We start from the raw sequence: 115,343 nt of genomic DNA on the forward strand, positions 1-115,343 counted from the left end.
TGGATGCCGATTTGAGCCTACAAGGATGTATTTACGGCGTGTTTTAAACTGAACTCCGTCCTCTACAAAACTGATTAAACGATCTAAATATTTTTTAGCAATAGTAAAGAAGGACACCATGAAAAAATTTATTGGCTATGCAGTGTTAGTATTGATCGCAGTTGTGTTTATTGGCACGGCGGTGTTCTTGTACAACAAATCCCAAGAGAAGCCGGTCACCTATACATCGGATGCCGTATTCAAAACCACCATTATCAAAAAGACCGTAGCGGTAGGTAAAGTAATTCCTCGCCGCGAAGTGGAAATTAAATCACAGGTCTCCGGTGTGGTAGAAAAACTCTATGTCGTTGCCGGTCAGAACGTGAACAAGGGCGATATTATCGCCAAGATCACACTGGCACCCAACATGGTGATGCTCAACCAGGCCGAGTCGCAACTGGAAACCGCCAAAATCAATTTGCAAAATGCGACGGTTGAATTTGATCGCCAGAAAAAACTGTTTGCCGATAAATTAATCTCAGCTTCGGAATACAACAAATTTTTGTTGAATTACGACCTGCAAAAAGAGGCCGTGACCTCAGCAGAAAACAATTTGTTACTGATGAAATCCGGTGCGACCAAAAAATCGGACAAAGTATCCAACATGATTCCAGCAACCGTCACCGGCATGATTCTGGATTTGCCTTACAAAGAAGGTGCATTCATTGTTGAAACCAGTTCGTTCGGTGCAGGTACTACCATTGCGACCCTGGCCGATATGAACGACATGATTTTTGAAGGCATGGTAGATGAATCCGAAGTTGGAAAAATCCGCGAAGGCATGGAACTGGTTCTGGATGTAGGCGCACTGGAAGGCGAACCCTTTACCGCTACACTGGAATACATTTCTCCTAAAGGTGTAACCGACCAAGGCACTATTAAATTCCAGATCCGCGCAGCAGTAAAACTGAGCGAAAAACTATTCCTGCGCTCCAACTACAGCGCCAATGCAGACATCGTATTGGACAAAAAAGAAAACGTAGTAGCGATCAATGAAGGCAACTTGATCGTAGAAGAAAAAGCACAATTTGTAGAAGTAGAAACTGGTCCACAAAAATACGAAAAGCGTGAAGTCAAAACTGGCATTTCCGATGGCATCAATATCGAAATTCTGGAAGGCTTGAAAGAGGGCGACAAGATCAAACACCGCTAATAACAGCCATTTAAAAATGGCTTAATAAAAAAGAGCGGCATAAGCCGCTCTTTTTTATGGAATAACATTTTTGATAAGAGAAAATTATTTTTTAGTTGCCGAAATTTCCAATCCCATTAAATAAATAGTAGTAGTCCCTTCAAAACCGGAATCGGTTCCAACCAGTACCCACAGGTTGCCTTTATCATCGGTTGCGGTGGTGTAGGCACCTCGTTCAGTTGTCAGTGTTTTCTTTTGGTAAGTGGTGACCACGTCGGTCGCGCTGCATTCCTGGTGATTGGCAAAATCGCCTGCGATAATCGCATCGCTGCCGCCAGCGGCTTGATTGCCTTTATCCCAGTTCAATAACAAAAATCCGGTTCCGTCATTAACGGCTTTAGGTTCATTTTTGGTTGCGCCCACTTTTATCCACACACTATTGCCAGGCGAGCCGCCAATACCCATGCAATTATTCTGTGCGTTGGTGCCAAAGGTCACTTTAAAGCGCAGATCGTAACGGGTGTTCGGTTCAAGCCCTTCCACTTTTTTAGTGGCAAACATAAACAAATCATCGCTGTGATTGTTGCCGGTAATTTTTAGCCCTTTGCGTTTGGTATCCAACGCAGCGGGTAAATTACTGTAGCTGTGTCCTAACTCATAAAAGGTTTCTTCACCTGATGGGTAATCTGCAAAACCAACCTTCCAGCCGGTAATGCCTTCATTAAAATCAATCTGCAACATTTTGGTATTGGGATCAGATTTTAAATCATCGCTGTCGCTGCCACAGGCACTGAGTAAACCAACAAGTGGCAGGATGAGCAGGGATTTTTTCAGTAAACCGGTATTGATAAATGCAGGTATTTGCATGTTGGACTCCAGATAGCATCGTCAGGGTTTGATGGATTTCACTGGATGGATTGTGTGCGCAAGCGCAACAGTAATCTGTGGGGGATATGTAGTGAGTCGTAAAAAATTGTAACTGGCAAAGTGCAATGGATATTTTTAACAATAACAATCTGGCACGTTTTATCAGCTTGGCAAAATAAAAAAGCCCGGCTATTAAAAAATAGCCGGGCTTTTTTATTTACGGGTAATTATTTGCTCTCTGCTTTTTTCCACGGGCTGGCGATGACATCCGGGCCGTGTACATAGAACAATGCATCGTCGTGCATGATGCCGCGGTCGTTGCCGCTCCACAGTGGATATTCATTTACACCAAGACTTTCGCTAACCAGTGTGCCGACATAATCGAGCGATACTTTGTTAGTGGTGAGGCCATTGATTTCAAATTGGTACAGGCCTGTATCTACCCAGCGGCTGTAAGCATATTCGGGGCCTTTGACTTCTTCGTATTGGGTAATCGGTAAGGTAATACGGGTTTGGTCAGCGCTTGCAGAGAGGAACGAGAGTGCGCGGTGATCGTAAAGTGCATCGCTCCAACTGTAGCTGCTACCGAAAACATGCTTGCTGATTTCGGCAGGTGCTGCAGGGTTGCTAATATCGTAGAGCGATACTTTTACGCCGGTTGCAAAACCGTCATCGTTGGTTTCATTACCGAGTGCGAAAACATAGTTGTCACCAATTGGATGCAAGTAGGTAGAGAAACCGGGAATTTCCAATTGCCCTGCGATTTTTGGATCAACCGGATTGGCAAGATCCAATACGTAAAGTGGATCTTTGCGTTCAAAAGTCACCACAAACGCTTTGTCGCCATTAAAACGCACACCAAAAATATCTTCGCGTGGTTTACCGATAGTTTCAGGACGGTTTTTATTGGGCAACTGCGCAACCACTTCCAATTCACTGCGACCGGATACTTTTTTCAACACACTCAAGCGATGGTCAGGCTCGCCAGTTTCGCCGTAATTGGTGGTGAGGATGCGCAGGTGATTGTTGTATTCATCCATGCGGAAGGAGGGCGCACTCCAACTCAACACACCTTCAACCGAACCGGTTGCGGAATAATCGACGCCGCCATTGGTGAGTGCAAATTGATGAACCACCGTGAAGCTCTGCCAATTTTCCCATTTGCTGTAATCAGAGCCACCGAGATACAAATTGTTGGTGGAACTGTAAATGCCTTCGGCGTTGCCGTTGACACACACAGATTCAACCAATTGTTGCGTTGCTAAATTAATTGCGGTGATGTTAATCAACGTCAGGCTGCCATCGGTTTTTTCTGTGGTAGCTGGGATCATGCAACCATTGGCGCTATTCAAGGGTTGCGGCGTGCCGTTGTTGATCGAATATTCCGGCAGTAATTTTTCAACACTGGTTTGTGCAATTAATTTCTCGTTGGCAATTTTGGCTTCTGCTGTATCGGCAGCGTAATCAAGCGTCGCAATATGGGGTACAAAACTGCTGATCACATAGAGCGTGTTGCCAATTTTGCGCGTGCCAAGCAAATCACCATCAATTGCCAATGACCAGGTTTTTGTCGGTGTAGTCGGTGTGCGTACATCGTAAAGGGTGATGTCGATACCGTTATCCATTTGATAAGGCCAAATGGATGCCATGCGCGCTTTGTCGGCATCATCAACTACCAATGGCTTGCCGTCGGTTGAGACATCGTTGACGACTTTGTCGGTGAAGGCGATGAAATCCCAGGAACGGCGAATAGTGGCAAGGCCGGTAGTGTAAGGAGTCGCGCCCTGTGCGCTATCAACCAAATACATTTCAGACACGTTGCCCCAATGTTCGGTATCGAGCGGTGTAATGCTGACTTCAGTTGTGCTTGCGCTCGCGTGGTTGGTAGCGATGATTTTTAAATTGGTGACTGGATCACCACTGGAGTAATCCACCGGCGTGGCGAGGTAAATATATTTACCATCGTATTTCACGCTGTCGGCTTCATCCACACCATCCACCTGCACATTGGTGCCGGAAAAATTGCCGCCGGATTTGCTATTGGCTGTGGTATTTACCACCGCTGTTTCGCGGATCATCATGCCGTAGCTTTGGTTATCGCGCAGGGAAACGCGCAAACCATTTTTAATCAGCTCCGCCAACTCACTGGCAGATGCCTGGCGCAAGGTTCCCGGCTCAATGTTGCTGGCATTGAGCTTGGAGTAATCGGTATTGGTGGGCTGCTCTTTCTGGATATTCGACTGCGAATTGTTGCCACCACCACAAGCCACCAGTGGCAGGCTGAGCATTAGCAATTTAATCATGGGTTTCATACAGCAACTCCTTTAACTTACCTATTAGACTTATGATTTGTATGGGTAGACTTGCGATTTTGTACGGGCTTGGCGCTTGCTGTTATCCTAAACACAGTCTTATGGCAGAATCTGTAATGGATACGCACCAAATTGTAATAATTTGTAACCTGCCTGTTAGTTGGTTAAGGCATCTACAATTCATTACAACACTTATGTCTCTGGTCGTTTATAAATAAGCTGTGTGTTCTCTTTGATGCTCTACGCTTTCTTTTTCTCTATATCTATTTTGGCAACCCGTTGATATGACCCTGATCCGCCGCTTGCTTGCGCTGCTTGTGCCCGTAGTTTTCTCGCCCTTGCTGGCGAGCGCTACCTGCATGTCTGGCGAAGAGGACTGTGTCGAGGTAGGCAAGTGGGATATCAGCCTGGGTATAGGCGCGGGTGTGCGCACCAATCCTGTGGAAGATGCAGCGGATATTCCGTTGGTGTTGATCCCGCAAGTGAATTACAACGGCGAACGCTTTTTTATCCAGAATCTGGATTTTGGCGTGATGCTGTGGGAGAACGAGCATCAACAACTGAATCTTTTGGCCACGCCCGGTTATGACCAGGTATTTTTCCATCGCTGGAGCCCAAGCAATTTCTTTTTGGATTCCAATGCATTGGTTTCCTCAGGCAATAAAGGCGGCGACAGCGAAGAACTGCCCACGATAAATCCTGGCGATAAAGAATTTGTCGGGCCGAGTTTTAATGATTTGCGTCAGCGCCAATTACGCAACCGTCGTATGGCCGGTCTGGCGGGATTTGAATACAGCATCAATGTCGGTGAGTTTGATATCCAGGCGCAGTACCTGAGTGATTTCACTGGCATCCACGATGGTGATGAAGCGCGTATTTCGCTTGCCAAACATTGGTCAAGCGGCCGTCACCATGTGATTACTTCGGTAGGTGCTATCTGGCAAAGCGACGAGGTGATGAATTACTACTACGGCGTTACCTCTGCAGAGGCAGATGAGCGCGGTGTATATGAAGCCGATGCGGCCATCTCGGCGATTGCGCGGCTGGATTGGAATTACCAACTGACTGAACGCTGGGATTTGCGTTTATTGGCGAGTTATCGCCGTTTACCCAATGAAATCTCGGACAGTCCACTTATAAACGATAATAAAGTGATCACGGTTTTTGTTGGGGGGGTGTACCATTTCTGATGGGTACCTGCTGAACGCACGCGCGTCATTACCATTGGCTTCGCGTATTTCTCTGGTGACTTTATTTCTGATGGCCATGCCATTGGGAAGCTATGCGCTCGCCGACAATATTCCCGCCCATTATCCCCAAAGTGCCAGCAACTCATCATTACCGCTTATCCAATTTTCCATCAAGCCGCGCTTGTGTGTATTAAACGCCGGTGAAGAAGTCTGCCGCGATGAGCTGGAAGTAAAGTGGTTATCGGAAGAAGCGCGTTCGCTCTGCTTATACCAATCCGGTAAAACCGATGCCCTGCGCTGTTGGGAAAATGAAACTCATGGTGAATACCAATTTGAATTAGCGGCAAGTGCCAGTACCGATTTCCAGTTACGTGAAACCAACACCGGCACGGCCGTAAGCGACCAGCGTTTCCAAGTGGTCTACAATGACAAAAAATATCGCCGCGCACGGCGTAATCCCTGGAGTTTTTTCTAGCAATTACCCCAGATAACCCACGGACTTTCTATAGGGTACTCAACATGTTGCAAAGACATATTTCCGCAATAATTTTCTGCCTGTTTTTTATAGCTACGCCAGCGTTTGCCCAAACCGCTTTGTTTCATATGCAAGGAGAGGCGGGCGATAGGGAAATGTATTTTGCAGATTTTCGGGTGGTTTCAGACAGAACCCCGATCAATATGATCTTTGGCCCTGTCAGCGTAAAAGAGTTGGATGTAACCGCAGTTTATGAAAATGAAGCCAAACCGGAATACGTTGTCATGCGTTTACAGTTTGAGTGCATGGTTAAACATACCTTTGATGGAAAAAATATTCCCAAGCAGCCGGGTTTCAATGATCCGGTCACTATGCGCATGGCGGAAAATAGTTACATGCTGCGCCGATCAGATCTAAAAAGTCAGGCAGTACCCAGCAGTGAATGGAAAAAAACAAATTCACCCATGCTACTGAAAGCCGCAAAAATCGCCTGCAATGATGATGTGATGCATGCTGCTGTCAAAGCGGCGCTGAATAAAAACACCAAGCAATTTGAAATGGAAAAATTCAATAACCAAATAAATAAAATTGGTCTGCCATCGGATTTTTATATGGTTAGCTATTCCACCGCCCCTGAATTTTTAGATTTTGCATGGCAGGTAGCTTGGTGGCCGAAAAAGCGTCCTGATCCAACGGGTAGGTGGTCAAGTTATCCTACAAAAAAAGAATGGGCTGAGTATCAGAAAAAAATGGCGGAATTGCAAAATAGCATTCAATCCGTAGCACAGACCATGAAAGAAGATTTGGAAGCGAACCTTAGCGAGATGCAAGCCGAGTTTGATTTTAAGGACGAGGCTGCAAAAGTTCAGGGCAAGCGAAAACTGAATCGTTATGAAGTAAATTTAATTCAGGTTTGGCTTGGCAAAACAGAAGCAGAGGTAGTGAAAAAAATGGGTAATCCCATGGTCAATGAAGCGGGCAACATGCGCTTTTTGGATTATGAAAATGAATTTAGTAATAAAGCGGTAGTTGTGAATATGAAATCTGGTGCGGCGTGGGAAGAAGGTATTTATTCGCGCTGTAATTTCCAGTTCATTTTTATTCCCGATAAAAATTCGGCTTGGCGTGTTGCCGATGTCCGCGTATGGGCCAGTGGCGATGCCAGCTTTACCTGTAGTGGTTTTGCGGAAGTTCCGGATTAATAGGAGATAAAATGAAACATTTAACCAGCATGTTGAGCACAAGTTTATTCATCGCATTTATTTCTGCACAAGTAAGCGCCGCTGATTGCCCGAGTGGCATGATTGCGCAAGGCAGTATTTGTGTCGCCGATCATAAACAAAAAACCGCTGCGGCTGACAGCAACTTTGATGTCCTTGGCGGTATTATGGATACCAGTAAAAAAGAAATTAATGTTAAGGAAGCCATTGATGGCAACGTAAAAAATGCATTGGATAGCCCTGAACACAAAGCCTGGGAGCAGGGCAGTTGGGAGTTTTTCCAAGCTAATTCCAATGCAAAGAAAGGCGAATATTGTACCGCCCTGTTTAACAAACAAGGCAACATATTGGCGTTGATGGGGCCTGGTGGCTCCTATAAAGGGGCTCTTCTGGCGTTTTCAAATATTGCCGACGTGGCTAATGGCGGTGGTAAATTCCCCATTCCGGAAAGCTCTGGCACTATTGAACTTACTCTCTACCAAAATGATGAACCACCGGCAAAAGTAAAAGCCTTTCATTGGGATCTTGGACAAGAGAATTTGGTGGGAGATGAAAAACCACTGATTGTATTTGCCGTACCTACAATAGAAGCCGCGTTGGCGACTATGGAAGAAAACATTAATTTTCGCTTGGAATATAACGGCGAAATTATTGAACAGGTTGAGTGGCACTCCAGCCAAATGGCAAAACAAAAACTACAGGCTTGTCTAAAAGGTAAGTAGCTTTTCTAAAACAGCATTGTTGTTCAAAAAAACAGTTAATAGTTTTATCTCTTTCAGCAGGGCTAAATTCGATGTCGCAAAACAATTTAATTTTATTGGTCGAGGATGACCGTCGTTTGGCGCAGTTGGTAAAAGATTTTTTGGAAGCCAACGATTTTCAAGTCGCGCTGGAAGAAAACGGCAACCGGGTTATCCGTCAGGCACAAAATTTAAATCCGGCCTTGATTGTGTTGGATTTAATGTTGCCCGGTAAAGATGGTTTGACGCTGTGCAAAGAATTGCGCCCCAATTTTAAAGGGCCGATTTTAATGCTCACCGCGCGCGATTCAGATTTGGATCAGGTGCTGGGCTTGGAATACGGTGCAGATGATTACGTGATTAAACCGGCAGAGCCGCGTGTATTGTTAGCGCGAATCCGTGCGCTGATGCGCCGTTACTATCAAAACGATCCGCGCGAGCAAGAAGCACTGGTGTTTGGTGAGTTGTGCATCCAACCCAGTGCGCGCAAAGTCTTGCTTGCCAATGAAGAAGTGATTTTATCCAGCCACGAATACGATTTGTTATTGGCGCTTGCAGCGCAAGCCGGGCAAATTCTCAGCCGCGAATTTTTGTTCAGCCATATTTACAACCGCGAGTACGATGGCCTTGACCGTACCATCGATGTTCGTATTTCTCAATTGCGCAAAAAATTAAACGATAACCCGGACAACCCAACGCGCATCAAAACGATTTGGGGCAAGGGTTATTTGTTTATCGCCGATGCCTGGTAATTTTTTCTAGCCATGAACAAACCAGAATGCGATTCAAGACATGCCGTAAACCCGTCCTTGGGGGCTTGTCATCGACATCTTGTCTCTGACCGTCATGAACCGCATTCTGGTTTATTCCTCCGTGCTTGTAGCGGTTTTTCATAACATGAACCGGGCATTTATCACCCTCTATTTTTTTATTGTCGCCTCGGTGGTATTGATCGGCTGGGGCTTGAACCAGTTTTGGGAAAGTGTTGCACCCGAGCAAGAACCCAGCGTGGAAACTTATGCTCTCTTTCAGTTAATTGAAGAGGAATTAATTGAACAAGATTTATTGCAGCAACAACCGCAACATAAAGCGGATGTAACTGCTAAAGCCCAACAACTCAGCACACAACTTAATATTGGTTTGGAAATATTGGGGCTGGATGATTTGGCGCAATCAGATGCTATGCAGGAATTGAAAGCGGGAAAAATTCTTTCTGCCACCAGTGATCAGAATATCGTTTGGTATAAACGCCTCGCACAAACCGATCAGGTCATTATGCTCAGCATTGCACAAGCGGATGATCAGGAATCGCCTTTATATAATTTTCTATTGATTGGCTTTTATCTCGCCATCGCCTTGGTGATTTATTTATGGGTGTGGCCGCTTTCACGCGATAGCAAAAAACTGGAAGTGCAAACCCGCGCGCTCGGCAAAGATGGTGTACCGGATACCCTTAAAATTTCTCCCACTTCAACACTTTATCCACTCGCGCAAGCGTTCAACCATATGGCGCAGCGGCTGCGCGAATTAATTGCATCGCACCGCGAAATGACCAATGCGGTATCGCACGAATTGCGCACGCCCTTGGCGCGCATGAAGTTTGCGCTGGCGATGGTCAATGAAGAAAAACTCAGCGATAAAGACCGCCGCCAATTGCGCAGTATTGAGCAGGATATTGCCGAGATGGAAGCGCTGATCAGTGCTCTGCTCAACTACGCGGGCTTTGAACAAAAATCCCAACAGCTGCAACAAACGCGCGGCTATATGCGTGATTTGCTCGATGAGCTCCAGCAGCGTTTTATCCGGCAATCATCCGGCCAACATTTACAATTGGAAGTGTGCGATCTCACCAATAACGCCGAATTTATCTGTGAATGGAAACTCATGGAAACGGTGCTGCAAAATTTCATCAATAACGCCGCGCGCTACGCCAAATCGCGCATCCGTATTGAGCTGATGCAGAGCGCGAGTGAATATATTATTGCGGTAGAAGATGACGGCTCCGGCATTCCTGCCGACAAACGCGAGCGCGTGTTTGATTCGTTTGTTCGCCTTTATCACGAAAATGACGGAACCGAAGACACCGCCGCAACCAACCCTACTGGTTCCGCAACCGGTGGTTTTGGCTTGGGTCTCGCCATCGTCAAACGCATCATGCAATGGCACAACGGCCGCGCCGAATTTGTCGAACCGGAAATCTTGGGCGGCGCAAGGGCGCAGGTACGTTGGCCGAAAAGCGCGCAATCCTGATCATTTTTTAGCTTGCCATTAAGCCCGCTCTCCATTAATGTTTATACGTTGCTACATTATTGGAGGCGACTATGACAACGACAATTCTCTCCAGCCGTGAATTCAATCAGGATACAGGCAAGGCTAAAAAGGCTGCGCTGCAAGGCCCGGTATTTATTACCGACCGCGGCAAGCCTTCCTATGTGCTCCTTACTGTAGAGGAATATCGCAAAATCAGTGGTACCCAATCCAATATCGCCGACTTACTCGCGATACCGGAAACCGATGAAATTGAATTCCAGCCGCCCAAGTTGAATCTCACCACGAAGGTGCCGGATTTATCATGATGTATTTGTTGGATACCAATATTATTTCCGAGTTGAGAAAACAAGGCTCAGGGAAGGCGGATAAAAATGTAGTCGCCTGGGCTAAGTCAGTTTCTGCAGATAGCCTGTATTTGTCAGTCATCACCATTATGGAACTTGAGCTGGGTGTGCTTTCTATTCAGCGAAAAGATCCACATCAGGGTAATTTATTGCGTCTCTGGTTGGACTCTCAGGTAATCCCCGCGTTCAGCAACCGAACTCTTGCAATTGATGTCCCGATTGCCCAATGTTGCGCCAGCTTACATATTCCTGATCCACGCTCCGAGCGCGATGCACTAATTGCTGCTACTGCCATAGTGAATGGTATGACGGTGGTAACACGCAACTTTGCCGATTTTGAACCTACCGGTGTAAAAATAATAAATCCGTGGTTTTAAGAAATGGTAAAACAATTGAATGCGTTAAATCCCCTAACGCTTGAGTAGTTAGCGCTCATCCAACTGCTGAATCTGCGCAATAATCTCCACTAATTTTTTTCCTTTCTCCGTCAACGAATACTCGGTGCGCGGTGGTAATTCGTTGAAGGTTTTTTTATCGAGCAAACCGTACTCGACCAATTTGCGGAAACGTTCGCTTAATACTTTGGTGGAGATGCCTTCTATTGCGCGTTCCAATTCACCGGGGCGGTTGATGCCTTTGCCGACGTTGGTCAATACTGATACCGACCATTTGCAGCCGATCACGTCTTCCAGTTTTTGATAGCTGGAGCGCGATTTTAGCGAAATTTTTTTTGCCTGTTGCATCAACAATTTACCCCGAAAAGTTACCCGGGCACCAAAAAGTGCCCGCTATTTTTATGTTGCTCGCGTGATTACAGTGAATTCAATCGTTGCGCAACGATCTTCTTTCCAAACCATTATTTAAAGAGGATTCACTATGAAAAGCCAAGCAGTTTTTTACCATGCCGGTTGTCCTGTTTGTGTTGCTGCAGAACACCAATTGTTGGATTTGATTGATAGTGCCAAAGTTAATCTAGAGGTTGTGCACTTGGGCGATGCCAAGCAGCGCGTTGCGGAAGCAAAAGGCCTGGGCGTTAAATCTGTGCCTGCATTGGTGGTGGATGGGCAGGTGTTGCACATCAATTTTGGTGCGCCTATTGAGGCATTGCAATAACCAGGTGTTGTAATCACCGGGACCTTGTAAGCAGGTCACTGCAGGTGAGTTTTACCGCTTGCCTGTGGTGGATTGTCGTTTTATTCCATTTTTGTTTAATAATTAGTCGCATTCAGGGCTGGCGCTTTGCAAAAACTTGGGTATAGAATGCGATCACCTTCACAGAAAGGTAATAAGAGACGCCAAACACCTGCTTTATCGTCATGCATACATAAGTTTAATTGCGCATGTTAGCCAGGTTTGCGGACTCAACAATAAGAGGCACAGCCTCACATTCCCCGGCAGTTGGTATTCCTCAGTAAATATCCGTACGAGTATTCGTAGGTAACAGTCCCGTTTCAATAAATCCTGTTAGGGGTTTATTCGGTATTGTTTTCGCTCGTGTTTTTACAGCCTTGAGCTGTGGCCGTCAGTTGCGCATGACGCAGCGATGGACCTGACAATAAGACCTGACTTGGCAGTGATTTTCAGTAAACGGTTGATACCAGAGGCTATCGTCAGCCCCGCTGGTGGTAGTTATTGGCCTGAATTTGGCGTAAGCCAGATCAAAAATAACAACAACTGTGAGTGCATCATGAAAATCCATCTGCTAGCCGCTGTTTTACTTTCTGCACTGCTGGGCGCCTGTGGAGGCGATTCCAAAAAAGGAACCTCACCTGCCAGCTCAGCGCCTGTGGGCACGCAAAAATCCAGTGTGCCGGTGCAAACCAGCTCTATCCAAACCGCCAGTAGCCAGGCGACCACACCCGATCCGGTTCCCTCGGTCGGGGTGTTGGTCGATGCCTTTGTGGCAGGCATTGGCTACCGCACCGAATCGCGCACCGGGGTGACCAATGAGCGCGGTGAGTTTGATTACTTGCCCGGTGAGACGGTGACGTTTTTTATTGGCGATCTGGTGTTCCCCAGTGCTCCGGCCAAGGGCATAGTGACCCCGCTGGATATGGCGCAAACACTGAATCCGGCAGCGCCCGTGGTGCTGAATATTGCGCGCCTGTTGCAATCGCTGGATACCGATGGCAACCCCAATAACGGTATTACTATCAGCCCTATTGCCAGCCAGTCAGCGGCACCGGTGGATTTCAACTTAAGCATCGCCCAGTTTGCTGCCCTGCCTGCGGTGACCAATTTGGTCGCCAATTCCGGCTCGGTAAATACCACGGTGGTATCGGTACAAGAGGCACTTGCGCACCTGCGCGATACTCTGGAGTTTAATGGTGTTCCGGTCGATGAAAGTTCCAGTTCCAGCCTGAGCTCAGCGCCCCAGGTGCCAGCCAGCTCGGCGGTCGCAGAGTCCTCGGCGCAATCCAGTGAGATTGTTGTACCTGTTCCGTCCAGTTCTTCCCTTGCCAGTGTTGCTCCTTCCAGTCTTGTTCCTTCCAGTGTTGCGGCTTCCAGCATAGCGCCAGCGCCCAGTTCAGTGCCTGCTTCCAGCGTTGCGCCGTCGAGCACACCGGCTGTGCCTGCGAGTGCTTCATCCAGTGCGACTGTTTTATCGAGCAGTTCCAGCTCTTCTGCGATTGGCGCTGCGCCGGATTTCAACACCGTTTACGGTTTTGCCTCGCTCAATGGCGGCACCACCGGTGGTAGCGGCGCAGGTATGGTGGAAGTGGCGGTGTGTAACGGGGCGGATTTAACGGCTGCACTGACTAACCCTGCCTATGCCGATAAACCCCTGACCATTTATGTGGACGGGGTAATTACCTGGCACAACTCGGGCAATAAAGACATCAAACTCAACCGCCCCAATGTATCGATTATCGGCCGTGGTGATAACGCCGAATTCTGGGGCACGGGTATCCATATCACCGCCAGCAACGTGATTGTGCGCAACCTCAAAATGTACAAGGTGCCGCAAACCCGCGGGCAGGGCGACATCATCACCATTGATGGCCGCAATGGCCCGGTGCGCAATGTGTGGATTGACCACAACGAGCTGTTCAATGATCTGGATGTGGCCGTACCCGACAGCATCACTGACCCGGTGTTGCGCGATGAGTACAAAAAAGACTATTACGATGAGCTGGTCAGTGGCCGCAGCGATGTGGCGGATATCACCATCTCTTACAACTACCTGCACGACAGCTGGAAAACCTCGCTCTGGGGTTCGTCGGATGAAGACAACTTTGACCGCCGCATCACCTGGCATCACAACTATTGGTACCACGTGAACTCGCGCCTGCCGCTGTTCCGCTTCGGCAAGGGCCATATCTACAACAACTACTACCACAACGTGGACACCTCGGCGATCAACTCGCGCATGGGGGCGATTATCCGCGTTGAGCGCAACGTGTTTGAAAACACCAAAAACCCGGTGATGTCGCAAGACAGTATCGCGATTGGCTATTGGGAGTTGATCGAAAACCAATTGCGCCAGCCGATTATCTGGGTCGATAAAGAGGGCGAGACTAATATCATCGCCGACGAACTGCTGGCCGATAACACCTCCACCGGAACGCTGGCGTTGCCCGAAGGTTACCTCTACGCGCCCAGCCTGATTCCGGTGGAAGATGTGCCTGCCCATGTGCAGCAATACGCGGGTGTGGGCAAGATCACCACGGCACCGGCCGAACTGGCCTGTACCCGCCCCGAGTGGGATATAGAACCGCCGCCGCCGCCCACCGATGAACCGCAAACAGCCGATCCCTCATCGGTGAGCTGGAACCTGTACAACGGCGATGTCAGCCCGTTTGATGCCAATGCCATCACCCTTGCCGATAGCAGTCAGGTGCCCTTTGTGATTCAGGGCAATGGTGGGAGTGATTTCACTGCCACCGGTACCGGTGCGGTGCTGTTTGATTCCACCTCGCTCGGCACCAAAAACAACCGCGCGCGTATCAGCAATGTGGGCCGCAACGATGGCGTTTACCCCAAATACTTCACCTTGATTGCCGGTATCAAAGGCTTTAATCCACCCGCCAATGCGCGCGTGTTGGAGCTGGAAACCGCATTTGGCGGTACCGCCGACACCACCGCCAGCCGTTTGAAAGTGGTGTTGCGCGCCGATGGTGCCAGTAACTACGGCGTGCAGTTTGAGGGTTCACCGGCACCGAATACTGCCTATGGCCTGGCAATGGACCAGTACCGCGTGTACCACTTCACTGTCGCACTCTCCAGCCCTACCACCGGCTGGGCGCGCGCCTATCTGGACGGCTCCGGCACGCCAGTATTAGTTCAAGAGGAAGTACAGTTTGCCTCCACCGCGGCGACCAACAACTACCTGCAAATTGGCGATGGCGGCAGCAACAGCTACAAAGCCCTGATCGATTGGATGGTTTGGACCGATAGCGGTGCTTACACTCCTGCGCAGTTGCAAGGCTTGTTGCCCGCCAATATCGGCTGTGTGAAAGGCTATGGCGCATCGGAAAGTCTGGGCAATTGCGATTTCAATAGCATTGGTGTGAGCAGTTCGTCCGATGCCAGCTTGGCAGCCAGTTCGTCGTCGGTCAGTTCATCGACGGGAAGTGCAACATCCAATGCCGGTTCAGCGGGCAGCGCTTCATCGACCGATGTTGTAGTTGGCAGCTCGGCGGCTAGCACCAGCTCTGCCTCTACTTCTTCCAGCGCGGCAAGCAGTTCGGTCGCACCGGAGTTTGCCTGTTCATCTGAGCCGAGTTTGTATTTCTGCGATGACTTTGCCAGCGGTTCCGGCAATTGGGATTTGCTGAACGACCCGGCATCTGCCGTGACCACGGTGCCTACCGGTGTGTTTGATGTGCTGAATGATGTGGGCGATAACAATGTGCTGCGCTATACCGCAGCCAGCCGCGGCGGTGTGCTTGCGCTGGTGAAACCGGCGGCGTTTAGCGGTGTGAGCAGTGGCGACTATTACGTGGAAGCGCGTATCCGCCCGCGCAACAATGGCTCTACTGGCAACAAGCAGCTGTACATCATCGCCCGCGCGCAAGATGCCAGTAACTGGTACGGTGCTGGGTTTAACGTACAAAACGCCAATACCAGTACCCGCGTAGCCATCGGCAAAATGGTTGCAGGCGCATTCACCGACAATATCTTCGCCCGCTACAACACCCCGATTGACCAAGGCACCACTGGTGGTACCGACGGCACCTGGTACAAGGTTCGTCTGGAAATGAAAGGTTCAGACATCAAGGTGTATTACAACGACCTGTTGGTGATCAGCGGTACAGACGCGAGTTTTGCCAACGCCGGTATGATCGGTTTTTACACCACCAACAAATCCTTTGAGATCGACGATATCAAAGTCGGCAACGCCGATGACAAACCGCCGGTGCCGTCGCAGCTGACCATTTCGCCTACCGCCAACTACAGCGCTGAAGTGGGCGATGCCGCGCGCGTGATCACCGTGACTGCCAAAAACCAGCAGAGCGCGGATGACACCTTTACCGTGGAATCCAGCAATCCGGCGGTAGTGAGTGTGAGCACCAACGGTTACGAGGTGAGTCTGAATCCGGTGGGTGAGGGCAGTGCCACTATCACTTTCACCAGCGGTTCCGACCCCAGCCTGACCCGCAGCCTGACGGCCACCATCGCACCGCAATTTGTGATGCCAACCGCCACCTACAACCTGACTGGCTTGGTGTCGCCCGTGGTAAATGAAACCAATGTCTACGCCGATACCAGCCTGAGCCTGACCTTTGATTCGCCACCCACCTTGGGTACGGCAGGTGCGATCCGTATCTTCAAAACCAGCGATGATTCGGTGGTGGATACCATCAAGCTGGTCGATCACAAAGACAGCATCGGCTATGGCAGTTTCCGCACCCTGAATACCCGCCCGATCAGCATCTCGGGCAATACCGTGACCATCGCCCTGCAAAGCAAAAAGTTGGAGTACAACACCAGTTACTACGTGGCGGTGAGCGCTTCAGCCTTTACCGGCGCGACTCTGGCAAGCCTGCCGTTTGAGGGGATTGGCAAAAATGCCGGCTGGAGTTTTACCACCAAACCAGCTCCAGCCAGCAACCTGACCGCGTTGACCGTGGACGATACCGGCACTACGGCAGATTTCCGCACGGTGCAAGGCGCGCTCAATTATGTAATGCAGAATCTGAGCAAATCCGAGCCAGCGACGATTACCGTCAACAACGGCACCTACAACGAGCTGTTGTATCTGCGCAACAAAGACAACCTGACCATTGTGGGCGAGAGCCGCGAGGGCACGCTGATCCAGTACCAAAACTCGGAGGCGTTCAATACCGGTTCATCTGGCCGCCCGGTCTTTTTGGTCGAGTTGGCGGATATGCTGACGCTGGAAAACCTGACCCTGAAAAACACCACTATCAAGACCGCCAGTAACGGTCAGGCGGAGACGATTTACTTCAACTCCACGGGTCGCCTGGTTGCCAAAAACGCCAACTTCATCAGCGAGCAGGACACTCTGCAGCTCAAAGGCTACAGCTGGTTCTACCGCAGTCTGGTCGCCGGTAATGTGGATTTCATCTGGGGCAACAACAACGTGTCGCTATTCGAGGAAAGTGAAATTCGCTCGCTCGGCGACAGCAGCAACGCCAGCAATGGCGGCTATGTGGTACAGGCGCGCACCCTGACGGCGGCGGATAAAGGCTTTGTGTTCCTCAACTCCAACCTGACCCAGGGCATCGGCCAGACCGGTAACTCGATTCCTGCTGGCGCGACCTATCTGGCACGCACCGGTGGTGCAGGGGTGTTGGATAACGTGGTGTTTATCAACAGCCGCATGGACACCCACATCAACGCTGCGGGTTGGTATGGCACCAGCAACGTGACCGCGACCGCCAACACTGGCTGGCGCGAATTCGCGACTATGGATAGCAATGGCAACAGCATCAGCCTGGCAAGCCGTGTCGGCGGATACGAGTTGTCACTGGGCGAGGTGCAAAACAGCTACTGCAACCGCGCGCAGATTTTTGCGGCCTATAACTCCAGCGCCGGTTGGAACCCATTGCCGGAGGATACAACCGACTGTATCAATTTTGGCCAGTCGAGCAGCTCGTCCAGCAGTTCTTCCAGCGCGGCATCAAGCGATGCAGGTAGCAGCAGCTCAGCGGCAGCGAGTGAGTCTTCTACTTCATCCTCTGAGGTCAGCAGCAGTGACGCATCCAGTAGTGAAAGCAGCTCCTCTGCCAGTTCGGCGCATGTGCCTGTCACCACCAGCTGGTTGCCAAACTATACCGATCTGCAAGCCGCTGTCGCTGCGGCACCGGCGGCCAATAGCAATGCCAACTTCAATGCGACCGCATCGCCCATCACCATTGGAGCAGTAAAACTCTATTCGGTAGGGGCAGGTAACTTGCGCTTGCATCTCAACTCGGGCGGCACTGCCTACGCGATTAACTTCAACGGTACTGCCGTTAAATCAGATACCACGACGACTCCGGTTACTTTGACCGAGGGTGCGAGTGGTGAGGTTAATCCAACCAGCCTCAATGCAGCGGGTGGCGTGACGCGCTTTGTGTCGGTGCCTGTTGCCGCGAGCACTGACCCACTGACACTTACAGTCACCTACTCCAACGCCAGTGCCAATTACGATGCGACTACTGCTCCAACCGGTTGTTTGAACGGCCAAATCGCCATCGTTGATCAAACGGGCAAAACCTGGAAAGTCGCATCTGCTTGCGGTACTGCGCAGCAAAATTTGTCAGTCACAATCAGCGATGCCAGCGTGACCGAGCTGTATGTGCTGATGACCCGCAGAACGGATGCCGGTGGTGGCATCCGTATCTGGCAAGTGGATATCACGCGATAAGTGGTGTTGATAAACGACCGGTACTGCCGGTCGTTTAATTTTTAGATTTTTAAAACCTGTTAGTGCAATTCCATAACAATAAAATTTCCAATCGACAATGCAATTCAGTTCATACCCCAATTGCTTTTAATGTGAAGGCAAATAATCTCAATAAAATGGGGAATAACATGAGAACTTATTATTTTAAAAAAAGTTGTTTTAAAAAAATTCATTTTTTAAAACAAATCAGCCTGACGTTTACGTTTTTAGTGTGCTTGATCAATCCCGCTAAGGCCGCACTGATCAATACGGAATTTTCCGAATTAGTGGGCAATCAGGGTACTGTGGATATTACTCTCTCGCTGTCGGCGGGCGAGGTGATGAACGGATTATCGCTCTATTTTTCCGAAGCGCTTTTTGCTGACCTGGCCATTATTACCAGCCCGGCAGAGTGGGACAGCATTGTTATCCAATCAGATGCGCTACTCGGCGCTGGCTTCTTCGATAGTTTTAATATTGACGGTTTAACGTCTGGTTTTGCGCGAATTTCTTTTACCTGGCTTGCAGCGGTTCCGTTTGAATCGGCGTTACAGGTTTTGGAATACGAATTCTATAACGCGGATTATGAAATTATCGATTCAGGCGTATCAACCGCTATTGCTGCATCGGTTCCGGAGTCGTCACCGTTCATGTTGCTGATGATGGGTTTGGTCGCAGTGGGCATGCGCAGACGCGCATGTAACACCCGTGCGGCTGTTCAATTTCGTCAATCGCATATTCACTAATAGGTGGCACTATGAAAAATCAATTTTTCTCACAGGCCACAAAACAACTTGCGGCCTTATGCGCGCTGGCATTTGCAGGCAACAGCCTGGCGCTGGATTTAAATGTAGTAGCGCTAAATAAATTAAGTGAAACCCGCATCGACCGCACCACTTACGATTACGTGTTTTCCGTCACCGTTAAAAATGGCGAGCAGGCAATTACTAACGCCGCACAAACCTTAACAGCGAGCGGTGCAGGCACCACGATTCTGGATGGCAATGTTGTTATTGGCGATCTTGCCAGCGGTGAACAAATTACGCCGGCGGACACCATTAAAATTCGTCACAACCGCGCCACTGCATTTAATACCTCGGCATTGGTGTGGTCGGCGAGTGGCACAGCAGTTGTTCCGGTAAATCGCGTGCTGTTTAACGAAACTTTTGATGTCGATAAAGTTACTTTATTCAGTGCAGCCTATAAATCCATTTCAACGGATGCCTCGGCACCCTTATTTTTTGTCACCGGCGGCAACAGCGGAATTACCATTGCCAATAATCAATTAACCCTGGCAGCGGCGCGTTTTACCATTGGCCATAAGCCACCGCGGGCTAACACCACATCGGGCGATACTGATGCCAATGGCGATTTTGATTTAAGTAAACCCTACCGCATTTCATTTCGTGTGGTTGCTGCTTCCGGCTCCGGCGCTGTGCAAGTGATGGTGGATAACAACACCACCAGCGCGGGCAATTCATTGCACGGCAGCGCGTCGCGTATTTTTTATGCGAGTGCAAATAGTTTGGTAGCGGGGCAAGTTATTGAATTGCAACCAACGGTAGGCACAGCCAATTCTTTTATTTCGCTGCGCACCGAAAGTTCGGCCAGCGTTACTATTGATGACTTGGTAATTGAATATCTGAATGATGTTGTAGGTGGTTCGTCTTCATCTGCGCCTTCATCGGCTGCAGCTTCATCTGTGGCACCTTCGTCTATCGCAGCGTCTTCTGTTGCACCGTCATCGATACCAGCACTGAGCAGTTCATCCAGTGCAATCAGTTCTTCGGCGGCGAATCAAACCTCCAGCAGTGTTGCCTCTTATAACGGCGCATTGCGCCCGGCAAAAATGGAAGGCTTTGCTGCACATGCCGGTGTGACCGGTGGCGCAGGTGGTGCAGTAATCACAGTGACAAGCGGCACTGAATTAAATGCCGCACTCTGCAGTCGCGCGACCATGAGTACACCGATTACCATTTTGGTAAACGGCACTATCAGCCATGCCAATACCACAGCGCAGGGTTGTAACACCCAGGCCGATGTAATCGAAATAAAACAGATGAGCAATGTGTCGATTATTGGTGTGGGCACCAACGCGCTCTTTGAAGAAATAGGCATTCATGTGCGCGATGCTTCCAATATCATTTTGCAAAACCTGCATATTCGCAATGTGAAAAAAAGTGGTTCACCGGTTTCTAACGGCGGTGATGCGATTGGTATGGAAACCAATGTGAACCGTGTGTGGATCGACCACAATTGGCTGGAAGCTTCTGGCGGTGAAAAAGACGGTTACGATTCGCTGCTGGATATGAAAGCCGGTGTCACCAACGTGACGGTTTCCTACAATTTATTTAACGATTCCAGCCGCGCCGGTTTGATCGGTTCCAGCGACAGTGACAATAAAAATACCAACATTACTTTCCATCACAATTGGTATAAAAATATTGAACAGCGCACGCCTCTGATTCGCCATGCACTGGTGCATATGTATAACAACTACTGGTCCAATGACCGTATGGATTATATGTTCCATGCAATTAACTCGCGCATGAACGCCAAAGCATTGGTGGAGAGCAATTATTTTTACAACGTGAATAATCCGCTAATTGCATCGGACGATTCCTCGGTGCCCGGTTGCTGGCAAACCAATAATGACAACACAGTGCTGCCAGAAATTTATTACAGCCTCACAGTGGGCAATGGTGCACTGGTAATTCCGCAGGTGGTGGATGGCCAGTTGCAATCCACCTGCGCCGTCACTGTGCCTTACGTTGTAGAAATGGATGCAGCGAACGATGTCCCCGCGATTGTGATGGCGAACGTAGGGGTGGGTAAAATTTCTGGCGGCGGTGTTGCAGTTAACAGTTCAGCGGCCAGTTCCAGTGTTGCATCTTCCGCAGCGCTCTCAAGTACGGCACCATCCAGCGTTGCGAGTTCTGTTGCAAGCAGCGAAGCGGCGAGTTCAGAAGCAAGCAGCATTACAACCAGCAGCACTTCAATAAGCAGTGATGCAAGTTCATCGGTTGCACCGGTTGTAAGTGCATTGATTAACGAAGGTTTTGCGGTAGATAAAAACACTTTGTTTAGCGCGGCCTATCAATCCATTTCTACCGATGTGTCTGCGCCGCTGTATTTTATTACCGGTGGCGGCAGTGCAATTACCATCGCTAATAATCAACTCACCCTCGCGGGTGCGCGTTTTACTATCGGCAACCGTCCGCCGCGCGCATCCACCACGGCGAGTGATACTAATGCCAATGGCGATTTTGATTTAACGCGCCCTTATCGCATTAGCTTCACGCTGATTGCTGCATCGGGTTCCGGAAAAATGCAGGTGTATGTGGATAACAACACCACCAGCCAGGGCAATTCTATTCACGGTGCGAATTCAAAAGTGTATGAAGTGGTGGCGAATAGTTTGACTGCAGGCCAGCAAGTGACCATCACTCCGGCACTGGGCACGGGCAATTCATTTATTGCACTGCGCACCGAAAGTTCAGCAAGTGTGACGATTGATAATTTAGTGCTGGAATATACTAATGGTGCAGGTGTTTCTTCTTCTGTCGCTTCATCTGCATCTTCAGCTATTTCTTCATCTATTGCTTCATCAAGTGCGGCGAGTGTAGTTGCAAGTGCGTCAAGTCTTGCAGTGTCTTCAACGCCATCAAGTGCAATTGCATCGAGTATCAGCAGCGCATCGTCTAGTGCGCCTTATATTCCTGAGAATGTAAACCTGAGTGCAGATTGTATTAGCCTCGCTACTAATCCCAACGTAAATTGGCGCGATACTTCATTGCAAACCGATCAGGAAATTGTGGAGTGTTTGTCGCTGTCGCTCGGTAAAGCGGTGGGTTACGGTGAAAATGCCAAAGGCGGTTTTGATCCCAACGGCAATAGCAAACTCACCATCATCACCAAAAATTCGAGCGTGACGGTTGAGCAGCAATTAATAAATGCACTGACAGATAACGCGCACAACTGGATTGTGTTCGATAAAGTGGAATTTGCGCAGCCCAGTGAAATTGGTATGTACCGCCAGTATTGCAGCAACGCCACGGTGCAATCCCTGTTGGATGCGAGCGAAGCAGAATGTATTGATTACCATGCATGGTGTGCACGCAAGGGTTTCAATGATTTGGCAACTTGTCGCACCGAATTTTTCAACAAGGCGATGAACAAAAGCAGTATTCCAATCCGCATTCCGGCGATTGGTTCTAACAAAACCCTCGATGGTCGCGGCACTGAAGCCTATTTTATTTTCAGCGGTTTTGCGATTGGAAAAGATGCCGATGGTGTGCCCACACAAACATCGGAAAATGTGATTCTCACCCATTTGAAATTCCAGGGCGCAGGCCACACCGAAGATCATTACGTTGATCCGGATATGATTCGCTCCACCGGCGCATCGCAGGATATTTGGATTCACAAAAATACCTTTGATACCACCGGCGATTCAGCATTCGATGTAAAAATCGGTGCAAATCACATCACCATGTCGTTCAACCGTTTAGTGAATGTGAAGCGCGCGGTACTGCATGGTTCAAGCGACAGCCGCACCATCAACGCCAACATCACCACCACTATGCACCACAACGCATTTGTGACCACTGACGATAGTTACATGCTGCTCGGCAATACCCTGCGCCGCGTGCCGTTATTGCGCCGCGGTAAAACGCACATGTTCAATAATGTCTTTGTGAATTATCGCAAAGAGATTTTGAGCTTGCGCGTGGGTGCCAGCGCCTTCCTGGAAGACAACGCCTTTGTGGTGAATTCCAGCTTGCAAGAAAAGAGTTCGGTGGAGGCATCGCTGAATGAAATTGCTAACAACTATTTCAAAGACATCAGCGGCGGTTTCTTCCGCAACGACCGCAACTTCCTCTGGTTTGGCAGCGGCAGTTGTGTGGTGAATGAAGCCACCAAAACCGCGCTTACCGCCAGCAACGGCTCAGTGGCGGATTTGTCGCAAAACTACAACGCGGCCTCACTCCATGCCATCAACGGCTGGCGCTTTGCCGCCGGTCAGGACTTGGTGGACTACGTGACTCTCACCGCCGGTAAACATGGCGATACCCCGTTTAACTCGCCGCTGTCGCCAGACAGAACTTACATGGAGGCATTAACGCCGGTGAGTTGTCAGTAATTCAACCCGTGTCGTGAATAGTAAAACCCCGCGTTGGCCAAGCCAGCGCGGGGTTTTATTTTGAGTGCATAAGTGCTATTTTGACTTCAATATGCATTCATTATTTATAATTTGAATGCAATTACGTGCTTAGTCGTGGCTAGTCAAGAGAGGTTAAGCCGATGGCAATGATGACAGTCAGAAACATACCGGAAACGGTACATAATGCCTTGAAGGCACGCGCCAAACTACACAACCGCAGTACCGAAGCCGAGGTGCGCGCAATTCTGGAAGAGGCGATTAATCCCGCCGGGCGTGTACCTCTGGGAGATGCCTTGGCAGAGTTGAGCCGTAGCATCGGCCTGAGTAATGAGGATTTTGCGGTATTTGAGCAAGTGCGTGAAAAAAGGGCTGCCGAGCCGATGAGGTTTGAATGATTGTTCTGGATACCAATGTAGTCTCCGAGGCGATGAAGCCTGAGCCGCATCCGAATGTAAATGCCTGGTTAAACGCGCAGCCCGCACAGACCTTGTACCTCACCAGTGTCACTCTCGCTGAAATGCAATTTGGTATTGGTACCTTGTCCGATGGTAGGCGCAAGCAAATGCTCAAAGAGGCGTTAAATGGTGTAATCAATCTGTTTGAGGGGCGAATACTGTCGTTTGATAGGGATGCCGCGCACCAGTATGCGAATGTGGCCGTGAATGCCAGAACCGCCGGGCGTGGTTTGCCGGTGCCGGATGGCTATATTGCCGCCATCGCCGTGGCGCATGGCTTTAGTGTGGCATCGCGCGATATGGCTCCTTTTGCAGCGGCGCAAGTAGCGGTGATTAACCCTTGGCAATAATGCCGGTTATTGAAAAGTCAGCCAGCACTAAAAATACCGAACCTTTACTGCCCTTAACTGGCATAGCCCCGCCAAAATAGGTATAACAGACGCATGTTGACCTATTGTCTTGCCAACACATCGGGTAGTGATTACCTGAATCCTGATACCTTCTGGCTGCGCAGCCGTTCGCCGCTGTGCCAGCGCCATCCTTTTTTTACTGATCCTCCTGCATCGCTTTAATTCCTGTCTGCGTTTATACCTATAGTCAGTGTTACCGCTGGCTGTTGCCTTGTGTCTGGTTCCGGTTAGAGAGCCGTTCGCGCACTACGAGGATGTTCGATGGAATTGTTACTGATCATTTTACTGCCGCTGTTGGGCGCGTGTTTGCCGCCCTTGTGCGAGCGCTTTGGGCGCAACTTATGCGCGGCATCGGCGCTGCTGGGGCCGCTGCTCGCGCTGGGCTTGTTATTGGCTTATGTGCCAGCGCTGTTTGGGGGGCAGCAATTTTTTGTGCAGCTCAGCTGGATTCCGCAGTTGGGTTTGAGCCTCAGCTTGCGGTTGGATGGTTTGGGGCTGATGTTTGCGCTGCTGATTTTGGGCATTGGCCTGCTGGTGATTGTGTACGCCCGCTACTATCTGGCCGATAAGGATTCCCTTGGCCGCCTCTACGCTTTATTGCAGCTGTTTATGATGGCGATGCTAGGGATTGTGCTGTCCGATAACCTGCTGCTGTTGATTATCTTTTGGGAGCTGACCAGCCTCAGTTCGTTCCTGCTAATTGGTTATTGGTCGCACCGCAGCGATGCGCGCAAAGGTGCGCGTATGGCGTTGGCGATCACCGGGGCAGGGGGCTTGGCTTTACTGGCGGGTGCGCTGGTACTTGTCGAGATTACTGGCTCTTACAGTCTGCAAGTGATCACTAACTCGGCCGAACAGATCCAGGCTCATGCGCTTTATCCGGTCGCCTTGATCCTGATTTTGATTGGCGCGTTTACCAAATCGGCACAGTTTCCGTTCCATTTCTGGCTGCCCCACGCCATGGCGGCACCCACGCCGGTATCGGCCTATTTGCACTCGGCGACTATGGTGAAGGCGGGGGTGTTTTTGCTGGCGCGGTTGTATCCGGCGCTCTCCGGTTCGGACTTGTGGTTTTATCTGGTGACCTTTATTGGTTTGGCGACGCTGGTGTTCGGTGCCTATACCGCGCTGTTTAAACACGACCTCAAAGGCCTGCTGGCCTATTCAACCATCAGCCATTTGGGGCTGATTACCATGCTCTTTGGTTTCAGCTCTGAACTGGCGACCATGGCGGCGCTGTTTCATATCATCAACCACGCGACCTTCAAGGCCTCGCTGTTTATGGCGGCGGGTATCATCGACCACGAAACCGGCACGCGCGATATGCGCAAAATCAACGGCATGTGGCAGTTCATGCCGATCACAGCGACGGTCGCCATGGTGTCCGCCTCGGCCATGGCCGGGGTGCCGCTGCTCAATGGTTTTTTGAGCAAGGAGATGTTCTTTGCCGAGACCCTGCAGGTGGAGCTAATGGGTGGTTTTGGCTGGATCATCCCGCTGTTTGCGACCTTGGCCGGGATTTTTGCGGTGGCCTATTCCTACCGGTTTATCCACGATGTGTTTTTTAACGGTCACCCCATCGACCTGCCGATTTACCCGCCGCACGAGCCGCCGCGCTACATGATCTTGCCCATGGCGCTGCTCTGCGCCCTGTGTTTGCTGGTGGGCGTTTTGCCCAACTTCACCGTGGCACCGTTTCTGGATGCCGCCAGCCTCGCGGTGTTGGGCGATTCAGTGCCCGAGCATCACATCGCCCTGTGGCATGGATTAAATCTGCCGCTGTTGATGAGCCTTGTCGCGCTCTTAGGCGGCCTGCTGCTCTACAGCCAGCGCGGCGGTCTGTTTGCGTTTTATGAGCGCAAGTACCGGCTGGATGAAAAAGAGGAATTTGAAAAACGCATCCAGGCCGTAGTGCGCTTTGCCCAACGGGTGACCGATGCTGCCGAGAATGGCTCGCTGCAGCGTTCGGTTGCGCTCTTGTTTGGCACTTTATTAGTGATGGGAGCAGTGGAGCTCTGGCCGCTGTTGTCCGGATCTGGCCGTGTGCTGGGTGAGGTGGCGCTCACACCCATCGATGGCGTCAGTCTGCTGCTGGCCGTAGTGATGATGATAGCGGCGCTGGTGACGGTGTTTATCCACCACAACCGTTTTGCTGCGCTGCTGGTGTTGGGGGTGGTGGGGCTGATGGTATCGCTCGCGTTTGTGCGTTTTTCTGCACCGGATTTGGCGCTCACCCAAATCTCGGTGGAAGTCGTCACCATCATCCTGCTGATGCTCGCGCTCTATTTCCTGCCGCAACTCACGCCGTTTGAATCCAGCGCGGGCAAGGTAGTGCGCGATATCGCCATTGCCGGTGGTGCGGGTGCGGGTGTTGGCCTGCTGACGCTGGCGATTCTCACGCGCCCCTACGATACCGCGCTGGCCGAGTTCTTCCTCGCCAACAGTGTCAGCGGCGGCGGTGGCACCAATGTGGTCAATGTGATTCTGGTGGACTTCCGCGGCTTTGATACGCTCGGTGAAATCAGCGTATTGGCAATTGCAGGGCTGGGCGTTTACCTGATGCTCGATGGCTTGCGCCTGCCGCTGCCAAGTACTGACTTGGACGGGCGCGGCTGGGCGCGCGACCCTTATCCCCCCATCCTCACGGTGCTCTCGCGGATTTTGCTACCGCTCGCGCTCATGGTCTCGGTGTACATCTTCCTGCGCGGGCACAACCAGCCGGGCGGTGGCTTTATCGCTGGCTTGATCACCAGCGTCGCGCTGATTTTGCAGTATGTGTGCAGCGGTTCGGATTGGGTACAGCAGCGGCTGCCGGTGGATTATGGCCGGGTGAGTGTGGCGGGGGTGTTGATCGCCACCCTGGTCGGCCTTGCCAGTTGGGCGTTTGGCTACCCCTTCCTGACGACGACTTTCAGCCATATCCACTGGCCCATCGTGGGGGAGTTCGAGCTCGCCTCGGCGATGATTTTTGATACCGGCGTGTTCCTCACGGTTGTCGGTGCCACCTTGTTGATGCTGGCGCAATTAGGGCGTTTGGCGCAGACCACCCACGGCGCTATGGCGTTGCATCCTAATCCTGATTCGTCTGCACGGGAGGAGTTGAATTAATGGAAGCCTTAATTGCGTTAGTCATCGCCGTATTGGTCGGTTGCGGCGTCTACCTGCTGCTGCGCGCGCGTACCTTCCCGGTAATTCTCGGGCTGACTTTGCTCTCTTACGCGGTCAACCTGTTTATTTTTGTGATGGGGCGACTGGCTAACAACGCCTCCAGCGTTATCGGTCAGGGTGATCGCTACGTGGATCCGCTCCCGCAGGCATTGGTACTGACCGCGATTGTGATTGGTTTTGCCATGACCGCCTTCCTGCTGGTACTCGCCCTGCGCGCCCGCGCCGAATTGGGTAACGACCATGTGGACGGCAGCGCCGCCATCGGCGAGAAACCGGTCAAACCGGTGCGCCCGCTAGAGGAGGACGAAGTGTGAGCCATTGGATTATTGCCCCCATCCTCCTGCCACTGCTGGCTGCAGTGGTGATGATTCTGCTCTCCGGCCGGCGCGCGCTTATCCGCGTGCTGAGCTTCCTGTCGGTTTCGGCGCTGCTGGCGATCAGTGTGTTGCTGCTGATACAAGCTAGCGATGGTCAGATCCACCTCTATGCGTTGGGCAACTGGCAACCGCCGTTCGGGATTGTGTTGGTGCTGGATCGCCTGAGCGCCTTGATGTTACTGGTTACCGCAGTGCTGGCATTTTTCAGTATCGCCTACGCAGTGCGCGGCAACGATGCGCCCGGCGACAAACTCCACGCCATGGTGCAGTTCCTGCTGGTGGGGGTGAACGGTGCTTTCCTGACCGGCGACCTGTTCAACCTGTTTGTGTTTTTTGAGGTGCTGCTGATTGCCTCTTACGGCTTGTTGCTGCACGGCCGCGGTGCCGAGCGCGCCCGTTCTGGGTTGCATTATGTGGTGCTCAACCTGTGCGGGTCGGCGCTGTTTTTGATCGCCGTATCGGCGCTTTACGGTCTGACCGGTTCACTCAATATGGCGGATATGGCCGACAAAGTGCGCCAGGTCAGCCCTGAAGATGCTCCTTTAGCCGCCACTGCCGGTGTGCTGTTACTGGTGGTGTTTGGTTTGAAGGCCGCCATAGCGCCGCTCTACTTCTGGCTGCCGCGCGCCTATGCCGCTGCCAGCGCCCCGGTGGCGGCGATGTTTGCGATTATGACCAAGGTGGGTGTTTACACCATTGTGCGGGTATATACGCAAATTTTCGGCAATGATGCAGGTAACGTCGCCAATCTGGCGCTGCCGTGGCTCTGGCCATTGGCGCTCATCACGCTGGTATTGGGTTTGCTGGGTGCATTGGCGGCGCGCGAGCTGCGGGTGCAGATCGCCTATCTGGTCATCGTCTCAGTCGGCACGCTGCTGGCGGGTGTTGCACTCAATACAGCGGCATCGCTTAGCGCAACTTTCTACTATTTGATCCACTCCACCTTGGTCTGCGGCGTGCTGTTTTTGCTTGCCGACCTGATCCTGCGCCAGCGTGGCGATTTGCTCGACCGTATCACCAAAGGCCCGCGTTTGCGCCAGTCGGGTCTGCTGGGCGCGCTGTTTTTTGTCGCGGCGATCAGCGTGATTGGCCTGCCGCCGCTGAGCGGGTTTATCGGCAAGTTGCTGCTGCTGAATGCCGCCGGTGTACATCTGGATAAGCTGGTGTTGTGGGTGATTGTATTGGCGGGCAGCCTTGCCACCCTCATGGCGCTCAGCCGCAGCGGCTCCACCATGTTCTGGCGCACCGACACCCGTATCGAGCAATCACCCGCAGCTGACACAGGCGCACTGCTGGCGGTGATTGGCCTCTTGGTGTGCATCCTGCTGATCACTTTATTTGCCGGGCAGGTACTCACCTACACCGGGGCGCTCGCCGAACAATTGCTGGTGCCGCAAGCCTATAGCGAGGCAATGCAGCAATTCCAGATTCACCAACCCGCTGCTGCTGAGGGGAGCCACTAATGAATCCGCACATTACCAATCCACCCAAGGCGCGGCGCTGGTTTCCGCATCCGGCGCTGAGCGCATTTATGTTGCTGCTCTGGCTGCTGCTGGCCAATAGCGTCAGTGCTGGCCAGATCGTGCTCGGCAGTTTGTTGGCTTGGTTGATTCCCTGGTTCAGCCAGGGTTTTTGGCCAGAGACACTGCGCATCCGCAAGCCGCTGTTGCTGGTGAAATTTGTACTGGTGGTGTTGTGGGACATCCTTATCGCCAACGTCATTCTGGCGGCACGTATTCTCGGCCCCATGAACAAACTGCAACCGACGTTTATGCGCGTGCCGCTCGATATCGAACAGGAATTCACCATCACCCTGTTTGCCAGCACCATTTCACTTACGCCCGGTACCGTCTCGGCGGATTTGAACATGGAGGAGAAGTACTTGCTGGTGCACAGCCTGCATGTGACCGATATCGATGCCGCCATCGCCGAGATGAAACAGCGCTACGAAGCCCCGCTCAAGGAGGTATTTGAATGCTCACCACAGCCATAAGTATTGCGATGTTGCTGCTCAGTATCGCCATCGCGCTCAACCTCTGGCGGCTCATCATCGGCCCCTCGCTGCCCGACCGCATACTCGCGCTGGACACCATGTACATCAACGCCATCGCATTGCTGGTGTTGTTCGGCATCTACCAGGGCAGCATGTTGTATTTCGAAGCGGCGCTCTTGATTGCAGTGATGGGGTTTGTCGGCACAGTCGCGCTCAGCAAATACCTGCTGCGCGGCGACATCATTGAATAGCGAACATTGCATAGGAGTAAGCCATGTCTACTGCGCTTGAAGTGTTAATTAGCGTTTGTCTTCTGATCGGCGCAACCTTTGCCCTGATCGGCTCCATCGGCCTGATGCGCCTGCCAGATTTCTACCTGCGCCTGCACGGCCCCGCCAAAGCCACCACCTTGGGCGTGGGTGGCATCATCATCGGCTCGGTGATTTTTTTCTCCACCCAAGGCGATGGTTTGAGCCTGCATGAATTATTAATCGCACTGTTTTTGTTTATCACCGCACCGGTGAGTGCGCATATAGTCGCCAAAGCGGCGCTGCATTTGAAGTTGGATGCGGTGGAAAGAACAAAAGGTAAGCCTTGGGAGAGTTGAGGGGGCAGATTGGAAAAGCGCAGCGCCTTCCGGCATTTACAACGCCTTTGGTAAAAACACCTGTTGCTTTTATGAACAGTTGAGTATGATTAACAGCATTGTTAATCATACGCTTAATAAGGCTGTTCAATCATGAGCGCACTTGCTGCAAACGACTTAAAAACCAAAGGCATTTCCGCTGTAGAAGCGCGCCTTAGAGTAGATGAAGAAGTGGTCATCTCGGTGAGAGGACAAGACCGCTATGTCATCATGGATTTGGAAAAGTACAACAAGCTGCGCGAATACGAATTGGCTATGGCAGTACAGGAAGCCAAAGCCGCCGTTGCGGAAGGGCGATTTGTCACTGAAACTGTCGCCGATCATATGCGCAGGATCAGCGACGATGTATAGGCTGATCTACCCGGAACCCTACCTCAAAAAAGCCACCAAATTTATAAAAAAGCACCCCGAGTTACGCGGCCAATATCAAAAAACGCTGGAGTTGCTCGAACTAAACCCTCATCACCCATCGTTGCGATTACACGGCCTGCAAGGTCGCTTAACTGGCCTTTCATCTGTCTCCATCAACATGAGTTATCGCATAGTGCTGCAGTTAATCATCACCGACAAAGATGTTATTTTGGTGGATGTGGGCAGTCATGATCAGGTGTATTGATGAATAAAAGGAGTCATTATGAACACCCACGAAAAACTTAATTACGTCGAATTTGCTGCGCGCGATTTAGCGGCAACGAAAACTTTTTTCTCCACTGTATTCGGCTGGGAATTTGTTGATTACGGCTCGGAATACACCGCGTTTTCCAATCAGGGATTGGATGGCGGCTTTTTTAAATCCGATCTGTGTAGTAGCGCTGCAAATGGTGCCTCGCTGTTGGTTTTTTATAGTGCCGATATTCAATCCACGTTGCAAAAAGTGATTGCTAACGGTGGGGTAATTGTAACGCCGCTATTCGATTTCCCCGGCGGTTGCCGGTTTCATTTTACTGAACCAAGCGGCAATGAATTTGCAGTCTGGTCAGAGCAAAAAATTACCGACTAACTGATGCCCCGGTTCACGTGGAAAATAAAATGAACACTCCTTTATACGGCTTTTCCGATACCTCATTCAAAACTGCTGGCGGTGAAGCGGGTATTCGGCAATTAGTTGATGATTTTTATCGCTTTATGGATGAATTGCCTGAAGCCGCGACAATCCGTGCGATGCACAAAATAGATTTGACCGAATCGCGCGATAAGCTCACGCGCTTTTTGTGCGGCTGGATGGGTGGGCCATCGCTCTATGCGGAAAAATACGGCAGCATTAATATTCCGCGCGATCACGCGCACTTAGCCATAGGCGCTGCCGAGCGCGATGCCTGGTTGCTGTGCATGGAGCGGGCGATTGCACTACAGAATTATCCGCAGGATTTCGCTACTTATTTACTTGCGCAATTGCGCATTCCCGCTGAACGTATTTTTACAGTGAGTAAAAAACCAAAAATGGCTGGAAGCCAAAAAAAATAAATCAATAGCAACTCAATCAAGAGAAGGAACTAAAACATGCCAAAAAATAACTATTTAATCATCGCCGCAGTATGCAGTGCAGTAGCAGCTTTAATGCATGTGGGTTGTATTATCTTTGGTGGCGATTGGTATCGTTTTTTCGGCGCAGGGGAGCAGATGGCACAAATGGCCGAAGCGGGGCATATTTATCCGACCATCGTTACCTCGGTTATCGTTGTGGTGCTTACCCTTTGGTCACTCTATGCGTTGTCGGGTGCAGGTGTCATTATGAGGCTTCCATTATTGCGCGTGGGTTTGTGCGTTATTGCAGCCATCTATTTGTTACGCGGCATCGTATTTATACCCCTGATACCCATGTTCCCGGAAAACAGCACCACCTTTTGGCTGGTCAGTTCAGCAATCTGTTTTGCATTTGGCCTGATGTACGCGTTGGGAATTAAGCAATCCTGGGCGTATATTGGCAATAAAAAATCGGATGAAATTAATTGATTCACAATGAATGAGGAGATCTTCAAATGAAAAACCCGATCCGCACCTTACTGTTAGTGGCCTCGATACTTTCACCATTATCGGTATTCGCAGAGCCTGCAAAATTTGTATTGACCAGCACCGATATTGCTGCTGGCAAGCACATGAAAAAAGCGCAGGAATTTAACGGTTTTGGTTGCACGGGCGATGATCTTTCGCCGCAACTTTCATGGAGTGGCGCACCTGCAGGTACAGTCGCTTATGCAATTACCGCTTACGATCCCGATGCGCCCACCGGCAGTGGTTGGTGGCATTGGCAACTGGTAAATATTCCAGCGGATGTGACCAGCCTTGCAACGGGTGCAGGTAAATCAGATCAATCTGCTGCACCAAAAGGTAGCCAACATATTGAAAATGATTATGGTGTAGCGGGCTTCGGCGGTGCATGTCCTCCGCAAGGCCACGGTGTGCATCACTATAAATTTACCGTGCATGCGCTCTCTAAAAAATTAGAGTTGCCTGCCAATGCATCCGGTGCGCTCACTGGCTATATGATCAACGCCAATTCGTTGGGTTCTGCATCGATTGAGGCGTTGTATAAGCGGGATTAAACCCAACTGATAACATTGATGTAGTAAAACGCGCAGCACTATTTGTAGTGTTCAAATAGTGCTGATTTTTTTATTAAATTAGAAGAGTGTTTAACACTTGTATAGAAAAGACATTTTTATCAGTCTTGGTCTGCTTTTTCTGACTATTACAGCGATAGGCGATTCTTTTTACAGAGGTTGGATCTATACGAATCACTATTTCGATTTTGGTCTCGCAAATTATCTTCCCAGTATTACCGGAACATTGACATCCATATTTTTACTCTGTGGTTTATCCAAAAACTTCCCAAATGACCTCAAAAAGACATCGCTTTGGGTAAGTATTGGATGTTTACTTTATGAAGGGTTACAGCCTGTTTTAGGAACAGGCGTATTTGATTGGCAAGATATTTTAGCAATTGTTATTACCTCACTTATCTTTCAGATTACATTAAAGACTCATCGTCATATTTCTTAATAAAAGGCTTGGTTATGTTTTACCAACAACTGCAACAACACTTTTTAAAAATTTCCCATTTGCAGCATGCACAGGCGATCTGTTCATGGGATCAGGCGTCGATGATGCCGGATGGTGGGAATGATGCGCGCAGTGCGGCCATGGCAGAGTTATCGGTATTGATTCATCAGCAAACTACCGCATCACATTTGGGTGACTGGTTAAGTGCTGCTGCACAAGAGCCTTTGTCTGCTGATGAACAGGCGAGCCTCGCGGCGATGAAACGCCGTTGGAAACAGGCAACGCAATTGCCGCAGGATTTAGTGCAAGCGCAATCGCTGGCAAATTCTGCCTGTGAACATGCATGGCGCGAGCAGCGCAATAATAATGATTGGAATGGTTTTAAACCCAATTTGAAAAAAGTGGTTGAGCTGGTACGTGAAGAAGCGCGTATTCGCGCTGCCGATGCAGGGCTGCGCCCTTATGATGCGATGTTGGAATTGTATGAACCCGGCGTTACCAGCGCGCAGTTGGATGCATTGTTTGCCGATGTAAAAACCTGGTTGCCGGAATTTATCCAGCGTGCGGATGACATTCAATCACAGAAAAAAGTAATTGTACCTGAAGGTCCGTTTGCAATTGAGCAACAAAAAGAGCTTGGCATTGCGGCAATGAAATTGCTCGGTTTTGATTTTACCCACGGGCGTTTGGATGTGAGTACCCATCCATTTTGTGGCGGTGTTCCAACGGATGTGCGCATTACCACGCGTTACGATGAAAGCGATTTTATGAAAGCGCTGCTCGGTGTTATCCACGAAACTGGCCACGCGCGCTATGAACAAAATTTGCCGAAAGCTTGGGCAGGTTTACCGGTGGGTGAGGCGCGCTCAATGGGTGTGCATGAATCGCAAAGTTTATTTTTTGAAATGCAATTGGCGCGCTCACCGGAATTTACGCAGTTGTTAGCGCCGCTTGCGCGCCGTATTTTTCAGCGCGAACAAGATCCCGCGTTTACCAATGACAATTTATATTGTTTCAATACGCGCATGAAACGTGGTTATATTCGTGTAGATGCCGACGAATTGACCTATCCCGCCCATGTAATTTTGCGCTATGAAATCGAGCGCGCGTTAGTGGAAGGCGATATCGAAGTTGACGATATTCCCGCGCTCTGGAATGAAAAAATGCAGGCCTATTTAGGGCTATCGACCGAACGTGGCTCTGATCAAAACAACTACCGCAATGGCTGTATGCAGGATATTCACTGGCCATGCGGAGCCTTTGGTTATTTTCCTTCATACACGCTGGGTGCTATGTATGCCGCGCAAGAATTTGCGGCGGCGCAGCGCAGTATTCCACAGCTCTCTGAAAAAATTGCGCAAGGCGATTTAGCGCCGTTATTTAATTGGTTGCAAACCCACATCTGGAACCAAGGCAGTTTGTTGTCTACCAATGATTTAATTGCGGCGGCTACTGGTGAGCCATTAAACGCGCGCTATTTCAAAGCGCATTTGCAGCGCCGCTATTTAAACGAAGCCTGATGCAGGGTGATACCAAAAGAGTGAAGGTTGTAGACAATATGTACGTTGGATTTGATTACGGTACATCAAACTGTGCCATGTCCTATCTTAATCAGGGCAAGGCTGCACTCATTCCATTGTATGGTGATGACGCGTTTGTACCTTCCACGCTCTACGCATTGGAGCGCGGATTTATTGCCGAGCTGATCGCACAACAATTGCAAGATCCGGTTGAGCGACAAGCCTACACGCAAGCGCGTTCAGGCACATTGGCACAATCGCGTGCGGGGAAGTTGGAGCACGATATTACGCAAGTGAGCGACGGACTGTTTTACGGAACAGAAGCAATTGCGCATTATATTGCTGACCCTGCGGAAGGTTATTTTATTAAATCACCCAAATCCTTTTTAGGTGCGAGCGGCTTGCGCCCCCAAATGGTAGGTTTTTTTGAAGATCTGGTGGCCGCGATGATGTTTAACGTAAAACAGCGCGCCGAATATTTTTTACAGCGGGAAGTAACCCAAGTGGTTATTGGAAGGCCGGTTAACTTCCAGGGCATTAACGCGCAGGAATCCAACCAACAAGCACAGGCTATTCTCACGGCGGCGGCAAAGCGGATTGGTTTTCGCGAGATTGAATTTTTATTTGAACCACTCGCGGCGGGCTTTGATTTTGAAACCCGCTTGCAGGAAAACAAAAAAGTATTGGTCGTAGACGTAGGTGGTGGCACGACAGATTGTTCAATCGTACTCATGGGGCCGTCACATCGCGATCAATTACAACGCGAGCAGGATTTTCTTGCACACACCGGTGAACGTATCGGCGGCAACGATTTTGATATTCTGCTCGCACAAAAAGCGTTAATGCCCGCGTTTGGCATGTTATCACCACTGAAAACTAATCTGCCTATGCCGCTCATGCCATTTGTGAATGCCATGGCAATTAACGATATAGGTGCACAAACGGATTTCTACGATGCAACAACCGGATTCTTGCTGGAAAAATTACAACGCGAAACCACAGAGCCGGAATTATTAAAACGCTTTATTCACATGCGCGATAACAAACAAAATTTCGAAGTCGTGCGCGAAGCGGAGTTGGGAAAAATTGCGCTCTCATCGCGCGAGCATTACCGTTTTCCTCTGGATTTTATTGAGCGCGATTTAGCCCCGGAAACGAGCGCCGACAATTATGCGCAAACCGTAACTGTGTTGTTGCAAAAAATCGCCAGCCTCATCAGCGAAGCAACACAACAAGCCGGCAGTAAACCCGATGTCGTATACATTACCGGCGGCAGCGCCAAATCACCGTTGATCCGTAAGCTCGTACATGAATTACTCGGTGACGATATTGCCATCATCGATGGCGACCACTTCGGTAGCGTCGCCGCAGGTTTGGGAGTTTGGGCAGGGCGGGTGTTTGGGTAGTGTAACGGTTGATGCCAGTTTTGCTGTCCATCAGCCTAGAGGCTAGGATAAGTAAGTTCAATTGAAAGTTAATCAATAAAATGGAGATTTCTGATGTTAATTAGAATAGTTTTTCTTTTATTTTCCTTATTTCCTGCTGTTTGTTATTCATATAGTGGGGATCTTCCTCGGGATTTTGTAAAGTTCGCGACACAAAAAATGGTGGAGCTTGGTGAGTGTAAGGACATGCAAGATTGCACGGATAATAGGCGTGTTCTTTTCAGCCAATTTACCAATGGATTCCACCTGAGTTTTTATAGTGTAACTGACTCAAAAAAAGCCCAAACTTTGATTTCACTTTTGGTGGATGAGTACGAAAGGAAGGGGGTGGATGTAAGACTGAGTCTTTCATTTAGTAAGGAGAAACACATGCCAAACAAAGGGTATTTAACTGTTAAACAGGTTAAAAATCCTTACATTTATTTTGCAATTCATGAAGGAGCGTAAACTAATCAACTGGAATATTTGCAGTTTAGCTGTTGTTTATTTGTATAGAAAAATGACAGACGAAATTTCCGACCGAGGAATTTTATTTAGAGAAATGAATCGGCCGGAAATTTTTTTAAACAGCCGCAATCCAATTCTCGGTTCTCAACCCTTCAATTCTTTCAAATTCACGCAAGTTATTCGTTACCAATATCAAACCCTGGCTGCGCGCATGGCCGGCGATGTGCAAATCGTTTACGCCGATGGGTGTGCCTTTTTGTTCGAGGCGTGCGCGGATATCGCCATAGTGGGCGGCGGCGTGATTGTTGTAGTCGAGTACTTGGAGGCGGGAGGTAAAATTTTCGATTTGTTGAAGATTATGTTCTGGCTGCGCGCTTTTTTCTGCGCCGTGTAATAACTCTGCCAACGTAATACTGCTGATACACAATTGCCCCGCGTGGCGGTTAAAGGTATCCAATACTTCAAGTGGGCGGCGTTTGATAACGTAGATAACGATATTGGTGTCGAGCATGTACTTGAGCATGAAATAACGTCCCGGTCAGAATTATTTTTAAAAGGATTCGCGCTCGGCTTGATGCTGGGTTGCACGCTCAGTCAAAAAATCCTCGGTGACATTGCCATCACCCAAAAAGAAACTGTCCCAGGTTTTGTCAGCCGGCGAGAGGATGCGGTCTGCGCCCTGAATGCGCACATTCACTTTTTTCACCTCATCGGGAAAACGCGCCTCTGCCGGTAGCCTGACAGCTTGGGTGCGGTTATTTACAAAGACTGAGCCGGTAGACATGGTCGCTCCTAGTGGATTTTCTTACGGATCAATAATTGATTAAATTGTAATCGTCAGTGTGCTATATGGCAAATGTATATAGCTTGCTGGTTATTGGATTTTATACCCACTCAACCCCCCAATCGCCTCCAACGCCAACTGTGCGGTATCGCGGCCTTTTAAATTCATCGCGACGGGAATTTTTTTGCCGCTATGAGTGAGGGCGATAATTTTGCACATCTCCAGGTAACCCTTTGCGCTTTGGCCGCGTGAGCTGACACCGATGTAGAGTTTTTGGATGTCCGCGCGCGGGATTTGGTCGCGGCCGATGGGCATCCCCAGCCAATAGCGTTCGCTGATGAGACCGTTGTGATCGAGTTGTACATGCAAACTGGTGAAGAGCCATTTGAGGCAGATAAAGGAGATGAGCCCGCCGACCAACGTAAATGCCCACACCATGATTGCAGGGGCGTCGGATTCAAAATGCATTAACACACCTGCGCCACCAAAAAATAATCCGCACACCAAACCCACAAGGTTATTACCGGCTCCGTGCAGCATGGGGTAGTGCATGCGCACGCCGCCGGGAATTTGCTCAATATTGGCGACGGCTTCGATGCTGGCTTCGCGTTCGTCGTTTAGTTGCGGATGGTCTGTACTGAGCGGTGATGTAGCGCGGGATTTTTCACCGGTTGCAAACACCGGGATTTCAAATTGGCGATGCAAATCCACGCCGGGTAAATCAGCATTTAATTCCAACCGCCAGAAGCGATAGTCGTCGGAATAGATTTCTGAAACCGGCAGGTTGGCCGGTACATTAAAACAAATGGCCAGCGAGGTGCCGCCGCCCGGCGCGGGTGTACTTTGGGCGAGGCCGTTGCTTTGCCAGACAATCGATTCATGGCTAGTGCGGCTTTTGCCGCTGCCGGTCACGTAGCGGCGTACACATTGCAGGTTGACGGGGAAACGCTGTTGCGCGTTGTAGGCGATGGGGATATTAAGCGTACCGCCGACTTGTCCGCCGATACTGCCGGGGTAGGGATCAAGTTGCAGGCGCAGTTGCCCGAAGCGTCGCCAACTGAGGGTGGAATTAATCGCCCAGTAGAGAAGGTAAATCCCCGCCAGCGGAAATATTAACGCGATCAAAATCAGTTTATTGCCTCCGGCCCATTCATCGGGAACGGCCAGCGTGGCAGGCAGCGAAATCAGGTTCCAGATCAAGGCAAAAAACCAGATTACCCAGAGGCTGCTTTTGGAATTGCAGGTGACTTCAGGGCTTGCCCATTCTTGCTGCGCAAGCCAGGGTTTGCTGTTGCTGTCGGGGTGGTCGGTTGCGCCGACTTTGGCTTTGAGGGTGAAAATCATCAAGCCTATACCCACGCCGCCAAACACCAGCACAAAGATCATCTTGAAACCGAGCAGGCTCCAGCGCAGTTCGCGGTTGAGCACGGCATCGCCCGGGTTGTTGGGATTAACCCACGCCGGTACCGGCTGCCCCATGCGCTGCGCCAATTCCAGCTGCCGGGCGAGGTCTGACTGAAAATCGCCGATGTTGTCGCTGCCGCCCATAATCGCTACCCGCTCGCTGGTGTAGTCCTGCATTTGGTAGCGATAGGTGTAGCGCGCGTAGGCTCTGTAGGTGTCGCTGTCATCGCCCCGGCTGGTGTGTAAACCTGCGTCCAACAAGCGCGCCTCGACTTGCGGCCAACTTTTCATCTGCTGCCATTCATACAAGTTGGGGATCACCCCAAACAGTAGAAAGCCCACACCCACGCCTGCAAATGGCAGGGCGAACAACAGCATAAACAAACGGCCTTTGAGTGATTCTTTCATGTCCTTGGGGATTCCTTGCAGTGAGGTAGTGAGCAGAGTTTAGCCGGTTGATCTGGCGGCATACACCGCAGTTGGCGATAGCAATCAACAGGTAAAGGAAAACGGTTACAAATCAAAAATGAAAATTCTGTAATCGTTTTAATGCAAATAAATAGATTATTTATCTCAAAAATTGCTATTTGGTGCAATTTTATGGCTTGACGGATTATCTGCCAGGCGCGCACTATTTGCGCTCTGGTTGTGGCGATTACAAAAATAAGGCTGCAATCGGGATGCGTGATGTAGCAGTTCATCCCCTGGCTTTTTGATAAAGCAGATTCCATAAAAAGTGATTTCCAATAAGTGCTGCGTTTGTGCGGATGCCTTTTCCAGCAGCCATAGCGCCTTGCGGCGTATCGGCGTTTTCGGTCTCTATCCCTGCCGCTTTACTGGCCGGTCTGGTGTTGTTTACAGCACCTCAATTAACCATCCGAATAACAACGATATAGCTACAACAAGGTAATCAACATGAAAATCACCACGACTCGCCGCCTTGGCCATTATCTGGCATTGGGTGCGGCTTCCAGCTTGTTCGCCTGCGCGGTCAATGCGCAAACTCTTGGTTCCAACCTGGCTGTGACTGGCCCAAGCGCCGGTGCCGATGGCTCCGGTTTTAGCGATACCAAATTAGTTCGCGATGCGAATACTGCGACTTACACCCAAGCCAGCGGCACGTCCAACCAACGCGTGTCGGTAAAGTGGGGCAGTGCGATTAATTTCAACACGGTGATCCTGCGCGAATCCGGCAGTACCGTGACCAATTGGCAGTTGGTGAATAACGATACCGGCGCAGTATTGGCAACGGGCACTGGTATTGGTGCGGCGCGAACGGTGAATTTGGGCAATGTGTCCATGAAAAAACTGAACTTGGTGGTCAGTGGTAGCTCGCCTTTGCGCATGGCGGAAATTGAAGTTTATAACGCGACGGGCACTGCTTCATCAGTACCGGCATCCAGTGTTGCCCCTTCCAGTGTGCCGGCATCTTCAGTGGCACCAAGCAGTATTCCTTCATCCAGCAGCCGCTCTTCTATTGCATCTTCAATCGCGCCTTCATCGGTTGCACCCAGCAGTGTTCCCGCTTCCAGCAAATCAAGCAGCAGTGTGGGTTCATCTAGCGGTACGATCAGCGCGGCCTGTATCCAATTGGCGACTAACCCTTCAGTAAACTGGCGCGATACGGCATTGCAAACCGATCAGGAAATTGTGGAATGTCTATCCAAAACCCTCGGCAAGCCGGTGGGTTATGGTGAAAATGCCAAAGGCGGTTTTGATCCCAACGGCAATAGCAAGCTCACTGTGATTACCAAAAATTCCAGCAAATCGGTTGAGCAACAATTACTGGAAGCGATTAGCGGTGAAGCGCACAACTGGATTGTGTTCGACAAAATCCAATTTGCGCAGCCACACGAAATTGGTATGTACCGTTTAGGTTGCAGCAACCCGACGGTGCAATCGATTCTCGGTGCCACTGAAGCTGAGTGTGTGAACTACACGCAATGGTGTGCAAAAAATGGCGTGAGCAGTGCCAATTGTGTAACGCAATTTTTTAATTCAGCGATGAATAAATCCAACAATCCGATTCGCAATCCGGTGATTGGCTCCAACAAAACGATTGATGGTCGCGGCAGCGAAGCCTATTTTTTATTTAGCGGTTTTGCGATAGGTAAAGACTCCACCGGCACGCCAACACAAACGGCCAACAGTGTGATTCTTACGCATCTGAATTTTAAAGGCGCGGGCCACACCGAAGATCACTATTGCGACCCGGATATGATTCGCTCCACCGGTGCCTCCAAAGATATTTGGATTCACAAAAATACCTTTGATACCACTGGCGATTCCGCGTTTGACGTAAAAGTCGGCGCGCATAATGTGACTATGTCGTTTAACCGCGTAGTGAATGTAAAACGCGCAACCCTGCACGGCTCCAGCGACAGTCACACCATCGACAAACAAATCACCACCACCATGCACAACAATGCGTTTGTCACCACCGATGACAGTTACATGTTGCTCGGCAATACCCTGCGCCGTGTGCCTTTATTGCGCCACGGTAAAACCCATATGTTTAACAATGTGTTTGTAAATTATCGCAACCAGATTTTAAGTTTGCGGGTGGGCGCGAGCGCGTTTATGGAAGACAGTGTGTTTGTGGTCAATGCGATTCATCAGGAAAAGAGCACAGCACAATTATCCCTTGCGGAAATCAGTGCAAATTTATTCAAGGATATTAGCGGCGGTTCGTTCCGCAATGATCGCAACCTGCTGTGGTTTGGCGATGCCGCGTGTAATTTAACCGCATCGACACAAACGGCGTTGACAGCGACCAACGGCACAGTTGCCGATCTCTCTGCCAATTACAGCAGCGCCTCACGCGCTACCATCAACAGCTGGCGTTTTGCGGCTGGTCAGGATTTGGTGGATTACGTGAGCGCAACGGCGGGCAAATACGGGCAGATTCCCTACAACTCACCACTCGCGGGTGACAAATATTACGTGCTGGGTTTGGGCAAGGTGCCTTGCCAGATTCGTTAAGTTATTGGTGATAAGACGTTAAATAAAAACGGCCGATCTGTGAACAGATCGGCCGTTTTGTTTTAAATCTACAACGCTTATTTCATATCAAGATCAGCATTAACATTTATTCGTTTTCCATCGTTTCGCGCCGGTGGCATTTTCGCAATTTCACCTTCGATCCAATTTTTAACATCTTCGGTTAATTGCTTGCGGTCTTTGCCTTCGGTTTCAAATGGCTCGCTAATCACTACACGAATAGTGCCGGGGTATTTAATAAAATGTTTGTGCGGCCAGCATTCACCTGCATTGTGTGCAACCGCAATAATCGGCACACCAGCGCTGATGGCAATATCGGCACCGCTGCGCGCGTAGTTGCCAACTTGCCCAACGGGTGTGCGTGTTCCCTCAGGAAAAATCAACAGATTATTGCCTTGCTCCAAGCGATGCAGGCCAATTTTTTTGATTTCTTTTAATGCTTGCACAGGGCTGCTGCGGTCAATCGCAATCGGGCGCAAACTCGCCAAGCCCCAGCCAAAAAAGGGAATGCGGAATAATTCTTTTTTGAGAATGGTACTGACGGGGCCAAAATAATATTGCAGGAACATTGTCTCCCAGGTGCTTTGGTGTTTGGCCATGACAACGCAGGGAAATTTATCCGCATGTTTGTTGCCGGTAATTTCAAAACGCACGCCACAGCACACGCGAATCCAGAGCATCACAAAGCGGTTCCACAAGGTGACGATACGCCAGCGCCAGCTGTAAGGGAAAACTGGCCAAATAATCACGGCGACCAAACCAGCCAATACACTGGTGAAGTTGTAACCTATAGCAAAAATAGCACTGCGAAGTTTTAACACATTAATTCCTGTTATTGCTGTGGTTCATTAGCGATCACAAAAGTTGCTGCTGCCGCGAGGTTTTCAAACACCTGCACTTGTTCTGGTTCTATGATGGGTGCATCACTCTGCAGTCCGGGCACGGCCAATTGTGCCTGGGTGCGTACACCGTTGCCGGTGAGCACCAAAAGAGGTTTGCAGGCTTTTTGTAGTGCGGCTTGCAAATCACGCAAACTGTCGCCAATAAAATAACTACTTTCTACCGAGGTATTGAATTCAGCTTCAATCGCATCGAGCAATCCGGGTTTCGGTTTGCGGCATTTGCAATTGTCATCAGGGTGGTGCGGGCAATAAAAAATACCGCCCAACTCTCCACCTTGTTCTTCCACCAAACGGGTAATTTTTTCGTGCATGGCTTCAAGGTCTTCCAGCTCGAATTTTCCCTTTGCCAAGCCCGCTTGGTTAGTTGCGACAACAACCGTAAAACCGGCTTTGTTTAAACGCACAATCGCATCGATGCTGCCTTCAATTGGAATGCATTCATCGGCAGATTTTACGTAGTCGTCGCGGTCGTGATTAATCACACCGTCGCGGTCGAGAATAATTAGTTTCATGGTGTTTCCAATGTAAATCCCCCCGGCTGCGCCGACCCCCTTTTGCAAAGTGGGATTGCTCCCTCCCTTTGCAAAAGGGAGGGTTGGGGAGGAATTTGTTTTTGAATTAATTTTTCGCCGGAACCAAATAGGAAATATCCGCGACCTCCAAAAACAAACCGCGCAGTTTGGATAACAAGGCCAAACGGTTTTGTTGCAGCGCGGCGTCATCACACATCACCATCACGCTATCAAAAAACGCATCCACAGTCGGTTGCAAATCGGCGAGTGCAGCGAGGGCTTTGGTGTATTCACGCGCGGCAAACAAAGGTGCAACTACCGCTTCTTTGGCGGTGACCGCAGCAGCGAGATTTTTCTCGGCATCTTCTTGCAACAATGCTGAATTCACTTCGGTGTTCACCGCTGCATTTTGTTTGGCAAGAATATTGGATACACGTTTATTCGCCGCAGCGAGTGCCTGTGCTTGTGGTAATTTGCTGAACTCGTTTACAGCGAGTACACGCTGGTTGATATCCAGCGGTTGCGACAATTGTTTTGCCGTCACTGATTGGAATACTTCCGCTGGAATTTGCGCATCTTCAAACATAGCGCGGAAACGGTCGAGCATATAGCCGAGTACTTGCTCTACCAGTTCATCGCCTACGGTTAAATTTTTATGCTGCGCTTTGGCGAAGGTTAATAATTCGCGCAAATCGAGACTGAGGTTTTTTTCCACCAGTAAACGCAATACGGCGATGCTTGCACGGCGCAAAGCGAATGGATCTTTGGAGCCGGATGGTTGTTGGCCAATACCAAAAATACCGCTGATGGTATCCAAGCGATCTGCCAGTGCGATAATGGTGCCGGTGATCGTTTGCGGCAACTGGTCGCCCGCAAAACGCGGCATATATTGCTCGTTCATCGCGGCGGCGACTTCGGCATTTTCGCCGTCGTTTACGGCGTAGTAATAACCGGCGATGCCTTGCATATCGTCAAACTCACCGACCATATTGGTGACCAAGTCCGACTTACACAATTGCGCCGCGCGCTCGGCGGATGCAGCATCGGCATTTAATTTGCCAGCGATTAGTTTTGCTAAACCAGCAACGCGTTCGGTTTTATCAAAGATGGTTCCCAACTGCGCCTGGAATACGATGGTTTTTAACCGCTCGCGCAGTGAAGCCAAAGTAGTTTTTTTATCGGTTTCAAAAAAGAAGGCCGCATCAGACAAACGCGGGCGAATCACGCGCTCATTGCCGTTAATAATTTGCGCAGCATCTTTACTTTCGATATTCGCTACTGTGATGAAGTTGTTTTTCAACTTGCCGTTGGCATCCACCACGTGGAAATATTTTTGATGCTCTTTCATGGAGGCAATCAACGCTTCCGCAGGCACGGCGAGGAAACGCTCTTCAAATTTGCCGGTGAGGGCGACAGGCCACTCCACCAAGGCGGTGACTTCGTCCAGCAGGTCGGCATCAATTACGGCAACACCGCCGACTTTTTTCGCTTCGGCTTCGACTTGTTGTTTGATAGTCGCGCTGCGTTCGGCAAAATCAGCCACTACATAACCGGTGTTTTTTAACACGCTGGCGTAATCGCTGGCTTTCGCCAATTCGATGCTGTTGTTGTAGTGGAAGCGATGGCCGCGTGTGGTGCGACCAGCGGTTAAACCGAGTACAGATGCGTTAATAACATCGCTGCCAAACAGCATCACTAACCAGTGTACCGGGCGCACAAATTCTTCACGTGTTGAACCCCACTTCATGCGCTTGGCGATAGGTAATTTTGCCAGCGCATCGCTTACGATTTTTTCCAGCAGCGCGGTAGTTTTTTGGCCTTGCTGCGAAATACGTGCAACCAGTTTTTCCGCTTTGCCATCGCTCTCGGCTTTTAATTCGCTCGGTGCAATGCCATTTTTTTCGGCAAAGGCGAGTGCCGCTTTGGTCGGTTCGCCATCTTTAAAGGCAATCGCCGCTGGTGGGCCCCAGACAACCAATTCTTTGGACGGCGTTTCGCTCGCCAGATTTTCCACCAGCACGGCCAAGCGGCGCGGTGCGGCATAAGCTTTTACAGAATCAAAAGATAATTCCAGCGCGGTTAAATCCGCTTGAATACTTTCTACAAATGCATTCATTAAATTCTTTAAATTTTTGGGTGGTAATTCTTCCGTTCCCAACTCAACCAGAAAATCAGCAGACATTATTTATTCTCCTCAGCAGAGCTAGCGGCAATCGCTGCAAGCATCTCTGCTCTTAAGGCTTCAGGTGCAAGTGGGAAGCCGAGGGCTTTGCGGCTATCGTAGTAGGCTTGGGCAACGGCGCGCGACAGTGTGCGCACACGCAAAATAAAACGCTGGCGCTCGGTCACGGAAATCGCGTGGCGCGCATCCAGCAAGTTAAAGGCGTGGGAGGCTTTCATCACCATTTCATAGGCGGGCAGCGGCAGGTTTTTTTCCATCAAACGCTGGCTTTCTTTTTCGTAGAAATCGAAATTGCTGAATAAAAATGCAGTGTCGGCTTCTTCAAAGTTGTAAGTGGATTGCTCCACTTCGTTTTGATGGAACACATCGCCGTAGGTGACCTTGTCGCCGTTGGGGTTAATCGTCCACACCAAATCAAAAATCGAATCCACACCTTGCAGGTACATGGCGATACGCTCAATACCGTAGGTGATTTCGCCGGTGACCGGGAAACACTCCAAACCGCCCACTTGTTGGAAGTAGGTGAACTGGGTGACTTCCATGCCGTTTAACCAGACTTCCCAACCCAAGCCCCAGGCACCCAGTGTGGGCGATTCCCAGTTGTCTTCCACAAAACGTATGTCATGCACGTTGGTGTCGATACCCATTTCGCGCAGCGAGCCTAAATACAAATCCTGAATATTGGCGGGCGAGGGTTTCATCGCCACCTGGAATTGGTAGTAGTGCTGCAGGCGGTTGGGGTTTTCGCCGTAGCGGCCGTCTTTCGGGCGGCGACAGGGCTGCACGTAAGCAGTGTTCCAGGTCTCCGGGCCGATGGCGCGCAGGAAAGTCGCAGGGTGGAAAGTACCGGCACCGACTTCAAGGTCGAGCGGTTGCAGAATTACGCAGCCTTGGCGCGCCCAATAATCTTGCAGGGCGAGGATCAGCCCTTGGAAAGTGCTTACGTCATAGCGTTTGTCAGACATGGCAGACTCAGTTAAGAAAAGTGATCGAAGGAGTAACAAAATGGCGGCGATTATAGCCGTCAACGCTGCGCAATGGCAGGGCTCGGGCAAGATTGCCTCCAACCCAGCGAAGGTAAGGTGATTAAACGAAAAATTTACGTGTTTGAGGTTGCGCGTAAACCAGCCGTAAACCGCGAGTAAACCGGCCGTAAACAAGCAGTAAATCAGGCGTAAAAGCCGGTTTTGGTGGGTTTTAATCCGCCCGTGTCGAGCCTATGTTGATCTTACAGAGTGAGCGAAGAGATCGCGTTAGGTTTTCCGATGGTGCACGCAGTCTCTTCTCCCTGGATCACAATCATTGTCATGGGGTTTGTTATGAAGAATTTGAGTGTATTTTCGCTGGCCGCTAACGATCATCTGGTGCAACCAGAAGAATTTACCGATGTGAATGCGCATACATCGGCATTAGCTATTTTTACCGATTTCCGCAGCCATAAACCCCACATGTTGGACAGCCGTCTGGAAGCCTCTGAAGCCATGGAGGTGATGTTGGCAGAAGATGTAAAAACCAAGCTGGTGGTCGATGACAACAAAGAGTTTATCGGGGTGATCAGCCAGGATGATCTGGCAGACCACAACCTCCTGCTCAGACAAATGGCGCTGCATGTCAAACGCGATGAGTTGCTGGTACGCGATTTGATGCATGCGCGCGCCAACATCCGCGCCATTGACTATAGCCAGTTGCAGCAGGCGACGGTTGCCGATGTGGTCTCCACTATGAAGAAGAGCCACCAGGAATATCTGTTGGTGGTAGATAAAGATGCACATCATATTCGCGGGATAGTGTCATCACGCGAGATTGCACGCCGTTTGCACACACCGGTGGAGATCGAAAAGGAGCTTACCTTTGTCGATATTTTCACCGCTGTAAAAGTTCATTAAGTTGAAAGCCCATCAACTTGAAAGCCCATCAACTTGAAAGCACATTGAATTACCTGTTGTTCTGTTCCACCGGGCTGCTCCCTTTGTTGTCTCTGTTAGTTTGTAGTTTTAGTGTGTTCCGTTCCAACCCTTGTTGATCTGTTTTACTTTCACACTCCTTCGGCACCTCAGGGTGCCTTTTTTTTGGCTCCTGCACGTCAACCCTGTCCCAGCGAATATCCCAACAAAAAACAGCAGTCCCAACGCCTGCAAAGGCGTAAGTGTGCGTTGGGATTGGGCAAATTTGAGGTGTGGATGTTACCGGGAGTAACTTTTATATCTATTTGATTTTATTGAATTATTTTTAAATTTGATGATAAAAATGAAGATTCTGATGCCACCTTGCAAAGCGTTTTAAACTGGGACGACACTGCCCCGAAAGAAGGAGGATTCTGTTGGCTCGGGTCATCATAAGTGAGCTGTTTTTTGATAACAGTGAATAACAATAAGCCGTGCAGTGTATCGGCAAGCTCACAGGGCGGATGTCTCCTCAAACAATAATGACTTAGCCCCAGAGGTGCATATGAAATCCATTGTATCGGCCGCTGCATTGGTGTTGTTGGCAACACAGGTATCGGCGCAAACCAATCCACCACCCAGTACTACACCTACTATCAGCCCGGTCGCTGTCGGCAGCGGTAGCTACCTGACCGGATGGGATAGCCGTATTGATGCCGCTATCCCGGACAACCGTGATGTGCAGACTACCAAGCACATTACCTCCAACCTCGCCAACCAACCCATGCCGACCAACTCCTGGTGGAGTTCGATCCTGTGGGCGGGTGTAAACGACCCATGGCAGGATTGGGGCACACGCGGCAGCCATAACGTTAGCTATGCGCATCCGTTTGCCATCAAACCCGAAATTAACGGTGTGCGCCTTTACGCGCCGCGCTTCGAAGATTTCTGGGCGATCGATTACGCCTTTGTCGGCACCATGCCTGCACCGGCGACCCAATGGGTAAATGGTGTTGAGCAGCCCATGCACGATACTGTGTACTTCAAAGAGCTGGATTTTGTGCTGGGCAACACCGCCGCGAGCGGCAACTTCACTGCCAAAGTGCATGACTACAGCGACTGGTTTGTCACCACCCGTATGGAAGCTGGCGCAGGCGCTATGGATGTAACCTTCGGTCACGGCTCGCCTTATGTATTCGCCAACTACACCAACGGTAATCCAACCATCCGCTTTGCGACCCATGCAACCGCGCCTGTCGCCGCCAAAACCCCTGAAGTTTGGTCAGGCAACAGCAGTTCGGCAGTGATCGGTTTCTCGGTACAAGGCCGCGACTATGCCGCGTTTGCACCGGCGGGCACTACCTGGACTGGCTTGGGCACATCGGCCTTTACCGCCAACTTACCCAGTGGCAAAAAGTACTTCTCGGTCGCAGCACTGCCTAATCGCGCTGCCTTGCCGCTGATGAGCAAATACGCCTACAACCATGTGACTGGCTCACAAGTGAGCTGGAACTATCGCGCCAGCGACAGCACCCTGCTGAGCACTTACGCTGTGACCACCAACAATTACAGCGAAAGTACCGGCACCGGTACGCTGATGGGCTTGTATCCACACCAATGGCGTCAGCTGTCATCGGGTGCCAGCCTGACCGGCGATAGCTACTTCACTCCACGCGGTTCGATGAAACTGGCCGAGGGCAGTGGTTTTACCACTGCGACCAAGTTCAAGGGCGTGATTCCCGCGATGCCAGCGCTGACCGATACCGCCGACAAAACCCGCCTGTCCGGTTTGATCGACAATGTGCGCAGCGAAACCTTTACCCATCGCGATACTTACTACACCGGTAAACGCCTGGGCAAAGTGGCCACACTGATTCCGTTGGCACAGCAAGTAGGCAATACCGCCGCTGAAACCCAATTCAGAAACGAATTGAAATGGCGCTTGGAAGGCTGGTTGAAGGCCGATGTGATTGATGATCTGGAGCCATCGCCTTTCGCCAAAAACCTGTTCTACTACAACAGCAACTGGGGCACCATGCTGGGTATTGATGGCAGCTTCGGCAGCCTGAAAGAACTGAACGATCACCACTTCCACTACGGTTATTTCGTCCGCGCGGCGGCTGAGGTTGCCCGCACTGACAAAAACTGGGCACAACCGCAGCAATTTGGCGGCATGATCGAGTTGTTGATGCGCGACTATGGCAACTGGGAGCGCCCACGCAACGCTGCCACCAGCACCACGGGCAAAATGTTCCCGTTCCTGCGCAACTTCGATATTTACGCCGGTCACTCCTGGGCATCAGGCCATGCGCGCTTTGGTGCAGGTAATAACAACGAATCTTCATCCGAGGCGATGAACGCCTGGACGGCGATGATTCTTTGGGGTGAAGAGACAGGCAACACCGCCGTACGCGATGCAGGTATCTTCCTCTACACCACCGAAATGACCGCCATCCAGGAATACTGGAACAACGTGCACGGCACTAACTACCACCCCACCTACACCAAGCCAATGGCTTCACTGGTCTGGGGCGGCAAGACCGACTATGCCACCTGGTTTAGCGGTTTGCCGGAAGCCATGCACGGCATCATCCTGTTGCCGATCCAATCCGGTTCGCTCTACCTCGGCCAATACCCTGAGTATGCGAAAACCAACTTCGACTTTATGGCCAACGGCCGCACCATGTTCTCCATGTGGGATGCGATCTTCTATGCCTATCAAGCGGTCTATGATCCGGTAGCAGCGTTGACTAACTTCAATGCCAACGAAGGCCGTATGCGCGGTTCGGTGTCTGGCCCTGCATCGTTCACCGAAGAAGGTAACTCGCTCGCGAACACCTTTGCCTGGATCAAAACCTTCCATCGTTTTGGCCGTATCGACAATGATGTTGTCGCCACCAACCACGCTACCTTTGCCGTCTTCCGCAAAGGCACTGACCGCACCTATGTGGTGTATAACCCCAGTGCGATCAATGCCAAAAACGTGACCTTTAACGATGGCACCAGCGTGATGGTCAGCCCCGGTGAGCTCAAGGTGTACACCAATGTGGCTACGCCTGTGTCTTCTAGCAGCGTGCCCAGTAGTGTGAGCAGTGTCGTGTCCAGCAGCCGCTCATCGGTATCCAGCTCGGTCACTACGTCTGTTAGCAGCTCAGCGCCAAGCAGTGTGTCATCGAGCCGCTCGTCTTCATCTGTATCCAGCGTGTCATCGTCTGCGGCGGTAATTACTGGTGTAGTGAAAATGACCGCATTGGCCAATGGCGGCATGCAGTTCAGCATCCGTTTGCCCGAGCGCAAGCAACAAGTACATTTGTTTGCCCGTCGCAACGGTGGTCAGGACTTTGTGGTGATTGACCTGCAAGCACAAGCCGGCGGCGAAGTGAATAATGGCGATGGTACCTACACCTATCAGGCTACCCGCAGCGGTGTGTATGCCGGTGGCGATCTGGTTGAGGCTCGCTTCTACACCTTTACTCCGGCCAGCGGCCAAGTGTTTTATCCCGGTCCTATCGAAAACAGCTGGACTTCTGTGACCTATGGCGTGGCTTCATCGTCTTCTGTGCCATCCAGCGTCTCCAGCTCTTCGGTACCATCGAGCGTATCAAGCTCGTCAGTACCTTCGAGTGTGTCCAGTTCGTCAGTGCCATCCAGTGTGTCCAGCTCATCGGTATCGTCCAGCAGCTCGTCAGCAGCCAATAATGGTTACAGCGCGACTGCCGTTATGCCGAACGGTGCGCCAGTGGCTTACACCACCACCGCGACTTACAGCAACGGTGGGGTGAAAATCACGTTCACCACCAGCGAAAGCTTGAACTGGGCATGGGTATTTACTCCCGGTTGGAACAACATGACGCGCGTACAAGGCAACAGCTTTGAAGTCACGATTCCAAATGTGACTCCCGGTACCGCGATCAGTTATTACTTCACTGTCAGTACCGCAACACGTGGTGAGGCCAATAACAACAATCAACAGCACCAGTGGACAGTGACACCCTGATAAACCCCATAAACAACGTGATGAGTGACCCCTTGAAATAGGGACTGTGCGCTGGCTGGAGGGGCAGCGCCATTGCAACCGGCACCTGCAAAGGTGCCGGTTTTTTTCGTTTACACACCCACCGCGCGATACTGCGCCCCATCATTTTCCGGTAAGCTGCGCGCCACTGAGAACAAGGTACGGGTATCCGCTCCATGAAAGACCATCTTGCTCCCCTGATCTTCAAATTGCTCGCGCTCTTGCCGCTGGGATTGTTGCGCGCACTGGGTAGCCTTATAGGCAGAGCGATGTGGTGGAGCAATAGCCGTGCAGCTAAGGTGACGCGCGAAAATATCGAATTGTGTTTTCCCGATCTATCGCCCGCAGCGCAAACAGCACTCGCGCGCCAAAGCCTGCAAGAAACTGCCAAAACGGCGATGGAAGCGGCTGCTATCTGGCGTCAGCCCTGGTCGTGGCTGCAAAGCAAAATTGTCACGATGGAAGGCGATGAGATCCTGCGCGCCAAGCTTGCCGAGGGGAAGGGCGTACTGGTGCTTGCGCCGCATCACGGTAATTGGGAAGTGGTTGCGCCTTATCTGGCGAGTGTGGCCAATCTCACGGCGATGTACCAACCGCTCGACAACCCGAAAATGGATGAGTTGGTATTGGCCGGGCGCAGCAAGCTCAACATCACCATGGCGCCGACCAATCGCAAGGGTGTGATGATGTTGTTCAAGGCATTACAGGGCGGGACTATCGTAGGTATCTTGCCCGATCAGGTGCCCGCGCGCGATGCAGGTATTGAAATCGCCCCGTTTATGGGGCAGCCCGCCTTGACCATGACATTGGTGCAAGGTTTGGTGCAGCGCACCGGTTGTGCGGTGTGCTCATGCTACGCCGAGCGCGTGGCGGGGGGATTTAAAATCGTGGTGATGGAAGCGGACGCGGCTATTTACAGCGAGGATTTGCACACCTCGGTGGCCGGATTGAACGAGAGCGTCGCGGCTTGTGTGCGCCGCGCACCTGCGCAATACCAATGGGAATACAAACGCTTCCGCCGTTTGCCGCCGGAATATCCCAAGCGTTATCAATTTAAATGAGGCATTAAACGGATCGAATTTATTCGTCACATGGATGTGTTAGTAAATATCAGCGGCTACAATTAACGCACTGTTTTTTTATAACTATTTTCCTGAACTTTTTTCTTGAAACGTCCGGTTGTTGTGATGAATAAAAAATCTGTTTTGATAACGCACCGCCCGCTGCGCAATGTGGTGTTGGCCACTTTTGCGCTCGTGACTCTGGGTGCATGTACCCAACAAAAAGCCCAGCAGCAACTGCAAACAGAATTGAATGCAGCCAAGGCTTGTCTCGCCAAACAGGAAATGCAGGCGCAGCAAGTGAGCGGCCAGCAAGTGGAAATCCTGCGCCAATTGCAAGCTGTGCAGCAGCAATTAGCGGTACAGCAACAAACCATCGAAGCAAAACCGCAAGTGGTTGAGCGCGTGGTTGAGCAAAAATGCCCGCCGGTTGCTGCCAGTACTAAAAAAAGCCCCGCGAAAGAACAGCCCATGACCGACAAACAAATCGTCGGTCTGCGCGAGCAGGCATTGATCGCCGGTTTGAATATGGTGATGCAAGCCCGCATCAGCACCAATGTGGCCAACTCGGTGATCGATGCGCGCAATATCCAGATGTTTGAGCGCAACGGTGAAGAGTGGGTGCGCTTCACGCTCTACAATCCCGATACCAAAGAACCCCATGTGCTGGAGCGCAAGCGCTTGCGCTTCCAAACCGTGCAAACTGCCAGTGCAACACCTGACCGCCGCCCGGTGGTGGAAATCCGCTTTACCATCGGCAAACTCTCCCAGAAAGGGGAATTTATACTGGCGGATCGCAGCAGCTCGGAATACCCCATCCTGATTGGCCGCAACCTGCTGCGCGATGTCATGCTGGTGGATGTCAGTGGTAATAATCTCGCACCTCTGCAGCGCCCCGACGAAAACGCACCAGCCAAAAACTAACGCATATTGTTCATTCGTGCCGGTGCGCAGTACCGGCACTGCCTGATTGCTCAAGGACTTTCTTTAGGAACTTCCCATGAAAAAACCTTCCCGCGCTCCCTTTTACACCGTTATCGGCCTGCTGGTTTTGGTGGGCTTGGGTACGGCCTGGATGCGCCACAACCAAATGGAAATCCCGTTCACTCCCGGTGTGCAAAAACCGGTGTGGTTGATTGAGGCACGTATCGATTTTGATGCTACCGGCGAGCCGGTTACTGCCCGTTTGGGGTTGCCGGATGAGCCGCCCGGCTATCGCAGCTTTAGCGAGCAGGCCGCTGCGCCCGGTTATGGTTACTCGGTTGTCAGTGAAAATGGCGTGCGCCGTGGTGAGTGGTCCAAGCGCGAGGCGGTAGGCCCGCAGACCATTTACTACAAAACCCAATTTATCGAAGTTGAGCAAACTGCGCCCAGTACGCCATTAGAGGAACCACAAGCGGTTCATGTGGACTGGGATGGCTCCTCGCAAGAGACGGCGGCCCAGCAAGTACTGGATACTGCCTGGGCGAAATCCAGCAGCCCGCAAAGCTTGGCGCGCGAGCTGATCAAACTGCTCAATAGCGATACGCTTGACCAAAATTCGGCGCTGCTGTTATCGGCACAGACGGACAAGTCCGCGTTGCTGGAAAAACTCATCAACCAAGCCGGTATTGCGGCGCGTCCGGCGCTGGGCTTGTATCTGGAAGATGCCCGCCGGCACCAAAACCTGACCCGCCTGGTGCAAGTGTATGACGGCGAAAGCTGGGTGCTGTTTAACCCCTACACCGGTGAGCAGGGCGTACCCGAGAATTTGCTGCTGTGGCATACCGGTGGCGAATCGATTCTGGATGTCGCGGGCGGCAATCGCTCGCGCGTGAGCTTCTCGATGATCCACCAAACCGTACCGGCGCTGGATCTGATTAAAGCTCAATATAAAGACAGCGTATTCAGCGTGCTCAGCATCCAGCATCTGCCCATTGAAGAGCAAAGTATGTTCAAGCTGTTGCTGCTGTTGCCGATGGGCGCACTGGTGGTGGTGTTTATGCGCATCATCATCGGCCTGAAAACCTCCGGTACCTTTATGCCGATTCTGATTGCGATGGCGTTCCTGCAGACCTCGCTGGTATTGGGGGTGGTGAGTTTTGTGAGCGTTGTCGCCATGGGATTGGTGCTGCGTACTTATTTATCGCGCCTCAACCTGCTACTGATTTCGCGGATTGCGACGCTGGTGGTGCTGGTGATTTTCATCATCTCGGCGCTCAGCCTGATCGGCTACCAGATGGGCTTTAACACCGGTATGACCATCACCTTCTTCCCGATGATCATCATCGCCTGGACCATTGAGCGTATGTCGATTCTGTGGGAGGAAGAAGGCCCCAAAGAGGTTATGGTGCAAGGTGGCGGCAGCCTGTTAGTGGCGGTGCTGGCGTATGCTTTGATGCAGTTGTCGCTGGTTGGCCACCTGACCTTCAACTTCCCCGAGCTGAATCTGGTCGCGCTGGCGCTGATTATGTTGATGGGTCAATACACCGGCTACAAACTGTCCGAGTTGCGCCGCTTCCGCGCCATGGTGGATAACGCCAGCGGCCCCAAGCTGGCCGATCTTCCGAAAACGGATGCCCCCAAAAATGACACCAACAAAGGAGCCGATGCATGAGTGCACCATCGGCTCCTGTAGCACCTGCGGGCATCAAACGCTGGTGGAATTCCTGGGTCAGCCCCTGGCGTTTAAAGCGCATGGGTATCCTCGGGATGAACTGCCGCAACCACGACTTTATCGCCGCCTACAATCCGCGCAGCTTGTTCCCGCTGGTGGATAACAAACTCAAAACCAAGTTGTTGGCGGAAGAGTATGAAGTCGCGACCCCGAAATTGTTTTTCGTGGTCAATGCCCAGCACGAGATCGCGCACATCGAAGAAAAACTCATGGCGCTGGAAGCCTTTGCGGTCAAACCCGCCAAGGGTTCAGGCGGCAAGGGGATCTTGGTGATCATCGGCCGCCGCGGCGACAAGTTCATCAAATCCTCCGGTGCCGAGATCAGCATCGAAGACATTAAACGCCACATGACCAACGCCCTCGCAGGCTTGTATTCACTCGGCGGTAAGCCGGATGTGGTGATCGTGGAAGACCTGATCCAGTTCGACGACTACTTCAAGGATTACTCCTACGAAGGCGTACCGGACATCCGCATCATTATTTTCAAAGGTTATCCGGTGATGGCCATGTTGCGCCTCGCGACCCACAAGTCCGACGGCAAAGCCAACCTGCACCAGGGTGCGGTAGGGGTAGGGCTGGATATCGCCACCGGCCGTGCACTCAAAGCCGTACAGCATTCCAAGCCGGTTACACACCACCCGGACACCAAGCGCGCGCTCAACGAAATCCAGATCGCCGACTGGCGCAACTGGCTGCTGCTGGCATCCAAGTGTTATGAAATGACCGGCCTTGGTTATATCGGTACCGATCTGGTGTTGGATAAAGTGCGCGGTGCGCAATTGTTGGAACTTAACGCGCGCCCTGGACTCGCAATTCAAGTGGCAAATGGCCGCGGCTTGCTGCCCCGTTTACGCCATATTGAGTCGCTCAAAGAGCGTATGCACCGCACTGCAGAACAGCGTGTGGATTATGTAATGAAAACTTTTACCGCAGATGGTTTGTAATCTGTTGTATTCATCAAACCGTATTTATTAAGCAGCGGCGAATATCGCCCTAACCTGAACGGAGTAATAGTATGTCTACATCAGCTATGATTGGCCCCGGCCTGTTGATGGGTGCCTTTGCACTTTTTATTTTGACGGGCTTCGCGCTCTCGATCATTGAAAAACGTTTGGAATCCAAACGCGAGCACTAAAAAAACCGGGCGAAAAGCCCGGTTTTTTTTGCAGTTATTCGCGTATTTTTTTATCTATCGTTTTATCCTGAATGTTATCTGTCACCTTACCCGTCACTGCCCACACAATACATGCACCCCAGGCGATAAACGAAAATCCGGCGGGAATATTGGCGAGCACAATCAATTTTAAATATTTGCGATTAAAAAACAGCGCCAGAATGCTGGGAATAAACCAGATCACCAAGGTCAGTGGAAGTACCCATAGCCAAACCGTAATGGGTGCTTGTGTGAATTGCTGGAAAAACGTCAATAACATATCCATAAAACACTCCTTAATTAAATTCCGCCAAACAGATTGCGCAACACTTGCACTTGCCTGCGGCTGACTTCCACGGTTTGGCCGTCGTGCAAAACGGCCATCATACTGCCCGGTGTTAAACCTGCTTCCAATTCTTTAATGGCGCTTACGCGCACAATATCGGCGCGGCTGGTGCGGAAAAATTGTTGCGGGTCCAAGCGCTGTTCAATTTTGGAAAGTGAGCTGTGCAAAAAACTTTTGCCGTATTGGGTGTAAACCGCGCTGTGGTTACCAACGCTTTCAAAACGGTTGATCTCACTCAAACGCACAATGCGGTTGCACTCGCCAAACTTTAATAATAATCCGTGCGCTTCGGGCAAATAATTGGCAGCATCCTGCTGCACCGGTTTATTGGCAAGGCGCTGCAAGGTTTTACTCAAGCGGTCAGGGTCAATTGGTTTAACCAAATAATCCAGTGCATTTAATTCGAACGCATCCAGTGCGTAGGAATCAAACGCGGTGCAAAATACAAATTGCAATTGCGGGTTTAATTGTGCGGCCAATTCCAGGCCTGTCATACCGGGCATTTGGATATCGAGAAACACCAATTCAATTGGCAACTCCGCCAATAACTGTTTGGCTTCATCGCTACTTGCCGCTTCAGCACAAATATCAATGTGTGGATGCGCGGCCAGTAAACGTTTTAATTCGGCGCGCGCCAAACGCTCGTCATCAACGATTAATGTCTTGATCATCACCCGGCTCCATTACCAATTCCATCGCCATTTCTATCGTCACTTCAAAACGCCCCGGACTTTTGCGGTAGGACAATTTATGCAACGGCGATAACAAGTGCAGCCGCTGCTGCAAGTTCGCCAATCCGGTTTGGGTGCCTTGCGCACTCGTTTCGCCCTCCAGTGTATTGTTGACGCACAATTGCCAGCGTTTTTTATCCAACTGGCGGCTGATAATTTCAACAACGCCGTGCTTTTGGCTAGGGTTAATGCCATGCTTAATCGCGTTCTCCACCAGCGTCAATAAGGTTAATGTAGGCAATTGCTGTTGCCAGAGTGAATCATCCAATTCCAGTTCCAGATGTAAACGTTGTTCCAGCCGCACTTGTTCAATTTCCAGATAGCGCCGCGCAATCTGCCACTCATCTTCCAGCGTAGAAACCGGTTTTAAATGTGTTTGCAAATGCACGCGGAACAATTCGGATAATTGTGTGAGTGTGTGCGCCGCTTTATGTTGGTCTTCAAAGATCAGCGCGCGAATACTATTCAGCGCATTAAATAAAAAATGGGGATTTAATTGGTTGGTGAGTTGTTGCATTTGCGCTTCACGCATTTGCCGTTGGATCTGTTTTTTGCTGACCAATGTATGCCAAAACAAATAGGCGAGTGACCAAATGCAATACATTAATGTCATGTTGATCGCACCCATCAGTATCAGAGTAGGTGCGGTCAAATTCATGATCATATCTTTTTGCGGATCATCTGGATGCTGGATATTGATATTGCTGAAATCAAAATTACCAAAGGGAGAAAGCTGGGCCAATTGCATCACCAGCATAATCATCACCAGCCCAAGCACAAAGGCAAAACATAAAAACTGTAGCAGGTTCCAACCAAAGCGATTTTGTGGCAGCAGATACAGTTTGAGGTAAGGGCGAAGAAAAAAGTGGCAAGAAATAAAAAATATGCCCGCTTCAACGCACGCGCGGAAAATTAATGCAGGTAACATCTGGTTGGATTCACTGCGGAACATGGATTGCATCATCACCAGAAAGCTTAAAAAATACAGCGCTGTGACAATGCTCATTACCCAGCGATAGCTGCGGCTGCAATTGAAACTGATATCCCAATAAGGCTTTAAGCTTTGCAAGAGGCTGCTCACATTTGCTCCGTAAATTAAAATGGATGTTATTCGTAACGCAATGCATCAATAGGATCGAGGTTAGCGGCTTTTGCCGCAGGTGCGATACCAAATACCAAACCGACCAATGCGGAAAAACCAAACGATAAAGCAACTGCCCAGAGGGGAACATGCGCTGGTGGAAAATTGGGGATCATGGCTGCTATACCTGCACCGGCAGCGTAACCCATCAGCAAGCCCACCAATCCACCCAACAAACACAGCAGCAGTGATTCCAATAAAAATTGCAGCAGTATCACATGGCGTTTTGCACCGATTGCTTTGCAAATACCAATTTCGCGCGTGCGCTCGGTGACCGACACTAACATAATATTCATAATGCCAATGCCGCCGACCAACAGTGAAATACTGACGATGCCACCCATCACCAGTGTGACCGCAGAGGTGATTTGCGAGATAGAATCTTTTAATTGTTGTGCCGACTGGATTTTAAAATCGTCGTCGTCGCCTTCAATGCGGTGGCTTTTGCGCAACAGTTGGCGAATGTGCTCACTCACATCAGGCAGGGCATCCAACTGTTGCACCGTAAGCTGGATCTGTATATCCAATTCCGCCGCGTTGCCATTCAAGCGCTGCATACTATTGTAGGGTAGCAGCACTATATCATCCTGCTGTAAGCCGAGCATTTCACCTTTGGCTTCAGCCAAACCAATGACCTTGAACCATTCATTATTGATTTCAATATATTCGCCAACCGGATTTTCCGGTAGCGATAAATTATCGCGCACCGTTACACCAATTACGCATACACGGCGGCGGCTCTGGTTATCGCTCGCCGATAAAAATCGGCCATGTTCAATAAACAATTGGTTTACGTTGCGATAGCTTTCGCTGGTGCCAATCACTCGTCCGTAAGTTGAACGTGCGCCATAATGAACCTGGCTGGTAAAGCGCGATGCAAGAATAGGCGTAATGGATTGAATACCGTTGACGCGCGTGCTTATTAGTTGCAAATCGCGATCAGTAATGCGCCCAAAGCGGCCGCGCAATTGATCATCAAATGACGTGTAGGAATACACCGATAAACTGTTTGCACCCAAGCCTTCAAATTGCTGGTTAATGTTAAAACTCAAACCTTGCACAATGGAAACCGTCGCAATAACGGATGCGACACCAATAATAATACCGAGTGTGGTGAGCAGGCTGCGCAACCCGTGGGCTTTAATAGAGATAAGCGCAGCGCGCAGGCATTCAATAAAGGTAAACACAAAGGCTCCGTATTAATTCCAATAGTGTTCGGCAATTTTTCCGTCGTGCATGCGAACCACGCGTTGGCAGTGGCGGGCAATATCCGGCTCGTGCGTCACCATCACAATGGTATTGCCTTCGCGCTGCAACTCGTCAAACAATTGCATGATGTCGCGCGTGGTGGCGGAATCCAGATTGCCGGTTGGCTCATCGGCTAATAGCAGTGAAGGTTGCGTCACCAACGCGCGTGCAATGGCTACGCGCTGGCGTTGCCCGCCAGATAATTGGTTAGGTAAATGGTGCATGCGTTTTTCCAAGCCCACGCGCTCCAGCACAATGCGCGCCGCTTGTTCGCGCGCTTGCAAAGGCACAGCGCGATAAATCAGCGGTTGCATTACATTGGCAAGTGCAGAAAGGCGTGGCAACAAATTAAAATTCTGAAAAATAAAACCGATATCGCGGTTGCGCACTTCCGCCAATTGATCCTGATTTAACTGCGCAACATTGCGCCCGTTTAGCAAATAATCACCGCTGCCGGGTTTATCCAATGCGCCTAAAATATTCATCAAGGTGGATTTTCCGGAACCCGATGCACCGGTAAAGGCCACATATTCATTGCTGGCAATGTCCAGGCTGATTCCATCCAGTGCGTGCACTGTGTCTTGCCCCATGACATAGTGTTTACAAATATCCACCAGCGAAATTAATGGCATCATTTTGCTTGATCCTGCTTTACCGATGCGGTTTGTGCGAGAGTAGTTTGTTCAATGCGAATGCGATCGCCATTTTGTAAAAAGCGCAGCTCGCGGTCTGGGCCGGTAATGATGTGATCGCCAGCGCGTAATTTTCCCTGCGCTGTAATTTCCTGACGGGTGTCATCGGCAATGCCGGTGGTGACTGCAATGCGTTCGGCGGTTTGGTTGCGGGCAATAAAAACAAACGGGTTTTTATCCTCGTCATACACAATCGCTTGAATAGGGACTGCCAATTTTTTTGCATCATCGCCGACAAAAATTTCTGCGCGTGCCGACATGCCCGGCCAGAGTTTTATGGTGTTGTTTTCATCAAAGCGAATTTTTACCGCAAAACTTAAACCGCTGCGCCCTGGCGCAACGGCGGCTGTCTCGGCAATAAAATCCACCTTGCCGGAAATAGGTTGGTTTTCTTGCGCAATGGCAATAATGGTTGCGCGCTGGCCGGGTGCAATCTGGCTGATGTCGGCTTCATCCACATAAACTTCGGCTTGCAAGCTGTGTGGATTGGCAATGGTCATCAAACTGGAACCGGCAAAATTCATGGTGCCGGATACCGCTGTTTCACCTTCTTTAATCGACAGTGTGGTAACAATGCCATCGAGCGGAGAATAAATACGTGTTTTGGTGAGATTGGTTTGCGCTTGTGCCAACAGCGCCTGGCTTTGAATTAATTGTTGGCGGCCAGCGTGCAATTGGAATTCTGCATTGGCTAATGCCAGTGTGGTTTGGTCAAAGGTTTGTTGGTCGATTAATTTTTTAGTGTGCAATATTTGCTGGCGCTGCCACTGCGCTTGCGCATTTTTATAATCTGCTTGCAATTGGGTAATGCGCAACTCTTGCATGCGCACCGCCGCTTGCTGTTGTTCCGTGGCAGAGCGATAGGCTTCATCATCAATTTGCAGCAACAACTGGCCTTTGTTAATCCGGTCGCCTTCTTTGATAAAAATCTGTTTTACCTTGCCAATCACTTCTGTACTCAATTGCACCTTCTCTTGGTGTTGCAAATTGCCGGACGCCAAAATCGAGCGGGTAATCACCTGCTCTTGCAGTGCTTCTACCTGAACGGTTTTTTGTGCATTCCCAGCAATTGTTTTTTTAACCACTGGTACCGCGATCACAAGGCTAATGATCGCGGCGAGAATTAATTTTTTCATGCGCACAACTCACTTATGCCAATGCGATAGCAATCCAGATTCCGTAAATAACCACCGTGGGTGCCAGCACAATCGCAGCAGATTTGGCGATGGATTTCCCCGTCCAATAATGAAAGCCCAGCACCATCAATATTTGGTTCCAGACGGTAAACGGATCCCAGGAACTGAGTGGCGCAAAGAGTGGGTCGTGGGGCGATAAATCCAACAGCATATTGTTAAAACTGACAGGATTGATCGCCTCTAATGTCAGTTGGCCATCACTGGCGAGCAGTACATTCACCAGCGATGCCAGCGCGGTCAATAACGTGGGTGTGGCGCACCAGCAGGTGAGAGCAAACCAATGTTTGAATCCAAGTTGTTCGCTATCCAGCAATTTGTTGGCGAGCAACAAGTACACCGCCATCACACTAAAAATAACCAAGACTCCAAGCAGCATGCCTACCATCGCACTGCCGCCCATGATCATGGGTGTTAAACCGCTCATGGCCTTGTCCATATCGGCGCGCTCGGCGGCGCTCTTATCTATCGTTTGGCTATTTACCATCTGCTCAATCATCCACGCGAAATCCACCGTGGAAAAAAAGCACAGCATCAACACAATGTTGGCCGCGAGTAACGCTAGCAATGGAAATAAAAAACCGGGTTTGGTTTTGAGATCGCGAAAGGTCACAGACGGGCTGGTGAGGATGTTGGTTAAGGTATTGAATGCGGAGGTGTGGTTCACAGCAGGTCCCTCAAAACGTTATTGGAAAATAGCCATTGCATTGTAGGTAGGCTCTGCCCGCACAGGTCACGACAAGTGATAAGCGGCAAAAAAACCGGTTGCGAGGCGGTTTGCCTTACACCGGCGGAATTTGCGCCAGATCAAATCCGTGCCTGTTCGGGGCAATGCGCGCGGCCGTAATTGATCCGAATCAAAAAACCGCAACCGGAAAACGCGCAATCTGGTGTTGAAGGCACCAGCGCTTATCGGAATCAACCTGATGAGCGGGTGCAATAACCCGGATGGAGAAATCATTATGTTGGTATCAGGTGTAGTGGCAACTGTATCTCTGGTGGCAGTGCTGGTATTGCTGTTTGTCGGTGGCTTGGCCTTGGCGGCGGTGGATAAACATTTCGATAAAAACCGCGAGCACTAATCCGATCGCCATCACGTTTCAGGTGAAACGATTGAACAATTTCGCTAACGGAGGTGTCCTTAGCTTATAACCTAAGGATTAACCGCTCCCAAGGTGAAGGATGTTCAAGTTTCCCAGTCATGCAATTGCAAACATTATTGCGTTATCAGACCGCTTTCCCTGGGCGATGCCGTTATTTGGCTTCTGCTCGGGGTTGGCAAGTTTTTTATTGGTGGAGCGCAAACAAGGATTAGCGCAAATTATTGCGCTGATGATTTTGGCGAGTTGGTGTTGGTTCCTCACTGAAAAAGTGGTGCACAGGATTACGCAGCGGTGGTTTGGTTTGTCATCCCCGCGGCCGCTGGCGGTTTATGCTACGCAGCTGATGCATCAGGAAAGTTTATTTTTTGTTATTCCCTTTTTATTTCTCACTACCGCATGGAATAGCGGCCAATCGGTTTACACTGCGATCCTGTTGGTCGCTGCCGCCATCACCATTATTGATCCACTCTATTTCCGCTGGTTAGCGCCGCGCCGCGTTTGGTATTTTGCGTTTCATGGCATAACGCTTTTTGCCGTTTTACAAACCATATTGCCCATTATTTTTTATTTACCGACGGCGCAAAGTTATTGCTGGTCATTGGGGATTGCACTGTTGCTGATTGCCGTTGGCATCGCCAGTGGAACCCAGTGGTGCTGGTGGAAGCGTATTTTGGTCATTGTGGGGCTGGTTAGCGCTTTGGGTTATACCGGTTTAGTGGTGCGGCCCTGGATACCGCCATCAACCCTGTGGCTAACCGATGTGGCCATTGCCAGTGCGATCAACGGCGCAGAAAAAATTCCCAAAAATAATCTGAAAGTCCTGTCCGCTGCTGAGTTGCACAAAGGTCTTTATGCTTACACCGCAATCCACGCACCGCGCGGCCTGCGCGAGCGGATTTATCACGAATGGAAATTAAACGGCAAACTCATCGACAGGGTGCCTCTGGATATCCACGGCGGCCGCGAAGCGGGCTACCGCGCCTGGAGTCACAAAGTCAATTTCCCCGCCGATTCCACCGGCCGCTGGCAAATTCGCGTCGTGACCGAGGCGGATCAGTTAATTGGCGTGCTGCGTTTTAAGGTAGTACCGGATTCCTGATGCGCTTTCATTCTGATTCCCTGCGATACTCCCCTATAATGTGCAAAACAGTAGGGTTTGTTTGCTTATGTCGTATTTTCCGGTCAATCGTGACCAGCCTTCCATTCACAATCCTGACCGCAATCCAGAGCTGTCACCGCAATCTGTGGTTGTGCCGCATGCGGTGCAATCGTTGCGCATTGCGCTGCTGGGTTATCGCAGCCATCCGCATGTGGGCGGGCAGGGGATTTATCTCCAGTATTTGAGCAAAGCATTGGTGGATTTAGGGCATAAGGTGGATGTCATTTCCGGCCCGCCTTATCCCGAATTAGATTCGCGTGTGCATCTCATACCATTGCCGAGTTTGGATTTATACGCACACCCAAACCCTACGCGCGCGCTTAAATTAAAACATTGTTTATCGCTCGCGGATTTTTACGAATGGTGGAGTAAATTAAGCGGCGCGTTTGGCGAGCCCTATTGTTTTGGCCGTCGCTTGGTGAAATATTTCAAACAACATAATCCACAGTACGATATTGTTCACGACAACCAAAGCCTGTGTTACGGCTTATTGGATTTACAACAGCGCGGTGCGAATGTCATCGCCACAGTGCATCACCCCATCACCCAAGACCGCGATCTCGCCCTCGCTGCCGCCACTGAAAGAGGCCAGCGTTGGTTAATTAAACGCTGGTACAGTTTTTTGGGTATGCAAAAAACTGTGGTGCAAAAGCTGCAGCATGTCATCACCGTGTCACAGCAATCCCGGCGCGATATTGCGCAGGCATTTGATCGCCCCGCAGCAGAAATTCACGTGATTCCCAATGGTGTTGATACCAACATCTTTAAACCGCTTGCAGGAATTGCGCGTATTCCGTTTCGGTTAATTACCACCGCGTCTTCTGACCAACCGCTAAAAGGTTTAAGCATATTGCTGCGCGCCATCGCCGCGCTGCGCAGTGAATTTCCCGAACTGCAATTAGTGGTGATCGGAAAACTAAAAGAAAACGGCGAGACCCAAAAAGAATTACAAGCCTTGAACCTGCAAGAGAGTGTTCAATTTAAATCCGGCATCAGTAACAGTGAATTGGTGGAGCAATATGCTCACGCCAGCATTGCCATAGTGCCATCACTCTATGAAGGTTTTGGTTTACCTGCAGCCGAGGCAATGGCCTGCGGAGTGCCATTAATTTGTAGCGATGGCGGTGCCTTGCCGGAAGTGGTGGGCGATGCTGCGCGGTTGGTGCGCGCCGGTAATACAGATGATTTGCAACAGGCATTACGCGATTTGTTGCTTGATAATCAAGCGCGTGAGCAATTAAGCGAAAAAGGGCGTGAGCATATCCTGCAACAATTAAGTTGGGATTGTGTAGGGAAAAAAATGGAACGTTTTTATTTCCAAGTTTTGAATCAGCAACAAGACGATCAGATTAGCAATCGTGAACTATCGGGCGAGCAAGTACAGAATGCTTACGATTAATTTTCGCGATTTTCCCTTGGCGGCGGGCGACCGCGTACTGGATCTTGGTTGTGGCGAAGGTCGCCATGTGATTAACGTTTATTTGCAAGGCGATGTAGTCGCCATCGGTGTGGATTTAAATCATCGCGATTTGCTTACATCGCGTGAACGCTTTTTACCCTTTGATCAAGCATCTGCCAATAAACATTTTTACTTGCAACAGGCAGATGCCACCCACTTGCCCTTTGCCGATAACAGTTTCGATAAAATTATTTGCAGCGAAGTGCTGGAACATATTCCGGATTACCAAAGCGTATTAGCTGAAATTCAGCGCATACTCAAACCCGGCGGCTTGCTGGCCATTACCGTGCCGCGCGCATGGCCAGAAAAAATCTGCTGGTGGTTAAGTGAGGAATACCACCAGGTAGAAGGCGGCCATATTCGTATTTTTAATGGCAAACAATTGCGTGCTGAGATTGAGCAGCGGTCATTTAGATTTTATAAGCGCCACTGGGCACACGCCCTGCATTCACCCTTTTGGTGGATGAAATGCCTCTGGTGGAAAACGCAGGACACCAATCCGCTGATTAAACTCTACCACCGTTTATTGGTGTGGGATTTAATGGAAAAACCCTGGCTCACACAAACACTGGAAAAATGGCTGAATCCAATTATGGGAAAAAGCGTGGTGATGTATTTTAAAAAAGTCGGCCTTGATGCAGGCATTAATCACTCCTCTTCTTTACAAAAGGGGAGCGGGCGCCCGGCTAGGGGAGGGGATTCCTGCTTATGAAAAACTTATTACTCACCAAAGGCTTTTTCCCCGAGTCGCTGTTACGCCCCACGGTTAATTATATTGTGCAAACCCAATTGGCCAACGGTTGCATTCCCTGGTTTGCCAATGGCAAAGCTGACCCTTGGGATCATATCGAAGCGGCCATGGGCTTAACTATTGGTGGTGAATATGCCGCTGCGCAGCGCGCTTACCAATGGTTGGTGCAAGAACAATTGCCCGATGGCAGTTGGTGGGCAAATTATCTGGGTGATGAAGCGGTAGATAAAAATCACCGCGAAACCAATTTCATTGCTTATATTGCCACCGGCGTTTGGCATTATTTTTTAGTCACGCAGGATGTGAAATTTTTGCTCGATTATTTTCCTGCCGTGCAAAAAGCGATTGATTTTGTGCTGCGCTACCAAGCGCCGACGGGCGAAATTTATTGGGCCGTTGCGGAAGATGGCAGCCCAAAAAAAGATGCATTAGTCACGGCCTCCAGCTCTATTTATAAAAGCCTTGAGTGCGCCATTTTATGCGCAGAGCAGCTGGGTTTTAATGCAAACCACTGGCGCAGTGCCCATCAACAATTGGGCAATACCTTACGCCATCATCCAGAATGTTTTGACCGCACCTGGGAACCCAAAATCCGTTTTTCCATGGATTGGTTTTATCCCATTCTTACCGGCGTTGTTGAAGGCAAAGCGGCGCAGCAACGTATCGATGAAAAATGGAAAACGTTTGTTGAAAATAATATTGGTTGCCTCTGTGTGAGCGACGAACCCTGGGTGACTGTGGCTGAATCCTGCGAACTAACACTTGCACTGTTAGCCGCTGGCGAACACGCGAAAGCCGTTAATTTATTTAGCTGGCTATTTCAGTTTAAAGACGAAGATGGCGGTTATTGGACTGGCTATAATTTTTGCGATGATGTTATCTGGCCGCGTGAAAAAACTACCTGGACAGCCGGTGCGATTTTATTGGCGGCTGATGCGCTCACTGAACATACAGGCGCTGCGCAATTGTTTTTACAATCTGCTTTGGCAGATGAAGCGACCGTCACTACTGCAGATGCTGCACAACGTAAAACCGAACACTGATTACTTGAAGTAAATCACTATGCGTATTCCACGAATTTATACTGAACAAAATTTACTAAGCGGCGAACAAATCGCGCTGGAAGAATCGGCATCGCATCACCTGAGCAAAGTATTACGCATGCAAGCGGGGCGCGAATTAATTTTATTTAATGGCGCTGGTGGTGAATTTGCGGCAACCATTCATGAAGTCAGTAAAAAGCATGTGATCGTCAGTGTGCAAGAACACAGTATCGACAATCGTGAATCACCACTGGAATTGGAATTAGCGATTGGTATTTCACGCGGCGAACGTTTTGAATGGGTTTTGCAAAAAGCGACTGAACTTGGCGTAACCAAAATTACACCACTCATTACCGAGCGCACCGAAGTAAAAATAGGCGGCGACCGTCAGGAAAAACTGCACGACCGCTGGCAGCAAATCCTTATCAGCGCCTGCGAACAGTGCCAACGCAATTTATTGCCCGTTTTACATTCGCCCGTACAAATTTCTGACTGGCTGCCACAAGTGAAATCCGATTTACGTTTTGTACTCCATCACCGCGACAGCAAAACCCTGCCAGCGGAGCAAAAACCCGAAAGCGTCACACTATTAATCGGCCCCGAAGGCGGCCTGAGCGAACGCGAAATCACCCACGCCCTGGAGCAAGACTTTAACGCGCTGACCTTAGGCCCAAGAGTCTTGCGCACAGAAACTGCGCCGGTAGCGGCGATCAGTTTGGTGCAGTATTTGTGGGGGGATTTTTGAGTTGAACCACCGGGGCACAGCCAATATTAAGCCCCTAATAGGCAATTGGACGATACTCTAGTAGGCAATTAGACGTTATATTAATAGGCAATTAGACGCTATCTTAATAGGCAATTGGACGGTAATATATCGCTTTCCAATTTACCTATGGATAGTTATGACTACAGCATACCCACGCCTGATCGCAGCAAAATTGGCAGAAATCCTTGCTGATACCCCAGTGATTTGCCTGTTGGGGCCTCGTCAGGTGGGTAAAACCACCTTGGCTCGTCATTACTGTCCCAATCATGCTTACATTAATTTCGATGATACGAGCTTGCTTGCTACTGCAAAGCAAGATCCATCGGGCTTCATCCAGGCCTTGCCTGAGTATGTTGTCCTCGATGAAGTCCAGCGTGCGCCTGAATTATTACCTGCCATCAAGGCATCGGTAGATGCCAATCGCAAACCAGGTCGTTTTTTGCTGACCGGATCGGCCAATCTTCTGTTGTTGCCGGGTGCGCAAGAGTCTTTAGCTGGGAGAATGGAAGTCGTAAATCTTCTGCCTCTTGCTGAACAGGAAATACAGGGCGGAGCGGGTTCGTTCCTGCAGCGGTTGTTATCAAACAAAATCACCGCTTCAATTCAAGGTGAGCAAAAAATTATTGCCGATCTTGCCAATGTGGTGTGTCGCGGCGGTTATCCTGAGCCTATTGCGCGTACGCAACATCGTGCAAGGCAATGGCACCGTCAATATATCCATGCCATTATTCAGCGCGATGTAAAAGATATAGCTGCAATTCGTGATGAAGCAGAAATGCTTAAGCTATTCGAGATGCTGGCTTACCGAACTGCGAATTTATTGAATGTCAGTAGTCTCGCCAATGAATTGCAAATGCGACGCGAGACGGTAGAAAAATATCTCACTATTCTTGAACGATTGTATTTAGTTCGCCGCCTTCCTGCCTGGCATAAAAACGATAGCAACCGATTAATTAAAACACCCAAAATTCATTTGGTAGATTCCGGCCTTGCCGCCACCTTCTGCAACCTGGAGGCAAATCAATGGAACGATTTCAGCACCGATTTTGGTGCACTCTTGGAAACTTTTGTAGTACAGCAGTTAATGACACAATCAACGTGGCTTGATTCAGAGTTGCGTTTTTCTCACTATCGGGATAAAGACCAAGTTGAAGTCGATCTTGTAATAGAGCAAGGTAAAAAAGTCTGGGGAGTCGAAGTAAAAAAAGCAGCAAGCGTCCAGCCAAAAGATGGAGCGGGACTTAACCGCCTGGCTGCACAAGCAGGAAAACAATTTCAAGGTGGTGTTTTGTTCTATAGCGGAAGTAATACCTTACCGCTTGCACAACCAAACTGTTTTGCAGTTCCTATGGATGCGTTATGGAAAAACGACAAATAGCTAGTAAATGAAAATATTCTTACTCACCCATGAACGCGAACTATTGCGCCCCACTAACACCGGTGTGTTGGCACAGAATGTTGCGCCGGAAATCGTAGAGCGAATAGTCTGGGCGAGAAACGAACCTAACCCGTCTTTATTAAATGCAATCAATCAAGGTAATACGGTATTGCTTTACCCGCTTGATGATGCCGATGTTGCACCAATTGAATCCTTTGAAAATATCATTTTGCTCGATGCCACCTGGCAAGAAGCGCGCAAAATATTCAATCGCAGCCCCTACCTAAAAAATTTGCCCAGAGCACAAATTAACCCGCAGCAAATGTCCCAGTATCAACTCAGGCGCAACCAACCCGAAGGTGGTTTGTGTACCGCTGAATGCATAATGGAAATACTCAAAGCAAAAAGTCACACTGATATTGCCGAGCGTTTGAATTCAGCGTTTGGGATTTTTAATTCAAAGATCCGCAATTAATGTAGGTTGGGGTGAGGCACGAACCCCAACATGACAGGCTCGAAGATCAGGATAACGTTAAATTAGGGATCAGAATTACGCTGCAAAAACTAATTTTCTTTGTGATACGTTTGATTTTGCGGCGTAAGTGAAATGGTAATAGATAGTGTATTAGGAAAATTCAAATTAAGTAGGAGTAAGAAAATGAGAAGAAACACTAATTCATGGCTGATAGTGACAGTATTCGTACTGCTATCTTTTAGTAATATAACCTTTGCAATTGATAATCCCGATGCACCAGATTTGGTTGCAGAGTTTAAAGCTAGAGAAAAGTCTTTAATTGCAGCAGCTGAAAATCCAAACAACGGCTATCGGGATTATTTGCTGGCGTACACGAGTTACTTGGAGTTTCTAGATAAAGAACTTAACACTGTTTATCAGAACCTTCGTTCAAAACTTCCAGAGGATCAGAAAAAGCAGCTGAAAGATTCCCAAGTTAATTGGATCAAGTATCGGGACTTTGAATTTGAGTTTATTGAAAATACTTGGACGAAAGCCGATTTCGGTAGTTCGTCCAGTATCAGTCGCGGACAATATAAAGCGAGTGTTGTGCGGGATAGAGTAATTCAGTTAATGCATTACTCGGTAGCCTACTAAAAATGAAACGCTAAGCATCACTTACGTGTGATGCTTATTTTTTATTTAATTCAGTTCCCTGCCAGTACCACTTTGTTGTTGTGTAACTGTCAGCTGCGTCTTTTACTGTTGTAGTAACCGTTTGGTTTTTCTTATCCAGCGTAAATTCAGAATAATTGCCCACATATACGTATTGCCGGGTAGCTGAATCAAATACCCAATAATCCAAATAGAGATTGGGTGTACCGAAGCTGGTAGTAATTGCCAAATCAGGTACGTCATCGAAGTTAATATCTGCAAAAGAAACATAGCCAATGTCTCCTTCAAACAGAGATGTATTTTCTATAACTGTGAGTATCTGTGAATTTTCGTTCACATTCGTAACTAATTGAGCAATCAACTTTTCATCATCAGCTATGGAAGTCGTTGTTATCGTCACAATAATAGGACTTGAGTTTATTTGATAGGAGCATGGATCCAATTTTTCAAATGAAAACTCACAAGTATTGTTTGATGTTTTTATCTCCTGAGCCAAGCAGGATTGTAGAAATACTAATGACAAAAAGGGTAATATTTTTTTCATTGTATAGTCCTAAAGTAAGAAGAATTTTGCTCTGTTTAGATATGCTTGCCTATCATCAAGTCCGTTATATCCACCATTTATTCGTCTAGTAACCCCCTTTAAATCATCAGCGTCTGATAGTTGATTTAGTTTGCGCACATTCCAAAACCAAATGCTTGCATCAAGTGCTATTGATGGGTGTGCAGATATTAGATTTTCATTTCCTTTAGCGAGTAAGTTTAAACAGGCATAAAAACCATAATCGGAATAATTTTTTCGGCCGGTTAACTGAATTAATCCTCGTCCTTTAAAACGAGTGCCATCCCCTTTATGAGTGTTGCCCAGATCTTTTCTTCCTTCATAAGCTGATCCAGTTGCTATCTCTTCTGTATAGGTTAGCGACATACTTTCATGTCCGATCTGTGCTAAAAAATGGGAAGTTCGAAGAGGGGTATTGATATTGTAGATAGGGAGCTGTTTAGCAAGTAGTGAGTGGTATTTCTTTACACTATTTGAGCTGCCATGAGCCATGATCGCTATGAGTGCATCCATGCTCAACCCTTTTGAAATGGATTTTTTTAAATGTCTTAACGTGTTTCCATGCGGATCAATCCTACCGTCTGGACGATGCATTTTTACGACAGAGGCTTGATAGTGCTCGATAGCAGAGACAGTCTTTTTACCTATGCTGCCATCGATACTTAGCTTTTCGGTTAATTGAAATGCTGAGGAACGAGAGAGATTAAGTGCTGCTTGGATGATTTTTACGTCTATTTTTTGATTGGCACCACCGGTACCTACACTTTGTTTTATACACATATAAATTTCCCTTTGTTTTAAAAAATTTCCTTTTTGAATTGTAATCATTTTGATAGTAATGAAATGAGGATTACATCACCTAATGCTTTAGATAGATACTTTATTTCAATCCTTATTAAAAAATTCTACAGATTAGACCAACAATAAAAACGACCGCTTAAGCGGTCGTTTCAAATTTCAACAATCATAATTGCCAATTTTTAAGAGCCACTGTCACCAAGTTCCAAAAATCAACGACCGATGTGTTGCAAACCCTGCTTGTGCGCCATCGCCAATGGCGAAGGTGACGCTGCCCATGGGGCGGGCAAGGTCGCCGCAGGCGAATACGCCGGGTACGGAGGTTTGTTTGAGTTCATCGGTTTTGATGTAAAAACCAATCGGGCTTTCTGCAATTTCACAACCTAAATCCTGCGCGATGCGGTTTGAAGGTTGCGTGAGTGATGCGACAAATAATCCCGCTAATTCCACCAAGCGCCCATTGGCGAGTTTCACAATAATTGATTGCTCGCCCGCCACTTCGGTTACGGTTTCTGTTTGGATTGTCACACCGCGTGCGGCGAGTTGTGCGCACTGTTCTGCGTTGGGCGTGAAGCAATTGTTGGTGAATAATATTGTGGGGCCCCAATCGGGAATCAGCATGGCTTGATGGAACGACGCTTCGCTGACGGCGAGCACACCGAGTGCGCCCTCGTTTAATTCGTAGCCGTGGCAGTAGGGGCAGTGGAATAGGGTTTTGCCCCAGCGGTCTTGCAGGCCGGTGATGGCGGGCAGGTGGTCGCTCACACCGGTGGCGAGGATCAACCGCTTGGCGGTGAAGGTGTTGTTGCCGATTTTGTTGTCAGCGATAGTGACAGTAAAACGCTCGCCGGTTTTTTCAGCGGAATCGACCAAGCCTTGCAGCCAGGTCAGGTTGGGGTACTCCAGCAGTTGCGCTTTGGCTTCTTCGGCGATGGCGCTGGGCGATTTTCCATCTTGCCCGAGCAAGCCGTGCGAGTGGGATGCAAAACGGTTGCGGCGCACACCGCCATCAATCACTAACACACGGCGACGACCGCGCGCGAGTTGCAGTGCCGCGGCCATACCGGCGTAGCTGCCGCCAATCACAATCACATCGTAAGTTGTTTGCATGCTGTTACCTCACTCTGCATCCGCAGGAGAATCATCGGGAAAAAGGGAATGTTCATGGGTGCCGGAAAACCCGCGCGCTTGCATGCGCTGGTGGAAATCGGCGCTGAGTTGGGCGAGGGTGACGGTGCGGAAGCGCGCGAGTAACAGGGCTTCGGCCTCGGCAAAGGCATTGTTGAGCGCGTTGTTAACGGCCTCTTCCACCAGGCAACCGGGCGACTCGGTGCGGTTGCCCATCGCCAGTAATGTTGGCTCGTCCAGCGCTTGGTAGATGTCGTGCAGGGTGATGGTGTCCAGCTCGCGGCAGAGTTTCCAACCGCCGCCGTGGCCTTTTTCCGAGCAGACCAGTTGATGCTCACGCAGCCCGGCGAGCACCCGGCGGATCACCACCGGGTTGGTCTTCATCATTTTCGCCAGCGCGTCCGAGGTCATGGGCGTACCCACCTCGGCCATATGCAGGAGGACGTGCAGCACGCCCGAGAGTCTGGAATCGCGTTTCATGGATCACCTCTTATTCGCCGGATGTTACGGCGGAATTTCACGTAACTAAATCAGTTACGTGAAAAGATAATCCATAAAATCGACTTATGCAACTTTTATTGTTACGTAAGTTAAATACAGTTACGTAATTTAAATAGTGTTACGTAAGTTGGACGATGATCCGGCAGAAGCCAATCATCCCGCCAAACGCTGCGCGTATTCCGCTTCCAAACGGGTGTGGGTTTTCCAGAATCCCTCCGGGGTTTTGCCTTCCAATCGATCGCGCAAAATATTGAGATGGGTATGCCAGCCGCCTGCGACGCTCAAGCGTTCATTGGCATTGGTGAGGCGGCGATGGGTGACGGTGAGTTTGACCTTGTCGTCCTGTGGGGCGAGTTCAAAACTCACTTCGGACTCCTCGGGCGAGCCCGCATTCCAGATATAACTGAGCAGGCGCAATGGCTCGCACGCGGTCACTTTGCCCAGCATGGGTACATCGCCCGCGCAGCTGGCGTATTTGGGCGGTGGTATGTCGTGCTCGGGCGATAGCTCGGAATTGCGAAAGGTATGCTCCACCTTGCCACCCACCTTCTGCTCCACATTGCCCGCCGCCAGCCAGGTGGCGCGCTTGTTAGAATCGGTCAGGTATTGCCACACCCGCTCAATCGGGCCGGGCAGCAGGCGTTCAATGTGTAAGGTATCCGGGGCGGTTAATACACCGTAGTCGTTCATCTTCAGCTCCTTTGGCATAGCGCCAATTGTGGTGATGGGTTGACCCGGTGATTCCGCATCGACCCGTTATTGATTCGTTTTGCTGTCTGCTGCCTGATCTTCCGCCAGCAGCGCGGCGGTCAGTGCATCCAGCCGTTGGTTCCAGAATTGTTCGTAATGGCGCAGCCACTCAATGCCGCCGAGCATCGGGCGCGCATCCAATTGGCATGTGTGGTTGCGCCCCTGAATACTGCGCACTACCAAGCCTGCGCCCTCCAACACTTTGATGTGTTTGGAAATCGCCGCGAGCGTCATATCAAACGGCGCGGCCAGTTCGGTAATGCCGCAAGGCGCTTGCGCCAACCGCGCGATCATCGCCCGCCGCGTGGGGTCGGCAAGGGCGTGAAAGACGGCATCCAGTTGTTCAGCTTGATTGTTTACCATGTGGTTAAGTATTCTCCTGCAGCTAATAATTGTCAACCATTTGGTTAAATATAATAGCAATCGCACTTTGGGTCGAGCGATTCAAGACCGATTACGTAGGGTTGGAATGCTTCGGGATTGGAATGGGTAAACGCTGGGCGACAACGGAGAAGTTTTAGGGCACTGGCGTTTGAATTTAACCACCATCGTCACTCCCGCTTGCGGGAGTCCAGCTTGCCAATAAATCGAATGACCTATGGATCCCCGCTACGCGAGGATGACGCATTCAGGGTGAAGCAGAGTTATCCGCTGACGATAGCGGCGAATAATGGCTTTGCTCCACCCAGTGAGCGCCGGTGTAGCGGGTAGTAAAACTGCTGCCGGTGTTGATCCAAAACGCAGTGCGGTTAAATTGCGCGGTGGGATGATAGTCCGGCAAGGTCGCCGCGAGCGGGTAGGGCGTACCGGTGCTGAGGCGGGATTTTTGCGTCGCCTCCAGAATAAATTCCTTGCCCTCATGCACCAACACCACCCAGGCATGGCCATCACTCTGGTGTTTACCCAGCGCCACTCGCGCATCAAACCCCATATCGATCAACCAATCCGCCAGCACAATCGCGTGGTCTTCGCAGTCGCCATGCGGCATAAAGAACGCCTGCCGGCTGGTCTGCCAGAGTTCTTCCTTACCGTAATTCAGACTGTCCAACATGTAGTGTTTGCGCTTGGCGATCACATACAGCGGCATCCACACATTATCGACCGCGAAGGGGCTAAAACCCTCCAGAAACGCATTCACGATATGCGCGCGCTGGTCGAGCCCCGGCGCAATCGCAGTCGCGTTTTTAATCCCGTTCAGATGAAAAAAATACACGCCGCCAATCGGCGCAGGGTTGCGTGGGTTTGGATCGTAACGTTGAATAAGTCCGCTGAGTTGTTCGCTGGTGTAATGGAATTGGGTTTGGTTAATCACCACCTCACCCGGTGCAGGGCCACTATTTTCCAAACCAACAGGCATAGCCGCATTCGCGCTCTGGCTTTGCGCCAACAAGTTTGCAATCGTTGGGTCATCCCCACTGCGCAAATCGCGCAGCCACATCACCACGGCAATCGCCACCAAAATCTGGAACAGGCTGCCAAACGAAAGTGCACTTTTTTTATGTTTGCGGCTCATCCGCGTTTACGCCCTAACCTTTAAAACCGAAAGTCACAATCAGCGCAACAAACACCAAAATCGACGAAGCAAAAATCGCCACCGCCACATTCCCCTTTTTCAACTCCTCTTCAATGCTCATATTTTTTAATAACTTCTCATCAATAATCAGCAGCGCCTTCACACCAATAAAAAGCGCAAGCAATGTGTAAGCGAGGTTGATCGATAAGTTAACAGCGGTAGCGATAATAAAATCCCATTGCATGGTGGTTGGCCTTGGTGGTTATTAAAATTTTAGATGGAAGTGGAATTTAGCGTTTTGTAGGTTGGGCGGCAATGCTCAACCTACTTAATTTATCTCGACTCGATCATAAGGGCAGGCCAAAATGCAGGGTTAATTTGATAATCAATATCACCTTTATTTTTTATCATTCCGGACATTAGCTTCATACTATAATTGAAATCATATATATACTTTGGTTCTTCGTTAACCAATAGCCCTATAAAGCCATACCATAATAAGAGCTCGAAGATTTTTTCGAAAAAGCTATTATCAACACCAAACTTTTCCAGCATTTGAAAGATTTCATTTTTCTTGAGCTGTGATGCACTACCTATAAAAGCATAAAGGACATCATCTACATTATTCTCAACATCATTTATTTCATATCCAATATCCGTCAAAAGATCGGTTGAGTATGCAATAAGACCTTTTTCTATATCTTCTTCCAATACTCGCTCATGGTTTAAGTTTATGGCAAAACTTTTGCACTGATTTATAAGGTTTAGTAAAAATCTTGGTCTCATTAATGAGCGGTCAATTAAATACTGTGAGCTTTCTTCTCCAGAATAATGGCTAACGAAAATTTTAGGCCATAAAGAATCAAAATTATTGTTACCATTGATGGAGTTAGACACAATTCTTAGGCGAACTAGCTCTCTCAATAAATCAGGGTCAGTCCAATCAAGAAGAACGCTTGCATCTTTTCCTCTATCAGAGGTTTCTTGAACGAGGAGTTCGTATACATCATTGCGTAAAAATACAATTGTATGAACTGCAATGTTAGACTTTTCAAACTGACGTTCTATTTTCTTTGTGGCATCGATTAAGCCACGAATTATCAATAGATCTTCATGTTCAAGACCTGAAGTTGGCCATCCTTTATCAATATTATCGAACAAGAGCCAGCAAACATCTTTGTTTGCCATATAGTCTATGACTTGTTTGGAAAGATCTCTCACGTCATGACAGTAAAGCATCTCAGTTAATTTAGATGCAGAAAGCCTAACATTTGTTTCACTTCCATGCTGGGATCGGTATTCCGTAGAAATTTTCTCCATCAGAGATCCCATTCTTTCAGAAAAATCCCCCTCTGTTTCATATCCATCAGCATGATAAAGATCGGCTAAAGCTCTATATGGTTCATAAAGTGTATGGTCATGTTTATGTTGCTCTCTATCTTTTTCAAGAATTTTGTAACATATCTCCAGAAGTAAAACATATTCCCAGAAAGCCATTATTGTATGTTGGAATGTTCCCTCTTCTAAAAATGATAAAATAAGCTCTTTAAATTTAATTAATTTATAACCATCTGGTTTTAAATCTAAAACTACGTTTCCTTTTTTATTTCTCTCACGATCTCTTACTTGTAAAAATATTGCTGACTTTCCTGACCCTTTACGACCGACAACTATGTTTGCTTCTCCTCTTAGTGCTTTAAGAAACTGATCCGTTTTCAAATAGTAACTTTCTAATGTCCGCATTTCATTTTCTGCTGACGTTGCACCTAAATCGAGAGATTGTAAAAATGTATCATTACTTGTTATAGCAACTTTTGTGTCTTGCTGAAAAGCTTCGGCAACTTTTCCGGCAAAATCTGCGATATGTTCATTTATATCGTTAGGGTGATAAGTTGTGTGTACAAAATCTCTGTAATCTAATGGAACAGGATTGTCCCCTTGTTGTAGGATGCAAAGAGCTTTTCCCATGCCGTCTGCTAGACCTGCTATGAAAGCGCCCCTCATGTTGTGAACTTCGGAGCCAACGGTGGTATTTGATAGTAATGGAACTACCACACCATGAGATTGGGATACTTGATCAATCGCGTCATTGGCAGACAATCTAGGCTGCTCATTTGGATCGAAAGATCGAAACAGGAAACGAGCTTTTTTAATTCTAGATACAATTCTGGATGCCCAATCGGTTTTGTGCATTCCTTCTAGGAGATATACAGGGGATTTAATGTTAATTTTGCTAGGAATATTCAGTGGATTAGAATGATTAGCCGATTCAATAAAATTGCTTAATTCGGCTGAGTTTTGGTATTCGCTATATCCAAGTGTGTCGAAAATGCCAACTTCTCTTATTGTTAGCCCATTATCTCTAATACTTTTATTTTTAGTAAGCAGGATTCTCTTACGCTTTCCTATTGCGTAGCCTATTTCATAAGTCACATTGAAATTCAATATTGAAATATCAGCTATAAGGAATGTGCAGTTGTCTATTCCTTGAAGTACTTTCTCCGAAATAAAATGGCCTGGTATATCAAGTGCTCTCCATGTTTGCACTTCAATTTTGGAGCTCGTTTTTAATGCTTTTACAGCTTGTTCTATTGTTTGTCCAATGTCAGTAGGAGTCGAAGCATAAGCGTAAAAGCCGGATTCTTTTTTTGTCACAGTGTTATCCTTTTCTTGATGTTTATTAATTATTTCTATGAAGCGGAGTAAAAATTTAACGCTCACCTGAAATAAAACAAGTTCCGCCTAGATTTTGCGATATTTGAAAACTCTCTAATTTTCCAAAGGCAATAAGAACTAATTTTTTGGTATTGACTGGCTAATATTTCTGGCTGCTTAGCGGCCAGTCTTCTATTTCTACCCCTATAAATGGCTTAATTTTCCACTATAGCCAAGAATTTGCAAAATACATCACATTACAGCGCTACTTAAAGGGATTACTAATCCTGAGTTCACTGATTGTTTGCTCGTGTTGCATATCTTCTGAAAGCAACACATTACAGCCGCTTTCATTCGCGGCGGCGATGATGAGGGAATCGTAAAAGCTGTAACCGTAATTTGCCGCAATCGTAAGTGCGCTGTTGTGTGTGGGTACATCCACTGGGACTATTTCGGCGAGGCTTTGGATGGCGTTGCTCAGTGCGTGAATTTCTTGCCAGTCGAGTTTGGCTTTTTTGCGGGCGACGTTGGTGAATTCGTTTAGCACTTGGGTGCTGATCACGCAGCCGGATTGCAGGAGGTTGAGGGCGGTTTGTTGTTTGTGGCTGTCGTCCAAGAGTGCGTACACCAGGATGTTGGTGTCTACAAAAATCCTATTTTTCATTCGCCTCATCCCGGTTGAATTTAAAATCCTTGTTTAAACGGCCTTTGAAACTGGCGATGGTTTCCAAGGCTTTGGTTTTGCTGTCGTCTTTGGTTACGGCGAAACCATCGCTGGAAGGCAGAATTTGCACCTCATCGCCTTCTTTCAGCGCGAGCGCTTTGGCGATGTTGGCGGGTATGCGGATGGCGAGGCTGTTGCCCCATTTGGCGATTTGCATGAATTACCACCTTTAAACTTCATGTATATACATTTTATGCAATGTATATCATTGATTGAAATTTGTGCAAGGGGTTTGTGATGTAGAGGTGATGTATATGTTGGGGTTCGCAGGCTCAGCCTGCGCGGCCCGCACCAACCAAGGGTTAATCATCCCGCGTGAGGACTTCCAGTAATTCAATTTCAAAGATGAGATTGGAATTGGGTTTGATGAGCGCGCCTATTTGGCGGTCGCCGTAGGCGAGGTGGGCGGGGACGTGGAGTTTGCGTTTGCCGCCGACTTGCATGCCCATTAGGCCTTGATCCCAGCCTTTGATCACGCGGCCGGTGCCGATGACGCATTGGAAGGGTTTGTTGTGGCGGTGGGAGGAATCGAATTCGGTGCCGTCTTCCAGCCAGCCGGTGTAGTGGGTGGTGATAAGTGCGCCTTTGACGACGGTTTTACCATCCCCAATCTGCAGGTCTTCAATAATCAGATCGTTCATAGTGTTCAATGCGTTTAATTTTTTACCGAGCGGTAAAAAAGAATGTGTTTTACGTGTTTTGGAGGAGAATTTTTACCGAGCGGTAAAATTTTTAGGAGTGCCCGCGAGATTTATCGGCTCGCGGGTTGTTTAACAGAAGCTTAATTATCCAGATGCAGATATTCCAAAAAGGCGCGCTCCATGGCTTCTACATTGGGGATCACCGCTTCTTCGCCTGCCCATGCGACGTGCATTAATTCGTAGGGTTTGTTGTCGGCATCTTCACGCTCGGTGATTTCCTCTTCGGTCACACGCGCCAAACGCGGCAGGCCTTGGGTGAGGATGGCGATAAAGGGTAGGGATTCATGGGTGCCGGTGGTGTTGAGTACCGCAAAGCGCGAGCGTTGGGCGACGCCGGGTTTGTCTTCGCCGTTCATCACTTCAAACGACAGCAGCGGAATGGTTTGTTCGCGCCAGCTGCAATTGCCCAGGTACCACGCCGGTGCATCTTGCACGGGAATAACCTGGGATACCGGTACGATCTCGGCCACCGTCACGTTGGGTGCGAGTAACTGGCGACCCTGCAGCGGGATGAGCAGGCTGGCGACTTCTTGTATTTTTTTCTCGATGCGCTGGGGAGCTCTCATGACGATGGACCTTGTCGATACTGTTCTTGTCGGTTGTTGGTAACCGGTGTTTGTTTCAATTGCGCCAGTGCGCGTGCCAGATATTCCGGTGTGCCGCTGAGGCTGATGCAACCGGTCGCGATTGCCGATACCGGCATGGAATCGCTGGTGCAGTCATCGGGTGCTTGCGCCCAGGCTTTGCCGCCGACTTGCTTGAGTAGGCGGCAACTGGCCGCGCCATCATCACCCATGCCGGTAAAAATAATCAACCCGCTACGCTCGCGGTAAATACGCGCCACATTAGCAGCTATCTGGTCGATGGAAGGCGCATAACTGCCCTTCCAGGACTGCCCGTAATTCACCGCCAGAGTGCCGTTTTCCAATACTTCTACCGGATCGCGCGCGGTCACCAGCGTAAGGCTGTTTGCCTCCAGTACTAACCCTTGTGTCGCCACCATTGCAGGGTAGTTGCCCGCGTTGCTCATCATGCGGTTGAGCGTGGCGGCCTGACTTGCATCAATATGCTGTACATACAAAAAGGCGATACCCAGGTTGGGGGGCAGTTGCGCCAAAAAGCGTTTTACTGCCGCGGGCCCTCCGGTCGAGGCAGCCAATACCCATAACTCATGGGCGGGATTGGTCTGCTGCAGGTTGATATCGCCCCGCAGCCGCTGCAACCGTATGCCGGTGCGGCGCAACCAGGCATTGTGTTCTTCAGTGCCGGGCGCAAATTCGCTGCTGTCGCTGAGGATAATCGGCACCCGGCTCTGCGCGAATAACTGCTCTAGCAGGTGTTGGTCATCGCAATAGTCTTCGGCGATATCCACCAGCCAGGCATCGACCCCTGATTCGGCCAGAGAACCCTGCCCGGCAAGGGCTTGGTTGGCCGATTCGGCTCCCGACAGGGACACGTGGCGCGCCACCTTATGGCCAGAGCGCGCGACCAACTGATCCAGCGCTTGCTGCTTGCGGATACTATCGACCAGTATTCCCAGTTGCAGCATAAGCGCCGCCTTACTTCACAGTTTTGCCGAGCAGCTCATGGATATTGGTGAGCAGCAGGTCTTCCTGATAGGGTTTGCCCATGTACTTGTTCACGCCCAGGCTGAACGCGCGCTCGCGGTGTTTTTCACCGGTACGCGAGGTGATCATGATGATCGGCAGATCCTTCAGGCGCGAGCTGGTGCGGATATTTTTGGCCACTTCAAAGCCGTCCATACGTGGCATTTCGATGTCCAGCAACATCACATCGGGCAGATGATCTTGTAACAGTTGCAGCGCTTCCACACCGTCTTTGGCGGAGATCACGCGGAAGCCTTCGCGCTCCAGGAAGCGGCCGGTTACCTTGCGTACGGTTACCGAGTCGTCCACCACCATAATGGTTTTTTCCGACAGGTCTTCTTCGATAGCCGGACTGATGCGGAGCGGGTCGAGCTGGATGGCGTTTTGCAGACCGAGTGCCAGCTGTTCGCGGATCATGGCGTGCAAATCCAGAATCACCACCACGCTACCATCGCCCATTACCGTTGCGCCGGATACGCCGCGCACGGCACTGAACTGGGCACCGAGGGTTTTCACCACGATCTCGCGCGAGCCGAGCAGACGGTCTACTTGCAGGGCGACGGTATGTTCGGCACTGCGCACCAGTACGACCGGCAAGGGCAGCATTTGGCCATCGAGCTTCGGTTGGGCGCTGGAGTCGAGCAGGCTGCCGAGGTAGCGCACCAAGTAGTTTTCACCGGCGTAATCAAAGCGGGCGCTGTCGTCCTGATAATAGTGCTCCAGCTCAAATGGGCTGACGCGCACAATACCTTCAATCGAGTTGAGCGGAATGGCGTAGAGGTCATCGCCAATCTGTACCATCAAGGCGCGGTTAACCGATACGGTAAACGGCAGGCGGATGGTGAACTCGGTACCCGAGCCCCAGTTGGAATCGATAAACATGGCACCGCCGAGCTGTTTGATCTCGGAGTGCACTACGTCCATGCCCACACCACGGCCGGAAATCTGGGTGACTTTCTCGGCGGTACTGAAACCGGCGTGCAGGATAAATTGGATTACATCCTGATCGGCTAGCTGCGCATCGGCCGCCATCAGCCCGCGTTCAACCGCTTTCTCGCGCACGCGCTTGAGGTTGATACCGCGGCCATCGTCGATCAGGCGGATGATTACATCGCCACCTTCACGGCCAAGGGTCAGCAGGATACGGCCATTCGGATTCTTACCGGCAGCGATACGCTCATCGGGCATTTCAATCCCGTGGTCCACCGCGTTACGCAGCATGTGTTCAAGTGGGGCGACCATGCGCTCCAATACGGTACGGTCCAGTTCGCCTTCGACGTTATCCAGCTCGAAATCCACTTCTTTGCCCAGCTCGGACGCAGCCTGGCGCACGATCCGGCGCAAACGCGGTACCAGACGGGAGAAGGGCACCATGCGCGAACGCATCAGGCCTTCCTGCAGGTCGGTGTTAATGCGCGACTGTTGCAGCAGCAGGGTTTCGGTATCGCGGGTTTTGTCCGCGAGGGTGTATTTCAAGTCCATCAAGTCCGATGCGGATTCGATCAGCGAGCGCGACAACTGCTGCAACTGCGAGTAGCGGTCCATCTCCAGCGGGTCGAATTCTTCGTGTTGCGCCATCTGCTCCTGACGGAACAACACCTGCGCTTCGGTTTCGATGTCGAGGCGGCGCAGCTGTTCCTGCAAGCGTTGGATGGTGGAATCCATCTCCTCGATGGCACCGCCCAGGTCGCTGACTTGCTGCTCCATACGGCCACGGCTGATGGAGGTTTCACCGGCGAGGTTTACCAGTTCTTCCAGCAATTCAGCAGAGACTTTGACCACTTCTTGCGGGCCGCTGCGGCGCGCTGCCAAGTGCTGCACTTGCGCCGGGCCGGTATTGCCGGAGCGCAGGCCACCGCCGTATTCGGTGCCGGGAATAGAGCCGGGAACGACAGGTGCGTTGGGTTTGGCTTTGGGCGCAAAGGTGAGCACATTGGGTTTTTGGGTCGGGCTGCCGGTATCGAAATCGCCGCCAGCCTGCTCGCGGGTGTTATCCACCACCACGGTTGGTTTGCTGTAAGCCGGAACATTGTTATCGAGAACACTGTTGTCCAACATAGGGATTTCATCGTGATCGGCAGAGCCGTCAGCGGACTCGTAGTCATCATTGGCGCTGACAGGCGGGGTATCTGCGTCTACAAAATAGCTGTCATTCAGTACCGGCGGTTCTGCGTAGGCTTCTGTACTTATGTTTTTACTGCGGGTGTTTTCATTATGGGTGTTTTCAACCGCTGGGCTTTCACTGAACGCCGCGCCATTCATGCGTGCCTGGGCGCGCTCTACACCGGAGTGCAAGCGATCCTGATAGCTGTGCAGACGGTTGAAGAAGGATTGATCGAGTTCGGCATCTTCATCCATCTCAATCAGGATGGTTTCAAAGTCGTGCGACAGATCACCCAAGTCCATCAAACCGGCCAAGCGCGCGCCACCTTTAAAGGTGTGCAATGAGCGTTTGAGCTGTTCTACACAGTCGCTATTGTTCCAGTCGTCTTGCCACTCATTGAGCGAGCCGTCGATTTCTTCCAGCAGCTCGCCAGCTTCTTCGAGGAAAATCTCAACAATTTCCGGATCAAAATCGTCGTCGGCTGTGCTATGCGCAAACGATTCAATATCGTCCTCTTCGGCGTTTACAACCGGTTCCTCTTCAAACTCAAGGGTTGCTTCAACCAAAGGAAGATCTTCTTCCTCGACAAGCTCGATCTCATCAATCAGCGGTAGGGGCTCATCAGCCAGTTCAAGGGTTTTGTCTTGCTCCAGCGATACGTCTTCCAGAACCATATCCTCTGGAGCTTCATATTCCAGGTCGGCCAGAGAGATTGCTTCGTCTGTTTCGCTGTCGCTTACGGGTTCTTCAGGAGTAGGTGCTTCAGCGACCAGTTCCTCAAAAGTGACATCTTCAACAACCGGGATTTCATCGTTGATCAACGTGCTCAGAGTGACGGCTTCAGTGCTTAACAGGTCATCCAGCGCATCGTTGACCGCATCGGGAATCCCGTTCAGGTTTTGCCCGGCGGCGATGGCATCGACCATATCCAGCAGGGCTACGTGTGCATGGTTGAGCGTATCGCAGACTGATGGCGAGCAGGCCAATTGGTCGGCGATGATCATCTCGTACACACTGTGGATCTTCTCGCTCAGCTCGGCCATCGCTGGCAAGTAAGCGTGAGCGGCCGCTTTGGTGAGTTTGCCCAGTTCATCCATGACCGGAATCAGGTGCACCGCATCGGATGGATTGGCTGCCCATTCGGCAATAATTTTGTCTGCATCCAGCAGCAGGTTCATTTCCTCGGCCATGAAAATGGCGAGCAACTCAGGATCTACCGGACGTTTTCCGCTTTCATCAAGCTCTTGCAGGCTGACCAGCGGGGCGATATGGATGTCGCGCAGCTCATGCACACGGGCGATAAATTGATGCAGACGCGGGATATCAACTGGCTGGCCCGCTTCGATCTGATGCAATGCCGTTTGCGTGTAACTGACGGCATCGCGCAGCAATTGGAGGATATCGTCGTTAATATTGACGTGATATGAGCGTAACTCCTTAACAAAGCGCTCCAGCGGCGTGGCCAGTTCAGCCACTTGTGTGACTTCTGCCATGTGCGCGCTGCCCTTGAGGGTGTGCAGGGCGCGCTGCATGCCTTCACTGGGCGGCTCGTAAATCGGTGCTTCTGCTTCCATCCGGGCGATATATTCTTCAACCACTTGCAGGTGGGTGAGGGCTTCAGCGCCAAAGATGTCCCACAGTTGGGCATCAGGGTCGTCCATATCCTCGTCGCCGGCTTCCTGATAATTGAAGTTGGCGGTTTGGTATTCGCTGTAGGCCTGGGTGAGTTGAGCGATGTCTTGTTCATCGCTGCCTTGCTCATCAATAACAGCTTGATCTTCATCTACCAGTTCGACCTGGTCTTCCAGTGTCATAACTGAAGGCGTGAGTTTCTCGTCGCTACCAAAATCAATCAGCTCATCTTCACTGCTGCTGACATCAATAGGCTCAACGCTGGCCACTGGCAGGTCTGCCAGTTCAATCTCTTCCGGTTGGTTGGCAGCGTAATCCAGCTCATCCTCATCATTTTCAAGAATGATGGCTGCATCTTCTTCCAGCTCGAATTCGGCTTCTTCCTCTCTTTCCAAGGCCTCATCAGCCAATTCCAGCGGATGCTCATCAATAGCGACTGAAGTCAGTACAGGCGCAGGGCTATCGCCCATTTCTTCGAGCAGCGCTTCCGGTGTAATACCTTGGGCAAGTGAGTGAGCTTGTTCGCGATAGCGTTCGGCTAAATCGGCGTTGGCGTAAGGTTGGTTGTCGCGGAAGGCGGCGATCATCCCCGGCAGCAATTGACGCACTTTCTCAATGATATGCACATGCACAGCACTGGCGATAATCGTGCGGTCGATGACGCGATTGAGCATGTTTTCAATCGACCAGGCCAGTTCGCCAATTTCATTGGCACCTACCATGCGGCCGCTACCTTTAAGCGTGTGGAAGGCGCGGCGGAATTCGGTTAGCGCCTCGGCATTGTCAAAGTTTTGCGCCCAGCGCGGGAAATACTCGGCAATGGTCTCGGTGGTTTCAGAGGCTTCTTCGATGAAAATCTCGATGATTTCATCGTCGATGTCTTCATTATCGCGCTGGATAACCGGTGCGTTATTGGTGGCGATTAAATCGGGTTCTGGTCTGCTGGCAGCAGTCTCAAGCGCTGTTTCAGGCTCGTCTTCTGCATCCTCCATTACGTCAATGACGGGGAGGGAGTCTTCAGCGCTGCCATCATTAATGAAATGTTCTTCTGGCGTATGTTCGGGTACCGCCTGGGCGTAGATAGCTTCCAGTTGGCCGGATTCTTCTGTGCTTGCGCCTTCGTCATCTGTGGAAACGCTGGCACTGCCATAAGCGGCGGCCAATTCGGCTTCATCGTCACTGCTTTCAGCCATCTGACTATGATCGTCAGTATATGCAGCTGTGCTTGGTTCAAGTGCAGCGGCAGGTTCCGATTTGGTCGTTTTAGCCACGGCGTAGCCGAGGCTGGCTACGCTGTCTTCTGCAACGCTCAACAGCAGGTCATTTTCTTCTTTGCGACCGCCGCTGCTCAGGCGCTCCAGATAATACTCCACACTGGTAATCGCATCGGCGAGGGTATCCAGCGTAGACCACTGGGGTGTCGCTTCCTGTTCAAGTAGCTGCTCTTCGATAAAACGGGCGCAGGCACCCAGAATACGTGCCGGGCGCGGCAGCGGGATGATGTCCAGGCCGCCACGGATCTCGCGCAGGGTAGTGGGCACGGTTTGCAGATGCTGGCGGTTCCACTGGGAGGCGATGTATTCAATGATCGCGTCTTTGGCATGTTCAAGGCCATTGCGCGACTCGCGCAGCACCGATTCTTTGGCGCGGCTTAAGGTAATGTCGGAGTCATCGCTGTTACCGCTATCGACACTACCGGTTTCGCTCAGGCCATCGAGCGCGTTTTCAATCGAAATTAATTGGCTGGCAATCGCCAACAGTTGGTCATCAGTCAGTTGGCTGTTGGATTCAACCACCAGATCCAGTGCGGCACCTTGCTCAAGAATGCGTTTGCGCAGATCGCCCAAGCCAAGAACGGCCATGGTATCGGCAACCCGTTTGACGATAGGCAAGGCATCGCCCAGCGCGGTATGGGTGTCGCCACCGGCAAGGCAGATATCCAGGCTGTTTTTGATCAGCGTCAATTCTTCTTTGAGTGCGCCCACGACTGAACGCATGGCTTCGGCATCAGGCACCGAGAGCATATTTTCAGTGTCTTCGCCGCCTTCTTTGCCCTCCAGCAGGGCTTCTTCCAGCTGGTAAGTCTCGTATACCCGTTGCAATTGGGAGTTGGGCGGGAAACCGGGGGCGTGTTTACCGGCGCGGGCGACGTAGTACAACAGGTTTTTGATCAGTTCATCGTTGGTGAAACTGTTGAGTGCTTTGATACCGTGCACGGCGAGCACTTTGATTTCTTTATCGAGCTGGCGCAGCAAGTTTTTCACTGCAACGCTGATTTCAATCGCATCGATTTCAATCGCTTCAACCAGCGCGAGCGATATGTCCCAGAGTGCAAAACGCGCGGTGCCATGTGTCAATTTTTGCAGACGCGAAAAGGCTTTCTGCAGGTAGGCAAGGTTTTCTTCCGGATTGACGCCGCGAATAAAACCCGAGGCGGCGTACTGGTACATCTGGCGCAGTTTGAGCACCATCGCCTGGAACTGCACGTTGTCCTGGGTGACGGGCAAGCGCGCACCGCTGACTTTTTTAGCAGGGGTCAGGTTGGGGACGAAGAGTTTTGTATCGGTTAGCAAGCTCTCGCCGCGGACTGCGCGCAAGTCATTTAATAGAGGCAGTACGACTAACGGATTGTCTTTGCGGCTGGATTTTACTTGTTCAAGGTAGAGCGGGAATTGCAGGATGGCGCGCATCAGCACTTCTTGTGCTTCGTTGTTGTTGGCAACCGTACCGGCCACCATCGCCTGGGTGAGTTGCTCCATTTCGCTGGCGAGCATGGCTGCGCCATAGAACTCCACCATCTGCAGGCTACCGTGAACCTGATGGATATGGGTCAGGCAAAAGCGGATGCGAGTGGCATCTTTGGGATTTTCAACATAGCTTTCGAGGGCTTGGCGCGCTTCTTTCAGCGTCTCACTGATCTCATGGATCAACCAATCCAACGCGGCAAAATTGCGATTATCTGCCATGCAGAACGTTCCTCTATGTGTTCTCGTTGTTATCGTTCTTCACGAACGTAAGCCTGCACTTGATCATCGCCAGTGCGCTGCATTTTCGGGTGTTCCCAATCCACCACTTCACCCAGACCAACAATCAATAACCCGCCTGGTTTCAGGCGCTCGGCCAAGGCATTCAACACGTCGCGACGCAACCAGCGCCGGAAATACACCAGCAAGTTCTGGCAGAAAATCACATCCACACTGACCTGCGGTAGCTGGCGCGCATGGATGATATTGGCATGGGTAAAACACACGCGGTCGCGCAGTTTGCTCACTACCTCGTAACTGCCATCGGTACAGACTTGCAGGTAACGCTTTACTTCATCCGGCTTAACCTGTTCTACCCGGCGCTTGCTGTAACGGCCTTTACGGCCGGTCGCCAGTGCCGATGAGCTGATATCCATTGCGGTAATCCCGTAGTAGGGGTTGATCGCTGCCAGCTCAAAACAATCATTGACGACCATCGCCAGGGAATAGGCTTCTTCCCCTGTCGCACAACCCAAACTCCAGATATCAAAGCTGGTATTTAGTGCATGGTTGTTTATTTTTTGTTGTAAATAATTGCGCACATACTCAATCGATTCGCGGTGGCGGAAGAAGCTGGTTTCTTTAACGGCGATGCGGTCAATCAGACGCGACCATTCGAGTTTGGCTTCAATCGTTTCGCCGGATACGAAATTGAAATAGGCATCGTAGTCTTCGTAGCCCTGATCGCGCATACGTGAATTCATCTGCGATTCCAACCAGGCTTTCTGTTGGAAAACCAGTTGGATACCCGTGCGCTCTTCCAGCAGCTTGCCCCATTGGAGCAGCTGGTCTTCGGTGAGTGTAGGTAGTGTTCGCAGTGACCAGGCCATAGGTACTATTTACATCGTAAGCAGCGATGCCAGTGGTACTGGCATCGCTGGCTCATCAGGCTTTTGAGGTATTGGCAAAGATGTCGTCATCGGGCAACAGCTCGTCGTCCAGATCGATGACTTCAGAGCTGCTTTCAAAGTCCATTGCCGGTGTGCTGGCCATGGCTTTGCGCGCCGCATTAGCGCGGCCTTCGGACATATCCTCTTCCGGCAGTTTGAAACCGGCTACCGATTCACGCAGGTCGAGTGCCATCTCGGCGAGGTTACCAATCGACTGCGCGGTAGCAGAAGTACCGGCAGAGGTTTGGGTAGTAATCTCTTGAATAACATTCATCGTGTTGGAGATGTGACCCGCCGAGGATGCCTGTTGGCGTGCGGCGTTGGAAATGTTCTGGATCAATTCCGCGAGGCTTGACGATACGTTTTCAATTTCTTCCAGTGCCACACCCGCATCCTGTGCGAGGCGCGCACCGCGTACCACTTCAGAGGTGGTTTGTTCCATCGAAATTACCGCTTCGTTGGTATCGTTCTGAATGGTTTTTACCAACGCTTCAATCTGCTTGGTTGCAGCAGCGGAACGTTCCGCAAGGCGTTGAACTTCGTCCGCTACCACCGCAAAGCCGCGGCCCGCGTCACCGGCCATCGATGCTTGAATTGCCGCGTTAAGTGCGAGGATGTTGGTTTGGTCGGCGATGTCGTTAATCAGGCTTACGATGTCACCGATCTCTTGAGACGATTCACCGAGGCGTTTAATACGTTTGGAGGTGTCCTGGATCTGCTCGCGGATGGTATCCATCCCGTTGATGGTGTTCTGTACCACTTTGGCGCCATTGCCCGCGATCGATACCGCGCGCTCCGCTACCGCTGCCGATTCGGCGGCGTTGGCAGATACCTGGTCAATCGTCACCGCCATTTCGTTTACCGCGGCAGATGCACCGGCGATTTCTTGGGCTTGGTGTTCAGAAGCTTCGGCGAGGTGCAGTGCAGTTTGCTGGGTTTCTTGCGCAGCGGCCGATACGTTTACCGCGGTTTCGTTGATTCGCGCTACCAGAATACGCAGCTGGTCAATGGTGAAGTTAATAGAGTCCGCAATCGCACCGGTGAAGTCCTCGGTTACGGTCGCAGTAGTGGTCAAGTCACCGTCCGCGAGGTCGGCCAGTTCATCGAGCAGACGCAAAATCGCGGTTTGGTTACGTTCGTTGGTTTCGGCGGTTTCGTCCGCGCGGCGACGTGCGCCCATATATTGGTTAAAGCCTAATACGAAGAGCGATACCAACGTAATACCCGCAAGGCCAATGAGAGTAGCGTTATTGATGACCGGGTGCTCTTTGGTGGAAATTTTATCGGCAATAGTGGCCAAACCTTGCAGGAGCTGGGGGGTATCATTCAAGAGTGCGTCAGATGCCTGACGGGCGCGGGTCAGGGTAGTAGAACCTTCCACCATCTCCTGGATTGATTTATTTACGCCTTCGAACAGTTGGGTAATTTGTTCAAGGCTCGCGCGCGCTTGTGCATCAGATACGCGGGTAATACGCAGTGCCGGGTCGCCATCTTTCATCGCGGTCAGTACACGGGCATAGAAGTTGGCGTCGCGGTTAAACTGGTCCGCTGCATCACCTGAGTCGGTGTCACCGCGCAGCATCTTGTCCACGTTACGACCGATACGCTCAGCGCGCCATGAGAGCAGCTGGGCTTGGATCGCCTGATCGGCAGGAGCGCCGGATTCGAGCAGGATATCCACGATGTTGTTGTGCTCAGTCTGCAAGGTAGGCAGGTTGTCGTTCAGGGTTTTACCGACATTATTGAGCGATACAATCAGGTCTTTGTTAGTCGCAATCGCTTGGGCGTTGGCTTTTACGCGGTTCCAGATAGCACCAAAGTTATCGAACTCGGCACTCAGTGTTTCGCGGGTGCGTTCATCGCTGGCGCGCAACATATCCCAGGTGCTACCCATGCTTTCTACCACGCTGGTCAGCTCACCGAAGGCAGCTTCATCGCCGGATGTGGCATCGCGTGACAACGAGGTCAAGCGATAGGCTTGCGCACGTAAGTCACCCGCTTGTTGCAGGTAGCGTTGGTCATTGCTCTTGCCCTGGTTGATCAGGTAGAGCAGGACCAGTGCAGCCACAAACGAAACCACCAGCAAGACCGCGAAAAAGATCGTCGTCGGTTTTGCCTTAAAGGTGGCAATCTTTGAATCAGTTTTCATCTAAGCACTCCTAACCAGCGTTCGGTTTTATTTTTTCTATCCACTGCGCTTTTGCATTATGCAGAAAGCGTGCGTTTGACTCTCACTGCCCGTGATCGGGCTTTGTTCAACTAGGTTTTTGCCGCATTGGTAAAACGTGGATCTTCTGCCAATAGTGCCGGTCGGAACAGTGACCAGCGCTCGCCTCCCTGTGGGTAACTACCGGTGACAAATGGCAAAATATTGCTTGCTACGGCTCCTGCCTGTTCGCTGTATTCATCCATGGGAAAATGTTGCATGCCGAAAACCTGATCGACGATCAGGCCTGAGTACAGGGTTTCGGTTTCAAGGATCAATACCCGGCGGTGTTTGCGGGTACCGGTGAGGCGATCGCCAAAGAACATCGCCAGATCAAACAGAGGAAGTAACCGGCCGCGGACGTTAGCAACGCCTTTCACCCAAGGCTGCACGCCGGGCAAGTGGGTGTGGTTGGGCACTTCCAACATTTCGGATACTTCGCCAATCGGCGCTACGAAATAATTGCCCATGAGCGAAAAGCCAATGCCGCTCCAATGGGGGCGTATATCCGCCTGTGCGGGCAGACCGCGTGCAGCAGCGCGGCTGCGCTGTGCCAACGTAAGCAAAGCCTGAAAGGCGGCCTGTGGTTCTGACATATTCCTATCCGTACCTGTCGTACATCAACACACGCAAGCGCAAGCGCTTTATGGTCGGTGATAGATGTTTGTTGTTATTGTTGCGCGTATCCCTGCTGAACTGCCCATGCCGGATGACCGGTTGATCCTGTAATTAACGTATAAACTAGCGCAATACCTCGGCCATAGCCGCCATCAATACTTCTTGTGTGATTGGTTTGGATAAATACGCCTTCGCACCCTGGCGCATGCCCCAAACGCGGTCAGTTTGTTGATCTTTGGTGGTAACGATAATGACCGGAATATGGGCAGTTTCAGGAGTTTTGGTCAACTGGCGGGTTGCCTGGAAACCATTTAGACCGGGCATCACTACATCCATCAATACCACATCGGGCAATTCTTTCTGTGCCAGGGCGATGCCAGCTTCGCCATTATCGGCGGTCATCACTACATGGCCATTTTTTTCCAGCATGCTGGTCAGCTTGTAGGTCTCGGTCGGTGAGTCGTCAATAATCAATACTCTGGCCATAATCGCTCCAAAAAACAAAAAAGTTTTCCGCGCTATTGCGGTGAATGTGAGACAGTCCTTTGGAAATCAGTCCACGCTGCCGCCAGACCCGTCGCCGCCAAATACAGTGAGCGGATGGCAACAGCCAAAATCCGGATGTATCCCGTCAAGAGGCTTTCAAGTGTTTGACGTGCGCTTCAATTGCGCCGAGCAACTCGCTTTTACTGAAAGGTTTGGTGAGATATTGGTCGGAACCGACGATGCGGCCTTTTGCTTTGTCGAACAAGCCATCCTTACTGGATAGCATGATGACCGGAGTAGTTTTGAATTCGCTGTTATTTTTGATCAGGGCGCAGGTCTGATAGCCATCGAGGCGCGGCATCATGATGTCCACAAAAATAATATCGGGGCGGGTATCGGCAATTTTTGCCAGTGCATCAAAGCCGTCGGTGGCGGTAATTACCATGCAGCCCGCTTTTTTGAGTAGTGTTTCAGCCGTACGACGGATGGTTTTACTGTCGTCTATAACCATCACTTTGAGGCTTTCGTAAGTTACTTCCATACTCTGACCTTGCCTTTTGTTATTGCCGCAACAGGGTGATATTGCGGCTGCCAGATATACACGTTTAGTTGATTGAAGCCTGGTGTTGAGCCAGTATTACGCGAAGCAGTCACTTATTGGGGCGAGTGTCAAAATAACGCCGCTAGTGAAACCGAACTTTTAACACAGTTTTTAAGGTTACGCCATAACTAGTTGAATATATGAGCAATCCGTACCGCTTTTCAATTTTTTAGATCGCTTTAATCTGTCGGTTAGCTTCTTGCTTTAATTGTTATCAGGACTTAACTTTAGCCCGCCCTTGTAGTCTGGGCAAATTGTGCCCCGGACATTATTTTCAGAGTAAATTTTATGGCTATTTCCCTTGGCGTGGTGATGGATCCTATTGCTGATATCAAGTTCTACAAGGACACAACCCTGGCGCTGTTGCTGGCGGCACAAGAGCGGGGTTGGGATCTGCATTATATGGAACAGTCAGACCTCTATTTGTTGCAGGGTGAAGCACGCGCCAATATGCGCAATTTATTCGTAGCCGATAATGGTGATAGCTGGTTCGAGCTGGGTTTGCATGAAGATCGCAAGCTGGGCGAGCTGGATGTGATCATCATGCGCAAAGACCCTCCCTTCGACAACGAGTACATTTACAGCACTTATGTCCTTGAGGCTGCGCAACAGCAGGGTGCTTTGGTTATCAATGATCCGCGCAGTCTGCGCGACTGCAATGAGAAAATCTTTGCCACCCAGTTCCCCCAGTGTTGCCCCCCGGTATTGGTCAGCCGCGATATGCTGCGCCTGCGCGACTTCCACAAACAATATGGCGATGTGATATTCAAACCGCTCGACGGCATGGGCGGCAGCCGGATTTTCCGCTGTCGTCAGGACGATCCTAACGTCGGCGTCATTCTGGAAACACTCACAGAATTCGGCACCCAGACGATTATGGCGCAGCGTTACATCCCTGAAATCCGCGATGGTGACAAGCGTATTTTGGTAGTGGACGGTGAACCTATCCCTTATTGTCTGGCGCGCATCCCGGCCCAAGGCGAGACCCGCGGCAATCTGGCAGCGGGCGGTAGCGGCGTCGCCCAGCCGCTCACTGACCAGGACTACTGGATTGTCAGCCAGGTAGCACCCGCGCTCAAAGCTAAGGGTTTGATGTTTGTCGGGTTAGATGTGATTGGTAATTATCTGACAGAAATCAATGTCACCAGCCCCACTTGTGCGCGTGAAATCGATAAGGCGTATGGCACGGGAATTGGATCACGGCTAATCGATGCCATAGAGCGTAAATTGGCGGCGCGTTAATTTACTCCGGGCCGCTCCGCAGGATAGGCCAGACACTAGAGCAGTTGTGCATGAATCAAGCCCTTGCAGTGGAACAAGAAAACCTGTCGGTGCCGCCGGTCGATACTGGCGATCGGCTCAGTTTTACGTTTTTTCTGGCGATTGCACTGCATGCGTTTGTGATTTTGGGTTTTACCTTCAAGCTGCCTGATCATAACAACACATCCCAGACAATCGAGATTACGCTCGCCACCCACAAGTCCCAGCGTGCACCTGAGCAGGCGGATTTTCTCGCCCAGCACAATCAGCAGGGTAGTGGTACCCTCGATGAAGCCAAGCAGCTTGCCACTGAGCATCAGGCAGAATTTGCCGATACCCAGGTGCGTGAGGTTAACCCGATTCCACAACAGCAAGCCGCCTCAAAAGAAAAAATCAAAGACCAGCAATTGCTGACAACCAGTGCAAAATCCACGCAGGTGGCGCAGGTCAAATTGAATCCGGATGAGCGCGAAGAGCGTGAATTCAACGATGCCCAGTTCAACACACCATCAAAATACGATGCAGAAATTGCCAGCCTGCAGGCAAAGCGCGATCTCCAGCGGCAGGAGGCTGCCAAGCGCCCGCGTTTGCGCGTGCTCAATTCGGTATCTACCAAAGAATCCTTTGATGCCAAGTACCTGAACGATTGGAGCAACAAGATTGAACAGGTGGGTGACCGCAATTATCCGCGTGAAGCACTTAATCGCCGCATTACCGGAAACTTGCGTTTATCGGTGATGATTAATCCCGATGGGACTATCTACGAGATCAAAGTATTGCAGTCTTCCGGGCAGCGTATCCTCGATGATGCGGCGCGCCAGATTGTCCGCCTGTCTGCCCCTTTTGCCCAATTCCCTCCGGAAATCCGCAAGCATGCGGACCGCTTACAAATTATCCGTACCTGGCGGTTTGAAATTACCGGCAAAGACTCCACCATCACGACTTCTGCCAATTGATTATCCAGCAATAAATTTAGACTCTTGTGCTTGTTTTAGCTCCGTTAGGCCTCATACTGAAGTTATGAATTCAAAACCCATAACCACTGATATCAATGAGCTGACACCTGGCAGCTTGCGCGATCATTTCTTGATTGCGATGCCGGGTTTGAATGACTCTTCTTTTGCCCACACCGTAACCTATGTTTGCGAACACAGCGACAAGGGTGCGATGGGGGTGGTAATCAATGCCGCTACGCCTATGCTGCTCAAAGAGATTTTTTTGCAAATGGATCTGGATGACTTATCCGACCAAGGCGATCAAATTGTGATGAGCGGTGGCCCTGTGCAACCCGAGCGGGGCTTCGTACTGCACACCAGCGATGTCAAATGGCAATCCACCTTGGAGGTTTCACCGGATATCTCCCTGACGGCTTCGCGCGATATTATTGTCGCCTTGGCAGAAGGTCGTGGTCCCAAACAATGTTTGATTGCATTGGGTTACGCCGGGTGGGGTGAAGGGCAGTTGGAGGCTGAGATTGCGGCCAACAGTTGGCTCACTGTTCCTGCCAATAAAGACATTATTTTCAATACGCCTTTGGAGCAGCGCTGGGCATCAGCGGCGCAAGTGTTAGGCATTGATGTTAATTTAATTGCCAGCACACCGGGTCACGCGTAATTCTGCGCAGCAACGACATTTCTTATTGATCTCATTAGCGCACCTCCGATGATAAAAACCCTGCTTGCGTTTGATTACGGCACTAAAAATATTGGCGTTGCATCCGGCCAAACAATTACCCACTCGGCCAATTCGCTTGCGCCACTAAAAGCCAAAGACGGCATTCCCGATTGGACACAAATTGAAAAATTATTAGCCGAATGGAAGCCCGATTTAGTGTTGGTGGGGCTGCCACTGAACATGGACGAAAGTGAAAGTGAACTGAGCGCGCGCGCGCGAAAATTTGCCAACCGCATTCACGGGCGTTTTGGTGTGAAAGTCGAAATGGTCGATGAGCGTTTAACCAGTTTTGAAGCAAAAGGAGAAGTGATGAGCCGAGGTGGATCGCGCGATTACAAACACAATCCGGTGGATTCGATTGCTGCGCGCTTAATTTTGGAAGGTTGGCTTGAGCGAAATCTGTCGCGCTAATATCATCAGCTTTCAACAAAAAATGCCGGGCGATTTGCCCGGCATTTTTTTCGACAAGTATCGATATTAAAACATCTTGCCGCGATTATTCTGCTCGTCACTTTGAATCGACAAGCTGTCTGCAGCGTGCGATAAATAATTGGCATCGGTCTCGGAACCGAGTTTGATCATCAAGCGCAAATCGTTGGGTGAGTCAGCGTGTAGCAGCGCATCTTCATAAGTAATTTCGCCATTGTCATAGAGTGCATAAAGCGCTTGGTCAAACGTCTGCATGCCCAATTCTGTTGAGCGTTTCATCAATTCTTTCAAATCAGATACCTCGCCTTTGCGAATTAAATCTTGTGCAAGTGGGGTGTTGATCATAATTTCCAAACACGCGCGGCGACCATTGCCATCCGGTGTTGGAATCAATTGTTGCGCAACAATCGCTTTTAAATTTAATGACAAGTCCATCCACAATTGGCGATGGCGATCCGCCGGGAAGAAGTGAATGATACGATCGAGTGCCTGGTTAGCGTTGTTGGCGTGCAGGGTGCACAAACACAAGTGACCAGTTTCCGCAAACGCGATGGCGTGATCCATGGTTTCGCGCGAGCGCACCTCACCGATCAAAATCACATCGGGTGCCTGACGCAAGGTATTTTTCAGCGCAATTTCAAACGATTCGGTATCAATGCCCACTTCGCGCTGGGTGATAATACAGCCTTGGTGTTGATGGATAAATTCAATCGGGTCTTCGATGGAAATAATATGGCCTTTGGAATTTTGATTGCGATGGCCAATCATGGAGGCAAGTGATGTAGATTTACCGGTACCGGTCGCGCCCACAAAAATAATCAGGCCGCGTTTGGTCATCGCCAATTCTTTTACAATTTCGGGCAAGCCCAGCTCATCAATTTGCGGGATTTTGGTTTCAATGCGGCGCAACACCATGCCCGCGAGGTTGCGTTGATAAAATGCGCTGGCGCGGAAGCGGCCAATACCGCGCGCACTCACCGCAAAGTTAAGTTCCTTTTTATCCAGAAATTCAGTGCGCTGTTTTTCATTCATCACACTTAACACCAGCTCGCGCGCTTTTTCCGGTGCGAGCGGTGTTGCTGTGACAGGAACAATTTTGCCATGGACTTTGATCGAAGGCGGCACGCCGGCGGTGATAAACAAGTCAGACGCGCCTTTTTCTACCATCAGGGACAATAACCGATCAAAATCCATAACAATGCACCTTAAATATTATTGAAACGTTGTGCGAAAAATAATTAAAAATAACGGAGTCTGGCAGACCGCCGCCGTCAGAAATTCTCCGGGAACTTGGCTTTCGATTTGGCCGCTTCACGGCTAATAATACGGCGCGAGACCAAATCGGCCAGACACTGGTCCATGGTCTGCATGCCGAGTGATGCACCGGTCTGGATTGCCGAATACATTTGCGCCACTTTATCTTCGCGGATCAGGTTACGGATTGCCGAGGTGCCGCGCATAATTTCGTGCGCTGCCACACGACCACCGCCGTTTTTCTTCATCAGCGTTTGCGAAATTACCGCTTGCAGCGATTCCGACAACATTGAACGCACCATGGATTTTTCATTCGCGGGGAATACGTCCACAATACGGTCGATGGTTTTTGCAGCGGAGGTGGTGTGCAAGGTACCGAATACCAGGTGGCCGGTTTCGGCGGCGGTGAGCGCCAAACGGATGGTTTCGAGATCGCGCATCTCACCGACCAGAATAATATCCGGGTCTTCACGCAGTGCGGAGCGGAGCGCTTCGTTGAAGCCGTGGGTATCGCGGTGAACTTCGCGCTGGTTGACCAGACATTTTTTGGATTCGTGTACGAATTCGATCGGGTCTTCAATCGTCAAAACGTGTTCGTATTTGTTGTCATTGATATAGTCGATCATGGCTGCGAGCGTAGTGGACTTACCCGAACCGGTTGGCCCGGTCACTAACACCAATCCGCGCGGTACGGCGCAGATATCGCGGAACACATTGCCCATGCCCAGTTCTTCCATCGTCAATACTTTGGAAGGAATGGTACGGAATACCGCACCGGCACCGCGGTTCTGGTTAAAGGCGTTAACACGAAAGCGCGCTACACCGGGCACTTCAAACGAGAAGTCGGTTTCCAGGAATTCTTCGTAGTCCTTGCGCTGCTTGTCATTCATAATGTCGTAAATCAGGCCGTGTACCTGCTTGTGCTCCATGGGCGGCAGGTTGATACGGCGCACATCGCCATCCACACGGATCATCGGCGGCAATCCCGCCGAGAGGTGCAAGTCAGATGCGCCTTGTTTGGCGCTAAAAGCCAGGAGTTCGGTGATATCCATCAGGGCAACCTTTTTTATTGGAGTCGGTACTGCAGCAGGCGGTACGGAGGACATGGGTAAACATTCATAACACTATGCACAAGATAGACGACAAGCTCGCGAAAGTCACCGCACGAATTCACCAAGCCGCTGCCGCTGCCGGACGAAATCCGCAAACTGTGCAGTTGATCGCCGTCAGCAAAACCCAACCCGCAGAGGCGGTGGCGCAGGCTTACGGGGCGGGGCAGCGGGCGTTTGGTGAAAATTACTTGCAAGAGGCGCTGGATAAGCAAAGCGCCTTGTCGCATCTGGATGATCTGGAGTGGCACTTTATCGGCCCCATCCAATCCAACAAGACCCGGCCGATTGCCGAGCATTTTAGCTGGGTGCATTCGGTAGACCGGTTGAAAATCGCCCAGCGCTTGAATGACCAGCGCCCGCCACACTTGCCGCCGTTGAATATCTGTGTGCAGGTGAATATTGACGATGAATCCACCAAGTCGGGAGTGAGTCTGGCAGAATTGCCGGCGCTGGTGGCAGCGATTGCACCTTTGGCGCGATTGCGATTGCGCGGGTTGATGGCGATCCCTGCCGCTACCAATGACCCTGCCCAACAGTGCGCTGCCTTCGCGAAATTGCGCGAGGCATTACAGGCGTTGAATAACAGCGGTGCTTGTCTGCCGATGGACTGTTTATCTATGGGGATGTCCGGCGATTTGGAAGCGGCCATCGCTGAAGGTGCAACCTTTGTCCGTGTGGGAACGGATATTTTTGGCGCGCGTCCTAAACTGAATTGAATTTTTTAGCTCCCGGCTATTTTTTACAGACCGGCTTTTCACAAATCGACCATTTAAGGAACTATTGTGAGTACAACCAAAATTGCCTTTATCGGTGCCGGTAACATGGCTAAAGCGATTATCGGGGGGTTGCTGGCGGAGGGTTACAGCCGCACGCAAATCATTGCCGCGGGCCCGCGTATGGAAACACTCGACAAAGTGAAGCAGGAATTCCATATCGATATCACAATGGATAACGCTGCCGCTGCCGCACAGGCGGATGTGGTTGTGCTTGGGGTGAAACCGCAAATGCTCAAAGACGTTGCGCTTGGTTTGCGCGCATCCCTTGCTCATAAGCCGCTGATTATTTCGGTCGCGGCGGGCATCACCACGGCGAGTATCGCAAGCTGGTTGGGTGACGATCAGGCGATAGTGCGCTGCATGCCCAATACGCCATCGCAATTGCGCGCGGGCGCGAGTGGTTTATACGCGAACGCACATGTCAGCGCGGCGCAAAAATCCCAGGCGAATGCGATCCTCGGCGCAGTGGGAATTGTGCAGTGGTTGGAGGATGAAAGCCTGTTGAATCCGGTTACTGCCGTTTCCGGTTCCGGCCCCGCTTATTTCTTCTTATTTATGGAGGCGATGATCGATGCGGGTGAAAAATTGGGGCTGAGCCGCGAGTGCGCAACCGAGCTGACATTGCAAACGGCATTGGGTGCCGCCATGTTAGCCAAGGAAAGCACAGTTGATGTAGCGGAGTTGCGCCGCCGCGTGACATCGCCCAAAGGTACGACCGAGCAGGCGATCAATAGCTTTGAGCAGGATCAGTTGCGCGCAAGCGTATTGAACGCCATGACCGCCTGTTCCAATCGCGCAGTGGAATTGTCAGAGTTGTTGGGCAAGTAATCGTTAATTGTTTTTCAATTTATGTTGTTATTTTTCGTCGGATGAGTGGAGCCCTTCATGTTTGTCAGCATTTTGCATTTGATTGCCTACAGTCTTTTATCGCTATTTTTGTTGATTGTGATTTTGCGTTTCCTGCTGCAATTGGTGCGCGCTGATTTTTATAATCCGGTATCGCAAGCGATTGTCAAAGTGACCGCACCGTTTTTGAAACCGCTGCGCAAAGTCATCCCCGGTTTTTTGGGAATTGATATGGCATCTGTGGTGCTCATTTTATTGGTGCAGTTATTGGCGACATTTATTTTGGCAACCATCCTGGGTGCTCCCGGAATTATCGCTAATCCGCTGCCATTAATTGCCTGGGGATTCGTCGGTGCGTTGACCATTATTTCCGGCATTTTTTTCTGGTGCATGATCATCAGCATTATTGGCAGTTTTGTTGCGCCTATGAGCCATCACCCGCTGCTGGTATTGGCGAACCAGATTATCAACCCGCTTGCAGCGCCAATCCGCAAAGTGTTGCCGCCATTAGGCGGTGTGATTGATATATCGCCAATTATTATTTTGTTGGGTTTGCAAGTGGTGAACATGTTGCTTGAACGGTTTGCATTTTTCCTGAAAGTGAGCCCGCAGATAGTGTTGGGATATTGGTAAGCGCTTATCTATTGGCCAGCGATTATCGGGAGCCGTCAAGGTTCTGGTTTTGGTAGTGGCCGTGAATCAATAAAGCTTAATTAACCTTCAGCCTTTCTTCAGGCTTTTTAAAACCCCTCACCTCTATTGTGATTGTGTGCGAGCCGTTATGGCGTTGTACCAAACCAACAATAGATGTGATGGGAGAAGAGAGATGGGTTTTTGCAATAAATCAGTGTGTTTGTCCTTAACCGGTTTGAGAGTTGCCGGTTTGTTTGCGATGTGTTTATTGACGGCGTGTGGTGGAGGCGGTGGCAACAGCAGTAAAGCGCCTTCCCCTACATTGCCTTCGTCGACAGCAGTTTCTTCAGTAACACCTTCTTCAGTTGTTTCTTCAACTGCGCTTTCATTTACGGCGCTGTCGTCAACAGTCCCCTCATCAACAGCAGCTTCGTTAGTTTCATCCGCAGCGTCCAGCCAGTCGTCGGCATTACCTGGCAATCGCAAACTTGAACATGTGAGTTGGTCGTTCAACACCAAATCCAAAGTGCGCTCGACCGCCGTAACTACCGATAACAACGTTATTTTTGGTGTTGAGGGCGGAATGCTTTATGCGCTGGATCTGGAAACCGGCAGCGAGCGTTGGCGGTTGGATACTGGCGGCGCGGTCAGCAGTCATTTGTTGCTGGCAGACGGCAAGGTCATCTTCTTGAATCACAGCGGCAAAATCATGGCTGTCGATGCTGCGGTCGGTACTCAGGTGTGGGTCAAAACCACTACCGGCGAACATTTCCGCCCCTGGGGACATCACCTTGCATCTGCTCTGCTGGCGGATGACCGTGTCTATATTGGCTCCAGTAGCGGCAAGGTCTATGGCCTGATGCTGGATACAGGCGAGGAGGTATGGAGTGTTGATGTTCAAAGCGCCATCCACACCAAGCCCGCGCTGGTTGATGGCACCTTGTATGTGAGTTCGGATACTGCCGTACACGCTATCAATATCGCCACCAAAAGCCAGCGCTGGAGTGTGTCGTTGAATAATCCAACATCGCCAGCGGTTGAGGGCAACACCCTGGTAGTGGGTGGGCGCGATGCCAATGTGCATGGTTTGGATGCCACCACCGGTGCCGAACTCTGGCGTGTGCCCCACGGTATGGATTGGGTGTCGGGGGATGCGGTAATCCTCGATGGTATCGCCTACATCGGCAGCTCGGATGACGAGACTTTCCAGGCCATTGATCGGGTGACAGGCTCGCTAAAATGGCAAATCTCCACTGGCGGTAACGTGTTTGCCCGCGCGGCATTCGAGGGCGATATCGCTTATATCAGCTCCGGTGATTCCTACGCGACACCCGGTTCGGGCATGGTGCAGGCGGTCAATAAAAGCGGCCGCGTGCAATGGACCATGAGTGGCAAGAATTTCTTTGCCAGTCCAGTCGTCAAAAACAGCAAGGTGTATATCGGCAGCGATGACGGTTATTTCTACGCGATGCCAGCCCTGTAAGGTTTTACCCAAGCCGATACGCGTGTATCGGCTTTATGATGTTCAACGCCTGGCACGAACAAATGCCCGCCTGGTTGTTGATTGGCGGTACGGTGGTATTGATGTTGGCCGTGGCATGGCTGATTCATCGCTGGGTCGAAAAACCGATACAGGTTTGGTTGAAACGGCAGCTATTGCCCAAGCCTGTCCAACCAGCAAGTTAGGGCTCAAATCTGTGCAGTTTGGCGCGAAATGTTGCTAAAAGTAGCGCCTCCTCTCCTTTTGGTTCCCACAAATAACCGCTCATTGCTCACGAACTGGTCACTGGCGTGGATTTCCGCTTTAATGCCATTCTTGGGGAAAAGAATGTAATTACTGCTGGTTATTTCGGTTAGCTATTAAACAACGCTAATAATTCCAATACAGACTGAGAGCACCCTTATGGACGTCAGATCCTTGCACCGCCAGATGACGCACTACAACCGTTGGAAGCGCCAGTTGGACGAGCGTTTGCAGCAGTTTGAGCGCTGGGGCAAGAATCACAGCATGCTGGGTGCAGACATGGGCAAAACCCTGCAGCGCGCACGTCAGCTATTGCGCGGCGAAAGTTTTACCATCGCCTGTGTGGGTGAGTTCTCGCGCGGCAAAACCGAATTGATTAATGCCCTGTTGTACACCGCCGGTGGCCGCCGCCTGCTGCCATCGCAACCGGGGCGTACCACTATGTGCCCCACCGAAATTTTTTGGGATGCGCAACAGCCCACCAATTGCGTGCGCCTCCTGCCTATCGAAACCCGCTACACCAACACCAGCCTGCAAAGCTTCAAGCGTATCCCGCAAAATTGGGTCACTATCCATTTTGATGCAAAAGACCATGAGCAAACCCGCGCGGCCATCAATCAGGTGTCTGCCAGCAAGCAAGTCAGCGTTGCTGATGCGATCAAGTTGGGTTTTGCACAGGACGAATGGGGCGAGCGCGATGAAAATGGAATGGTCAGCGTACCTGCCTGGCGTCATGCGCTTATCAGCCTTGACCATCCACTGCTGCGCCAGGGCTTGCGGATTGTCGATACTCCCGGCCTTAACGCCTTGGGCAATGAGCCGGAACTGACCCTCAAAACCCTGCCCGATGCCGATGCGATCCTGTTCCTGTTGTCGGCAGATGCCGGTGTTACCGCGAGTGATATGGACATCTGGCGCGAGCACATTCAGGGCTTGCGCGATAATCACTGCACCGCCGTTATTACCCTGCTCAATAAAATCGATAGCCTGTGGGATGACCTCACGTCCGAGCAGGAAGTCCAGGCCAATATTGAGCGCTTGTGCCAGCTAACGGCGCGCCAGCTCAACATGTCGCCAGATCATGTGGTCGCACTCTCTGCCAAGCAGGGGTTATTGGGCAAAGTAGGGCGCAATCAGGCGCAATTGGCGCGCAGCAATTTTGCGCAGCTGGAACATATGCTGGCGGAGTGCATATTGCGCAACCAGCAGCAAATCATCAGCCATCGTTTGGTAGGCGATAGCTACGCGATGATGATTACCGTGCGCAATAGTTTGGTGCGCCGCATCGCTGAATGCGAACAAGAGCTGGAAAGCTTGCGTGCAACAGCACCGGCAGAGGCATCCGAAAAACTGCATGAATTGCGCGATACCATCAAGCGCACCCACCATGAATACCACAAACAGGCGCTGTCACTGCGCACCAGCCAGCGCCTGCTGGAATCACAAAAATTATCCTTGCTGGCTCCGGTGAGCACCGCACAGCTGGAGCAGCAAATCGCCGAGGCGCATCAAAGTCTGGCGCAGAGCTGGACTACGCTGGGGCTAGGCCGCGCCATCGCCAAGTTTTTTGATGATGTGGATAGCAATATCCTGCATCTGGAGCGCGAAATCGAACGCTGCAACCGGGTGCTGACATCAATTTATGAGCGCCCGGAGCAGGCGATCGGGGGCGATGACCTGATCATGAGCCATTTATTGAAAATCCAGAAACAGCGCCGCCAATTGCGCCAGTTACATGGCCGCGCCGATGATTTCCGCAAATCGCTCAGCACTGTGCTCACCCACAAAGGCGCATTGATCAGCCGCTTTATCAACACGCTGGTGCAGGAAGTGCGCGCGGTCTATGCAGACTTGAACCAGCATATCCAGCACTGGATGCAAGAAGCACTGGCTCCGCTCTTTCACCAAAACCAATACCAGAAACAATTGCTGGAGCATCACATGCTGCGCCTCACGCAATTGCAAACCCAGCGCAATAGTCACGCCGAACAATTGGAAGTTTTGAAAACCAACCTGTACCAATTACAGACGGCGCTGGTGAATATCGAACCTTTGTATAACGAAATTCTCACCGCACCTCTGGAGCCGGAATCCATGGCCGATCCTGCGGTTGAATCCCAGCCGTTAGGTGCGCAAATCGTGTCGATCAAACAAGGGCGGCAATCGGCCCGCTCAAGCTGATGTTATCGCTCGCAGGCGGATAACTTGCAGCACTGATTGGCTCTCTTTAGACTGTCGCATCATTTAACTCTGCCGGATTTGCGCTGCGCCCAAACACGCCGCGCCAAACCGCTGTTGCGGTAAAAGAGACAGCTATGCCCAATCAACTACCTGCCGATTCGGTGGGTTTAGTCACTCCCCAGACCCATCGCTTCACCGCGCCGCTGCTGCTGGCCTGCGGGCGCACGCTTGATGAATACGAATTGGTCTACGAAACCTATGGCCAATTGAATGCCGCTAAATCCAATGCGGTGCTGATTTGCCATGCGCTTTCCGGCCATCATCACGCCGCTGGCTACCACAGCATGGACGACAAACGCCCCGGCTGGTGGGATGCCTACATCGGCCCCGGCAAACCGATTGATACCAACAAGTTCTTTGTGGTTGCACTCAATAATCTCGGCGGTTGCCACGGCTCTACCGGCCCGCGTTCGATCAACCCAGCTACCGGCAAAGCTTGGGGCGCAGATTTCCCGATGATCCGCGTGCGAGACTGGGTCGCCAGTCAGGCGCGTTTGGCCGATGTATTGGGCATTGATGTGTGGGCGGCGGTGATCGGCGGCAGTTTGGGTGGCATGCAGGTCATGCGCTGGGCGCTCGATTATCCGCAGCGTATCCGTCACGCGGTTGTCATTGCATCGGCGATGAAACTCTCTGCGCAAAATATCGCGTTCAACGAAGCTGCGCGCAAAGCAATTATCAGCGACCCTAATTTTTTTGATGGCAATTACATCGAGCACAACACCTTGCCGAAAAACGGTTTGGCTGTAGCGCGCATGATTGGCCACATCACCTATCTTTCCGATTTTGCGATGGGCGAAAAATTCGGCCGCGATTTACGCAGCGGTAGTTTTGAGCTGGGTACTGATACGCCGGTTGAATTCCAGATTGAAAGTTATCTGCGTTATCAAGGCGACAGTTTTGCTAATACCTTTGATGCGAATTCTTATATCCGCATTACCAAAGCGCTCGATTATTTTGATCTCGCGCGTGAATATAACGATGATCCGGTGCTGGCATTCAAACAAACCAATGCAAAATTTTTAGTCATTTCATTCAGTACCGATTGGCGTTTTGCACCGGAGCGTTCTCACGAAATTGTCAACGCGCTGGTCGGAGCCAACCGTGCGGTCACTTATGCCGAGATTGAATCCAAACACGGCCACGATGCCTTTTTATTGCCCGATGCGCGCTACCAGCAAGTGTTTGGCCGCTATCTTGCCGGAGTGGAAATCTGATGCGTATTGATCTCAACGAAATCCAGCATTGGATCAAACAAGGCAGCCGCATTCTGGATTTGGGCTGCGGTGACGGCACACTATTAAAATTTTTGATCGATACCAAACAAGTACAAGGTTACGGTTTGGAAATCGATGCGATGCATATCAATACCTGCATCGACAAAGGCCTCAATGTCATCGAGCAAAACCTTGATCGCGGATTGGGAAATTTTGCCGATAAAAGTTTTGATACCGTGCTCATGACCCAAGCGCTGCAAACCTTGCACTTCCCCCATTTGGTGCTGGATGAAATGTTGCGCGTGGGCAAAGAATGTATTGTTACCTTTCCCAATTTCGGCCACTGGAAAGCGCGGTTTCACTTAGCCACACGCGGCCGCATGCCAGTATCGGATTTGCTGCCTTATGAATGGTACAACACACCCAATATTCACTTTTGTACGTTTAAAGATTTTGAGGTGCTGTGCCACGAGCGCAATATCAAAGTGATCCATCGCCAGGTTGTTAACGAACAGTCCGGACAAACCTTAAAAGATTTTATGCCCAATTTGTTTGGTGAAACGGCGATTTATCATTTGAGTAAGTAATGTTGCTTCCATCTTAATTGCGTAACCGCTGGAGAATTGTATGAAGACATTATTGGCCAGTATTTTTTTTGCTGTTTGTGCTGTGGGCGCACAAGCCCAGATTGACCAGCCAAAAGAAATCAGCACAACAGAAACTTTTGGCGAGTACACCGTGCATTACACGGTATTTAACAGTACCGATATTCCGGCGAAAGTTGCTGAGGCTTACAAATTAGTGCGCGGTAAAGACCGTGCACTAGTGAATATCAGTCTCACTAAAACTGAAAATGGTGTGACCAGTTTAGGTTTGCCCGCACAGATCAGTGGCAAAACCAGAAATTTGATGCAGCAGCAACAAACATTGAAATTCATTGAAATTAATGAAGGTGAAGCGGTTTATTATTTGGCTCCTTTTGTTTTTAACAATGAAGAAGTGTTGCACTTTGATATTCAGGCCATCCCTGCTGCTAGTGCAAAACCATTCAAGGTGACGTTTAATCGAACCCTGTACGCACAGTAATAAGCGGTAACGACGAGTAAATTCCACATGGAAAAGGCGCCGATGGGCGCCTTTTCTTTCAGTCACTTTTATTAACGTTAAATCACTATGAAAAAAATTGTGTTGGCAAGCGGTAATGCTGGCAAGTTGCGCGAGTTCCAACAACTGCTCAGCGGTTGCGGTTTTGAGGTGCTTCCGCAATCCGATTTTTTCAGCGAGAACGCTGAAGAAACCGGATTGACCTTTGTCGAAAATGCGATCATCAAAGCGCGTTTCGCCTGTGAAAAAACCGGCTTGCCCGCGATTGCTGATGACTCCGGTATTGAAGTCGATGCACTCAATGGTCGCCCGGGAATTTATTCCGCGCGTTACGCCGGTGAAGGTGCCAAAGATGCAGACAATAACGCAAAACTGTTGCAGGAATTAAACGGTATCCCTACAGAAAAACGCACCGCACGCTACCACGCGGTGCTCGCGTTTATGCGTCATGCACAAGATCCAACACCGATTCTATGCCACGGTGTATGGGAGGGGGTGATTCTCACAGAGCCGCGCGGTGAAGGCGGTTTTGGATACGATCCATTATTTTTTGTACCCACGCATCAATGCGCTTCGGCAGAGCTGGATAAGGCAGAAAAAAATCGCATCAGCCATCGAGGCAAAGCCATGCAGGAATTGCTGCAAAAATTATCATCACTGACCGGCAATCAATAATATGTCTCTGCAATTGCCACCGTTAGTGCTACAGCTTCCGCCATTATCACTTTATATTCATGTGCCTTGGTGTATTCGCAAATGCCCCTATTGCGATTTTAATTCCCATCAAGCGAATAACGATATTCCGGAAGCAGATTATGTAGCTGCTCTGCGTTTTGATCTTGAGCAAGATAAATCCCTTGCGCAAGGTCGCAAACTCACGAGCATTTTTTTTGGTGGTGGCACACCGAGCATGTTGTCCGCGCAGGCAATAGGGCAGATATTAAACGACGCAGAAACCATTATTGGTTTTGAGCCGGATATTGAAATCACCCTTGAGGCAAATCCGGGGACATTTGAGCAGGAAAAATTTTCCGGTTTTCGCGCGGCAGGTGTTAATCGTTTATCGATTGGTATCCAAAGTTTTAATGACCAACAATTAAAATTGCTCGGCCGCGTGCATGGGCGCGATGAAGCTTTGCGTGCAGTAGGTGTTGCGCGCAAAGCAGGCTTCGACAACATCAATCTGGATTTAATGCACGGTTTGCCCGAGCAATCAGTCGCTGCCGCAAAAGCAGATTTGCAACAAGCCATTGATCTCGCGCCGGAGCATCTCTCCTGGTACCAACTGACGATCGAACAAAATACGGCGTTTTATTCTGCGCCGCCGGTGTTGCCGGAGGAAGAAATTCTCGCAGACATCCAGGATGCAGGTGTTGAGCTGTTAGTGGCTGCAGGTTATGAGCAATATGAAATTTCTGCGTATGCGCGCAATAAAAAGCGCGCACGCCACAATCTCAATTATTGGCAATTTGGCGATTACCTTGGCATAGGCGCGGGCGCACACGGGAAAATTACGTTCCCAACGGACGATAAAATTGTGCGATTGTGGAAAACCCGCTTACCCAAACATTATTTGGATGCAATGCACAGCCAAAAAATTTCTACCAACTTGCAAGGCCATCAAAATGTGTTTGGCGGCGGCAGCGATTTGTTATTGCCAGATGCATTGCCGTTGGAATTTATGATGAACGCACTGCGTTTACATGAAGGTGTGGCGCGGCATTATTTTAGTGAACGAACGGGGTTGGCTTGGCAATCCATAAGCGAACCATGGGCGTTGCTTACAAAGCAGGGTTTGGTGGAAATTGAACAGGATCATCTGCGCCCCACAGCATTGGGGCGCAGGTTTTTAAATCGTGTTTTGCAAACCTTTATGAAGGACGAAACAGTTAATCAATAATATAAGTGCGCAATAATGTTTACGGCACAGTCACCAGCGCTTTATCTTTTATCATCACTTCTACCCAAACCAGCTCGGTTTGGGGCTTCAGGTTTTGGCCATAGGCTTTTACGCAGCGATACATTTTTCCCTCTTTTTCAATAATGGCACCTTCTGAATTTCCCTGGTTATTCAGAATACAAAGCTTGCCTTCCTTAACTTGTTTTGCAGTTTCCGCTTTACTTAATCCTTCATGCTCATGCCCTTCATGGGCAAAACTGATGTGGCTGCATAGCAGGCCGAGGCTGGCGATCAAGGTTATTATTTTCATGATGTGCGCTCACTTAATAGGCTTGGGGTTGCAGAAGCTTATCAGAGCAGAGCAGGGAAGTGGGTGTGGGTAATCTTGAGTAAAACTATTTGCCTGCCAGCGTTGTTCGTAGTTTTATCTGATTTTTTCATTCAGGAGCTGATTCATGACTGATACCAATCGCCGTCATTTCATAACCACCAGCGCTATCGCCGGTGCCGCTTTGGTTGCAGGTGATGCTCTGGCAAAATCTGCCAAGGAGAATCCCACTATGCCTGCATTGTTACACCATGTTTTTTTCTGGTTAAAAAATCCGGATTCAAAAGAAGATCTGGAGAAATTGATTGCCGGGGTTAAATCCCTTGCAGCAATCGAAACTGTGCGTTCTATCCACGTCGGTGTTCCTGCCTCTACCGAAAAACGCGAGGTGGTGGATAATTCCTATCATGTTTCCGAGCTGCTTGGGTTCGATGATGTGGCGGGTCAGGATGCTTATCAGGTTCATCCGTTGCACAAAAAATTTGTCGATGAACATCAGCACTTGTGGAGCAAAGTTGTCGTGTATGACGCGCTTGCCGTGAAATAACACGCTTCTGTCAATCCAATAAAAATGGATGCAATAAAAACCCCGCGGTGTAATCACAGCGGGTTTTTTATGTAACAGAATGTGGTGGTGCTGTGCGTTTTACAGCTCGATGTCGTAATCAATAATTACCGGCATATGGCTGGAAAATTGCTGGGTTTTGTAAATAGCAGCATATTCCACTTTTGGTCCCAAGCTATTGGAGACCACTTGGAAATCGGTACGCCAGCCATCGCCGTCATCTTTCTGGCCATTTGGCCACCAGCTGTATTCATCGCCGTCTTTATTTACTTTACGGAACGCATCGACATAACCAATCTGATTGAATAATTGGCTTAACCATTGACGTTCGTGTGGTAAAAAACCGGAATTGTGTTGGTTAGCGGCGCTATTGCTCACATCTTTTGGGGTGTGGGCCATTTGCCAGTTGCCACAAAAAATATACTCGCGGCGCTTGCGGGTAATTTTGTCCAGATGTGCCTGAAAATCATCAAAAAATTTAATTTTGACTTCTTGCGATTCCAGTTCGGAGCTGGCGCTGGGCGCAAGCAATGAGCCAATGCTCAGCTGTTCAAAATCGACTTGCAGATAGCGGCCTTCCATATCAACGCCGGACGCAAAACCCAACCCATAAATGAGCGCTTTGGGTTGCAAGCGGGTATAAATGGCGACGCCATTGTAATGTTTGGTGCCTGAATCGAAAAAATAGGCGTGATAGCCCTTGAGTTCGAATTCGGGTTTTTCCAGTTCGCGCTCCAACGCACGTAAATCCTGCAGACAAATGAAGTCTGCATCCTGATTGGCGAGCCACGTATAAAGGCCGCGTTGCGCCGCCTGAAAAATACCATCGACGCTAAGACTGATAACTCTCATGTTAGCCCCTTGATTACGGACTGTGTATCATACCCGAGCTTTGTGTGATTGTGTTACCGTCAAAACTGGGTTTTTTGTGGTAGGCGTTACGATTTTTCACATCCTTACATTTGGAAAGCTGCTATAGCCCAAATGCGGGTCTGGCTCCTGGGCGAGACCTCATTGTCATTATTTGTCATCTCAAACTTAGTTCATTGTTGGATACTTTGCATGGAAAAATACCAATTTGATTTCATTCAGCTGGCTATCAGGCACCAAGCGTTATGTTTTGGCGAGTATGTCCTCAAGTCTGGCCGGACCAGCCCCTATTTCTTCAATGCAGGCAAATTTCAGACCGGTCAGGCACTGGCAGAGCTGGGGCGTTATTATGCGGCTGCTATCACTGCATCGGGCGTGGAGTTCGATATAGTGTTTGGCCCCGCCTACAAAGGGATTCCACTGGCGGCCACTACGGCAATTGCATTGGCCGACCACCATCAGCGCGACCTGCCTTATTGCTATAACCGCAAAGAAGCCAAGGACCATGGCGAGGGCGGCACCCTTGTGGGTGCACCACTGCAGGGCAAAGTATTGATTGTGGATGATGTTATTACCGCAGGTACTGCGGTGCGTGAAGTGATGAGCATTATCGATGCGGCAGGTGCAAAACCGGCGGCAGTATTGATTGGACTAAATCGTCAGGAAAAAGGCCAGGGCGAGTTATCGGCTATTCAGGAAGTGGAGCAAACCTTCGGGATCCCGGTGATCAGTATTATTAACCTGAACCATATTATTGACTATCTTGAAAGCCAAAGCGGTCAGGAAGCGATGGTGGAGAAAATCAAAACCTATCGCGCCACCTATGGTGTAGAACTGGCTTGATCGGATGGCGAACGTCAACGAGGTGAGAAATTCGATGCGTAATCTGTTGTTGGTAGCAATAACCTGTAGTGCGTTGCTGGTGACTGGATGGGCCGGTGCCGTCCAGCAGACAGAGGGCAAGGTGATTTATCGCTACAAAAACAAAGATGGTGTTACCGTGTTGAATAGCCAGGTTCCACCGGAATATGTGAATAAGGGTTACGAAGTGATGTCGCTCAGTGGACGAGTGCTCAAGGTGGTGCCTCCGGCTGTGCAAGGCGAGGAGGGCGAACGCCTTTATCGCGAGCGACTGGAACGTGAAGCACAAGAGCGCGAAGATATACAGCTGCGCCGTAGCTACAGTAATGTTGCCGATATTGATGCTGCGAAAAAGCGCAACCTTGAAAGCCTGCGCGGCAATATCGGGATTCTCACGACCAATTTGGCATCAGCCAGATCGCGTTTGCAAACCTATCAAACACAAGCGGCAGCCATCGAGCGCAGTGGCCGACCATTACCAGATGAATTATTGAAAAATATCAGTAATTTGGAACAGGAAGAAAAAGATATCCAATTGCAAATTCAGCAGCGCGAAGCGGAGCTGGAATCGGTAGAAAAGAAATTTGATGAAGACCGTGCGCGCTTTATTGAAATATCGCAGTAATGACTGCACGTAGTGACCGTGTAAATAACACAAAGCCGGCGAATGCCGGCTTTTTTATGGGCATTGTTTTATTGCGGAACTACCGAGGGAACAAGGAACCCCTGTGCAATCAACTGCCACTGCTCCTGCCAGTGCTCAGTCGGGTGGCGGCGAAATTCGGTGCGCACAAATTCGGTAATGCGCCCATCCACCAGCGCGATTAACAGATTAGCCGCTGCACTGATAGGCAATTGCGGGTGAAGACCTTCACGCAGTTCTGCTTCGCGCAAAATTTGTTTTAATTGTGTTTCGATACGATCAAAAAACTGCGCGATGCGTACGCGCAAACGCTCAGTCTCGCCGGTCAATGCATCACCTGTCAGCAAGCGGGTTAATCCGGGGTTGCGCTCGGCAAACGTCAGCAGCAGCACAAGCATTTTTTCACAGCGCTTAAGCGCAGATTTTTCTTCCGCCAAAATTAAGGTGACACGTGAAAAAATGGTCTCTTCAATAAACTCAATTAAGCCCTCAAACATTTTGGATTTGCTGGGAAAGTGGCGATACAACGCCGCCTCCGACACGCCCACCTCTTTGGCGAGCGCAGCCGTAGTGATTCGCTCACCGGGGCTGGCCTCCAGCATGCGCGCCAGACACTCAAGTATTTGCTGGCGGCGTGGGGTTTTGCTTGGGGTTTTAATCATAGCGACTCCATTCGTGACGCTGCATCAAAACATGTCAGTGACGAGGATGCACAGGTTGCATCCTCATCTAGGATTAGGCGTTGCGTGCTTTATTGGTAATTAATGTACCGACGCCCGCATCGGTAAAAATTTCCAACAACACAGCATGATCGACACGCCCATCAATAATATGCGCACTGGTGACACCCGCTTTTACTGCATCAAGTGCGCACGCAATTTTTGGCAACATGCCGCCGTAAATAGTGCCGTCGGCAATCAAGCCGTCTACTTGTTCGGTGCTTAAACCGGTCAACACTTTACCTTGCTTATCTTGCAGGCCGGATACATTGGTGAGCAGCATTAATTTTTCTGCGCGCAGGAACTCCGCAATTTTTCCGGCAACCAAATCGGCATTGATGTTGTAGGAAGCACCATCTTCACCCACGCCAATAGGGGCAATCACAGGAATAAAATCGCTATTGATCAGCATATCGATGACGGATGTGTTGACGTTTTCGACTTCGCCGACATGGCCAATATCCAGAATCTCCGGTGCAAGCATTTCCGGTGTTTTATGTGTTACGGTTAATTTTTTTGCGCGGATCAGCTTGCCATCTTTACCGGTCAAGCCAATTGCCTGACCGCCATTGCGGTTAATCAAACTCACAATTTGTTTATTTACCGTACCGCCCAGCACCATTTCTACGACATCCATAGTGGCGCTGTCGGTCACGCGCATGCCGTTGATAAATTCTGATTTGATATTAAGTTTTTCCAGCAAGCTGCCAATTTGTGGGCCTCCGCCGTGCACCACTACCGGATTCATGCCCACTAATTTCATCAGTACTATGTCACGCGCAAAACTATTTTGTAGCTCTTCGCCTTCCATTGCGTTGCCACCAAACTTAACGACGACTGTTTTGCCGGTAAAGCGCTGGATGTAAGGCAGGGCTTCGGTAAGTACGTTGGCAATATTCATTGCTGATTCACGGTTTAATGACATAAAAAATAATCCTGTTGTAAAAATTAAAAATTAAAAATTAAAAATTAAAAAGGAATCGCTAAAGTTTTATCCACTTTTAACAATTCGCGTTTGAATATTTGCTGGATTTTTTCCAATGCTTCTGCTGATTCCGCTTCAAAGCGAAGCGTGAGTGCAGGTGATGTATTGGATGCGCGTACCAACCCCCAACCTTTGGTGTAGTCTATGCGCAGCCCATCAATGGTGGTCGCTGTGCCGTTAGCAAAATCGCCACCGTCACTGAGTTTGGCAATAAGTGCAAATTTATCTTGCTCCGCAACCGGGATTTTGATTTCCGGTGTTATCAGCAGTTGTGGAAAAGCAGCAAAGATATCGTCAATTTTCTGGTCGCGTAGGGTGATAATTTCCAGCAGGCGCGCCATGGCGTAAATGCCATCATCAAAACCATACCAGCGGTCTTTGATAAAAATGTGGCCGGAATATTCGCCGCCAATTAATGCCTGGGTCTCTTCCATTTTTGCTTTCATGGGCGAGTGACCAGTCTTCCACATAATAGGCCGCCCGCCATAGCTGCTAATGACCTGATTCAATTGGCGTGAACATTTCACATCAAATAACACGTCGGCACCTGGGTTGCGTGCAAGAATATCTTTTGCAAATAGCATCAATAAGCGGTCTGGCCAAATGATATCGCCTTTGGGTGTGACAACCACCAGACGATCACCATCGCCATCAAATGCAACGCCGATGTCGGCATTGGTTTCTTGAACTTTAGCAATCAGGTGCTGCAGATTTTTTTCAATCGTTGGATCGGGATCGTGGTTGGGGAATTCGCCATCAAGATCGCAGAATAATGGAATTACCTCGCAACCAAGTTCTTCAAACAATGCGGGTGCGACTATACCTGTGACAGCATTGCCCGCGTCGATCACAACAGAAACATTCCCCGCAAGTGCAACATCGGAAAAAATACGATCGATATAGTCGGGGATAATCGTGCGCGGAGTTTCTTCTCCAAGCCCTT

Annotated in this window: 110 protein-coding genes (1 of these 110 running past the window's edge); 65 read left to right on the plus strand and 45 right to left on the minus strand. The window is 50.2% G+C overall.

The window, feature by feature from the left end; genetic code table 11:
• Positions 1 to 118 precede the first annotated feature (118 nt).
• On the plus strand, positions 119 to 1,192 hold the full coding sequence (locus tag VC28_RS15020) for an efflux RND transporter periplasmic adaptor subunit (protein WP_049631362.1): 1,074 nt from the start codon (positions 119 to 121) through the stop codon (positions 1,190 to 1,192).
• A gap of 84 nt (positions 1,193 to 1,276) precedes the next feature.
• Here VC28_RS15020 and VC28_RS15025 read toward each other — a convergent pair whose 3' ends face one another.
• Positions 1,277 to 2,038, minus strand: coding sequence for a hypothetical protein (locus tag VC28_RS15025; RefSeq protein ID WP_049631363.1), 762 nt, complete (start codon positions 2,036 to 2,038; stop codon positions 1,277 to 1,279).
• Between the two features lie 227 nt (positions 2,039 to 2,265).
• Positions 2,266 to 4,350 carry a beta-propeller domain-containing protein gene (locus VC28_RS15030; protein WP_049631364.1) on the minus strand — a complete coding sequence of 695 codons (2,085 nt, stop codon included), beginning with the start codon at positions 4,348 to 4,350 and terminating at the stop codon, positions 2,266 to 2,268.
• A 284-nt stretch (positions 4,351 to 4,634) separates the two neighbouring features.
• On the opposite strand from VC28_RS15030, the gene VC28_RS15035 reads away from it, so the two are divergent.
• The 8 genes from VC28_RS15035 to VC28_RS15070 all read left to right on the plus strand — a co-directional run bounded on the left by VC28_RS15035 (position 4,635) and on the right by VC28_RS15070 (position 10,967).
• Positions 4,635 to 5,540 carry a MipA/OmpV family protein gene (locus tag VC28_RS15035; RefSeq protein WP_049631365.1) on the plus strand — a complete coding sequence of 302 codons (906 nt, stop codon included), beginning with the start codon at positions 4,635 to 4,637 and terminating at the stop codon, positions 5,538 to 5,540.
• Between the two features lie 70 nt (positions 5,541 to 5,610).
• Positions 5,611 to 6,015: a DUF3019 domain-containing protein gene (locus VC28_RS15040; protein WP_231591782.1), complete on the plus strand. Its 405-nt coding sequence runs from the start codon at positions 5,611 to 5,613 to the stop codon at positions 6,013 to 6,015.
• A gap of 44 nt (positions 6,016 to 6,059) precedes the next feature.
• Complete coding sequence (locus tag VC28_RS15045; RefSeq protein ID WP_156184342.1) at positions 6,060 to 7,217, plus strand: hypothetical protein; 1,158 nt, start codon at positions 6,060 to 6,062, stop codon at positions 7,215 to 7,217.
• Positions 7,218 to 7,228: 11 nt separating this feature from the next.
• Positions 7,229 to 7,957 (plus strand): hypothetical protein, encoded by a 729-nt coding sequence (locus VC28_RS15050; protein WP_049631367.1) that lies wholly within the window; start codon positions 7,229 to 7,231, stop codon positions 7,955 to 7,957.
• 71 nt (positions 7,958 to 8,028) lie between these two features.
• Complete coding sequence (locus tag VC28_RS15055; RefSeq protein ID WP_049631368.1) at positions 8,029 to 8,727, plus strand: winged helix-turn-helix domain-containing protein; 699 nt, start codon at positions 8,029 to 8,031, stop codon at positions 8,725 to 8,727.
• 145 nt (positions 8,728 to 8,872) lie between these two features.
• The gene (locus VC28_RS15060; protein WP_049632435.1) at positions 8,873 to 10,225 is read left to right on the plus strand and encodes an ATP-binding protein; all 1,353 of its coding nucleotides are present in this window, start codon (positions 8,873 to 8,875) and stop codon (positions 10,223 to 10,225) included.
• Between the two features lie 71 nt (positions 10,226 to 10,296).
• Positions 10,297 to 10,551 (plus strand): type II toxin-antitoxin system Phd/YefM family antitoxin, encoded by a 255-nt coding sequence (locus VC28_RS15065; protein WP_049631369.1) that lies wholly within the window; start codon positions 10,297 to 10,299, stop codon positions 10,549 to 10,551.
• On the plus strand, positions 10,548 to 10,967 hold the full coding sequence (locus VC28_RS15070) for a type II toxin-antitoxin system VapC family toxin (protein WP_082191560.1): 420 nt from the start codon (positions 10,548 to 10,550) through the stop codon (positions 10,965 to 10,967). The genes VC28_RS15065 and VC28_RS15070 overlap by 4 nt, the downstream gene beginning before the upstream one ends.
• Positions 10,968 to 11,015: 48 nt before the next feature.
• On the opposite strand, the gene VC28_RS15075 is transcribed toward VC28_RS15070, so the two are convergent.
• Complete coding sequence (locus VC28_RS15075; protein ID WP_049631371.1) at positions 11,016 to 11,333, minus strand: winged helix-turn-helix transcriptional regulator; 318 nt, start codon at positions 11,331 to 11,333, stop codon at positions 11,016 to 11,018.
• A 133-nt stretch (positions 11,334 to 11,466) separates the two neighbouring features.
• On the opposite strand from VC28_RS15075, the gene VC28_RS15080 reads away from it, so the two are divergent.
• The 22 genes from VC28_RS15080 (at position 11,467) to VC28_RS15185 (ending at position 37,049) form a co-directional block, all read left to right on the plus strand.
• A complete protein-coding gene (locus VC28_RS15080) occupies positions 11,467 to 11,703 on the plus strand; it encodes a thioredoxin family protein (RefSeq protein WP_049631372.1) in 237 nt (78 codons plus the stop codon).
• Positions 11,704 to 12,133: 430 nt separating this feature from the next.
• The gene (locus tag VC28_RS20005; protein ID WP_231591785.1) at positions 12,134 to 18,406 is read left to right on the plus strand and encodes a pectinesterase family protein; all 6,273 of its coding nucleotides are present in this window, start codon (positions 12,134 to 12,136) and stop codon (positions 18,404 to 18,406) included.
• A gap of 167 nt (positions 18,407 to 18,573) precedes the next feature.
• Entirely contained in the window at positions 18,574 to 19,170 is a 597-nt protein-coding gene (locus VC28_RS15095; protein ID WP_049631373.1) for a PEP-CTERM sorting domain-containing protein, read from the plus strand.
• An 11-nt stretch (positions 19,171 to 19,181) separates the two neighbouring features.
• Complete coding sequence (locus VC28_RS19325; protein ID WP_053094212.1) at positions 19,182 to 23,567, plus strand: pectate lyase family protein; 4,386 nt, start codon at positions 19,182 to 19,184, stop codon at positions 23,565 to 23,567.
• A 161-nt stretch (positions 23,568 to 23,728) separates the two neighbouring features.
• On the plus strand, positions 23,729 to 23,983 hold the full coding sequence (locus VC28_RS15105; RefSeq protein WP_049631374.1) for a FitA-like ribbon-helix-helix domain-containing protein: 255 nt from the start codon (positions 23,729 to 23,731) through the stop codon (positions 23,981 to 23,983).
• On the plus strand, positions 23,980 to 24,393 hold the full coding sequence (locus tag VC28_RS15110) for a type II toxin-antitoxin system VapC family toxin (protein WP_049631375.1): 414 nt from the start codon (positions 23,980 to 23,982) through the stop codon (positions 24,391 to 24,393). Before VC28_RS15105 ends, VC28_RS15110 begins: the two co-directional genes overlap by 4 nt.
• Positions 24,394 to 24,486: 93 nt before the next feature.
• Complete coding sequence (locus tag VC28_RS20040) at positions 24,487 to 24,615, plus strand: hypothetical protein (RefSeq protein WP_255356023.1); 129 nt, start codon at positions 24,487 to 24,489, stop codon at positions 24,613 to 24,615.
• Positions 24,616 to 24,714: 99 nt separating this feature from the next.
• The gene (locus VC28_RS15115) at positions 24,715 to 27,561 is read left to right on the plus strand and encodes a monovalent cation/H+ antiporter subunit A (RefSeq protein ID WP_049631376.1); all 2,847 of its coding nucleotides are present in this window, start codon (positions 24,715 to 24,717) and stop codon (positions 27,559 to 27,561) included.
• Complete coding sequence (locus tag VC28_RS15120) at positions 27,561 to 27,935, plus strand: Na+/H+ antiporter subunit C (RefSeq protein ID WP_049631377.1); 375 nt, start codon at positions 27,561 to 27,563, stop codon at positions 27,933 to 27,935. The genes VC28_RS15115 and VC28_RS15120 overlap by 1 nt, the downstream gene beginning before the upstream one ends.
• Positions 27,932 to 29,461 carry a monovalent cation/H+ antiporter subunit D gene (locus VC28_RS15125; protein WP_049631378.1) on the plus strand — a complete coding sequence of 510 codons (1,530 nt, stop codon included), beginning with the start codon at positions 27,932 to 27,934 and terminating at the stop codon, positions 29,459 to 29,461. The genes VC28_RS15120 and VC28_RS15125 overlap by 4 nt, the downstream gene beginning before the upstream one ends.
• On the plus strand, positions 29,461 to 29,991 hold the full coding sequence (locus tag VC28_RS15130; RefSeq protein WP_049631379.1) for a Na+/H+ antiporter subunit E: 531 nt from the start codon (positions 29,461 to 29,463) through the stop codon (positions 29,989 to 29,991). Before VC28_RS15125 ends, VC28_RS15130 begins: the two co-directional genes overlap by 1 nt.
• Positions 29,973 to 30,242: a K+/H+ antiporter subunit F gene (locus VC28_RS15135; RefSeq protein ID WP_049631380.1), complete on the plus strand. Its 270-nt coding sequence runs from the start codon at positions 29,973 to 29,975 to the stop codon at positions 30,240 to 30,242. The genes VC28_RS15130 and VC28_RS15135 overlap by 19 nt, the downstream gene beginning before the upstream one ends.
• Before the next feature lie 23 nt (positions 30,243 to 30,265).
• On the plus strand, positions 30,266 to 30,598 hold the full coding sequence (locus tag VC28_RS15140; RefSeq protein ID WP_049631381.1) for a Na+/H+ antiporter subunit G: 333 nt from the start codon (positions 30,266 to 30,268) through the stop codon (positions 30,596 to 30,598).
• A 132-nt stretch (positions 30,599 to 30,730) separates the two neighbouring features.
• Positions 30,731 to 30,988, plus strand: a complete 258-nt coding sequence (locus tag VC28_RS15145) for a prevent-host-death protein (RefSeq protein WP_049631382.1) — start codon at positions 30,731 to 30,733, stop codon at positions 30,986 to 30,988.
• Positions 30,981 to 31,253 carry a type II toxin-antitoxin system RelE/ParE family toxin gene (locus VC28_RS15150; protein ID WP_049631383.1) on the plus strand — a complete coding sequence of 91 codons (273 nt, stop codon included), beginning with the start codon at positions 30,981 to 30,983 and terminating at the stop codon, positions 31,251 to 31,253. The genes VC28_RS15145 and VC28_RS15150 overlap by 8 nt, the downstream gene beginning before the upstream one ends.
• Before the next feature lie 18 nt (positions 31,254 to 31,271).
• Positions 31,272 to 31,637, plus strand: coding sequence for a VOC family protein (locus VC28_RS15155; protein ID WP_049631384.1), 366 nt, complete (start codon positions 31,272 to 31,274; stop codon positions 31,635 to 31,637).
• Between the two features lie 29 nt (positions 31,638 to 31,666).
• Positions 31,667 to 32,101 carry a group II truncated hemoglobin gene (locus tag VC28_RS15160; RefSeq protein ID WP_049631385.1) on the plus strand — a complete coding sequence of 145 codons (435 nt, stop codon included), beginning with the start codon at positions 31,667 to 31,669 and terminating at the stop codon, positions 32,099 to 32,101.
• Between the two features lie 36 nt (positions 32,102 to 32,137).
• Positions 32,138 to 32,590 carry a hypothetical protein gene (locus tag VC28_RS15165; RefSeq protein ID WP_049631386.1) on the plus strand — a complete coding sequence of 151 codons (453 nt, stop codon included), beginning with the start codon at positions 32,138 to 32,140 and terminating at the stop codon, positions 32,588 to 32,590.
• A 26-nt stretch (positions 32,591 to 32,616) separates the two neighbouring features.
• Positions 32,617 to 33,180 (plus strand): YbhB/YbcL family Raf kinase inhibitor-like protein, encoded by a 564-nt coding sequence (locus tag VC28_RS15170; protein ID WP_049631387.1) that lies wholly within the window; start codon positions 32,617 to 32,619, stop codon positions 33,178 to 33,180.
• 471 nt (positions 33,181 to 33,651) lie between these two features.
• Positions 33,652 to 35,157: a carboxypeptidase M32 gene (locus VC28_RS15175; RefSeq protein WP_049631388.1), complete on the plus strand. Its 1,506-nt coding sequence runs from the start codon at positions 33,652 to 33,654 to the stop codon at positions 35,155 to 35,157.
• A 38-nt stretch (positions 35,158 to 35,195) separates the two neighbouring features.
• Positions 35,196 to 36,563 (plus strand): molecular chaperone, encoded by a 1,368-nt coding sequence (yegD, locus tag VC28_RS15180; RefSeq protein WP_049632439.1) that lies wholly within the window; start codon positions 35,196 to 35,198, stop codon positions 36,561 to 36,563.
• A gap of 93 nt (positions 36,564 to 36,656) precedes the next feature.
• Entirely contained in the window at positions 36,657 to 37,049 is a 393-nt protein-coding gene (locus tag VC28_RS15185) for a hypothetical protein (protein ID WP_049631389.1), read from the plus strand.
• A gap of 115 nt (positions 37,050 to 37,164) precedes the next feature.
• On the opposite strand, the gene vapC is transcribed toward VC28_RS15185, so the two are convergent.
• The 3 genes from vapC to VC28_RS19330 all read right to left on the minus strand — a co-directional run bounded on the left by vapC (position 37,165) and on the right by VC28_RS19330 (position 39,645).
• Complete coding sequence (vapC, locus tag VC28_RS15190; protein ID WP_049631390.1) at positions 37,165 to 37,572, minus strand: type II toxin-antitoxin system tRNA(fMet)-specific endonuclease VapC; 408 nt, start codon at positions 37,570 to 37,572, stop codon at positions 37,165 to 37,167.
• 27 nt (positions 37,573 to 37,599) lie between these two features.
• Complete coding sequence (gene vapB, locus VC28_RS15195) at positions 37,600 to 37,833, minus strand: type II toxin-antitoxin system VapB family antitoxin (protein ID WP_049631391.1); 234 nt, start codon at positions 37,831 to 37,833, stop codon at positions 37,600 to 37,602.
• A 90-nt stretch (positions 37,834 to 37,923) separates the two neighbouring features.
• Positions 37,924 to 39,645: a DUF3592 domain-containing protein gene (locus VC28_RS19330; RefSeq protein ID WP_053094213.1), complete on the minus strand. Its 1,722-nt coding sequence runs from the start codon at positions 39,643 to 39,645 to the stop codon at positions 37,924 to 37,926.
• Positions 39,646 to 40,152: 507 nt separating this feature from the next.
• Here VC28_RS19330 and VC28_RS15205 point away from each other — a divergent pair.
• On the plus strand, positions 40,153 to 42,219 hold the full coding sequence (locus tag VC28_RS15205) for a pectate lyase family protein (RefSeq protein ID WP_082191561.1): 2,067 nt from the start codon (positions 40,153 to 40,155) through the stop codon (positions 42,217 to 42,219).
• A 77-nt stretch (positions 42,220 to 42,296) separates the two neighbouring features.
• Here VC28_RS15205 and VC28_RS15210 read toward each other — a convergent pair whose 3' ends face one another.
• From VC28_RS15210 to glyQ, 4 genes are all read right to left on the minus strand, one after another.
• Positions 42,297 to 43,058, minus strand: a complete 762-nt coding sequence (locus VC28_RS15210; protein WP_049631392.1) for a lysophospholipid acyltransferase family protein — start codon at positions 43,056 to 43,058, stop codon at positions 42,297 to 42,299.
• 11 nt (positions 43,059 to 43,069) lie between these two features.
• Complete coding sequence (gene gmhB / locus VC28_RS15215) at positions 43,070 to 43,651, minus strand: D-glycero-beta-D-manno-heptose 1,7-bisphosphate 7-phosphatase (RefSeq protein WP_049631393.1); 582 nt, start codon at positions 43,649 to 43,651, stop codon at positions 43,070 to 43,072.
• Between the two features lie 106 nt (positions 43,652 to 43,757).
• Positions 43,758 to 45,833, minus strand: a complete 2,076-nt coding sequence (glyS, locus tag VC28_RS15220) for a glycine--tRNA ligase subunit beta (RefSeq protein WP_049631394.1) — start codon at positions 45,831 to 45,833, stop codon at positions 43,758 to 43,760.
• Positions 45,833 to 46,798: a glycine--tRNA ligase subunit alpha gene (gene glyQ / locus VC28_RS15225; protein ID WP_049631395.1), complete on the minus strand. Its 966-nt coding sequence runs from the start codon at positions 46,796 to 46,798 to the stop codon at positions 45,833 to 45,835. Before glyQ ends, glyS begins: the two co-directional genes overlap by 1 nt.
• A gap of 354 nt (positions 46,799 to 47,152) precedes the next feature.
• On the opposite strand from glyQ, the gene VC28_RS15230 reads away from it, so the two are divergent.
• The 6 genes from VC28_RS15230 (at position 47,153) to VC28_RS15255 (ending at position 56,392) form a co-directional block, all read left to right on the plus strand.
• Positions 47,153 to 47,719 carry a CBS domain-containing protein gene (locus VC28_RS15230; protein ID WP_049632442.1) on the plus strand — a complete coding sequence of 189 codons (567 nt, stop codon included), beginning with the start codon at positions 47,153 to 47,155 and terminating at the stop codon, positions 47,717 to 47,719.
• Positions 47,720 to 48,281: 562 nt separating this feature from the next.
• A complete protein-coding gene (locus tag VC28_RS15235) occupies positions 48,282 to 51,713 on the plus strand; it encodes a glycosyl hydrolase (RefSeq protein ID WP_049631396.1) in 3,432 nt (1,143 codons plus the stop codon).
• Positions 51,714 to 51,907: 194 nt separating this feature from the next.
• The gene (locus VC28_RS15240) at positions 51,908 to 52,792 is read left to right on the plus strand and encodes a lysophospholipid acyltransferase family protein (protein WP_049631397.1); all 885 of its coding nucleotides are present in this window, start codon (positions 51,908 to 51,910) and stop codon (positions 52,790 to 52,792) included.
• Between the two features lie 126 nt (positions 52,793 to 52,918).
• A complete protein-coding gene (locus VC28_RS15245) occupies positions 52,919 to 53,716 on the plus strand; it encodes an ATP-dependent zinc protease family protein (protein ID WP_049631398.1) in 798 nt (265 codons plus the stop codon).
• Positions 53,717 to 53,792: 76 nt separating this feature from the next.
• Positions 53,793 to 55,388, plus strand: a complete 1,596-nt coding sequence (locus VC28_RS15250) for an inactive transglutaminase family protein (RefSeq protein WP_049631399.1) — start codon at positions 53,793 to 53,795, stop codon at positions 55,386 to 55,388.
• Positions 55,385 to 56,392, plus strand: coding sequence for an alpha-L-glutamate ligase-like protein (locus VC28_RS15255; RefSeq protein WP_049631400.1), 1,008 nt, complete (start codon positions 55,385 to 55,387; stop codon positions 56,390 to 56,392). The genes VC28_RS15250 and VC28_RS15255 overlap by 4 nt, the downstream gene beginning before the upstream one ends.
• 225 nt (positions 56,393 to 56,617) lie before the next feature.
• Here the strand turns inward: VC28_RS15255 and VC28_RS15260 are convergent, their stop codons facing one another.
• From VC28_RS15260 to VC28_RS15290, 7 genes are read right to left on the minus strand one after another with little or no spacing between them, the layout of a single operon-like run.
• A complete protein-coding gene (locus VC28_RS15260; RefSeq protein ID WP_082191562.1) occupies positions 56,618 to 56,887 on the minus strand; it encodes a superinfection immunity protein in 270 nt (89 codons plus the stop codon).
• A gap of 14 nt (positions 56,888 to 56,901) precedes the next feature.
• Positions 56,902 to 57,618 (minus strand): LytR/AlgR family response regulator transcription factor, encoded by a 717-nt coding sequence (locus VC28_RS15265; protein WP_049631401.1) that lies wholly within the window; start codon positions 57,616 to 57,618, stop codon positions 56,902 to 56,904.
• On the minus strand, positions 57,596 to 58,759 hold the full coding sequence (locus tag VC28_RS15270) for a sensor histidine kinase (RefSeq protein ID WP_049631402.1): 1,164 nt from the start codon (positions 58,757 to 58,759) through the stop codon (positions 57,596 to 57,598). Before VC28_RS15270 ends, VC28_RS15265 begins: the two co-directional genes overlap by 23 nt.
• Before the next feature lie 26 nt (positions 58,760 to 58,785).
• Positions 58,786 to 60,006, minus strand: coding sequence for an ABC transporter permease (locus VC28_RS15275; RefSeq protein WP_049631403.1), 1,221 nt, complete (start codon positions 60,004 to 60,006; stop codon positions 58,786 to 58,788).
• Positions 60,007 to 60,018: 12 nt separating this feature from the next.
• On the minus strand, positions 60,019 to 60,702 hold the full coding sequence (locus VC28_RS15280) for an ABC transporter ATP-binding protein (protein ID WP_049631404.1): 684 nt from the start codon (positions 60,700 to 60,702) through the stop codon (positions 60,019 to 60,021).
• Complete coding sequence (locus VC28_RS15285; protein ID WP_049631405.1) at positions 60,699 to 61,895, minus strand: efflux RND transporter periplasmic adaptor subunit; 1,197 nt, start codon at positions 61,893 to 61,895, stop codon at positions 60,699 to 60,701. The genes VC28_RS15280 and VC28_RS15285 overlap by 4 nt, the downstream gene beginning before the upstream one ends.
• Positions 61,896 to 61,908: 13 nt before the next feature.
• Positions 61,909 to 62,619: a YIP1 family protein gene (locus tag VC28_RS15290; protein ID WP_049631406.1), complete on the minus strand. Its 711-nt coding sequence runs from the start codon at positions 62,617 to 62,619 to the stop codon at positions 61,909 to 61,911.
• A 259-nt stretch (positions 62,620 to 62,878) separates the two neighbouring features.
• On the opposite strand from VC28_RS15290, the gene VC28_RS19785 reads away from it, so the two are divergent.
• From VC28_RS19785 to VC28_RS15335, 9 genes are all read left to right on the plus strand, one after another.
• Positions 62,879 to 63,034: a hypothetical protein gene (locus VC28_RS19785; RefSeq protein WP_156184343.1), complete on the plus strand. Its 156-nt coding sequence runs from the start codon at positions 62,879 to 62,881 to the stop codon at positions 63,032 to 63,034.
• A gap of 100 nt (positions 63,035 to 63,134) precedes the next feature.
• Entirely contained in the window at positions 63,135 to 64,154 is a 1,020-nt protein-coding gene (locus VC28_RS15300; protein ID WP_049631408.1) for a DUF5924 family protein, read from the plus strand.
• 67 nt (positions 64,155 to 64,221) lie between these two features.
• On the plus strand, positions 64,222 to 65,613 hold the full coding sequence (locus VC28_RS15305; protein ID WP_049631409.1) for a glycosyltransferase family 4 protein: 1,392 nt from the start codon (positions 64,222 to 64,224) through the stop codon (positions 65,611 to 65,613).
• On the plus strand, positions 65,600 to 66,385 hold the full coding sequence (locus VC28_RS15310) for a class I SAM-dependent methyltransferase (protein WP_082191563.1): 786 nt from the start codon (positions 65,600 to 65,602) through the stop codon (positions 66,383 to 66,385). Before VC28_RS15305 ends, VC28_RS15310 begins: the two co-directional genes overlap by 14 nt.
• The gene (locus tag VC28_RS15315) at positions 66,382 to 67,467 is read left to right on the plus strand and encodes a prenyltransferase/squalene oxidase repeat-containing protein (protein WP_049631410.1); all 1,086 of its coding nucleotides are present in this window, start codon (positions 66,382 to 66,384) and stop codon (positions 67,465 to 67,467) included. Before VC28_RS15310 ends, VC28_RS15315 begins: the two co-directional genes overlap by 4 nt.
• Before the next feature lie 19 nt (positions 67,468 to 67,486).
• Positions 67,487 to 68,212: a 16S rRNA (uracil(1498)-N(3))-methyltransferase gene (locus VC28_RS15320; RefSeq protein WP_049631411.1), complete on the plus strand. Its 726-nt coding sequence runs from the start codon at positions 67,487 to 67,489 to the stop codon at positions 68,210 to 68,212.
• Positions 68,213 to 68,369: 157 nt separating this feature from the next.
• On the plus strand, positions 68,370 to 69,611 hold the full coding sequence (locus tag VC28_RS15325) for an ATP-binding protein (protein ID WP_049631412.1): 1,242 nt from the start codon (positions 68,370 to 68,372) through the stop codon (positions 69,609 to 69,611).
• Between the two features lie 7 nt (positions 69,612 to 69,618).
• Positions 69,619 to 70,086, plus strand: a complete 468-nt coding sequence (locus VC28_RS15330) for a tRNA-uridine aminocarboxypropyltransferase (protein WP_049631413.1) — start codon at positions 69,619 to 69,621, stop codon at positions 70,084 to 70,086.
• 183 nt (positions 70,087 to 70,269) lie between these two features.
• Positions 70,270 to 70,722, plus strand: a complete 453-nt coding sequence (locus VC28_RS15335) for a lysozyme inhibitor LprI family protein (protein ID WP_049631414.1) — start codon at positions 70,270 to 70,272, stop codon at positions 70,720 to 70,722.
• A 34-nt stretch (positions 70,723 to 70,756) separates the two neighbouring features.
• Here VC28_RS15335 and VC28_RS15340 read toward each other — a convergent pair whose 3' ends face one another.
• The 20 genes from VC28_RS15340 to pilG form a co-directional block, all read right to left on the minus strand.
• Positions 70,757 to 71,284, minus strand: a complete 528-nt coding sequence (locus VC28_RS15340; RefSeq protein ID WP_049631415.1) for an XAC2610-related protein — start codon at positions 71,282 to 71,284, stop codon at positions 70,757 to 70,759.
• A gap of 9 nt (positions 71,285 to 71,293) precedes the next feature.
• Positions 71,294 to 72,130 (minus strand): glycoside hydrolase family 19 protein, encoded by an 837-nt coding sequence (locus tag VC28_RS19335; protein WP_053094214.1) that lies wholly within the window; start codon positions 72,128 to 72,130, stop codon positions 71,294 to 71,296.
• A gap of 165 nt (positions 72,131 to 72,295) precedes the next feature.
• The gene (locus VC28_RS15350; protein WP_049631416.1) at positions 72,296 to 73,210 is read right to left on the minus strand and encodes an NAD(P)/FAD-dependent oxidoreductase; all 915 of its coding nucleotides are present in this window, start codon (positions 73,208 to 73,210) and stop codon (positions 72,296 to 72,298) included.
• 9 nt (positions 73,211 to 73,219) lie between these two features.
• Entirely contained in the window at positions 73,220 to 73,708 is a 489-nt protein-coding gene (locus VC28_RS15355) for an Rrf2 family transcriptional regulator (RefSeq protein WP_049631417.1), read from the minus strand.
• A 174-nt stretch (positions 73,709 to 73,882) separates the two neighbouring features.
• Positions 73,883 to 74,419 carry an SRPBCC family protein gene (locus VC28_RS15360; RefSeq protein WP_049631418.1) on the minus strand — a complete coding sequence of 179 codons (537 nt, stop codon included), beginning with the start codon at positions 74,417 to 74,419 and terminating at the stop codon, positions 73,883 to 73,885.
• Positions 74,420 to 74,485: 66 nt separating this feature from the next.
• Positions 74,486 to 74,842: an ArsR/SmtB family transcription factor gene (locus VC28_RS15365; RefSeq protein WP_082191565.1), complete on the minus strand. Its 357-nt coding sequence runs from the start codon at positions 74,840 to 74,842 to the stop codon at positions 74,486 to 74,488.
• A 265-nt stretch (positions 74,843 to 75,107) separates the two neighbouring features.
• A complete protein-coding gene (locus tag VC28_RS15370; RefSeq protein ID WP_053094215.1) occupies positions 75,108 to 75,992 on the minus strand; it encodes a transglutaminase-like domain-containing protein in 885 nt (294 codons plus the stop codon).
• 13 nt (positions 75,993 to 76,005) lie between these two features.
• Entirely contained in the window at positions 76,006 to 76,236 is a 231-nt protein-coding gene (locus VC28_RS15375; RefSeq protein ID WP_049631419.1) for a DUF350 domain-containing protein, read from the minus strand.
• 89 nt (positions 76,237 to 76,325) lie between these two features.
• Positions 76,326 to 78,647: a P-loop ATPase, Sll1717 family gene (locus tag VC28_RS15380; RefSeq protein ID WP_049631420.1), complete on the minus strand. Its 2,322-nt coding sequence runs from the start codon at positions 78,645 to 78,647 to the stop codon at positions 76,326 to 76,328.
• Positions 78,648 to 78,912: 265 nt separating this feature from the next.
• On the minus strand, positions 78,913 to 79,311 hold the full coding sequence (locus VC28_RS15385; RefSeq protein WP_049631421.1) for a PIN domain-containing protein: 399 nt from the start codon (positions 79,309 to 79,311) through the stop codon (positions 78,913 to 78,915).
• A complete protein-coding gene (locus VC28_RS15390) occupies positions 79,301 to 79,528 on the minus strand; it encodes an AbrB/MazE/SpoVT family DNA-binding domain-containing protein (RefSeq protein ID WP_049631422.1) in 228 nt (75 codons plus the stop codon). Before VC28_RS15390 ends, VC28_RS15385 begins: the two co-directional genes overlap by 11 nt.
• 145 nt (positions 79,529 to 79,673) lie before the next feature.
• Positions 79,674 to 80,012: an FKBP-type peptidyl-prolyl cis-trans isomerase gene (locus tag VC28_RS15395; RefSeq protein WP_049631423.1), complete on the minus strand. Its 339-nt coding sequence runs from the start codon at positions 80,010 to 80,012 to the stop codon at positions 79,674 to 79,676.
• 140 nt (positions 80,013 to 80,152) lie between these two features.
• Positions 80,153 to 80,638: a chemotaxis protein CheW gene (locus VC28_RS15400; RefSeq protein ID WP_049631424.1), complete on the minus strand. Its 486-nt coding sequence runs from the start codon at positions 80,636 to 80,638 to the stop codon at positions 80,153 to 80,155.
• Positions 80,635 to 81,621: a chemotaxis protein CheB gene (locus VC28_RS15405; RefSeq protein ID WP_049631425.1), complete on the minus strand. Its 987-nt coding sequence runs from the start codon at positions 81,619 to 81,621 to the stop codon at positions 80,635 to 80,637. Before VC28_RS15405 ends, VC28_RS15400 begins: the two co-directional genes overlap by 4 nt.
• 10 nt (positions 81,622 to 81,631) lie before the next feature.
• Entirely contained in the window at positions 81,632 to 88,381 is a 6,750-nt protein-coding gene (locus tag VC28_RS15410) for a hybrid sensor histidine kinase/response regulator (RefSeq protein WP_049631426.1), read from the minus strand.
• A 29-nt stretch (positions 88,382 to 88,410) separates the two neighbouring features.
• A complete protein-coding gene (locus VC28_RS15415; RefSeq protein ID WP_049631427.1) occupies positions 88,411 to 89,268 on the minus strand; it encodes a CheR family methyltransferase in 858 nt (285 codons plus the stop codon).
• Positions 89,269 to 89,323: 55 nt separating this feature from the next.
• On the minus strand, positions 89,324 to 91,477 hold the full coding sequence (locus tag VC28_RS15420; RefSeq protein WP_049631428.1) for a methyl-accepting chemotaxis protein: 2,154 nt from the start codon (positions 91,475 to 91,477) through the stop codon (positions 89,324 to 89,326).
• A 110-nt stretch (positions 91,478 to 91,587) separates the two neighbouring features.
• Positions 91,588 to 92,130: a chemotaxis protein CheW gene (locus VC28_RS15425; RefSeq protein WP_049631429.1), complete on the minus strand. Its 543-nt coding sequence runs from the start codon at positions 92,128 to 92,130 to the stop codon at positions 91,588 to 91,590.
• A gap of 145 nt (positions 92,131 to 92,275) precedes the next feature.
• Entirely contained in the window at positions 92,276 to 92,638 is a 363-nt protein-coding gene (pilH, locus tag VC28_RS15430; RefSeq protein WP_049631430.1) for a twitching motility response regulator PilH, read from the minus strand.
• Positions 92,639 to 92,783: 145 nt separating this feature from the next.
• Positions 92,784 to 93,179, minus strand: coding sequence for a twitching motility response regulator PilG (pilG, locus tag VC28_RS15435; RefSeq protein WP_007639219.1), 396 nt, complete (start codon positions 93,177 to 93,179; stop codon positions 92,784 to 92,786).
• 348 nt (positions 93,180 to 93,527) lie between these two features.
• Here pilG and gshB point away from each other — a divergent pair, with 348 nt between their 5' ends.
• The 4 genes from gshB (at position 93,528) to ruvX (ending at position 96,584) form a co-directional block, all read left to right on the plus strand.
• On the plus strand, positions 93,528 to 94,481 hold the full coding sequence (gene gshB / locus VC28_RS15440) for a glutathione synthase (RefSeq protein WP_049631431.1): 954 nt from the start codon (positions 93,528 to 93,530) through the stop codon (positions 94,479 to 94,481).
• A gap of 50 nt (positions 94,482 to 94,531) precedes the next feature.
• Positions 94,532 to 95,455: an energy transducer TonB gene (locus VC28_RS15445; RefSeq protein WP_049631432.1), complete on the plus strand. Its 924-nt coding sequence runs from the start codon at positions 94,532 to 94,534 to the stop codon at positions 95,453 to 95,455.
• A gap of 64 nt (positions 95,456 to 95,519) precedes the next feature.
• Positions 95,520 to 96,113, plus strand: a complete 594-nt coding sequence (locus VC28_RS15450; protein ID WP_049631433.1) for a YqgE/AlgH family protein — start codon at positions 95,520 to 95,522, stop codon at positions 96,111 to 96,113.
• Positions 96,114 to 96,161: 48 nt separating this feature from the next.
• Positions 96,162 to 96,584: a Holliday junction resolvase RuvX gene (gene ruvX / locus VC28_RS15455; protein WP_049631434.1), complete on the plus strand. Its 423-nt coding sequence runs from the start codon at positions 96,162 to 96,164 to the stop codon at positions 96,582 to 96,584.
• A 66-nt stretch (positions 96,585 to 96,650) separates the two neighbouring features.
• On the opposite strand, the gene VC28_RS15460 is transcribed toward ruvX, so the two are convergent.
• Positions 96,651 to 97,796, minus strand: coding sequence for a PilT/PilU family type 4a pilus ATPase (locus tag VC28_RS15460; protein ID WP_049631435.1), 1,146 nt, complete (start codon positions 97,794 to 97,796; stop codon positions 96,651 to 96,653).
• A 77-nt stretch (positions 97,797 to 97,873) separates the two neighbouring features.
• Positions 97,874 to 98,908 (minus strand): type IV pilus twitching motility protein PilT, encoded by a 1,035-nt coding sequence (locus VC28_RS15465; protein WP_049631436.1) that lies wholly within the window; start codon positions 98,906 to 98,908, stop codon positions 97,874 to 97,876.
• A 74-nt stretch (positions 98,909 to 98,982) separates the two neighbouring features.
• Here VC28_RS15465 and VC28_RS15470 point away from each other — a divergent pair, with 74 nt between their 5' ends.
• The 3 genes from VC28_RS15470 to VC28_RS15480 all read left to right on the plus strand — a co-directional run bounded on the left by VC28_RS15470 (position 98,983) and on the right by VC28_RS15480 (position 101,223).
• Positions 98,983 to 99,684, plus strand: coding sequence for a YggS family pyridoxal phosphate-dependent enzyme (locus VC28_RS15470; protein WP_049631437.1), 702 nt, complete (start codon positions 98,983 to 98,985; stop codon positions 99,682 to 99,684).
• Positions 99,685 to 99,750: 66 nt separating this feature from the next.
• Positions 99,751 to 100,572, plus strand: coding sequence for a pyrroline-5-carboxylate reductase (gene proC, locus VC28_RS15475; protein WP_049631438.1), 822 nt, complete (start codon positions 99,751 to 99,753; stop codon positions 100,570 to 100,572).
• 57 nt (positions 100,573 to 100,629) lie between these two features.
• The gene (locus tag VC28_RS15480) at positions 100,630 to 101,223 is read left to right on the plus strand and encodes a YggT family protein (RefSeq protein WP_049631439.1); all 594 of its coding nucleotides are present in this window, start codon (positions 100,630 to 100,632) and stop codon (positions 101,221 to 101,223) included.
• A 123-nt stretch (positions 101,224 to 101,346) separates the two neighbouring features.
• Here the strand turns inward: VC28_RS15480 and VC28_RS19875 are convergent, their stop codons facing one another.
• Complete coding sequence (locus VC28_RS19875) at positions 101,347 to 101,736, minus strand: hypothetical protein (protein ID WP_049631440.1); 390 nt, start codon at positions 101,734 to 101,736, stop codon at positions 101,347 to 101,349.
• Here VC28_RS19875 and VC28_RS15490 point away from each other — a divergent pair.
• From VC28_RS15490 to hemW, 8 genes are all read left to right on the plus strand, one after another.
• Positions 101,720 to 102,706, plus strand: coding sequence for an outer membrane protein assembly factor BamB family protein (locus VC28_RS15490; RefSeq protein ID WP_049631441.1), 987 nt, complete (start codon positions 101,720 to 101,722; stop codon positions 102,704 to 102,706). The genes VC28_RS19875 and VC28_RS15490 overlap by 17 nt on opposite strands.
• A gap of 35 nt (positions 102,707 to 102,741) precedes the next feature.
• The gene (locus VC28_RS15495; RefSeq protein ID WP_156184344.1) at positions 102,742 to 102,909 is read left to right on the plus strand and encodes a hypothetical protein; all 168 of its coding nucleotides are present in this window, start codon (positions 102,742 to 102,744) and stop codon (positions 102,907 to 102,909) included.
• 217 nt (positions 102,910 to 103,126) lie between these two features.
• Positions 103,127 to 105,148 carry a dynamin family protein gene (locus tag VC28_RS15500; RefSeq protein WP_049631443.1) on the plus strand — a complete coding sequence of 674 codons (2,022 nt, stop codon included), beginning with the start codon at positions 103,127 to 103,129 and terminating at the stop codon, positions 105,146 to 105,148.
• Positions 105,149 to 105,282: 134 nt separating this feature from the next.
• The gene (locus VC28_RS15505; protein ID WP_049631444.1) at positions 105,283 to 106,425 is read left to right on the plus strand and encodes a homoserine O-succinyltransferase MetX; all 1,143 of its coding nucleotides are present in this window, start codon (positions 105,283 to 105,285) and stop codon (positions 106,423 to 106,425) included.
• Positions 106,425 to 107,012, plus strand: a complete 588-nt coding sequence (gene metW / locus VC28_RS15510; RefSeq protein WP_049631445.1) for a methionine biosynthesis protein MetW — start codon at positions 106,425 to 106,427, stop codon at positions 107,010 to 107,012. The genes VC28_RS15505 and metW overlap by 1 nt, the downstream gene beginning before the upstream one ends.
• 40 nt (positions 107,013 to 107,052) lie before the next feature.
• Positions 107,053 to 107,511, plus strand: coding sequence for a DUF4426 domain-containing protein (locus VC28_RS15515; RefSeq protein ID WP_049631446.1), 459 nt, complete (start codon positions 107,053 to 107,055; stop codon positions 107,509 to 107,511).
• Between the two features lie 87 nt (positions 107,512 to 107,598).
• The gene (locus VC28_RS15520; RefSeq protein WP_049631447.1) at positions 107,599 to 108,204 is read left to right on the plus strand and encodes an XTP/dITP diphosphatase; all 606 of its coding nucleotides are present in this window, start codon (positions 107,599 to 107,601) and stop codon (positions 108,202 to 108,204) included.
• A gap of 1 nt (position 108,205) precedes the next feature.
• Entirely contained in the window at positions 108,206 to 109,429 is a 1,224-nt protein-coding gene (hemW, locus tag VC28_RS15525) for a radical SAM family heme chaperone HemW (RefSeq protein ID WP_049631448.1), read from the plus strand.
• Positions 109,430 to 109,448: 19 nt separating this feature from the next.
• On the opposite strand, the gene VC28_RS15530 is transcribed toward hemW, so the two are convergent.
• Positions 109,449 to 109,739, minus strand: coding sequence for a DUF1496 domain-containing protein (locus VC28_RS15530; protein ID WP_049631449.1), 291 nt, complete (start codon positions 109,737 to 109,739; stop codon positions 109,449 to 109,451).
• A gap of 145 nt (positions 109,740 to 109,884) precedes the next feature.
• Here VC28_RS15530 and VC28_RS15535 point away from each other — a divergent pair, with 145 nt between their 5' ends.
• Positions 109,885 to 110,304, plus strand: a complete 420-nt coding sequence (locus tag VC28_RS15535; RefSeq protein ID WP_049631450.1) for a Dabb family protein — start codon at positions 109,885 to 109,887, stop codon at positions 110,302 to 110,304.
• Between the two features lie 99 nt (positions 110,305 to 110,403).
• Here VC28_RS15535 and VC28_RS15540 read toward each other — a convergent pair whose 3' ends face one another.
• The gene (locus tag VC28_RS15540; RefSeq protein ID WP_049631451.1) at positions 110,404 to 111,174 is read right to left on the minus strand and encodes an exodeoxyribonuclease III; all 771 of its coding nucleotides are present in this window, start codon (positions 111,172 to 111,174) and stop codon (positions 110,404 to 110,406) included.
• A gap of 210 nt (positions 111,175 to 111,384) precedes the next feature.
• On the opposite strand from VC28_RS15540, the gene pyrE reads away from it, so the two are divergent.
• Both pyrE and VC28_RS15550 read left to right on the plus strand, forming a co-directional pair.
• Positions 111,385 to 112,035, plus strand: a complete 651-nt coding sequence (gene pyrE / locus VC28_RS15545) for an orotate phosphoribosyltransferase (RefSeq protein WP_049631452.1) — start codon at positions 111,385 to 111,387, stop codon at positions 112,033 to 112,035.
• Between the two features lie 34 nt (positions 112,036 to 112,069).
• Positions 112,070 to 112,678 (plus strand): hypothetical protein, encoded by a 609-nt coding sequence (locus tag VC28_RS15550; protein ID WP_049631453.1) that lies wholly within the window; start codon positions 112,070 to 112,072, stop codon positions 112,676 to 112,678.
• A 68-nt stretch (positions 112,679 to 112,746) separates the two neighbouring features.
• Here VC28_RS15550 and slmA read toward each other — a convergent pair whose 3' ends face one another.
• The 3 genes from slmA to VC28_RS20010 form a co-directional block, all read right to left on the minus strand.
• Positions 112,747 to 113,358, minus strand: a complete 612-nt coding sequence (gene slmA / locus VC28_RS15555) for a nucleoid occlusion factor SlmA (protein ID WP_049631454.1) — start codon at positions 113,356 to 113,358, stop codon at positions 112,747 to 112,749.
• Between the two features lie 73 nt (positions 113,359 to 113,431).
• Positions 113,432 to 114,340, minus strand: coding sequence for an acetylglutamate kinase (gene argB, locus VC28_RS15560; protein ID WP_049631455.1), 909 nt, complete (start codon positions 114,338 to 114,340; stop codon positions 113,432 to 113,434).
• 44 nt (positions 114,341 to 114,384) lie between these two features.
• Positions 114,385 to 115,343: the 3' end of a phosphomannomutase/phosphoglucomutase gene (locus VC28_RS20010; RefSeq protein WP_049631456.1), read on the minus strand. It continues 1,561 nt past the right edge of the window; 959 of the gene's 2,520 nt are visible here — the last part of the coding sequence; its start codon lies off the right edge, out of view — the gene reads right to left on this strand; its stop codon occupies positions 114,385 to 114,387.

Source organism: Cellvibrio sp. pealriver, from assembly GCF_001183545.1.
Classification (GTDB): Bacteria; Pseudomonadota; Gammaproteobacteria; order Pseudomonadales; family Cellvibrionaceae; genus Cellvibrio.

Excerpts from the sequence above, each read along its gene's own strand:
- VC28_RS15105 (WP_049631374.1), top strand. The coding sequence starts at position 23,729 with ATGGCAATGATGACAGTCAGAAACATACCGGAAACGGTACATAATGCC.
- VC28_RS15070 (WP_082191560.1), top strand. The coding sequence starts at position 10,548 with ATGATGTATTTGTTGGATACCAATATTATTTCCGAGTTGAGAAAACAA.
- VC28_RS15110 (WP_049631375.1), top strand. The coding sequence starts at position 23,980 with ATGATTGTTCTGGATACCAATGTAGTCTCCGAGGCGATGAAGCCTGAG.
- VC28_RS15130 (WP_049631379.1), top strand. The coding sequence starts at position 29,461 with ATGAATCCGCACATTACCAATCCACCCAAGGCGCGGCGCTGGTTTCCG.
- VC28_RS15045 (WP_156184342.1), top strand. The coding sequence starts at position 6,060 with ATGTTGCAAAGACATATTTCCGCAATAATTTTCTGCCTGTTTTTTATA.
- VC28_RS15150 (WP_049631383.1), top strand. The coding sequence starts at position 30,981 with ATGTATAGGCTGATCTACCCGGAACCCTACCTCAAAAAAGCCACCAAA.
- VC28_RS15320 (WP_049631411.1), top strand. The coding sequence starts at position 67,487 with ATGCGTATTCCACGAATTTATACTGAACAAAATTTACTAAGCGGCGAA.
- VC28_RS15050 (WP_049631367.1), top strand. The coding sequence starts at position 7,229 with ATGAAACATTTAACCAGCATGTTGAGCACAAGTTTATTCATCGCATTT.
- VC28_RS15160 (WP_049631385.1), top strand. The coding sequence starts at position 31,667 with ATGAACACTCCTTTATACGGCTTTTCCGATACCTCATTCAAAACTGCT.
- VC28_RS15540 (WP_049631451.1), bottom strand. The coding sequence starts at position 111,174 with ATGAGAGTTATCAGTCTTAGCGTCGATGGTATTTTTCAGGCGGCGCAA.
- VC28_RS15425 (WP_049631429.1), bottom strand. The coding sequence starts at position 92,130 with ATGTCAGAACCACAGGCCGCCTTTCAGGCTTTGCTTACGTTGGCACAG.
- VC28_RS19785 (WP_156184343.1), top strand. The coding sequence starts at position 62,879 with ATGAGCGGGTGCAATAACCCGGATGGAGAAATCATTATGTTGGTATCA.
- VC28_RS15375 (WP_049631419.1), bottom strand. The coding sequence starts at position 76,236 with ATGCAATGGGATTTTATTATCGCTACCGCTGTTAACTTATCGATCAAC.
- ruvX (WP_049631434.1), top strand. The coding sequence starts at position 96,162 with ATGATAAAAACCCTGCTTGCGTTTGATTACGGCACTAAAAATATTGGC.
- vapC (WP_049631390.1), bottom strand. The coding sequence starts at position 37,572 with ATGCTCAAGTACATGCTCGACACCAATATCGTTATCTACGTTATCAAA.
- VC28_RS15280 (WP_049631404.1), bottom strand. The coding sequence starts at position 60,702 with ATGATGCCATTAATTTCGCTGGTGGATATTTGTAAACACTATGTCATG.
- VC28_RS15445 (WP_049631432.1), top strand. The coding sequence starts at position 94,532 with ATGAATCAAGCCCTTGCAGTGGAACAAGAAAACCTGTCGGTGCCGCCG.
- VC28_RS15405 (WP_049631425.1), bottom strand. The coding sequence starts at position 81,621 with ATGCTGCAACTGGGAATACTGGTCGATAGTATCCGCAAGCAGCAAGCG.
- VC28_RS15325 (WP_049631412.1), top strand. The coding sequence starts at position 68,370 with ATGACTACAGCATACCCACGCCTGATCGCAGCAAAATTGGCAGAAATC.
- VC28_RS15230 (WP_049632442.1), top strand. The coding sequence starts at position 47,153 with ATGAAGAATTTGAGTGTATTTTCGCTGGCCGCTAACGATCATCTGGTG.
- VC28_RS15370 (WP_053094215.1), bottom strand. The coding sequence starts at position 75,992 with ATGAGCCGCAAACATAAAAAAAGTGCACTTTCGTTTGGCAGCCTGTTC.
- pyrE (WP_049631452.1), top strand. The coding sequence starts at position 111,385 with ATGGAAAAATACCAATTTGATTTCATTCAGCTGGCTATCAGGCACCAA.
- VC28_RS15240 (WP_049631397.1), top strand. The coding sequence starts at position 51,908 with ATGAAAGACCATCTTGCTCCCCTGATCTTCAAATTGCTCGCGCTCTTG.
- VC28_RS15340 (WP_049631415.1), bottom strand. The coding sequence starts at position 71,284 with ATGAAAAAAATATTACCCTTTTTGTCATTAGTATTTCTACAATCCTGC.
- VC28_RS15350 (WP_049631416.1), bottom strand. The coding sequence starts at position 73,210 with ATGCAAACAACTTACGATGTGATTGTGATTGGCGGCAGCTACGCCGGT.
- VC28_RS15470 (WP_049631437.1), top strand. The coding sequence starts at position 98,983 with ATGCACAAGATAGACGACAAGCTCGCGAAAGTCACCGCACGAATTCAC.
- VC28_RS15060 (WP_049632435.1), top strand. The coding sequence starts at position 8,873 with ATGAACCGGGCATTTATCACCCTCTATTTTTTTATTGTCGCCTCGGTG.
- VC28_RS15115 (WP_049631376.1), top strand. The coding sequence starts at position 24,715 with ATGGAATTGTTACTGATCATTTTACTGCCGCTGTTGGGCGCGTGTTTG.
- argB (WP_049631455.1), bottom strand. The coding sequence starts at position 114,340 with ATGTCATTAAACCGTGAATCAGCAATGAATATTGCCAACGTACTTACC.
- VC28_RS15460 (WP_049631435.1), bottom strand. The coding sequence starts at position 97,796 with ATGGATTTTGATCGGTTATTGTCCCTGATGGTAGAAAAAGGCGCGTCT.
- VC28_RS15330 (WP_049631413.1), top strand. The coding sequence starts at position 69,619 with ATGAAAATATTCTTACTCACCCATGAACGCGAACTATTGCGCCCCACT.
- VC28_RS15265 (WP_049631401.1), bottom strand. The coding sequence starts at position 57,618 with ATGATCAAGACATTAATCGTTGATGACGAGCGTTTGGCGCGCGCCGAA.
- VC28_RS15175 (WP_049631388.1), top strand. The coding sequence starts at position 33,652 with ATGTTTTACCAACAACTGCAACAACACTTTTTAAAAATTTCCCATTTG.
- VC28_RS15535 (WP_049631450.1), top strand. The coding sequence starts at position 109,885 with ATGACTGATACCAATCGCCGTCATTTCATAACCACCAGCGCTATCGCC.
- VC28_RS20005 (WP_231591785.1), top strand. The coding sequence starts at position 12,134 with ATGGACCTGACAATAAGACCTGACTTGGCAGTGATTTTCAGTAAACGG.
- VC28_RS15285 (WP_049631405.1), bottom strand. The coding sequence starts at position 61,895 with ATGAAAAAATTAATTCTCGCCGCGATCATTAGCCTTGTGATCGCGGTA.
- VC28_RS15450 (WP_049631433.1), top strand. The coding sequence starts at position 95,520 with ATGAATTCAAAACCCATAACCACTGATATCAATGAGCTGACACCTGGC.
- metW (WP_049631445.1), top strand. The coding sequence starts at position 106,425 with ATGCGTATTGATCTCAACGAAATCCAGCATTGGATCAAACAAGGCAGC.
- vapB (WP_049631391.1), bottom strand. The coding sequence starts at position 37,833 with ATGTCTACCGGCTCAGTCTTTGTAAATAACCGCACCCAAGCTGTCAGG.
- VC28_RS15480 (WP_049631439.1), top strand. The coding sequence starts at position 100,630 with ATGTTTGTCAGCATTTTGCATTTGATTGCCTACAGTCTTTTATCGCTA.
- VC28_RS15305 (WP_049631409.1), top strand. The coding sequence starts at position 64,222 with ATGTCGTATTTTCCGGTCAATCGTGACCAGCCTTCCATTCACAATCCT.
- VC28_RS15155 (WP_049631384.1), top strand. The coding sequence starts at position 31,272 with ATGAACACCCACGAAAAACTTAATTACGTCGAATTTGCTGCGCGCGAT.
- VC28_RS15335 (WP_049631414.1), top strand. The coding sequence starts at position 70,270 with ATGAGAAGAAACACTAATTCATGGCTGATAGTGACAGTATTCGTACTG.
- VC28_RS19325 (WP_053094212.1), top strand. The coding sequence starts at position 19,182 with ATGAAAAATCAATTTTTCTCACAGGCCACAAAACAACTTGCGGCCTTA.
- VC28_RS15120 (WP_049631377.1), top strand. The coding sequence starts at position 27,561 with ATGGAAGCCTTAATTGCGTTAGTCATCGCCGTATTGGTCGGTTGCGGC.
- VC28_RS15165 (WP_049631386.1), top strand. The coding sequence starts at position 32,138 with ATGCCAAAAAATAACTATTTAATCATCGCCGCAGTATGCAGTGCAGTA.
- VC28_RS15515 (WP_049631446.1), top strand. The coding sequence starts at position 107,053 with ATGAAGACATTATTGGCCAGTATTTTTTTTGCTGTTTGTGCTGTGGGC.
- VC28_RS15080 (WP_049631372.1), top strand. The coding sequence starts at position 11,467 with ATGAAAAGCCAAGCAGTTTTTTACCATGCCGGTTGTCCTGTTTGTGTT.
- VC28_RS15075 (WP_049631371.1), bottom strand. The coding sequence starts at position 11,333 with ATGCAACAGGCAAAAAAAATTTCGCTAAAATCGCGCTCCAGCTATCAA.
- VC28_RS19330 (WP_053094213.1), bottom strand. The coding sequence starts at position 39,645 with ATGAAAGAATCACTCAAAGGCCGTTTGTTTATGCTGTTGTTCGCCCTG.
- VC28_RS15040 (WP_231591782.1), top strand. The coding sequence starts at position 5,611 with ATGGCCATGCCATTGGGAAGCTATGCGCTCGCCGACAATATTCCCGCC.
- glyQ (WP_049631395.1), bottom strand. The coding sequence starts at position 46,798 with ATGTCTGACAAACGCTATGACGTAAGCACTTTCCAAGGGCTGATCCTC.
- VC28_RS15300 (WP_049631408.1), top strand. The coding sequence starts at position 63,135 with ATGTTCAAGTTTCCCAGTCATGCAATTGCAAACATTATTGCGTTATCA.
- VC28_RS15500 (WP_049631443.1), top strand. The coding sequence starts at position 103,127 with ATGGACGTCAGATCCTTGCACCGCCAGATGACGCACTACAACCGTTGG.
- VC28_RS15260 (WP_082191562.1), bottom strand. The coding sequence starts at position 56,887 with ATGGATATGTTATTGACGTTTTTCCAGCAATTCACACAAGCACCCATT.
- VC28_RS15530 (WP_049631449.1), bottom strand. The coding sequence starts at position 109,739 with ATGAAAATAATAACCTTGATCGCCAGCCTCGGCCTGCTATGCAGCCAC.
- slmA (WP_049631454.1), bottom strand. The coding sequence starts at position 113,358 with ATGATTAAAACCCCAAGCAAAACCCCACGCCGCCAGCAAATACTTGAG.
- VC28_RS15185 (WP_049631389.1), top strand. The coding sequence starts at position 36,657 with ATGTTAATTAGAATAGTTTTTCTTTTATTTTCCTTATTTCCTGCTGTT.
- VC28_RS15245 (WP_049631398.1), top strand. The coding sequence starts at position 52,919 with ATGAATAAAAAATCTGTTTTGATAACGCACCGCCCGCTGCGCAATGTG.
- VC28_RS15420 (WP_049631428.1), bottom strand. The coding sequence starts at position 91,477 with ATGAAAACTGATTCAAAGATTGCCACCTTTAAGGCAAAACCGACGACG.
- VC28_RS15095 (WP_049631373.1), top strand. The coding sequence starts at position 18,574 with ATGAGAACTTATTATTTTAAAAAAAGTTGTTTTAAAAAAATTCATTTT.
- VC28_RS15170 (WP_049631387.1), top strand. The coding sequence starts at position 32,617 with ATGAAAAACCCGATCCGCACCTTACTGTTAGTGGCCTCGATACTTTCA.
- VC28_RS15400 (WP_049631424.1), bottom strand. The coding sequence starts at position 80,638 with ATGAGAGCTCCCCAGCGCATCGAGAAAAAAATACAAGAAGTCGCCAGC.
- pilG (WP_007639219.1), bottom strand. The coding sequence starts at position 93,179 with ATGGAAGTAACTTACGAAAGCCTCAAAGTGATGGTTATAGACGACAGT.
- VC28_RS15205 (WP_082191561.1), top strand. The coding sequence starts at position 40,153 with ATGAAAATCACCACGACTCGCCGCCTTGGCCATTATCTGGCATTGGGT.
- VC28_RS15365 (WP_082191565.1), bottom strand. The coding sequence starts at position 74,842 with ATGGTAAACAATCAAGCTGAACAACTGGATGCCGTCTTTCACGCCCTT.
- gmhB (WP_049631393.1), bottom strand. The coding sequence starts at position 43,651 with ATGAAACTAATTATTCTCGACCGCGACGGTGTGATTAATCACGACCGC.
- VC28_RS15255 (WP_049631400.1), top strand. The coding sequence starts at position 55,385 with ATGAGTGCACCATCGGCTCCTGTAGCACCTGCGGGCATCAAACGCTGG.
- VC28_RS15055 (WP_049631368.1), top strand. The coding sequence starts at position 8,029 with ATGTCGCAAAACAATTTAATTTTATTGGTCGAGGATGACCGTCGTTTG.
- VC28_RS15065 (WP_049631369.1), top strand. The coding sequence starts at position 10,297 with ATGACAACGACAATTCTCTCCAGCCGTGAATTCAATCAGGATACAGGC.
- VC28_RS15235 (WP_049631396.1), top strand. The coding sequence starts at position 48,282 with ATGAAATCCATTGTATCGGCCGCTGCATTGGTGTTGTTGGCAACACAG.
- VC28_RS15030 (WP_049631364.1), bottom strand. The coding sequence starts at position 4,350 with ATGAAACCCATGATTAAATTGCTAATGCTCAGCCTGCCACTGGTGGCT.
- VC28_RS15035 (WP_049631365.1), top strand. The coding sequence starts at position 4,635 with ATGACCCTGATCCGCCGCTTGCTTGCGCTGCTTGTGCCCGTAGTTTTC.
- yegD (WP_049632439.1), top strand. The coding sequence starts at position 35,196 with ATGTACGTTGGATTTGATTACGGTACATCAAACTGTGCCATGTCCTAT.
- VC28_RS15140 (WP_049631381.1), top strand. The coding sequence starts at position 30,266 with ATGTCTACTGCGCTTGAAGTGTTAATTAGCGTTTGTCTTCTGATCGGC.
- gshB (WP_049631431.1), top strand. The coding sequence starts at position 93,528 with ATGGCTATTTCCCTTGGCGTGGTGATGGATCCTATTGCTGATATCAAG.
- hemW (WP_049631448.1), top strand. The coding sequence starts at position 108,206 with ATGTCTCTGCAATTGCCACCGTTAGTGCTACAGCTTCCGCCATTATCA.
- VC28_RS15135 (WP_049631380.1), top strand. The coding sequence starts at position 29,973 with ATGCTCACCACAGCCATAAGTATTGCGATGTTGCTGCTCAGTATCGCC.
- VC28_RS15020 (WP_049631362.1), top strand. The coding sequence starts at position 119 with ATGAAAAAATTTATTGGCTATGCAGTGTTAGTATTGATCGCAGTTGTG.
- pilH (WP_049631430.1), bottom strand. The coding sequence starts at position 92,638 with ATGGCCAGAGTATTGATTATTGACGACTCACCGACCGAGACCTACAAG.
- glyS (WP_049631394.1), bottom strand. The coding sequence starts at position 45,833 with ATGTCTGCTGATTTTCTGGTTGAGTTGGGAACGGAAGAATTACCACCC.
- VC28_RS15415 (WP_049631427.1), bottom strand. The coding sequence starts at position 89,268 with ATGGCCTGGTCACTGCGAACACTACCTACACTCACCGAAGACCAGCTG.
- VC28_RS15505 (WP_049631444.1), top strand. The coding sequence starts at position 105,283 with ATGCCCAATCAACTACCTGCCGATTCGGTGGGTTTAGTCACTCCCCAG.
- VC28_RS15355 (WP_049631417.1), bottom strand. The coding sequence starts at position 73,708 with ATGAAACGCGATTCCAGACTCTCGGGCGTGCTGCACGTCCTCCTGCAT.
- VC28_RS15025 (WP_049631363.1), bottom strand. The coding sequence starts at position 2,038 with ATGCAAATACCTGCATTTATCAATACCGGTTTACTGAAAAAATCCCTG.
- VC28_RS15145 (WP_049631382.1), top strand. The coding sequence starts at position 30,731 with ATGAGCGCACTTGCTGCAAACGACTTAAAAACCAAAGGCATTTCCGCT.
- VC28_RS15410 (WP_049631426.1), bottom strand. The coding sequence starts at position 88,381 with ATGGCAGATAATCGCAATTTTGCCGCGTTGGATTGGTTGATCCATGAG.
- VC28_RS15520 (WP_049631447.1), top strand. The coding sequence starts at position 107,599 with ATGAAAAAAATTGTGTTGGCAAGCGGTAATGCTGGCAAGTTGCGCGAG.
- VC28_RS15495 (WP_156184344.1), top strand. The coding sequence starts at position 102,742 with ATGATGTTCAACGCCTGGCACGAACAAATGCCCGCCTGGTTGTTGATT.
- VC28_RS19335 (WP_053094214.1), bottom strand. The coding sequence starts at position 72,130 with ATGATTACAATTCAAAAAGGAAATTTTTTAAAACAAAGGGAAATTTAT.
- VC28_RS20040 (WP_255356023.1), top strand. The coding sequence starts at position 24,487 with ATGTTGACCTATTGTCTTGCCAACACATCGGGTAGTGATTACCTGAAT.
- VC28_RS15395 (WP_049631423.1), bottom strand. The coding sequence starts at position 80,012 with ATGAACGATCTGATTATTGAAGACCTGCAGATTGGGGATGGTAAAACC.
- VC28_RS15250 (WP_049631399.1), top strand. The coding sequence starts at position 53,793 with ATGAAAAAACCTTCCCGCGCTCCCTTTTACACCGTTATCGGCCTGCTG.
- VC28_RS15550 (WP_049631453.1), top strand. The coding sequence starts at position 112,070 with ATGCGTAATCTGTTGTTGGTAGCAATAACCTGTAGTGCGTTGCTGGTG.
- VC28_RS15385 (WP_049631421.1), bottom strand. The coding sequence starts at position 79,311 with ATGAAAAATAGGATTTTTGTAGACACCAACATCCTGGTGTACGCACTC.
- VC28_RS15465 (WP_049631436.1), bottom strand. The coding sequence starts at position 98,908 with ATGGATATCACCGAACTCCTGGCTTTTAGCGCCAAACAAGGCGCATCT.
- VC28_RS15315 (WP_049631410.1), top strand. The coding sequence starts at position 66,382 with ATGAAAAACTTATTACTCACCAAAGGCTTTTTCCCCGAGTCGCTGTTA.
- VC28_RS15360 (WP_049631418.1), bottom strand. The coding sequence starts at position 74,419 with ATGAACGACTACGGTGTATTAACCGCCCCGGATACCTTACACATTGAA.
- VC28_RS15310 (WP_082191563.1), top strand. The coding sequence starts at position 65,600 with ATGCTTACGATTAATTTTCGCGATTTTCCCTTGGCGGCGGGCGACCGC.
- VC28_RS15390 (WP_049631422.1), bottom strand. The coding sequence starts at position 79,528 with ATGCAAATCGCCAAATGGGGCAACAGCCTCGCCATCCGCATACCCGCC.